Consider the following 115,343-nt stretch of genomic DNA (forward strand, 5'->3'; position numbering starts at 1 on the left):
GACAAGATCCGCTCGACTTGCATGTATTAGGCACGCCGCCAGCGTTCGTCCTGAGCCAGGATCAAACTCTCCAAATGGAAGTTTTCGCTTCGACGCGATGTCGAAGAGAAAGCTTCATGTGTTTGACTTGCTCATTACTTTTTATCGCTTTTTCTTACAATTCGTTAGAATCGCAAGGGCAGTTATTACTCGTTGTTCAGTTTTCAAAGAGCAATCTTTTCATTTGCGTCAACCGCTTATTTCGTATCGGCGACTTTTATAATATATCACATTCGCCCATCTCTTTGCAAGCACTTTTTTCGTTGTTCGACATTTTTTTTGAGATGTCGATTTCGCGTTTATGTGTCCTGTAAAAGCGGCGAGTACTAATATATCATCTGAACTTAATTCAAGTCAAGCTTATTCACCAGATTATTTAATAAATAAAAAAAGCGCTATTTTGCCCCCATTCATACAGGCAAAGCCAACGCTTTTTCTTCATATGACTCACATTATTAGCTTTTCGTGTTATTGATCATATAACGCAGCTCAAGAGCTCCTATATCTCCAAGCTCATGCATGACGGCAACCTCGCGTACATACTCACGCTTCACCAGCTTTTGAATAACTAGCGATAAATCGACATGCAAAACATTAATTGAAGAATGCGATTGCAGCTCGGCTATGCTCCAAGGCTCCTCGCGGCTTCCGAGAATATCGAACAATAACGCGCAGCTTGATTTCATTTTGCTCATCACGGAGAACTCGCATCCCAGCATAACTAGCTGCACTCTTTGCTCTAACGTTTCCGGGCTTACTGTAAGCTCCTCATAAAGCTTGTATATCCCCGGATGAACCCGTTTAAGCTGCTTCCACACCGTGAGCTCTGGATGACGTCCTTCTTCTATTAAAACAATATGAGCCCAATGATGCAGCGCGATAAGCACATGGCTGTATGCATCAAGCAAGTTGCCATCGAGCAAGTCCTGCTTTGCTTGTAAATACGTTCTTAAGAAGCCGGCAAACTCCGTAAATTGCTTTTGCTCCCGCATGGAATCAGGGAATTGAAGCAGATGTTCACGTACACCGCTTAAATAGCCGTCGCGATCCAACATGATCTCCCCCCGAACTAGCCACTCAATAATATTGCGATTTTCTCCGCCAGCCAACCATGCATTCAAGCCTTTGGCATCAATGGTACGAATCAATACACGCTTGCCGTTGATTTGGACATGCTCCGTCTCATTACGAGTATGAGCTTCCTCCTCTAAAACTACGAGCACTAACGAATCTAAGCCATCGATTAATGGATTATAAGGATATGGGTTTTCAATAACAGCTAAACCGATCAGATTAGGTTCATTACGATAGCTGCCTGCGAAGTGTGCTTTTATATGTTCCACTGGTTCCTCCATATAGCTAATCACATTTTATTAAGCTATAATAATAATCTACAGTGCTATTCTTTTTCGACATGTTGGAGGCACATTCCTGCTTACTAACTTAGAAACAGTCTCAAATTCATAAGTCATTAGTCATAGGAAGGGTTTGAATGCATGAACAAGTTCTTTTTTAAGTCCGCCAAAATCAATGAATTCCGTCTTTGGGGGCTCGTTTTCACCTTGGTAGGTATGGGCGTAATGATACTCGGAACCGCCGGCATCGTATTTTTGGGACAAGCCGGTAAGATTATCGCTGCTATCTTCATGGTAATCGGCATGATCTCACTGCTTATCAGCGTTGCCGTCTATTTCTGGGCTGGCATGATGTCGACAAGCGCCACGATGCTGCAATGTCCTGAATGCGGACGACCAACCAAGATGCTTGGGAAAACCGATCGCTGCATGTATTGCAAAACGATGCTGACACTCGACCCTGCTCAAGCAACGCACAGTCCGACTGAACAGCAAGTGTAATGTGCTAGTCGCATACGTCAGCCCCGCCTTATGGCGGCATTCAACATAAGAAAAGCCCTCATCCATGATCATTCATGCGAAGAGGGCTTTTTCTTATTTAATTAGATAAAAATGTATTATGGCTTTAAATGAATGGCATCGTCGATCGTTTTCCAGATGTTTGGTGTTTGGAACGCACGCTGCCACGTAGCGACACCTGCCAAATCGTACTTGCGCGCTAATGCGACCCGAGCCTTCATGGATACATCATCCTCAATCCAAATCCGTTTCAATGCTCCGTCTTCCTGATACTCCACATAATTTTGGCCAGCCGCTTGATCAAGCACCGGCTTTAGCTTCTTCGTACTAATAATTTCCTTTATTCGTTCCATGCCTACTGCTTTCGAGGAGACCGCTATTTTCCCGTCTTCCCCCTTCTTCTCCGTCCATATCCTTGTATAGAGCGGCATGCTGAGCATTAGCTTGCTGGCTGGAACGCCATCCTCCTGCATAATACGAACGAGTGAGCTCTCCGTCCATGGCAGGGATGCGACTGATCCGGATTTCGGGCTGGCAGCCCAATGCTCGTCATACGCCATTACCATCATATAATCGACGATACCGCCTAAGGCCGCGCGATCAAGAAACAACGACCACATCTCGCTATTCGATTTTGGAGTTACATCTACCGACACAACCAACCCTTGCTCATGCAAAAGCGGCGTTAGCTCACGAACAAACTGCACAAAGTTTGCTTTATCGGACGTATGCACATTTTCAAAATCAATATTGATCCCTTGCAAGTCATAAACCTCGGCAAAAGCGATCAACTGCTGGATCATCGAGAACCTTGTCTCAGCGCTTGCCAAAGCCTTAGTCGTACGATCTGGCTCAAAATCATTGCTGAACAACGCCCAAATTTGCATGCCTTGCTGGTGCGCCCATTTCACGTAAGCGGGATCGGCCTTCCCTTTAATTGTCCCTTTGTCATCAGCTAAAGCAAACCAGGTTGGGCTTACTACGTTAACGCCTGGCATTGGGCTAATTTTTGTAGTATCAATTTTCCGTTCATACACGGCTTCCCACGTCATATTGATTTTATTGCCAAGCACCTTCCAAGCAATGAATGGCGGTTCCTTCGCCGCTTGAGGCATTTGATCGATCGTCGTTAGCTTTACGTCTTTTTTGTTAATGAAGCCAGTCAGCCCATCGCTGCTTTGGACAAGAAGCCAGCCTGATTGCTCCTCCCAAATTCTAACCGGTTGTGCTTGAGACACCTTGTCTACATATGGAGCACGAATGGTCGGCTCGGTACGAATGGCAGCCCCCTTCCTCGGCATGACCTCCGCTAGTTGAACATTCTCCCCTGCTGATAGAAGTGTCACGATGCCTCTTTTCTGATCAAATTCCACTTGCAGACCGTAAAGTTCCTTCAAAGGCTCTGCTGGTATATAGACCGTTTCAATAGAGGTTTCTGCGGCTATCGTCAAATTGTAAGGCTTTTGGTTTATCGTTGCCGTTAAGGAATCCGTCTTAAGATGAAGCACTTTATTCGCTGTCGTCAAAATAATGGAGCCGGAATCCGGCTCATAGCGGATAGGCTTGTCCTCTCCAAGCACTTGCTGAAGGGCAGCGAGCGGAAGCTTCACTTCATTATTTTCAATAATGGCACCTTGCTCTGCCTCTATCCCGCGAATGATGATCGGATGCTCCGTTCGATAGACCGGATCAACCTTTTCATTATTCGGAACAAAATGAATATATCCATACCAGCAAAAAACGGCTGCCATCGCTGCAATAAATAAAAACATAAGTCCCCGAAATCCCCGGTTACCTCTTCGTCGGGGCGCTCGGTTGTACATCGTTTCCAAATGCTCACTCTCCTGTTCAAAACTTTTGTGTAATCGCTCATGATAATAAAAAACGTGCTGATTAGCGCGTTAACTCGCTTCCCGGCACGTTCTTATAGGCTTTATCGCCATTTATTTCGCTGATGTGGTATTGCATGTGGAGCAAACGCCGTATATTTCCATCCGGTGACCTTCAACTACGAAGCCCGTCACACGTGATGCTGCACGCTCTACTTCAAGCAGTGGCGGATAATCAAAGTCGACGATAGAACCGCAATTTTTGCAAATGGCATGGTAATGATCGGATAAATCTGAATCAAAACGGCTAGAGTCATCGCCATAAGTCAGCTCACGCACTAATCCAGCTTCTACAAATAAACGCAGATTGTTATATATGGTAGCTACGCTCATGCTCGGGTAAGAAGGAGAGAGCGCTTTATAAATTTCATCTGCAGTCGGGTGAGACATGGAGTCCATTAAGTAGCTTAATATGGCGTGACGTTGCGGGGTCATTCGGACACCATTCATCTTCAGTTGCTCCAGTGCTAAATTAACGCTGGCTCCCATTCCCCTCACGCCCTTCCTAAGTAGTTACAACTATTGTACGTTCTATTTTAAGAGTTTGTCAATGAAAGCGCCTTTTTAGGAAAGCCCAAACTGTTTGATCATTATGCTGTTCGTTGCATTTATTTGGATCCGGAAAGTGCCCTCACCTATTGTGCCTCTTATCGTTTTCTTGCTTACTTCTAGCGGCAGCTGGGACGTAATATTACCGAATGTTACCGATCCGAAAACCGTGAAATGACCATCCTGAGGCATCGCAAGCATCACTTCGCCAACAGAGCTATCCAAATCCCAGTCGCCGCCAACGGTTGCGCTTTTCAGCTCAATGCTGCCGTTTAGCGTATCCGCTTTGACTGAAGCGCCAGCGCCATTCATTTTAATTTTACCGTTTTTGGTTTCCGCTTCGATGTCTCCCTCGATCTGCTTGATTTCCAGGCTGCCATTAAGCGTATTGGCAAACAGCTTGCCTTGAATCGTCTCAGCTGCAATCGTGCCGTTCTTCGTTTCGATACTGCTGTCTCCCGTTATACCTCTGATATGGATATCGCCATTATTCCCTTTGACGGAAACCGAGCCATTAATGTTGCTGACCGTAACAATTCCGCTGCTGCTCCGAATGTCTAGACCTCCCGGCAGCGTCAATGCTTTCACTTCGACAGGGCCATTCCCAGATTCCACCTTCATCTTCAAAGCCGGCTGCTGCTCTTCCAAATCTTCAATATTTTGTGGTGTTTGCTCAAGCTCTTCGATGGGGATATTATCCGTATTGCCTGGAGGCTCGGTTGCTAATTGTAGACTCGTATCAAGAGCAATTCCAGAAGTAAGCGGTGTTTCAGAATTTGCTGCGTTAGTTGCATTAATAGGTTGTTCGGATTCCAAAGGTATCGGCGTTTCGGAAGGGATCTCCTCCACTTGGAGCTGGTCCGACAGGGACATCGGCACCGTAATAATCATATTCATTCTTGGCTTCATGCTTCCGTTAGCACCGTATGATTGTCCCTTTGCTTCAAGCGTCACCTCCGCGCCGGGATTAATTTTTACCGTCGATTGCTCCGCTATGGCATCTGCTTCCGTTTTATCCGTTAAATCGACCCATACCGCTGTCAATAGCTCGATTTCCTGTACGTCGCCCGAGCGAACCGTTACTTGTCCATTCGGATTTACGATTTGGATAAGGGAAGCAGCTTCATCCAGCGGCACTTTAATAATTGCTTTGTCATAGCGAAAGCCCTTTTCTTCTCCGTAATCCGCAGCGCCGTTCAAATCGACATTAAATTGATCCAGCCAGCGAAAAGGGATATCGGCATATTGGGTAACTACATATGCGGTCATCGTTATGACTAACGCGATCATCCCTCCCGCGACGTCAAGCCTTAGCTTCTTTTCCGTTCCCTTAAACTTTATGCTGAATGCTATTACTTCGAGGCCTAATAATATAAATATGACCGGCCACCATTGTCCAAGTAGCGAAATATCATTTCTTCCTCGTATTTGATCCCACAGAAGAAGCGCCCCGACAGTAAGGACAAGCACCGCTGCTGTAAAACGACCTAGCTTAAACATAGATACCGATCCTTTCCGTGAACGCAGCTGCAATGTGATCGCTGCAATGATGATAATGGGACCTACGGAAAACTCCGCAAGCTCATTCATCCAAGGCAAAATCGCTTGCGGAGGCTTTACTAAAACAAGCATGATTGCCCCGGCGGCCAAGATGATAAAGCCGAGCGTGCGATTTAGTGCAACTGGGCTATGATCTTCAGCTTCCGTGCTTTGCAAGGAATCGAAGACGCTAATAAAATAAAAAACGGGAAGCATGATGCCTAAATAAGCAATTAACAGCAAATGCCTGCCGCCATCTGAATCCGCTAGCCTGACGATCGCTGTCAGATCCAGCAAAAAGGCGGTAATCAACAGCAAGCCCTTCGGGTGCTGTCCCGTATACATATGCCCAGCACCTGGCAATGCGAACGCGAGCAATACGGTGAGCAGTCTGTTTTTTGTCCGTTTTATTCTGAGCTGACCCAACGTACACCCTCCAAATGCTTTATTTTATCAAGCAGCATAAGCAGTTTTTCCGATTTAGGCAGCGTAACGTAAACCTGAAGCATGATCTGCTCGCCTTCTCCATCATTCTCACACTCCTCCAAGAGCATTTTTCGAATGATAATTTTTTGATCGGTCAACAAACCATTTATATCGGGTAAGGCTTTCGATAGATTGTTAACCTTGATTTTGAGTAAATGCTCCTTTTCTGCGCTAATGTACCTTTTCTCCAATTTATTAAACGCCCATAGCGTGACTAGAACCATAATCGTCACCGTCGCTGATGCAAAGTAGAAGCCCGCTCCGACAGCTAATCCAATCGCAGATACGACCCATAAGGATGCGGCGGTCGTTAAGCCTGTAATCGATTTTCCGGTAAATAATATCGTACCAGCTCCAAGGAAGCCAATGCCGGTAATAACAGCCGCAGCAAGACGCGCGGGGTCAACACTTACGTTCGGCTCATCAATAAAAGAAGTAAATCCGTACATGGAGAGCAGCATGAGCAAGCATGAGCCTAAACAAACCAAAATATTAGTCCGAAGTCCTGCCGCATGATTCGACTGCTCACGCTCAAATCCGACAAGGCCGCCAAGCAGCAAGGCGAGAAGAAGCCTTAGTAAAATGTGCAATTCACTGATGTACCAGGGATTATCAAGTGTACTCATCATTGGTGATCCCGACCTTTCTTTACTAGCTATTGTAACATAATTGTATGCAGCAGCTAGAGCATACAGGCCATCTTACCAACATGACGGTCAAAAAGAAAACACGGCTCATCATAACGATGAACCGCGTTTTTGGACGAAGCTGCACTTATTTCAAGCGCTCAACTAGGAGCTTATTTACAAGCGCAGGATTTGCTTTCCCTTTGGATTCCTTCATGATTTGCCCAACGAGGAAGCCAATCGCTTTTTCTTTGCCTGCTCTATAATCTTCGACCGATTGCGGATTCGCTTCTACGATCTGATTCACGATCGCTTGAATCGCGCCTTCATCGCTAATTTGAACGAGCCCTTGCTCCTCAACGATTTGCTGAGGCAGCTTGCCCGATTCCAGCATCGCTTTGAATACAGTTTTGGCGATTTTTCCGTTGATCGTGCCTTTCTCAAGCAAGCCGATCATTTCGCCAAGACCTTGTCCGGTTATTTTTACATCGGAAATTTCCTGGCCGTTTGCATTTAAGTAGCCTAGGAGATCGCCCATGATCCAGTTTGAAACGGTTTTGGCATCCTTCGTATAAGCAAGGCTTTCCTCGAAGAAATCCGCAAGCTTTTTCGATGAAGTAATAACTTCAGCATCGTAAGAAGGCAGGCTGTAATCCGCCGTATATCTCGCTTTGCGGGCGTCCGGCAACTCTGGTATCGTAGCGCGAATGCTTTGCTTCCACTCTTCGCTAATATGAAGCGAAACGAGATCCGGGTCCGGGAAGTAGCGATAATCATGAGCTTCTTCCTTGCCGCGCATAGAGAACGATTTGCCAAGCGTATCGTCGAAGCGACGAGTCTCTTGGATAACTACTCCGCCGCCATCGAGAATTTCCGCTTGACGGAATTGCTCGTACTCAAGGCCGCGCTGAACGCCGCGGAAGGAGTTCATGTTTTTGAGCTCGGCACGCGTTCCGAACTCCTTCTGTCCGTAAGGACGAAGGCTTATGTTCGCATCGCAGCGCAGGCTTCCTTCTTCCATCTTCACGTCAGAAACATCGCAATACTGCATAATCGCTTTAATTTTCTCCAAGTAAGCCTTCGCTTCCTCAGGCGTGCGGATATCCGGCTCGGATACGATCTCGATTAGCGGCGTGCCGACACGGTTGAAATCGACAAGCGATGCATAGCCGCCGTCAACGTGAGTGAGCTTGCCTGCATCCTCTTCGAGATGAAGCCTTGTAATGCCGATTCGCTTCACTTCACCGTTCACTTCGATTTCGATCCAGCCATGCTCGCCAATCGGTTGATCGAACTGTGAAATTTGGTACGCCTTTGGCGAATCCGGGTAGAAGTAGTTTTTACGGTCAAACTTGCTGATGTCGGCAATCTGGCAGTTGAGCGCCATTGCCGCCTTCATTGCATATTCAACCGCTTGGCGGTTCAGTACCGGCAAGACGCCGGGATGTCCAAGACATACTGGACAGGTATGGGTGTTCGGCGGCGCGCCGAAAGCCGTAGAGCAGCCGCAAAAGATTTTACTATTCGTATGCAGCTCCACATGGACTTCCAGCCCGACAACCGTCTCGTATTTGTTCGGTTCAGACATTCGTATCGATCCCTTCGTAAACGTATATATGACCGCTTATAGCTGCGGACGTTGTTTATGATGCTCCGTGTGCTGCTCGAACGCATGAGCGGCGCGCAGCACCGTCGATTCGTCGAACGCCTTCCCGATAATTTGCAGGCCAATCGGCAAGCCGTCAGCTGTACCGCATGGCACGCTAATAGCAGGAACGCCTGCCAAGCTAACCGGAATGGTACAAATATCGTTTAAATACATCGTTAACGGATCGCCAACCTGCTCTCCGATGCGGAATGCTGGCGTCGGAGCCGTAGGTCCGATGATCAGATCATATTGGCTAAACACTTGGTCAAAATCTTGCTTGATCAGCGTCCGTACCTTTTGAGCCTTCAAGTAGTAAGCGTCGTAGTAGCCGGAGCTAAGCGCATACGTACCTAGCATGATACGGCGTTTCACTTCGGGGCCAAAGCCCTCGCTGCGAGATTTCTTGTACAAATCGATCAAATTGGCTGGATTGTCCGCACGAACGCCGTAGCGCACGCCGTCAAAGCGGGCTAGGTTCGATGAGGCTTCCGAGGAAGCGAGCAGGTAGTAAGTAGCAATCGCATAATCCGTATGCGGCAGCGAAACCTCTTCCCATGTCGCGCCAAGCGATTCATATACCGACAATGCTTTGAGCACCGCTTCTTTGACGCGTGGGTCAATACCCGCTCCGAGGTATTCCTTAGGCACGCCGATGCGTAGACCTTTAACATCGCTAGTCAGTGCTGACGTATAATCCGGAATCTCCACATTCGCAGAAGTAGAATCGCTTGCATCGTAGCCGGCAATGGCTTGCAGCACGTAAGCGGAGTCTTCTACATTTTTGGTAAGCGGGCCGATCTGGTCGAGCGATGATGCGAATGCGACTAGTCCAAAGCGTGAAACTAGGCCGTATGTCGGCTTCAAGCCCACGATTCCGCAATACGCTGCGGGCTGACGGATCGAGCCGCCCGTGTCGGAGCCAAGCGAGAAGTACACTTGACCCGCAGCAACAGAAGCCGCCGAGCCGCCGCTTGAGCCGCCTGGCACGTATTCCGTATTCCAAGGATTGCGTGTTGGATAGTAGCTTGAGTTCTCATTCGAGCCGCCCATAGCGAATTCATCCATATTCAGCTTGCCAATCGTGACCGATTGAGCCGCTTTGAGCTTGCGAACGACTGTAGCGTCATAAATCGGATTGTGATTGCTCAGGAATTGGCTCGCGCAGGTCGTAAGCAGCCCTTCCGTCACAATATTATCCTTCACACCCGCCGGCAAGCCAAACAGCAAACCGCGTTCGCCGCCCTCTTGCAATTGCTTGTCCAGCTCGGAAGCCTGCAAGCGCGCATTCTCTTCATTCAATGTAATAAAAGCCTGGATAGCAGGCTCGGTCTCTGCAATTCTCGCATATGATGCGCTAACCAGCTCAGAAACAGACAGTTCCTTATTGTTCAGCTTGTTATGTACATCCTGCAGGCGCAAATCAAACAGTGCCAACAGTAGTTCCTCCCTTCATATAAAACCCATTCGTATTATTCAAGTACCGCAGGTACTTTAAATTGTCCATCCTCTTCATCAGGTGCATTGAGCAGCACCTTCTCGATCGGCAGCGACGGGCGTTTCTCATCCGCACGCATAACGTTCGTAATTGGCAGCACATGGCTGGTCGGCTCGACATTTTCCGTGTCCAGTCCATCAAGCTTTTCCGCATATTTCAAAATAGCATTAAGCTGCTCCGTGAACTGATCCTTCTCCGAATCGGAAAGCTCTAAACGCGCCAGTCTGGCGACATGCTCTACATCCTTGGCCGTAATGCTCATCGGGTATTCTTCCTTTCCTATTCCTGTAATCATTCTTCCTATTATATCTCACAATTAGGGCGAACATCAATGTAAACGGCAAGTTCCTCTTTTCGCGAAAAAAAAGACCGTTCCTTATATCAGCAGGCTGACATACAGAACAGTCCAATTTGATTAATTGCTGCTTAAATCCAAGCTTTTAGATTAACCTGACGAATAAAGTCCGCTGGGCTAAGCGGTTCCTTGCCCGTATTATCCGGTTCCGGCTCGCTTTCATTCCCGCCATTCATAATGCGTTTAAACAATTCCTCATTATGAGTCGCAAGCGCAAAATCGATTAGCGCCTCCCGCTCGATACGGTCAACCTCATCCTGAATAAGCACCTCTTCTAGCTCCACGTCTTCATCTGGAATAAGAAAATTCCGATTGGCCGATGGGACTCTCAGCACATAATCAAATACATTATCCGCGTTGCGGTCGTAAGCTATTATATAACCATGCTCTCCGATGGGAAGGTTTTGTTCATATTGGTCAGCCACTATGACGACCTTTGTGCCTAATTGTAGCATCGTCCTCAACTCCTGTTTCTTCGCCGCTGATTCTTTCACTACTATCCTACTAAAAAATAATAGCGGTGTCCAATCGAAGAATGAGTTGATAGAGTTGCCATCCTTTTATTCGACAGCTGAGCTTCTGCGAAGCACCCATGCGGATAAGGCGATAGCGGCTGCAATACAGATGATGGTCAGTGTAATCACTAAGCCGAATCGACTAGTATTGGCTATCCCCGTGGTAACGGATGCAGAAGCAAAGCTGCTTAACGCGCCAGGACTCCACCCAAGCTGCTTCGGAAAAAGGCCCGTCAGCAGAGTAAATGTAACAGCGCCGCCAAGCGTAGAGAAGGCCGCAGCTGCAGGACCGCGGAGCAGCGTGCTGAAGAGAATCGTAATCGACACCAGGAAGGACAGCCATAAGCCAAAAATGAGAAGACTGCCAATCATTTTCGCAAAGGAAACCTCTTCAAATAACAATCCTGTATAGTACCAAGCAGCGAAATAACCGAGGATCAGAGCGCCCCAAGCAAGCAGAATCATTGCCGTCCATTTAGAGACGATAAAGGAAAGCACCGACACCGGCTTTACTAGAATGAGGGATGCTGTGCCGCTGCTGCGCTCACCCGACACCGTGCCCATACAAACGAGTACAAGAACAAGAACACCGATTGTTCCAAATTGCTGAAGCGTTTGCGCAAGCACCTCGGAGCCAAGCGGCGTCGGAATTTCGATAACCGTTCCTTCCGGCAGGCTGCCCGCTTTCTCCAATATGACGGGCATGAAATAAGTCGATACCGGCTGCATAATACCGAGCAATATGAAAACCAGCGGCACCCAAAGCAGCTTATAGCTGCGAATAAGCTCTAGCAGCTCCTTCTGTACCATGACGACAAAACGGGCAAAGCTTGATGTATAGGCAGGCTTTGCCGTACTTAGCTGTGCATTTCCCCATACGTTGGTACTCATGCTGTCACCACCTTCATAAATAAATCCTCTAGCGAAGTTTGACCGACTTCCAGCCTGCTCACCTTCACCTGATCCTTGGTCAGCTCCTCGAGCAAGCTTCGCCTCGCTGCATCTACATCGTTTACGGTGAAACGCGCTACCCTATTCTGCAGTTGGACAGACTGAAATAAGCTATGCTTATTTACAGCACCCGCAGAAGGAAGAATACGAGCCATATAAGAGGATAGCCATCGTTCAGCGTTCGCATCACGCTCTAGCTGAAGCTCAATGATCGGCTTGCGGTGCTCAATGCGAATAGATTCAATCGCTCCTTGCAGAGCCACTTGCCCGTTTCGAATAATAATGACATCATCGCATAGCTCCTCCGCATCATGCAGCACATGAGTAGAGAATAGCACCGTCGTTTCCTGCTTCAGCTCCCGCAGCAGCTCAAGCACCTCTCTGCGCCCAAGCGGATCAAGCGCCGAAACCGGCTCATCCATAACAAGCAGCCTAGGCTGATGAACAAGCGCTTGAGCAAGGCCAAGACGCTGCTTCATGCCTCCTGAATAGGAGCCGATCCGTCTCTTGGCTGCGCTGGAAATGCCGACTCGCTCCAAAAGCTCCTTCGCGCGTTTTTTGGCAGTTGCAGCGTTTAAGCCGCATAATCTTCCCGCATAAACAACGTATTCGTTTCCCGTCATCCAGGAATAGAAGGATGGGGCTTGAGGCAAGTAGCCTATTAGTGCCCGATGATTGACGCCTTGGGCAGAGCCCTGGAATTCGAGCTGTCCTGCAGTCGGCTTAAGCAAACCGGTAATCATCCGAATGGTCGTCGTTTTTCCTGCTCCGTTAGGTCCAAGCAGTGCAACGCAGTGGCCTTCGGTAATCGAAAAATCGATGCCCGCTACCGCTTTTATGTCACCGAATGTTTGGGTTAATCCCTTCACCTGAAGCAATGCGCCCATCAGTGGCTCCTCCTTCCTGCTATAAAGAAGGCAATCGGCCCAACAATATTCACAAATATAATAATCAGTGCCCACATCCACTTAGGCCCGTTTGTGCGCTCCGCCTTCGCGCATAACACCAATGCAATCACTACCAAAATCAATTGAATAACAATGATCGGAGCAATAATAGGCAATATCTGCGATAATTCAATTTGATCGTTAACCATCAAAATGACCTCCCTTTGTTAATCCAAAGAGTAACGCGGCTACTCCTTGATCTTATCGCCATTTCGACGGAACCAGCCGCTTCGCACAAAAATGAAATAAAAGATAAGCGGCATCGGCGTTTGGATTAAACCCCATATGCCCCAAAGCCAAGGCATGCTGTCCCTTTTGCGAGCGTCAATAAACAGCCAAGTCGATTGTGCAATCAGCACAAGGATGATCAGTATCCAAACCCAGATGGGTATTACCTTCAGCTCCTCCATGTCCGTACCTTCCTTCGACCATACGTCATGATGACAAACCCAACTCCCCCAGCAGCAACAAGGGCTTGAAGGACAGCAAACCAAACCAAATTTCGATCTAACATCCACATCATCACGCCAAAAATAAAACATGCCGTCAGCCAGAACAATAGGAGCTCCTTCCAAAGCTTCCCCTTCATCTCTTGCTTATGTCCCGCTACGAATGCCTCGAACTGCTGCAAATCGGGAAAATCGGGCGCATGAGTGGCGTCAAAACGGGTCACGGCTTCTTTAAATTGCTCGTCAAACCACTGCTGATCGCGATTAACCTCTTTAGGCTTCTTCATGCTCCGTTAGCTCCTTCCGCAGCTGCTTTAAACCATTATGCAGCCTTGATTTTACCGTTCCTACTGGAATGTCCAGCATCGACGAGATCTCCTCCTGCGCATAGCCGTAATAATACTTAAGCAGCACCGGAATTCGAATGTCGCTGCTCAGCTCCCCTAGCGCTTGAAGCGCCTCGGGCCATTCATCTCCCCGCTGCAACGTTTCGTAGCGAATAGCATGCAGCGACTTCTCCGACTGCAGCCAATGCTTCTCCAGCTCATTCCGACGAATGCGATCAACGACGAGTCTGGACGCGATTGTAATGAGCCATGTCGAAAATTTAGCTTTGCTTTGAAACGTTGTTATTTTCTCAACAGCCTTCATCATCGTCTCCTGCGTAACATCCTCCGCACGGGTTTTGTTCATCGTTACCTTTAGCACGTATTGATATAAAAAAGAATAATGCTGCTGCAGCAGCTCAGAGAGCGCTCGCGTATCGCCCCGTACCGCTTGATTAATCAGCTTCGTCTCGTCTTGCACGAGCGCGCAACCTCCTTTAATGCATTCGATATAGCTTAGACGGCTAGCAATCACATTTCGTTCACTGGGATAACAAAATTTTTTTGATAAAAAAACAACTGCGGAAGCGATAGCTCTTCTGCAGCTGTATATAGGCGACATCTATTCTATTTTTTCCTCTGGCTGCGGCTGTACCATTGCCATACAGGTTCAACATCCTTGCGATCAAGACACTTTACGCTGTAATCAAATACGCTTCCCATTGTACGAACGGAAAGCGTCAGCAGCTTTTTGCGCTGCTGCCCAATCGTGCGATTCACCTGCATCGTTAAAATCTGAGGACGCCGAATCAAATAGGTGGTTCTGGATACAAACCGGTTGCGAAGCGTAAGCTGGCCTTCGTGAAGCCTAACTCCCGCCGCGCTATGGCAGCTTTTTCTCCACAATAGGATAATCGGGAGAAGCAGCAGTGACCATAAACCGCCAGCTTTAAAAAATATAATGAACGCGGCGCATACCAGCAAAGTAAACAAAAGCTCTATTCTAACGTAATGCAGCAGCGCGCGTTTCGGAGCGCCCTCTATCTGCGAGTTCGAAGGAAGCTTTACCTGTGGAACAAAGTCGTTCAGTAGCTGCTGTATCGCTGTACGCTTTAGAAATGGATGCAGCATAAGCTGCTCCTTCTTATCCGATGACACGATCTGAAGCTGGATTTCCGCATAACCGTATGCTTGGCGAAGCAATCCTTCCTTGATGACAACAGCCTGCACCTTTTTCGGATCAAACACAAAGGTTTTCTTCTCAAGCAATCCATAAGAAACCGAGATCTGTCTGCCATCTCTCTTTACCGAGAAGCCGCTGTATTTCAAAACATACAACACGATCGAAAGCAGCCATGCGAACCCTATTCCACCTATAATTATAAGGAAGATTAAGATAAAGTTTGTCATTAGGCTTGCCGAATCTTTTACGACATTCTCAAAGAAATGATCAGGCAAAAGCATATTGAACAGATCATCCGCCAAGGAGAACAAACCGACCATAAAAGCTGCCACGAGCCCAAAGTTCATCGAGGTCGCTGCCGCTTGAATCAGCTGTGTTGCATTTAGCGTAAAGGCAGGCATACTTCTGCTTGGTTCGGCTGAGGTCGTCTGCGTGAGCGGATTGTCATTCATCTTGACAACCAGGCGCTGCTCCTCAGCTTTATTTTGCGCTTCATTACTTGCAGAAGCCCCTGCATCCGCAGATTGGACATTCGATGTTGCTTGCCTTCTAAGTATTTGTTGGATATCATTCGCTGCCTCAAGGGAAAGTGCCGGCAATATACCGTCCGCTTTCTTGTTGCCTCCAGGAGTCTCGATCTTCACCTGTGCTACTCTAAGTATCCTTTGTATAAAAGGCTGCTCTACATTAACGGAATGAATGCGTCCATAATAAATCGTCTTCTCGTCTCGGAACAACCAGCCTTTGCGGATAATGATCCGGTCCTCTTCCAGCCAAAAGCCAAAACGCCTCCACTCCAAAAAGCTAAACAAGAGAATCACGGCCGCCAGCACGGAAGCGCCCGCATACCAATACCATGCCAGCTCAGTCCAGTCGTTCCCTCGAACTAATCCAATCAATATTACAGGAATGAACCCTTTAATCGTATTCAACAGCCCAAATAATATGTAGATGGGATGAAGCGTTCGGCGCTCATTCATCCTTATCATCCACCTTAGCCAAAATACCGATTTGCCTCTTCAACAGCTGCGCCTCGCTCTGCTTTAAGCCTTTAATTTGATGCGTAGTCGCAGCCGTTACAATAGATACGCTCGCCAGATCGTATTTGCGCATAAGCGGTCCGCTTTCCAGCTCGACATGCTGTACCCGAACCATCGGAACAAGCACGTTTTTCAAGAAGATAAGGCCTGTTTGGATTTCAATCTCATCTTCAAACAGCTCATATTGAAATCTTGTCATCATCATTTTGGGGAACGTCCATGTAAACAGTATGGCTGTAATAATAAAAATGAACAATGCGATCCAGCCAGGGATCAGCGTCCAATCCCAAATGATCGCCAATGTGAAATAAGCGATGATCAAAGCCAAAAATATGCCATTTGTAATGAGCTCGGTAATGCGATAAACGGTTATGTAATCACGATGAAGCCGTTTGGTTAACTCCCGATCCATATCATATGTCTCCCCTTTTTGGATTAAGGCAGAACGATAAGCTCCGCCTTCGAACGAGTCAGTGCTCTTGCGCCTTGTTCCGTGATCAAATAGCTGTTCTCAATGCCTACAACGCCCTGCCCTGGAAACGTGAATTTTGGCTCTACCGCAATGACCATGCCTGGCGCAAGCGGTGTCTGGAAACCTTTGGCAAGGACAGGCCACTCATCGATTTCAAGTCCAATGCCATGCCCTAGAAACTTTGCTTGATCCGCGCCAAAACCCATAAAATGATCCGACAGCTTCGCAGCCGCACATCGTGCAAGAGCATCTTCATAAAGACTCGAGCATGGCGTACCGGGAACCATCAGCTTCTCTGCGGCAGCGATAACCGATTCCGACACCTCATAAGCTTGCTGCAGCGTTTCCGATAGCTTGCCGATTACCGCCGTACGAGTCTGATCGATGACATAGCCGTCCACGCAGCAGCCGATATCGATCAATATTGGCTCATTTCGCTTGATAATCGATCTGCTGACGCTTTGCGGAGATGACGCGCCAAGTCCAAGGCCGCCTGCTGGTCCGTCAAAATAAGACGGAACCGCTGCCGCCGCCCCCGAAATGACCATCCCGGTCGTAATCTCTTGATTATAGCCGCGCATGCGCATTAAGCCGATATGTCCGCGCTTGCGAAGCTCATACTCTACACGCGCCATCCACTCAAGCTCGCTTATGCCTTCCTTCAAATCATTCAAAGCCTCGCTCAGCGCTTCCGCCACAACCTCAGCCGCTGCTTCAATCCGGCTTACTTCCCATGGCGCTTTAATCATTCGCAAATTGCGAATAATGGCTGAACCGTCTATGAGCTCGCAGCGCCCCGCCTTGCCGAGCAGCTCGGAGAGCTTTAAGTAAAGCTGTGCAGGAAGCACATCCAGATCGGCCGCTATTCGCAGCTCTCCCCCTTTAACAAATAAAGACGGATATCGCTGCGCCAACGTTTCTCCAAACAGACGAAAAGCACCGAGCTCTGCTACCTGAACCGCTGTCTCCAGCCTCGCGCGTGAAACACTGCGCCGAACGTAAAAGGTAGCCTCGCCTGTGCTTGGCACGAACAAATATCCATTTTGCATAGACCCGCTTAAATAATAGAGATCCACATTTTGAGTAAGGAGAAAAGCGTCAATCCGCTCAGCCTGCATCGCCTTCTGTAATGAAGCAATTCGCTCCTTAACAAGTTCAGCAGGAATGTCCTGAATAATGTCCATCACTTTGATTATCAGCTCCTATATAAGTTCCCTCCCCTTATTACATCAATTTTCCAGTTGCCCGTCAACCTGCTACGAGCTCCGCAGCCCCCTTTATATTCCACTCGATGGCGTCCAACACTTGAAAGGCACGCGGATACACGATATGAACGATCATTACCACCCCCGGCCGCTGCAGCGTAACCTCATAATCATAGTCATCATTTATATATGTATAGGGAAATGTCTGATCTGCATTCACAATTTCAAATACGACAACCTCAACACGCTGTCTCAAAAATGATTCCGGCAAAGGCGCGCCGCTGGCATCCAGCCTTAAATTTTCCTGTAAATATGAAGCGGCAGTATCTGCCGCCTCATCGGGAGCCAACCTCAGCAAGCCTTCGCCAAGAGCTGTCTGGTCAAGCTGCTGCGCTGCCGCATGCGCAGCTCGATTGACCGCATGCTTCCCTTGAAATAAAGTTTGCATGGCAAGCTCCTCCTCCACCTGCAGCAGATGAATCGAAATCCATACCGACATCATCACTACGATAAGCAGCAGCTTGTACATCGATTCACCCGCTTCCTTTGCTTATGGCACATATTCACTCATTTTCATGCCAAACGCTCGCATCCGCTCATTAGGCAGCGGCGGCGTCAAGCCGATTAAACGGTCAATCTCGAACAAATTCTCATACGGATAGCTCATCGTTAATGAAATGCCCGTCCCTCGTATTAGAGGAGCGTTTGGATTAGATGCCGCCAGACCGCTTGTAGATGCGAGCTCGAATTCGATGTCGTTAGGCCGCATGCCAATACGGGCTAAACGCTGCCTCGACTGTTCCTGCATTTGCTCGCTTATGTAGCCATAGCTCCCGCTAGCGCCTATTTCCAGCAAATAATCGACCTCTTGCTGCAAAACAGCCTGCCTGACGATCAGAACATGCTTATAGATGGGGGAAAACATTAGCCAGCACAAAAGTGCCGCAAACAAGACAAAAATTAAAATTTGCTTCATGGGTCTATTCCTCTTATGTGGTTGCTGATCGAGCCGCCCGCACCATTGATCTGCTGCTTCATTCCTTCATCTCCCTCTGCAACGGCTTGATAGAGAATGATAACCGTAATGAGCAGCAGTATCGATACAAGTATTCCTCGCATAAATGGGCACCTCCGCTATATTGCAAATCCAGCGCTCAGCTTATGGAGTCAGACTGCCTATTCGCGTATTGGCCGAAGTTCCTTGCGATGTAATTTGACTTCTAGTTCCCGTTGTGTCTTGGGCAATGATTGTATTGAATAGGACGATAACGACAACGAGCATCATGACCGTCATCAAAATGTTGCGCATGCTACCACCTCCTTTCATTGGCTGTCTGCACTATTTTAGCTAAGGGACTGAAACAGCTTTTGCCCCTCTCTTACCCATGGATAAATAAACACCTGAAAAGTATATAGAATCGGAATGCCCGCGATCATAAACAAAAAATAAGAGGTCGATTCCTTGCGGCTTTCCTTGGCCAGCTCGATTTTTTCCTTGTAATCCTCAATACGTACACGAAGCAGCTCATAATATTGCGGACTCTCATGCATTCGCAATGCATCCAGCGTCTCCACAAAGCTTAAGCCCTCATCTGTTCCAAGCCTTTGCTTGAACCGCTGCAGCGCTCCTCCTGCATCGTGATACCATTCGGCCAGAAGCTGTTCTAAATCATGGCGCATCGTTCTTGTAAAAGGGATGCAGCGCAGCAGCTTCGAATGGATATGCAGCGAGGAATCAGATAAGTAAAGCAGCTGCTTGCTTACTGAAAATATTTCTTTGGTCACCTGAAGCGCGCGCAGCTTATGAATGGATCGCAGCCATACTAAGTCGATATACAACAACAGCATGACCAGCAGCAAACCCGGTCCTATGTAAGTGAGGGGTACATAAGCATTTATTCGTTCATGCCATAACCCAGCAATAAGAATGAGCGCGGCAATAGCCAGCATTAGAGATCGCCTCGCGATCACATACCATGCGGCGTCTGCCGTTACCCCGCAGCCCGCGAGCAGCAGCTCTCTCTCCATGAAAGAGGAACGCTGTCTCGTAATACGAAGCAGCCTCAGCCATTTATCCGGTGCTTCCTTCGTTCGCCAGCTTAATACGGCTAGATGCTTCCACCGAGCTGGCCGCTGCGGCAAAAGCTGCAATAGCCCATATATCGCCGTTGCTCCAAATACATACTGGCCAATCATCAAGACTAAACGTACCATTTGCTCGGTCCATGCAGTCATTCACATTCTCCTTTCACATCTTTTTGCGCGAGAGCCATAATCCCATTAGAAACGAAGCAAATATGAGCACCATCGCATTCAGCAGCATATCTCTCCCCTCGGCATCAACGATGTAGTAATGATAAGAGTTATCCTTGTTATACCGAAGGTTGATTCCGATAAACAAAGCTAGAAACAGAAGAGGAGAGAAGTTGGCTACGCGTATTTCAAGCAATCGATTCCGTTCCTGCTCATTAGCTCGTCTTGCCTTGCGCATATCGGTCAGAAGCTCCTTTAAGCTGTCTGTTACCGTTACCCCCTCTACAAGCGCCACTCGCAAAATATTAACGAAATAGTCCGCCCATACATGGCCTAGCGATGCGGCAAGCAGTCGCAGACTCGCCTCATCGTCGCCGCGTACGGAAAGATTGCGATAAAGCTGCTCAAAAACCGATTGCATCGGTCCAAGCAACCTTCTCTCCTCCACCGTGCGCTGCAGCGCAATCCGAATCTGCCGCTCGCCTGTAACGAGATAGCACTGGTAAAAAAGCTCAACCGCCGGCAAAAAATCGATTTGTGTCTGCATCCGCCGATGGATGAGCATCGTCCTTAGTATCGTGTAGGGCAACGAGCCCAGCACGCCGCCGAACATTAAGGTTCCTTTCACACTTTGAAAGAACAAACCGCCAGATGCGATTCCTGCGAGCAGGAGCAAGCCCGATAGGCATGCAAAGGCAGCAGGCGATATCTTTAATTGGAGCGTTTCTAACAGCTCAGCTAAGTGCTGATGCAGCCATTCATAACGTCTAAACCGTTCAGACAGCCGCTTGCGCCAGCCTCTATTCGCTCGATATGCCAGCTTGCTTCTGAGCTGCTGCTCCTTCGACCAAATGAGGAACAAGCTGTACGATGCAATAAAAAATAAACAAAATAACAAGCACGCCGCCGCTGCTGTCGATAGACTATTCATCCATGTTGCCCCCAGTAGTGGGTTCCAGCTTAGCCCGTGCAGAAGGCGGAAATGGATATAGCCATTCATCCTTCGCCTCGTCGAACCTAACCCAATCTCTTACAAAGGCTTGCCCGGCTTCCCAGCACAGCTCGCCAATACGGCTGATTACCCTTCGACCGCCTAGATAGCTCATTTCAATGCCGATCTCTGTCACATATTGCGTAATCCGTTTCGTCAGGCGCTCGGCATTCATGCCTCTGCCATCGAGCATGCACATGTCCGTTATCGCCTCCGGCACATCCTCCAGCCTATTGGCATGGACAGTCGTCATGCTCCCGGAATGGCCTCGCGTGCAGGCTCGAACGTAAATATTCGCATCGACGTCGCGAATTTCAGCATGGATGATGCGCTGCGGCGATTGCCTGAGCGCGAGCTTAAAGGCTTGATCCGAGCGGTGATAGGCATCCTCTTCATCCGCCATATATTCCACGATATTTTTACTTGGAAAATCACGCCCGAGCATCATCTCGAATCGACCCTCGATCGTTATGATTCGCTCCTCATCCGGAAGCTCCGCAATTAACGCTTTCATCAGATTGGTTTTGCCCGAATTGGTCGGTCCAATGATTACAAGATTGAATCTTGCAGCTAGTATCGCCCTGAGTAGTTGCTGCACACGCGCATTCAGCGTCCTGTAAGCAGGTCTGCATAGCGTCTCTAAGCTGAAGCTGCGCACGGTATAGAAGCGGATCGTCAAGGTTGGACTCGCAGTGAAGCCAAAGCCGGTCATCGTCACCCTAGAGCCGTCTTGCAGCATGACCTCCGCCCATCGCTTACGCGGATTTATACGGTCATTATTGTAGAGAACCAAATTTTGCTGGATTCGCTCCACCTCACGGATGCTGTCAAAGCGGTAGGGAGAAGGGGTCGTTAGACCATTCTTAACGATGAAGATACGCTCGCCGACAACCTGTATTTCCTCAAGCCCCGCCTTATCGGCAAGTACGAGCTCAAGCACGCTAAGTCCAATGACTTCCGCAAACAATGCTTCGGCTAGCGATTGATAGGGATGCTGTACATTTACAGCCCCATGCATGCGCAGTCTGATCAATCGATCCGTAATAACCGCCAGAACCTGCTCGCGCTCTTGCGGGTACCCAAGCACCGCACGGTTTAACGTCTCGCTGTATTGCCTGCGCTCTTCCTCTCCTAGCCCCTGCGGCGCGCTTAAATAGGTTCTAATATCATCAGCGAGCCTAGCGAACTCCCCTTGCGGGTCAGCTGTCAGGTAAGAGGGCTCCGACGCTGCCTCGAGGCTTTCCTTCTCAACTTGCATTTGTGCTGCAAATTCGGATGGTGAAAAGCGATTTTGCTGCGCCGTCACGAGCTTGTACCGTTGCGATGCGCAAGCAGCTTCCGATACCACGGCTGAACGGAAATCGAATTCACCGTACCGCGAATGCCATGCCTCTGCATAATTGATTTCGCTGGCTCTCGCATCGTTTGCTTCCCTTCCGCATCCTCCTTCAGCCACTGCGCATAAGTACCACTATCCAATTGGCTAAACACCGGCTCGCTTAATTGAAGCTGACCAAGTGCCGATGTGCCAAGCTCTTTGCATATATGCTTCATCTGATAACCTCCATTTCTCCAAGGACTGTTGATGATGACTGATTTGTAATGCTCGGGGCTAACCCCGAATAAAGGCGATACCTGACCAATCCATCGCTTGCCGTCCTCTTGAAAATGCGATAAGGCAGGCGTTGTAACGAGAATTCGTGAGCCTGCTCTTCTGATCGAGCAAATCGTAGCTGCATTGTCCCAATATGCGCCTACGTCCAGAACAATAAGCGCGAAGGCCTGCTCTGCAATCGTCAGCAGATGCTCTGCCTCCTCTGGCGTGAAGTACTCGGCCTGGTCTCTCATGAGGTTGCCGAACAGCACCTGCAGATTAGGCTGACCGGGTACTGGAAAAGCAGCTCGACGGAGCTTCTCCGGCGTTAGCGTAAACGAGCGAAGCTCCGGGCGCAGCTTATCCAGCGTAATGAGCGGCTCGTCCACGCCTATGTAGCGGTGGATCTTCGCGCTCTTGAGATTGAGGCACAAATATCCGATAGGCTTGCCGCTTTCTTCCGCAATTCGGTAAGCTGCAGCAAACGCCGCTGTCGTCGTTCCAATATTGGGCGTTGTACCAATAAAAACAGCTAGTGGCGCCAAAGCTCCGCTCACGACCCATCAGCCTCCCCGCCAGCAAGCAGCTCAAGCGACAAAGGACTATAAGCGACAACGAGCTTCAACTCGCCGTTCTTGCATAAGCTATCCAGCCTAAGCCATTGCTCCTCCGTTAGGTTTACGTTTATGTAATCAATCATCCCATTCGCTTCCCGCCTAGAAGCATACATTTGTTCCTTGTTTCCCTCGGCCAGCGAAAATAAATTCGGATTGTCCATATTATCGATCTCTACGTTGCCCGAAGTCTTCACCGAGGCCACAGCGACCGCTTCTGGGAAGAGTCGTATGGAGGGAGAAGACTCTCCCGATGCATACAGCAGCACCTTGTCGCCCGCTCTAATTCCGTTCGAAATCGAGCGGATATACTCCTTCGGAATTTGGAAGGTCGATTCGAAGCGTTTGGGCTGCAAATAATAATCGTCGACCTTCCAAATTAATAACGGTTCCCCCTTGCCTAAGGGGATCACTGCCTCCTTCCCGGCGGCATGCTCCAGATTGATGACCATATCGGTGACAAAAGCGCCTTGAGGAACCATTTGAAACTCCAGATCGCTTTCCTTAAGCCGCTCGCCCGCCCCAATAAATCGTTTGGGAACAAGTACGGCGACCGTCTCCTCCTTCTTGATTTGAATTCGCTGCAGCTCATACATGCCGTAAACCAAGCTTGCCGAGAGCACCGCTGCCGTTAAGCTGATGATCGCATTCCGTCTCCTCTTCATCTCCACTCCTCTCTGAGCATAAAAAAAGAACGCACCGACAGCCATCTAAGGCGTACCGCGTGCGTTCTTCGCATAATAAAGCTCATATATAGGTTAGCAATAAGTAATTGAGTTCATAATAGCAAATTGAACTTTCATTTGTCTATCATTTTTTTCCTAATTTTATCAAAATTCACCTAAAGTCGACAAAAAAAGCCATTCAGCAAGAGGAATCCTCTTTTAGACGCTAAATAGCTCTCGCTTATACTAAAAATCAATTAATCCAACGCTAATCAACAAAGCATCGTCAACCTTGCGCATCGTTTCATCATCCAAATGCGTAATTTTGTCGGTGAGGCGCTGCTTGTCAATTGTCCGAATCTGCTCAAGCAGTACAACTGAATCTCGATCAAAACCATGAGCAGCAGCATCCATCTCAACGTGAGTTGGCAGTTTCGCCTTCTGAATTTGAGCGGTGATTGCAGCTACGATGACTGTAGGGCTGAAGCGATTACCAATATCATTCTGAATGACCAATACGGGGCGAACACCGCCCTGCTCCGATCCGACGACTGGCGATAAATCCGCAAAAAACACATCTCCGCGTTTTACAATCAACCTCTACACCCCGCTAACGAGACGGCCTAACGTATGATCTGCTTCTTCCTCCGCTTGAAAAGCTTCCGAGGCCATGTTCAGGTTTATTTTCGCCATTTCCATATACCCGCGCTGCATGGATTCTCGAATTTGACGTTTTTTGCGCTCCACCAAATACAGCTTCATGGCTTGCCGAATAAATTCGCTGCGGTTGGAGTTTTCCTTGGCAACAATCCCGTCAACCTCCTCCAGCAAATGATCTGGCAGGCTAATCATGATTCTTTTGGTATTTTGTACATTGGCCACCGAACTCGCACCCCCAAAACTTTTCCAAAACCATATTACTCATTATGACATTATATTGCCGTCGCTATACTTCAACATATCTATGATCGCCGTATATCAAATATGCTGTATGTTTTCATGTATAGCCTTTATAGAAGATCTACCTTACTACATTCGTGAGATTTGGCGAAAATCCTCTTCTTTTACGAAAGAATGCAGATAAAGATTTTGCTAATTCGAATTAAGTTTGTAATAAGGGGTTGTAAATTGCCATTATTTGGCGACCGCTTACATATACACGAGGCAATCGTACCGCAAGCATGCAAATGAGTTCATAGTTGAGAGTGCCAAGCTGCTGTGCCACTTCTTCCACCGTAATAACCGCATTGCCTTGCCGGCCAATAAGCACAACCTCCTCGCCCTGCTCAACCGGCAATGGAGCCGCTTGTGAAACAGCAGGATCAAGCGCAATCATGCATTGGTCCATACAAATGGTGCCAAGAACCGGTACTTTCACGCCGCGCACAAGCGCGTGCGCCTTGCCTGACAGCATGCGGCTGAAACCGTCTGCATATCCAATCGGCAGCGTTCCGATCCGCTCTTCGCCCTCGGTTACATAACGCGTGCCGTAGCTGATACCCCAGCCCGCAGGGGCTGTTTTGGCCATAACGACTTCCGTCTTAAGCGTCATAACAGGCTCCAGCTCGATGCGCTGCTGATTGACCTCGTCAGACGGCAATAGTCCGTACATGCTTATTCCGAGCCGCAGCATGCCGCAAGCAAAGTGCGGCGTGTCTATCCCCGCTGCACTATTGGCCGCATGAACAATCGGGATAGGCCAGCCTTGCTGTTCAACATATGCAGCCACTTCACGAAATCTGTCATATTGCAGCTTCGTATAGTCCTTGTCAGCTTCGTCTGCGCGAGCATAATGCGTAAACATCCCCTCAACCTCAAGCTGCGGAACCTGCAGAGCCTTCTCGATAAAGGACACCGCAGCGTCCTTCCCGATCACGCCAAGACGCCCCATGCCGGAATCGATCTTGATGTGTACCTTTAGCTTTCGTCCACTGCTATCAGCGGGAAGCTTAGCAGCAGCCTCTAGAACATCTTCTCTAAATAAACTGATCGTCACATTGTTGTCTCTTGCAACAGACAAGGCATCCGCAGCCACGAAACCTAGCACAAGAATCGGGGTTTGGATGCCTGCCTTCCGTAATTGCAATGCTTCATCAAGAAAAGCAACTCCAAAATAATCTACGCCAAAGCGTTCCGCTTCACGCGCCACTTCGACCGCGCCATGCCCGTAAGCATTCGCCTTGACCGAAGCGAGCAGCTTGCATCCCTCCGGGAGAGCATTGCGGAAAGCTTGTAAATTATGTCTTAAAGCATCTAATGATAATTCAACCCTAGTCGGGCGATAAAACGATTCCAAGCCTTTCACCTTCTCCTCATCTGGCAGCCATAACAGTCCGAGCAGCAAACATCAATAGCAATAATGTTATACGTTGCCGCTGCGACTGTCAATGAAACGAACCCCGGAAATGGCTAGTACGTCTTGGAAATTCTGCTGTTTCCCAGCTTTATTTCCCGATTCCACCCTGAACCGATTGCGCGATCTTAATCATTTCGGTCTCAGGCAGATTTGCGCTTGTAAGCCGGAATTGATGACCCTCGTAAGTCCAGGTGAGCGTTTGCTGCTCATCGCCGCTCAGCTGCCCCATCGTAAATCCGAGATCAACCAGCAGTCCTGGCACGTACGATGTTGCCACATCTTTTGGCTCCGTTTGAATAAGCGTGTAGCTGTAATCGCCTGTGTAACGGCTCATTAAGCCTGGATTGCCGCCAAACACGATGTCGACTAATTCTGGTTCCGATACGCCATCAGGTGTATACGAAGGAGTCATAGCAGTGAAATCTGCTTCCTCTTCCGGTTTTGCCCCGGTTGCTGCATCGTCGCCTTCACTCTCAGCCGCGTTGCCGCTGTCGTTCGTTTGGTCATTTCCGTCTACTGCGGCGTCATCTTCAGGCTGATTGCCGCTTTGATCGCCTTCGTTTTCTGGTGCTGCTCCGTCCTCATTTGCATCTACACTCGTATTGCCATCCGTATTATCTGTTGCATTGCCTGACGCAGCATTACCATCTTCCTCAGGCGTCGTCATCGTCGGCTCTTCCGTCGTTTGGCTGGAAGGCGCAGCGTTCATATTCGCCTCTGTCTCGAATACAGCCTTGTCGAATTTCGGTCCAAAATCGAACGTATCAAATTTCACCTCAACCATAACCGCTGCGTTTGTATCACTGACTTCGACCTGAACCGGCTTGTAATCCGATTTATTCAGCCAAATCTTCTGACGGGCTAAGGAGCCGTTATTATAATTTGCCATTACGTCAAATACATAAGCATCATCATCAATGACAAACTGTCGTGAATTATCCACTAGAATGCTCTGAATGAGCGTTTGGTACAAGTAGACTTGACCTTGGTTTTGCGGCCAATCGCTTTGGAAGCGGAACACTTTATTCAGCTTCGGAGTGAGTACGAATACGCCGTCGTCATTGCGAAGCACGATTTGTGTAATATCCTTCTCTTCATTCGTCAGCTTGATCCGATAATACTGCGGCTTTTGATAGGAAACCTCCACTTTATACTCTAGTGGCTGCTGTCCTGTACGCAGCGTCATCGTACCGCTTCCTTGATAGCTCTCCATGCTGTTTACTACCTTGTCGAGCTCCTTAACCACGGACTCGGCGTCCTTCGTTCCGCAAGCAGCTAATACTAATGAAAAGCATAATAATATTGCCGCGGTCCATGTCATGCGACGCATGTAATCATCCCCTCTGCACATTGTTTTTTACTGGCTGATAACATGTCTATGAGGGGACTTGACCAATTATGCGGACTGGCATGTGCTTGACCAAATTTTTAATTTGTCACAGGAGTGATTAAGAACCGAGAGGCCGAGTCCTTCGCGGAATTTGTACAATCGTATCCTGCGGGTGGAGTGCTTCTTGAAAAGCCCTGGAGCTCCTGTCATTCGCTCTTTAACCTTACTTTTCACGGGCTTTTTCGCTTATTCCAGCATTCATTGTTCTAACCCGTAAGTTTGAAATAACATGCTAGCTCAAATCATTTCGGTTCTGTGGAATGAACAGGAAAAACTCCATCTATTTTCCTGATAAGTCGCCAGTTTGTTCATTTAGCTGGAAAAACTCCCGTTAGTCAGAGCACTTTCACCGAAATAGGGTCAAATGCGAGATATTAACGGGAGAAAATCCATCTAAACCTGACTTTTGCCAAAAATCACTTGAAATAACGGGAGTTTTTCCCGTTCATGCTGACCCAAGAGGGCTCAGCCACATAAATGTTTTGAACCCGAGACTGCAGAAGAACTGGGGATTCCGCCGATTCCTGCATCGTGGCTTGCCATAGGTAAGCCTGGAGGCGGGGAGACTTTCGCTTGCCCACAATCTCATGAAGCCAAGCAACCATAGACCTGAATAGAAAAATAGCGGTACAGGAATAGCCCCCTGTACCGCTATTTTTTCACTTCCAACATTCCATTCAAAGCGAGCTGTCTCCCAGCGAGCATACTACTTTTGGGACTGCTCCATTCATTTTGAATTATGCTATCTTAAAAGATTGGATGATCTCGTCGCCCGTAGCTTTTGCGATTTGCGGTTTCTACTCGGCAGACGTTATCGTCTCGCCCTGTATTGGCTTGATTCCGCCCTTCCAATTAATATTTATCGAACGGGATTCAAACAAATTCGCGCCATCAGACACTTGAAAATGAAGATGCGCCTCGCTTGAGTTGCCCGAATTGCCGAGCTTGCCCATCTCATCTCCGCGCTTGACCTGATCGCCTGCCTTAACGATGACGGAGCCTTTTTTCATATGAGCCAGATAGCTGTATTCGCCGTTGCCATGATCAATAACGACTACATTGCCGGCTGGCGCCTTCTCGTTCATGACGCCGACGGGCTCGTTATCTGGAACATCGTTTACGACTGAGACAACCTCCCCATCTGCTGGCGCAAGCACAGGTTGACCATAGGCATAATAGCTTTCATTTTTGAGTGGATCTCCCTTGTAGGAATACCCATTCTTGCTCTGTACGATGTCGTAGGCATACCGCTGGCTTTCGTGCTCATAATGATAATTTACAAGCGCATTCTCTCCACCCCAAAATACAAACCAATCGCCGCGGAGCGGCCAATCGTATTCGATTTTTGTCTTGTTCTTATCGGTTTCAGGCCAATAGGAAAGCTGCTTGATTTGCAGCCCCAAGATTACCCCTTTGTCATCAAAAACTGCCGTAAGTCCCTTTTCTTTGGAGTTGCTAACCCAATTATGCATCTTGCCGCCATTATGCTGCATGATAGAAGCCTGCTCGAATGACTCGATCCCCTTTACAAAATCCGTCGCTCTGCTCAAAAAATCCTCTTTCGTCAATTGTTTCTGGAAATCCGCGCTCAAATGATCATAAATAACGTCATATTTGCCGTCAAGCAGCGCTTGAGGCAGTTCCTCCGGTTTCAGCGCATCTCCCACTGCTGCTGCTGTCTCTTTTGGATTAGCCGTTGCTTCAGTATCCGTAACAGCCGGACTGCCTGTCGGATCACTATTGTTTGTCGCCGCGTTATTCCCGCCTCCACAAGCCGTAACGAGAACAGCAAGCACACCTGCTGCCATTGCTGTCTTGCCAAACGTAATGACCCCGTTAAACGTATTGCTCTGTTTTTTATTCATTGCTAATTCCCCGCTTTCTTTCAAAATCAATTTTGTCTCCCTCATTCTAGCAACGAAGTCTTATGCCTAACGAAACGCTCTATTGCCTCAGCCTTAACTTTCTTCATCAAAGGCAGCAAACGAATTAAGCTTCCGTTAAGACAACTTTTGGTTTTAGCCAAAAATTTCATGCTATGATGGAGTAAATGACGATTTTGACGAAGGGATTGAAAGAATGAACGACGCGGCTATTTTGCTTGTCGAAGACGAGCAATCCATTTTAGAGCTTCTGATGACTGTACTCCACAAGGAGGGGTATACGAATGTGGATACCGCGAGCACAGGGGAAGCGGCTATCGCAGCCTGCGAAGCCAAAACCTATGATTTAATCGTACTAGACGTTCACTTGCCGGGACGCAGCGGAATCGACATCTGTCCTTTTCTCCGCCAAACGACGAATGCCCCGATCCTATTCCTAACCGCTCGAACGACTGACTTCGATAAGCTGACCGGCTTCGCGGTTGGCGGCGACGATTACATTACGAAACCATTCAACCCGCTTGAGGTCGTCGCACGGATCCGCTCTCATCTGCGTCGTTACCTAGCGTCCGCAAGCCAGCTTGCCATTGAAGCAGAGCCAGAGAAACTCTCTAACAGAGCATCCACCGTATACGATTACGGACGGTTTCAGGTCGATGAAACGGCAGGAGAGCTAACGGTCGATCAAAAGTCGGTGCCCTGTCCAGCGCTTGTATTTCAATTGCTGCTCTTCTTGTGCAAAAATCCAAATCGCATTTTCAGCAAAAGCGAGCTCTATGAATGCGTATGGGGCGAGGATTCGCTCCATGATGACAATACCGTTATGGTCCATATTCACCGCATCAGGGAGCGGATCGAGCCGGAACCATCGAATCCGCGCTTTATCGTCAATATGAGAGGACTAGGCTACAAGCTAATTCAAAACGAATCAAGGAGAACCCATTCATTATGACCATAAAACGTCAGCTAACGATGCGGTTTGTCCTCCAGCTCGCAATCGCCGGCTTGGTTGTCCTTCTAATCGCAGCCATAACGGTCATCTGGGTCGTTAAACGCTTTGCCGATATTAGCGTTTCCCATGATTTCGCATCGGTTGGGCTGGCTCGACTCGTAGAATCTTCCGAGCTTGGCAAAAATGGCATACGATTCGATCCGCATCTGCTCGAGCAGGTAAAGAAAAACGATGGATGGCTGCAAAGCTTGGACGAAAATGGCAAGGTAGAGCAATCCTACAATACACCTAAAGACGTTCCGCTGCGATACAATCCAGGCGAGCTGATCGCGTACTGGAATGGTGAAAAGCCATATCCTTATCATCTTTATTTGTGGATTCAAGACAAGGGCAGCAAGCGTTACACACTGTTGTACGGTGCTCCAAACCAAATCGATCCCTTATTAAACGAAGCCAGAAGCAGCGGAAAAATATCCTCAGACGGCAAGCTGCTGCTTCCAGGAGGAACAATGGAGCGCATCGTACAGCTTGGCGGCTTCGTTCAATTGCTCGATGCGGCCGGCCATGAGCTTGCTTCCTATAACAGACCTGATGTCATTCCGGCTAATTACACGCTTCAAGAGCTTTCCCTCCGCACGCTATACAATGAGCGGTACGGCTTCCATCTCACTTCCTCCTATGAGGATGAGACCGGCCGTACATGGGTAATCGGCCTGCCTAATGCCAGAAGCAGCAATGGAGGAAATAACCTGCTTGTTCCAGAGGAAGCAAAAGTGGTGTTAATCGGCATAATCGCCATGTTCACAACCATTCTAGCCTTGTTCCTGCTGCTATCTCTGTGGAATGCGCATCGTTTTGGCGGGCCTATGCTTCATATGCTGACTTGGCTCGATACGCTGGGCAAAGGCGAATATAAAGAGCCTGGTGACCACAAAGGCATCCGCCACAGCCGAACGCATTCGGGCAAGTGGAGGCGCCGTTACCGAGTCTTTGCCGAGGTCATGCATTCGATCGATAAGCTATCAGACACCTTGCAGCGTGACCAAGCCTTGCGGCATCAAACCGATAGCTTGCGAGAGGAATGGATCGCGGGAATTACGCATGATTTGAAAACGCCGTTGTCATCTATTAAAGGCTATGCGCATTTGCTAGCGGAGCCTAAATATGAATGGTCGATGGAGGAGGTTCGTAAATTTTCCAGCAGCATGCTCGACAAATCTGCACATATGGATATGCTGATCAGTGATCTTGCGATGACTTACCGGCTGAAAACCGGCGTTCGTCCGCCAGAGGCAGAGGAGGTTGATTTAAACAGCTGGCTGCGAGGGGCGCTAGAGCAAGCAGCCGCGAACCCTGAGTACGGCAGGGAAAGAATTGTGTTTCACGAGTCGCATACAGCAGTGGTTGTTAACTTATACACCCCCTGGCTAGAGCGGGTGGTCAACAACCTGACGGCCAACTCGCTGCTTCACAACCCGCCTGATACGGTGCTCACCGTCAGTATTGAGGCAGATGAAGGACTAACGATTCAATTCGCGGATAACGGCTCTGGAATGGATGAGGATACATTAAATAAGCTTTTCGAGCGGTACTATCGAGGCACGGATACTTCTGCAACGCCAAATGGGACTGGACTTGGCATGGCCGTATCCAAAGGGCTGATCGAGTCTATGGGCGGCCGAATTACAGTGGATACAGCCTTGGGGAGAGGTACTATTATCCGATTAATTTGGAATGGAACAGGATAACCGAATCCAATCATCTATGCTTTTATGAATAAAAAAGAAGGTTATCCCTGTAGGCTGCTTTTGAGACAGTCATAGGGATAACCGAAGAAGAATGCTGCTTAAACGCTTGGTTTTTGAAGCTGGCACCTCGAAGGTTATCGTTGTGCCCCGCTCGCTTTTGCTTGAAATGCTAAGCCCTGCCCCGTACAAAGACAGCAAGCGTCGATGACCACCATTTCTTTCTCATCCGATCATTGCCTTTTTGCATAATGCCCCCTATATGTCTTCGTCCATATCCCGTTTATTTCCACATTTATAATACCATGGTGTAGAGTAATGGACTACTAGGGAGCAAGGATGACCGTACTAATCCTCCTCTTTCTTGAGATCCTCCAGCAGCAGCTGCAGCTCGGGACTCGCTGGCGGCTCCTTCAGCTCCAAGCTTCGCATAGCTTCTACTGCGATTTGGAGCACTGCATAATTGCGATACCATCTATGATCAGAAGGAACCACATGCCACGGGGCCTCTTTGCTGCATTTCTCGAACAGCTCTTCGTAATACCCGCGATATTGCTTCCACGATTTGCGCTCCAATAAATCGGAAGGGTCAAACTTCCAGTTTTTACTCGGGTCCTCGATTCGGCTTATAAGCTTCTCCAGCTGGAACTGCTTGGAAATATGCAAAAAGATTTTGACCACCTTCACACCGCTATCGGCCAACAAAGCTTCAAAATGATTGATATGCTTAAACCGCTGCCTGGCCTCCTCGTCCTTCACCTTGCCATGCACTCTCGTGATGAGCACTTCCTCATAGTAGGAACGATTAAAGACAGCGATTTGACCAAGGGCGGGAACTGCGCGATGCGCTCTCCACAAAAAATCATGCCGCGCTTCCTCCTCCGTCGGCGCCTTGAAGCTGTGGGCAGATATGCCCTGCGGATGCAGTCCGGCAAACACTTTCTTAATGACCCCATCTTTCCCGCTGCAATCCATGCCTTGAAAAATAAACAGCACCGCCTGTTGTTTACCGGCGGCAAGCTTCTCCTGCAAATGCTGCAGCTCCTGCTCGAGCTCCTCGACCTCCTGGGCAGCTTCTTCCTTGCTCAGAAAGCGGCCTGTATCCTTCGGATCGATGTCCGTCAAATCCACTTTTTTTCTTGCGGGCAGCCTATAGCTCTTGGACATTTTCAACACAGCCTTCCCCATCATTATTATTTATTCATTACTATCCCACTGGGCTTTCTCCTAAACAAATAACCGATCGCGATTTTGGCGCACCATAGCGCAAAGACGCAAAAAATAGCTGACCATACAAAGGCCGGAAAAAACGTTGCTCCGCTTAGACTAGCTGCATCTCCCGCCGAAGCCGGCTCGGTAACCGCAATATAAAACAAAATAAACGGACTAATGACTGATTCCACCAGACATATGAAGGCGAGCAGCAAATAATAACCGGTCCGCAGCCAGCTTGGTGCAGCCAAATAAATGAGTACCGTCAGTGCCGTAAAACCCGCGCTCCAAGCCATCCCATACCCGTTTCGAACGAATAGCGCAAGCGCGACTCCCGCTGCTGCCGCAATTAAGGCGAGTCCAAAGCGTTCCTTCCCTTTCGCATGCAAATAGAAAAGCAGCAATGAAAACAAAGCGGAGCCGGTGTAACCCGCAAGAGCTATCGGAATGACCATCCAGCTGTTAGTATACGCCGTATAGGTCACCCCGCTCTGATCAGCGTACAAGTAAATATGCATGACGCTCCCCTTAAGCAGCAGCGTCGCCAGCGCATGGGCAAGCTCGTGGACCAATGTGTTTACATTTTGAAAAAATGCCGAAAACGGAATGAACCGGGTCAAAAAAATCGTAACGATAAGGATTACCGCCATTCTAAGCCAAGAAAACATGCATCAGCCTCCAATCCTCTGCTTTTATTTTAACTCATATACGAATGAGAAAGATTTATTTTTCAAACGATCGTTAAATGGGTAAGTAAAAGAATAGAAGCGAGAGGAGAGATATTATGGGACGTTACATTGAGGTTGAAAAAAACGTAAGGCTGTACGTTGAGGATATCGGCTCCGGCACTCCTGTCATCTTTCTACATGGCTGGCCGCTGAGCAGCCAGATGTTTGAATATCAGTTCACTCTGCTGTCAGAACAAGGCTACCGCTGCATCGGAATTGACCAGCGCGGCTTCGGCAAATCTCACGCACCGGCAACGGGCTACGACTATGATCGGCTTGCAGATGACGTAAAAGCGGTTGTCGATTATTTGAAGCTGGATCAAGCTTATCTGGTCGGCTTCTCCGTTGGCGGAGCGATAGCTGTCCGTTATATGGCGCGATATGGCGGATATGGCATCCGCAAACTTGCGCTGCTTGGCGCGGCAGCACCGTCATTCACGCAGCGGGATGATTTTCCGTTCGGCATGAAGAGGGAAGACGCTGACGCCCAAATCGCCGCCGTCAAAAAGGACCGGCCGCAGCTGCTGCGCGACTTTGGGGAGAAGTTTATGGCTAAAGCAGCGGATGCAGAAGCGATAAGTGAGCCCATTAAGGATTGGCTGCAGCAGCTTGGACTCGAAGCCTCCGCTTGGGGAACGGTTCGTACGTTCGAATCGCTTCGCGACGAGGATTTACGCTCCGATATGCTGCAAATCAAAACGGCTACAACGATTTTCCAAGGCTCGCTCGATACGATCTGTCCGCCTGAGCTTGCGAAGCAGCTGCTGAACGGCATTGACGGCTCGACGCTCGTAACTTTCGAGCAAAGCGGCCACGGCATGCTTTTTGATGAGCCAGCCAGATTCAATAAGGAGCTGCTGGAATTTTTAAAATAAACCTAATAAAAGGCGGAGCAGGATAAGTCCTGTTCCGCCTTTTTGCGTTTTTCGAAGTAGGTTAAGCGATTCCGCCTAAGTGTTAGTGGCAAGGGGTCATATCATCAGCTTGCTGCTCGTGATATTTAGCCAATAAGTAGTGGAAGCGCTGGAAGTCGCTCGTCAGTACTTTGATTTTTCTTTTTATTCGTATTTTCTTCTTATGGTCGTTATCGCCGTTCATAAGCAAGTCGATATTTTTATCCAGCTTCTCCCGCAGCGTCAGGATGAAGCCGATAGCAATATGGGACCTAACCATTTCCTGCAAATCCGCTGCGAGCGCTTCGCCAAGATGATCCAGCGTGTGCTGCTGACTGTGCAATTTTTTCTCTATCGTAAGATGCTCGGGTGTGAAGTCCTCCCGGAAATCTTGGCCAGGCACCTGGCTCCAAAATTCATTCCATTCCTCTAATTGACCAACCTCGTAAAATAAATATTTATGAAAGCCGCATAACCATGCGGTACAGCCCGTATTTCGCTTCTGGCAGCCTACGCCGTCGAGCAAATGCTGGCAGCCGTTGCAGCATGAGCCGCTATTTGCGATGCAAACCTTGCAAATGTGATTCGCGCCAAGCTCACTTAAAGATTTTAAACCCATTTCTATAACGGCAGATTTACTCACTTTTGAGGATGATTGAATACCCGGGGCGGCGGCAGACTTGTCCATATGTTTCTCAAACGCAGTATCGGGCATCCAAGCATGTCCTCCTTAACATGAAGTGAAAGTAGCAGCTATATTTCAAATATACTTCAATTAGGTACGGAAAACAATTTTGACGAGCCTGTACTCCCCGCATAATCTCATAAGCAGCCAACGACCTCTCACCATTGCTATTGAGGAAAAAACAAAAATGTCCAGCTAGTTTTTCGACACATTCCCACCCATAGATACTCCCACCGCGTTGTGATAGATGATCTCAACCACCTCGCATTATCTCATTCACCAGTAACCTTTAAACATGACCAGTGAACAGAAGTAACTGGAAAATATCCCGTTAATTTTTCGTTGAGAAGGTAAATAAACCATTTAGCTGGAAAAACCTGTTAATCCTCATCCATAAAGCTTGAGGCAGGTTGGATCTGGTGAGTTGCTTGGTTGCTGAGTTCATCGGTTATTGGGGGCTGAGGTGCTGCTTGCTGGGTTGCTCGGGTGCTGGATGGGTTGTCGCTTCATCCATTCTAAAGCACCGGGGCTGTATGACGCTTTTTTTAAATGAATGACTTCGGCAAAAAAAGTTATTTGCTCATAAAAGGGCTCATTATTACACTAATTTGTTTAGAACAAAAATAAGAAAACGAGCAACTAGAATGCTTCTGCTTCTAGTGTTCGTTTTCTTATTGGGAGTTAAATTTGTGAAACCTCAACTGTTTATATGCGGTGATCTCAAATCCGGCATGACTGCGCTCATAACACACGCTTCCATCCTCGCGTATAGAGCTCAGCCTACCATGCGTTTACGCCAAGCTTATCAATCGTTTCGCGAATGAAAGCTGGCTCATCCTCAGGCGTCCGTGACGTCACCCAGTTGCGGTCCACGACGACCTCTTTGTCAACGAAGTTTCCTCCCGCAGCCTTAATCTCCGACGAGATGCCCGGATATGCGGTAAGCGTACGGCCCTTGAGCAGGCCTGCCGTCTCCAATATTTGCGGACCGTGGCAAATAGCCGCAATCGTCGTGCCGGCTTGATCGGCCTCCTTGACGAAGGCTTGCACATCCGCGTTATTCATGAGGTAGGATGGCGATTTTCCGCCGGGAATAATGATGGCAGCATAATCGCTCGCATTCGCCTCTGCAATACCCAAGTGAGAGGTATACGCAATCGTGCCCTGCTTTCCTTTCAGCTCCTCATTGCTCTTCAAGCTAATAATAACGGCCTCATGCCCATTTTTCACCATTTCATCATAAGGGTTCTTCATCTCGGAATCTTCAAAATCATTGGCTAGTAGAAAAGCAACCTTCTTCGCCTGCGTCATCAATATGCACGCTCCTCTCAGTATTCAATCCATAATGTACTGTACCCCAATCGAGCGATTTTGAAGCAAGCAAGCCCCGCCCTATTGCTCATACACGAATAAAGGGAGCCGCTCGGCTCCCTTCATCCTTTTGCTATGCTTGCAGCTGCGCTAATATTTGCGACTTATTATTTTGACTCAGCAACTGATTCATTGCAATCTGCATAGCGGCAGTGCGTTTACCGAGCAAAGCCAGCCGGTATTCGCTCCAGCAAACGATCCCCATAAACCTGTTCCAGCCCCAGCTCCGGCATATGAATGTAGCCGATGTAGCAGCCGCATTTTTTCATCCCGCAAGGCCGCTCGGCAGCGAGGCCCGTAAGTCCGTCCCTATAGAGATGTCCAATGACTTTCCGATCGCTGTAGCAGCGCTTGACGATGCCGGCACCCTGCACGTAAAACACATTCGCCCCTGCGCCGCACGGCTTGCCGAGGCTGTCGTAATCGGGCACATTCAGCCCAAAGTAAGGATCGATTTGCGTTAAATACGCAACCTCATCCTCCGTATAGTAAGCTTTCCGATCCTTAAAAGCGTTCACCCATAGGTAGACATCCTCCGGCAGCAGCTCTCGCAGTTGAGCAATGGCGTCAAACGCGCTTCGAATGCCTACTGAGCCTACGCTGAACGAAATTCCCTGCTCATACAGCTTCATACATTGGCCTAGAAAATGAGCTTGGCTCGTTTGACCGGGATGATAGGTTGCCCAGAACGCTGCTTTGTCCTTCGCAAGCTGCTGCGTCCATTCAAGCTTAACGGATAAATTGGTCTGCACTGCAACCTTCACTACATGCGCCAAATGGGAAAGCTCGATCATCGCATCGCGATACCAGCGGTGAACAAGCGCCTCTCCATATGGATTAAAGAAAATCGAGAGCTGATGACCCGCCGCACCTTGCTCGCTAACCCATTCCATGAAAGCTTGAAGCTGCTGCTTATCCTTCGCAAGCGTCTCCTTGCTATCCTTTGTCTTGCTGAAGGGACAGTACGGACAGTCATAATTGCATGACGACAATGCACCTCGGTAATAGAGCACCGCCTTCACCGGATGACATACCCGTTCATCAGCTCTCTTACCTCGCCCGAGATAAGCTCATCACCGATGGCGTCCGAATAAGCCAAGCCATCCGTCGTCAGCCGCAATATTCCTGCATCAAGCTCGGCTAGTCCGGCGCCAAGCAGCTCCTTCAAATCGGGCTGCTCCTCCAGCAGATCAGTTCCGAAACGCCCTTCGTATGCGGATAGCGCAAGTCCCTCCCGGTGCAGCAGCGCCTTTAGAATATACCTGCGCTTTTGCTCCGCTTCGCTCAAAATAAAGCCGTAATCTGCCGTATCGTGGCGCTCAGCTGTTACGTAATCCTCAATGATGCTTCTTGTCGCCGCCGTGCTTACGCCGTATCGTGAAGCATAGTGTATCTCGCGCGTATAGGAACGGGCTCCGCAGCCGAGGCCAACCATGCCTTCCTCCTGGCAGCTGAAGGGCAACAAGTTCTTATGATTAAAAGGAATATCCTTCGCAAAACGCCTCATCGAATATTGCCTGTAGCCCGCGGCTTCCAGACGCTGCCTTGCAATATGATAAAGCGAGAGCCTAATATCGTCTCCTGCGCTGCGCATTTGCTCAGGCTTCAAAATCGTATTTTCGCGCGTATAAAGCGGGTAAATAAATATTTCGCCCGGACCGTAACTGATCGCCTTCTCAAGCGAGAACAGCCATGTATCCTCTTTTTGCCCAGGCAAGCCATAGATAAGATCTACATTAACGAGCGGAAATTGATAGCTCATCAGCGTTTCCAGCGATTCTTCCGCAATACGCGGCTTCTGCGGACGGTAGATGGCTGCGGCTTCCTCCTCCACAAAGCTTTGGATACCCATGCTGACGCGGTCAACGAGCCTATCCTTCAGCACACGCATCCGATCTGCGGTTACCGTCTCCGGAGACGTTTCTACCGATATCGATGCCAGCACGGGATCAAGCCCCATCGTATGCTCAGCAATGTCGAATAACCGGTTCAGTTGGCTCGCTTCCAGCAGCGTTGGCGTTCCGCCGCCAATTGCGAATCTGGAGAACGATCGATTTTGGAACCAAGGGGCCCATTGCTCCGCTTGACGCTGAAGCGCATCAACATATTGCTCATGGACATCCACACGCCGGTCCGGCAGCGTAAATAAATTGCAAAAGCCGCAGCGCGCTCCGCAAAAAGGAATGTGCATATACAAAAAGTGATAGTCCGTTTGATCCCGCTCCCACAGCTCCTTCAGCGATTGTGCGGGCTGCAAATCGCGATAAGCCGTCTTGTGCGGATAGGAATACAGGTATGATCGGTATGGAGCCTGCGTAAACCGCTGCTCCCGCTCCCGCAGCTCGGGAGAAGATTGTTGCGATGAGATATGCTGCAAGCTGCTTGCCCTCCTTATTCCAATATAAACTCGCGATAAGGCACGTTCCAAACGACCTCATGCGCCAAACGATGTCCCTCGTAGCCGTCCTCGCCGTAAGCCGTCCCATGATCGGAGAACGCTAGGCAAAGCGTTTTGCCCCGGCGCCTCATTGCTTCGAACAACACGCCAAGCTGACTGTCCACATAGCGAAGCGCCGCGCGCTGCGTCTCTACGGAATCCTTTTTCGCGCCAGGCACGAAGTAGTGATTAGGCCCGTGCATGGCGGATATATTCATAAACAAAAACAGTCTTTCAGCGGGATCTGCCTGCTCCAGCAGCTTCAGCGCATGATTTACCTGATGCTCGGTCGAGCGGGGATTGGTCACCCCAAAGGTCATCCGCCAATAGCTTTCTTGAAAATAACTGGGAAGCACCTTGGCAAGCTTGTTTTTCTTCGTAAAAAAAATGACGCCCCCGATGCAGATCGTCCGGTAGCCAGCCTCCTGCAAGCCGGATACGAGATCCGGAGCGTCAAATAACCAGGTATGAGGGTGCGTCTTGAGCCCTGTATGTTTGGTGTGGAAAAGTCTAACATGAGAAGCTTTGTCCGTGTTCGCCGGAGTCGGCAGAAAGCCGCCGAAAAAAGCATGATGGGCCGCATATGTAAAGCTGCCCGGCGAATGCCGCATCTCCCACCCTCCGCCTGCGCAAAGGTTCGGACAGTTCGCTTCCTCCAGCTTCGCCACGTCATAGCGCAGCGTGTCGAGCGTAATCATCAAAATATCGTGGGAACCCACGATTTGGTTCATATCCAGCATACGTTGCTATTCCTTTCTGAGAAGCTCGCGCATTTGCCATTCATAGGTGTTCATCCCCTCATACTCGGCACCATAGAGCAAATCGCCAAATGGATTAATATCTATTGCATACGTAAGTCCGCTGCCTCTTTGAACGAGCACATCCACGCCCGCCGCCCGGCTTCCAGGAAAAGCACGGAGCGCAGCTTCCGCCGTTAGCTTCACCGCTTGCATCACCTCGGCGGATAGCAGCTCGTCGATATCCATCCTTCGCTCGTTGCGAAGGTGCAGATTGGTAATAGGCGTGCTGCTCAGCCGCAGCACCGTATGGCAAGCCTCGCCATTCACGACGAGCTGGCGCACGTCAAACGACTTGCTCTCGAAGCTGTCCTTCTCGATCCAGCGCTCGATATGCGCGCCTTCCCTGCATACCCAGTCAATGATTTGCCTAATATCGGAATGCTCTCGGTAACGCCTCAGCAGGCCGGCATTGTAAAAGCTGCTGCTTCCGGCTTGCTCCTCAATGCCAATGGTCGTTATGGCTAGCTCAGCGCCTGTCCGCGGGTTGATCTGGTAAGCGATAACGCCGGAAGCGCCAGATCCGCAGGCGAGCTTAATGAACAGCCGCCTCATTCCGCTGATCGAGATTGCCGCCTGCAGCTCATCGTAGCTTTTGATCGATCCGACAGGCGCCGGCAAAGCCGGCACGCGTAGGCCGAGCCGCGACAATAGCTGCCAGCAGCTTCTTTTGTCGAACATGCTCGCGATGCTGCCTGGCGAATTGACCCAGCGGACGGCTATCTTTGAAGCCCTTACCTCCCGGTGCATAGCGGCAAGAAATCGGCAATAGCCGCGGTACCACTGCGCCGGATAATAGATTTGTCCATGCTGGAGAGGAAGAGCAAGCGCGTCCGCAGCCGATATCGAAATGCGCTCAGGCAGCGAGCATGCAGACCAGAAGACATCGTCACCACTGCGGTCGGGTGCTCCCCAAGCGATCAGCTCCCGTTCAACCGCCTGGTCCTCGCCGGGCGCATCAAGCCGTATGATGATCTCTCCGCCGCTTGTCATTTGTTGCAGTACATCTTGTATGTACACGTTCCGCTTAAGCAGCTGCTCATACGAGAGCACGACAGCCGGAGCCAGCCCCAGCTTGCTTCTTGCCGCCTGCAGACCCATTGTCCTTTTGTTTGCTGGATTCCCTATTAATAGAAAGGGAGTCTCTCTGCCTCCGATTGAATAGCTGCCCATCACTCGGTTAGAAATGGGTAACGCCAATCGTCTTCATCCGCTTCCTGCTGATCGGTCACGTCGACCGACATGCCCGATTGCTTCCAGCGCTCCAGCAGCTCGCCCGTCATGTAGTGATAGCTGAGATTAAGATGCTTCAACTTCCTAATGCGCTCGCTCGCAAGCAGCGCTGCCCCACCTTCATCAGAAAGCGTGCCGTAAGAGAGATCGAGCGTATCCAACTGGTCCAAAATCGGCGCATCCGTGATCGCAATCGCAATTTCGTCCTGAATTTCGCTGTCTTTTAAGCCTAAATAAGTAAGCTTCGGGAATAGATCCCCCTTCATCAGCAGCAGCACATCCTCGATTCCGCCGTCAAAGCCGTAATCCTCAACGCCCAAATAAAGCTCCAGCCTTTTCAATTCCGGCAGCCTCGCGCTCGTAATTTCCTCAAGCACCGACTTCGGCAGTCCTCCGCAAATAATGACCAGCTCCTGCAGCTTATCATGAACGAGCGGCTGCAAGCTTAATTGTTGGCTGCCCTTTATTGATAACGACTGCAAATTCGGAAATGCCGCAAGCAGCGGCGAGAGATTCGTCTGATTAATCCAGGAAACCTCGCATTCCTCAAAGCCCATATCTCCAATAAATAGTTTCGTTAAATTAGGAAAAGCATCCTTATGGCTGATCAACGATTCCATGAAGCTGTCCGGAGAATTCTCATACGCCTGACCCCAATCGCCAATCGTGAGTATAGACAGCTTTTTGCCATCCTCGCTCGATGCCAATTTTTCGATCAAGCTAGACATTCTAATCCCTTCTTCATACTCGTCATAGCCAACCGATAAGCGAATTTCAATCAAGAGTACCCCTCCAATTGTTTCCATATGGAATTAGGTTACCATGGTGTTTTTCAGCCCGTCAATGGTCCCTTAGTCATATGTGCCTACCCGCAAACGACAAAAGCCGAGAACCCCAGTAAATGAGGCTCTCGGCTTTTAAGCAGGATAATGACAGGCTACGAAGTGTCCTTGTTCAATCTCTTGCAGCTCCGGCTGCTCGTTCTTGCACAGCGCTGTCGCAGCGGGGCAGCGTGTATGAAAGCGGCAGCCTGCGGGGGGATTTGCGGGGGACGGAATTTCGCCGTTAATGGTTAGAAGCCCTCTCTTGCGGGACGGGTCCGGCCAAGGAATCGAGGCAATGAGCGCTTTCGTATAATGATGCGCAGGGTGCTTGAACAGTTCCTCGCTATCGGCAATTTCAACAAGCTTGCCCAAGTACATGACGCCGATCCGGTTCGAGATATGTCTGACCACGTGAAGGCCATGGGCAATGAACAAATACGTCAGCCCGAGGCTTTGCTGCAAATCCTGCATCAAATTGACGATTTGCGCTTGCACCGATACATCAAGCGCCGATACCGCTTCATCGGCAAGCACGAAGGATGGACGCAGCGCGATCGCTCTGGCGATGCCGATGCGCTGCCGCTGACCGCCGGAAAACTCATGCGGGTAACGCTCATGCCAGGAAGGATTAAGACCGACGAGCTGGAGCAGCTCTTCGATTCGCGATTGTTTCTCTGCTGCGCTAAGCGAGGTGTGGATCGAGAGCGGTTCCCCAATGATATCGCCCACTCGCCAGCGAGGATTCATCGAGCCGAACGGATCTTGAAAGATCATCTGCATATCCTTGCGCACATCATGCAGCTGGGATTGCTTCATCTCCGTTAGTTTCTGACCTGCAAAGGTCACTGTGCCTGCCGTTGCTTTCTCTAGCTGCATAATAACGCGGCCGAGCGTCGATTTGCCGCTGCCGGATTCACCGACAAGGCCAAATGTCTCCCCCTTGCGAATCTGGAAGGACACGTCATCGACAGCGCGAATCGCGGATGAGCGGCGCAACAGCAAGCTTTTGCCGAGCGGGTAATATTTTCGCAAGCCTTCGATTTCAAATAGATTTTCGGCCAAAGCCGCCTTTTCTGCAACAAGACTGACACGCTCTATCACAGTCGCAGCTGGAACAGCGCTTGCCTTATCTGTGCGTTTCCATGCCTGCGCCTCCGCCAGCTCCTCCGCATACCAGCACGCCGCTTGGCGGTCATTAACATCGAAGAGAGGCGGGCTTTCCTTCACGCATTTGTCAGTTGCATGCGGACACCTTGGGTGGAAGCGGCAGCCTGTCGGCAGCTCGAACAAATTCGGAATGCTTCCATCAATGGAGAACAGCTTGGAGCCTCTCTCGCTGTCCAGCGTCGTAATGGAACGAAGCAAGCCCTGCGTGTAAGGATGATGCGGTTGCTCAAACAATTGCTCAGCTGTTGCTTGCTCAACGACTTGACCCGCATACATGACAATAATGCGATCAGCCATTTCGGCAGCAATGCCCAAGTCATGCGTAATAAGAAGAATCGACATATTGAATTCTGTCTTAAGCTCCTGCAGCAGCTGCAAAATTTGTGCTTGAATCGTCATATCGAGCGCCGTTGTCGGCTCGTCAGCGATGAGCAGCTCCGGGCCGCAGGCAAGCGCCATCGCGATCATCGCCCGCTGCAGCATTCCGCCGGACAGCTCGCCCGGATACTGCTTCATCCGCAGCTCCGGCTCGGGAATGCCGACGCGGCCGAGCAAATGAATCGCGCGCTCCCGCGCTTTCTCGCTGCTGCCGAGCTTATGCCCGGCAATGACCTCTACAATCTGACTGCCGATTGTGAATACCGGATCAAAGGCTGACATCGGCTCCTGAAAGATCATCGCCATTTTTTTGCCGCGCAGCGTGCGCATGCCTTTTTGCGGCGTGCGTACTAAATCGATGCCGTCCAGCTTCATTTCGCCGCTTGCGATTACGCCATTCTCATAGTCGATCAAACGCATGACCGATTTGGAAGTAATCGTCTTGCCGCTGCCGGATTCTCCGACGAGACATACCGTCTCGCCCGGCTTCATGCTAAGCGATACGTCCGAAATAGCGGTCAACCAGCCCTTAGGAGTAGCAAACTTGACGGTTAGATGCTCAATTTCAAGCAATGTTTTCAAATGAGTGCCCCCTCCTAAATTCTGCTTTTCTTCGGATCGATATGGTCTCTAAGCTTGTCGCCCATCAGATTGACCGACAATACGAGTAAAGTAATCGCAAGACCTGGGAAGGTGGACATCCACCAAGCAACGGTTAAATAGCCTCTTCCTTGCGACAGCAGCGTACCCCAATCGGGAATTTCCTTAATGACGCCTAGTCCAAGAAAGCTAAGCCCCGATCCTACCAATATCGAGGTGCCTAAGCCGATCGTTGCCATCACGAGCAGCGGCGACCAAGCATTCGGCAAAACATGGAGGAAAAAGATGCGCAAATGGCCCGCGCCAACCGAGCGCGCCGCCGTAATGAACGGTCGCCCCTTGATGCTTATAATTTGACCGCGGAATACTCTGGCATAGCCCGGAACGGCTGATAAAGCAACCGCCAGCACAACATTGAACAAGCTTGGGCCCATCGCAGCCGCAATAGCGAGCGCGAATAGAATGCCGGGAATCGTCATCAACACCTCGATAAAGCCCATAATGACCGTATCGAAAATGCCGCCAAGAAACCCCGATAATGCGCCAATCGAAGCGCCAAGAAAGCCGCCGACAATAACCGATGCCAAGCCGATCATCAGCGAGTCGCGACTGCCGTAGACAACTACGCTAAAGACATCTCGGCCGTAATAATCGGTGCCGAACAAATGCGTAAAGCTTGGCGGCAGCATAATATCGGTCATGATCATTTCCGTTGGCGAATAAGGAGCGATCTGCTCCGGAATAAGCGCGCACAATACGATGAAGAGCACGATAAAACCAGCTGCATAGACAAGCAGGTTGGATACATTAAGTTTGGCCCTTCTAGGCGCCAAGCTGCGTGCTGCCCTAATTCTCGGCCAAGCCGGCTTGGCGACTGCGGTCTCCTTCATGTGAAGCTCCCCCTTTGCCTATTGCGAACGCCTGACTCTCGGATCAATGATCCGGTAAGAGAGGTCCACAATTAAATTGATGACGACGTACATAATGGCCGAGAAAAAGACGACGCCCTGCACGACTGGCAAATCCTTGGACATTAGCGCATCCGATATGACTCTCCCGATTCCTTGCCGGGAGAATACCGTTTCGATGACGACGGTTCCTGCGAGCAGATCGCCGCTAAGAACGCCGATCATCGTCAGGGCTGGAATAAGCGCGTTGCGCAGCGCATGCCGGTACATGACAAGCTTCTCCGATACGCCCTTAGCTCTCAGTGTTACGATAAATGGCTCGTTGATCACTTCAAGCATGCTGTTGCGGACGAGCCGAACGACGAAGCCCGCTCCGACAATGCCTAGCCCGACAGCCGGCAGCACAAGCGTCTTCCAGCCCTCCGAGCCCATCGCCGGAAACCAATCGAGCGTAATCGAGAAGATAAGAATGAGCAATATGCCCGACCAAAAGGTTGGCATCGAAATGCCGAATAACCCGACTATTCTTGCCGTTATATCGATCCAGCGATCGCGGTGGATCGCCGACAGCACCCCGAGCCAGATGCCGACAACGGCTGCTATTAAGCAGCTTGCAGCCGTCAAAGCAAGCGTCGCCGGCAAATGAGCAATAATTTTGGGCAGCACCGGCTCGTCATTTACGATCGATTTGCCAAAATCCCCTTGCAAAACCTTCCCTACATAAGAGCCAAACTGTTCATAGAGCGGCCTATCAACGCCAAGCTGCGCGCGCAGGCTCGCAATCACCTCGGGCGACACCGTGCTTGGGTCGACCATAGATAAGACAGGGTCGCCCGGCAACAGATAAACGATGACAAATACGAGCACGAGCGATCCCAAAATGACGAGCAAGGAGGTAAATAACCGAATACTAATCGCTTTAAGCATCACTTACCTCCTTATGGAAGGATGACTTCCACTGCTTATTTTTGAATAAATACATCATTAAACAACGGATAAGCGAGGGAATCAAACTTGATTCCATTAACTGTCTTGGATGCTGCTATGGTATAAGGGAAAACGTAGATCGGAATGATGACCGCTTGATCGATAATCGCCTTCTGAACGTTTGCGTACAGTTCTTGCCGCTTTGCAGTGTCCTTCTCGATCAAGCCTTGATCGATCCAGCTGTCTACCTCAGCGTTTTTGTATGCAGCAAGGTTCTGTTTACCGCCTACGCTGACGGAATCAGAGTGATAGAAAGCGCGTAAAGCTTCAGGGTCGGAGTTGACCTGGCTATTTCCGTAAATATCGTAGTCGCCGTTCTCGAACACAATCGTGCGAACATCCTTCGTAATTTCTACCTCTACCGCAACGCCGATTTGCTTTAATTGCTGCTGGATAATGGCTGCTATATCATTTCTTTTCTCCCGGTTCGGCGAGCCGTCAACGTAATGAAGCGTAAGCTTCTTGCCGTCTTTCGCACGGAAGCCGTCGGCGCCCTTCACGTAGCCCAGCTCATCAAGCAGTGCATTTGCCTTGCCTAGATCTGGCTTAACGCCGCTCTCGAGCGACTTGTCATAACCGAAGGTTCCTGGTGTAAGCGGTGACCAAGCACGGTCATACGTGCCTAAATATAAGGTTTTGACGATGGTATCTACATCAATGGCCGACTGAAGCGCCTGCCTTGCTTTGAGTTCGTTCCATGGCGCTTTCGTTTGGTTGATGAATAACGTATAAGGCAAGCCCCGCGTATTCGATTTGAACAATTGAAGCTTCTCGTCCTTCTCAAGCGCGAGAATATTTTGCGGCGGAATCGTTTCGCCTGCCAGCACTTGGCCGCTCTGCACGCTTCCGATTCGAGTAGCCTCCTCGGGCGCTATTTTAAAGGTGACATTATCCAGGTAAGGCGCTTCCTTGTTCTCAACCAGAGGCGGCGCCCATTTGTAATCGGGATTTCGCTCCACCGTAATTTGCGAATTCTCTTCCCAGCTTACAAATTTAAACGGACCCGTTCCAACCGGATTTTTGCCAAGCTGATCGCCTTGCTTCTGAGCAGCAGTCGGCGATACGATACTGACCAGCGCTTGGCTAAGGTTGCCTAAAAACGCATTGGAGGGCGTCTCCAGATTCAGCTTGACGGTAAATTCATCGATTACTTCGGCCGATTTGTAAGGTCTGATCAAAGCGGCCGAGTTAGCGGCTTTAGTCTCCGGATTCAGAATCCGATCATAGTTATACTTCACTGCCTCGGCGTTAAACGGTGTGCCGTCATGAAATTTAACGTCTTGGCGCAGCTTGAACGTATAGCTCTTGCCATCCTCTGAAATTTCCCATTCCGTTGCCAGCCACGGCACAATCGAGCCGTCAGTCAGCTGGGCGACAAGGTTATCGTGAATCGTACGAATGACGCGAACCGCTACGGCTAAGCCGCTGCGATGCGGGTCGAGATTATCCGGCGACGTTGCCAGCGCATAGGTTAGTTCTCCGCCCTTAATCGTCTCTGTAGAGGCTGATGCGTTCGTGCTAGAGCCAGCTTCCGTCTCCTCATTCTTGCTGCCTGCTTGCTTCGTTCCCGCGCAGCCGCTCAGCACCAATACTAACGCTGTCGTAAGTGCAATAATGGTTTTCCAACTGATTCGTTTTTTTAACATCTCAATCTCTCCCCTGTTCATTCTGTTTAAGTTAAAAAGCTCCGTTTGTTTGCGCTGCCGCTGCTTCAGAGGCCGCTTGATCCTCCAAGGATTCCAACTGCTTAAGACGCTGTTCGGTATAGCGATTGCTTGGAATCTCTAGGCCTAGGTTGCCGCGCAGCGTATCCGCTTCGTAATCGGTGCGGAACAAGCCGCGCTGCTGCAGTACCGGAATGACAAGCTCCACAAATTCGTCCAGCCCTGTCGGTACGCCCGCCCCGATAATAAATCCGTCGATCGCTCCCTGCTCAAACCACTCTTGAATTAGATCGGCAACCTTCTCAGGGGTTCCAATAAACGGCGTTCTTGGCGTTGCCGCGCGCAGCGCGACTTGACGCAGCGTTAAGCCATGCTCCTTCGCTTCCCGCTTGATTTTGTCCGTCGTGCTTTGGAAGCTGTTTTTGCCGAGCTCGCCGAGATCAGGGAACGGTCCGTCCAGCGGATACTGCTTGAAATCATGATGCTCGTAAAACCGCCCCAAATTATCGAGCGCATTATCAATGCTGACCAAGCGTGCAACCTCTTCGTATTTGCGCTCCGCTTCCTCCTCTGTCGCTCCTACGATAACGCCAATCCCCGGAAAAATAAGAATCTCTTCGGGCGAGCGTCCAAGCTCAGCCGCTCTACGCTTCACATCCTGGTAGAATGATCTCGCTTCCTCAAGCGTCTCGTGATTCGTAAATACAGCGTCAGCAGAGGCGGCTGCCAGATTCCTTCCGCTCTCCGATGAGCCAGCTTGGAATACGACCGGCTGGCCCTGCTTCGATCTCGCGATATTAAGCGGCCCCTTGACGGAAAAAAACTCGCCTTCGTGGTTTAGCGTGTGCAGCTTGCTTTTATCAAAAAATTCACCGGTTTCCTTATTGCGTACAAATGCATCATCCTCCCATGAATCCCATAGGCCGCGAGCCACCTTCAAATACTCGGCAGCAATGCGATAGCGCTTGCTGTGGTCGGGATGCTGCTCAAGCGGGATGCTGTAGTTGAGCGCCGAACCTTCGAGGGGAGACGTCACGACATTCCAGCCCGCTCGCCCGCCGCTAATGTGATCAAGGGAAGAAAACTGTCTGGATACTGTAAACGGTTGGCTGTAAGAGGTAGACAAGGTTCCGACCAGCCCGATTTTGGAAGTGACAGCGCCAAGCGCGGACAAAATCGTAATCGGCTCGAAGCGATTCAAGAAATGGGGATTCGACTTCTCGTTGATGTACAAGCCGTCCGCTATGAACACAAAATCAAATTTTCCTTCCTCAGCCTTAATTGCCTGCTGCTTATAAAATTCAAAATTAACGCTCGCATCCGCTGCGGCATCTGGATGTCTCCAGCCTGCGAAGTTGCCTCCTGGACCATGCAATATGGCACCCAATCTTAGTTTTCTTTGCACCGCCATATCTTTCTCCACCCCTCATATTTCATTGAAATAGGCATATGATTGCCTTAGCTAAGCTTTGTTTTTAGATATTACATAATTCAAATAGGTTTTGTTGGATTTATAGAGATGAGTCTATCACCTGCGTTCAAACGCAGTCAATCGCTCCCATAATAGATAAATTCTATTTCTATATACAATATTTCAATGCGTTCGTTTATTTACAGTGAACCCATTCGATTACGCAATCAACGGGAACGCGATTATTTCATCAAACAAGGCAAATAAGGGGTTAACCCTTAGTAGTTAGCTGCTACTCTTGGGATACCCCTTTTTAAAACCTGCCTTTTTCTTTTAACTCCACAATTCCATTCTGCTTGTCGATACAGCTACAGCACCTGCGCCAAATAAGATGGGCAAATCCTCTTTCTTCTCAATAAATCCGCCCAAAATAATATCTACCCCGGTCTCTTTCTTTATAGCCTCTATTTTCGGATGAGAGAAGCTCGGTAAAATTTCGATGTAATCAGGCTTCACATGCTTCGCAGAATTTATAATCGTCTTCATCGAGTGGGAATCAATGATAAATCCGCGCTGTATCGCGCTAAGGCCATACTTTTTAGCATTAATCAATGAGGAGGTTCTTGTGCTGATCACCCCATCGATTTTGATGCTTTTGGACAAAAAATGAATCGAGGCTTCATCATCTTTAATGCCTCTTACCATATCCAAGTGGAGATATATTTTCTTATTGGCGCTCTTGACGCTTTGTACGATGCTTTGCAATTGAATCAGTTCGCCTTCCAGCAAAAAAATGATTTCCTGCGGCGATGCCAGAGCCTTCTCTAGCTCCTTAAAGCCTCGAACAGCCGGTATAACGGTATCCTGAATCATAGCTCCCCTCCTTGCTTGCGTGATCTATTTCATAATTAGGAATCCAATGTAAGAACTTAAATTATAGCCTATTTCTAAAATATTTACATTTTTTTCATAAAAAATCCACATCTCTTATCCACCCCTCATTACAAAAGGAACAGATAATGATGTGGATTGTCTAAAACGCCGCCGTATCAAAAGTGAATGGCTTATCTTTTAAGCTTTATCGCTTCTATTCTTCATCCTTCTCCCATTCCATCGTCCGGTTAACTGCTTTCTTCCAGCCTTTATACAGCTTGCTGCGGACCGCTTCCTCCATTTTTGGCTCGAAGGTTGCAATCCCGTTTGCCCGTCCTGCAATGTCTTCTTTCTTCCAAAAGCCTGCCGCAATTCCTGCCATGTATGCTGCCCCAAGCGCAGTAGATTCCGTGACCGCAGGTCTTTGTACAGGCACGCCTAGTATATCTGCTTGGAATTGCATCAATAAATTGTTTGCCGTTGCCCCGCCATCCACCCGCAAGGACTGGAGCTTAAGGCCCGAATCGCTCTCCATCGCGCCAAGCACGTCTTTGGTCTGATAAGCCATAGAGTCGAGCGTAGCCCGAACGATATGCTCCTTCTTAGTGCCGCGCGTCAGGCCGAACATCGCTCCTCTTGCATACATATCCCAGTATGGCGCTCCAAGCCCCGCAAATGCCGGTACCACATAAACGCCATCCGTATCCGTCACTTTGCCAGCGTAATATTCGGAATCCGATGCAGAATCAAACAGCTTCAGACCGTCACGAAGCCACTGGATCGCTGCCCCCGCAATGAAAATGCTTCCTTCCAGCGCATATTCCACTTTGCCGTCCATGCCCCAAGCGATCGTTGTCAATAATCCGGATTTGGAAGCAACTGCTTTCGTTCCGGTGTTCATCAGCATAAAGCAGCCGGTGCCATACGTGTTTTTGGCCATGCCGGACTCGAAGCAGGTCTGACCGAATAGCGCAGCTTGCTGATCACCCGCAACTCCGGCAATCGGAATTTCTGCTCCGCCGAACGTCTGCGGATCCGTGACGCCGTAAAGTCCTACGGAAGGCTTCACTTCAGGAAGCATGGATAGCGGGATGTTCAACTCCTCCAGCAGCTTTTCGTCCCAGCTCAAATTCATAATATTATACAACATCGTACGGGACGCATTCGTATAATCAGTTGCGTGGACTTGTCCTCTTGTCAATTTCCAAATCAGCCAAGTATCCACCGTACCAAATAGCAGCTCGCCTCGCTCCGCTTTCTCTCTAGCACCTTCTACATTGTCTAAAATCCATTTCACTTTGGTCCCCGAGAAATAGGCATCCACTACGAGACCCGTATTTTCGCGGATATATGTCTCTAATCCCTTTTCCTTCAAGCTATCGCATATTTCAGCGGTTCTGCGGTCCTGCCACACGATTGCATTATAAACGGGCTTGCCGGTGTTTTTATCCCAAACGATAGTCGTTTCCCTCTGGTTCGTAATTCCGATGGATACAATCTCCTGCGGGCTGACGCCTCCGGTTTCAAGCACCTCGCGGGCTACGCCGCTTTGCGTTCCCCAAATCTCCATCGCATCATGCTCAACCCAGCCTGCTTTTGGATAAATTTGCGTAAATTCCTTTTGAGCCGTTCCTACATTGTTGCCCTCACGGTCGAACAAAATTGCACGAGAGCTGGTTGTCCCTTGATCAAGAGCAAGCACATATTTTTTTTCCATTATAAAAACCTCCGCATTTTTATTTTTGTTTATTAACCGGTAAATACAGATGTATAGAAAATTGCAGCAAGCACGCCGCCAATAATCGGGCCAACGACAGGAACGAACGCATAACGCCAATCGGAAGAGCCTTTACCCGCAATCGGCAATACAAAGTGCGCAATCCGTGGACCCAAGTCGCGTGCCGGGTTGATCGCATACCCCGTTGTCCCGCCCAAAGAAAGACCAATAACCACCACCAAAAACCCAACGATAAGAGGCGTAAGACCATCGGCCATGCTGTTAGCCCCGATTGCCATAATCGCAATCACTAAGACGAATGTGCCAATAATTTCGCTGATCAGATTGGCACCAAAATTCCGAATCGCAGGGCCTGTAGCAAATACAGCTAGCTTTAGCTCGGTGTTTTCCGTCTCTTTCCAATGAGGCAAATAGTGCAGCCATACCAATACCGAGCCCAAGAATGCGCCAATCATCTGTGCAAGAATATAGCCCGGCACTAGACTCCATTCGAATTTGCCTGCCACTGCAAGCGCAATCGTTAATGCAGGATTTAAATGCGCCCCGCTAAAGCCTCCTACAGAATATGCCGCTACTGCAACTGCTAGGCCCCAAGCCAATGTAATGACGATCCAGCCTGCGTTTTCGGCTTTGGATTTCTTTAATAATACGCCAGCAACTACGCCATTACCTAGTAAAATTAATAGTGCTGTTCCAATGATTTCTGCCATAAAAGCGGACATTGTATTTGACCCCCATATTATAAGTATTAAGTAGAAGAACATACTCTTCTTAGCTAAAGATAAACGCAATCTACGCCTCGAGAACGGCTGCATCACCTCCAAAAAAAATAAACAGCCATCATTTAACACCTGCGCTTGTTCCTCATAAAGGACAATTGCAGGTGCTACATAATGGCTGTTCTCAGTTTCTCACAGCAGATCATATTCACTTGTTTCGTATTATACATAGCATATGCTAGTTTGTAAACCCTTTCATTGACTGAAAATTACTTCTTAGCTAGCAAACGAGAGATAGGCCGCTTCAATCACGGGCGCTGAACTGCTGCTGAACTAGCTTGGCATATAAAGGGTGGCCCTCGAGCAGCTCCGCGTGTGAGCCTTGACCGGAAATTTCGCCTTTCTCCAGCATAATAATTTGGTCAGCGCCGCGTATCGTCGAGAGGCGATGAGCGATAACTAACGTCGTCCTCGCCTTCATCAGCCCTTGAAGAGCCTCCTGCACCTGCTGTTCGGAATCACTGTCTAAGTGTGCCGTTGCTTCGTCCAGCAGCAAAATATCGGGATTTCGCAAAATAGCTCGAGCTATTGCCAGCCGCTGACGCTGGCCGCCAGATAACATAACGCCTCTTTCTCCGACCTCCGTCTCATAGCCGTTTGGAAGCGAGTGAATAAACGATGTTAAATTCGCCTGCTTCACCGCCTCGTTTATAAGCCCCTCTTCCACTTGCTCCAACCCATAAGTGAGATTATGCCGAATGGTGCCTTGCATCATTGGACTGTCCTGCGATACATATGCGATTCGTTTGCGCCAATCCTCCAGCCGCATCGACGCAATCGACTCTCCCGCGTACAAAATTTCACCCTCGGTCGGATTGTAGAATCTCTCTATCAGAGAGAATAACGTCGTCTTGCCTGTACCGCTCGGACCTACAAATGCGGTTACTTGCCCCTGCCTAGCTTGAAAGGAGACTGCATGCAGCAGCGGCCGGTCCTCCGAATACCCAAAGCTTACCCGATCAAACTGGATCAAAGATTTTTGGGCTTCCTCTTGAGTGTATGCTTTGGAAGGCTTTGCCTCGCCAGATTGCTCTTCCTTCTCTCCCAGCAGCTCCAAAATTCTCTCGGAAGCACCCATTGCTTTCTGAAATTGCGTGAAAAACGAAGCCATCTGCGTAAACGGCATGACAATTTGAAACATATATAAAATAATGGCAACGAGTTCGCCGCCTGTTAAGGTGCCTTGCGCTACTCGCACTCCGCCGTATCCAATTAAGATCACGAGAATGAGCAGCATTACAGTCATCATTAATGGCGTTACAACGGACATAATTTTCGCTTCCTGCAGCCCAAATGTAAACAACCGCGATATTCGCAAGCCGCCCTGGCGCTGTTCAACGGGCTCCGCAAGCGATGCCTTCACAAGGCGGATGTCGGAAAGCACTCTGCCTAAATCACCTTGAAACAGTGCCGTTTCATCCTGCATCGATTTGGAGACTTTGAACATTTTGGTCCCAAGCGGCCATAGTACAAGCAGTGCAGCAGGAACGGCAATCAGCATAAGCAGCGTCAGCTTCCAGTCGATAATCAGCAATAAAGTCACGCCGCCGATAATCGAAATAATGCCGCCCAGAAAAGAAATGACATGGCCGATAATAAAATCCTTTATCACATTCGTGTCATTCGTAACGCGGCTCATCGTCTCCCCAGAGCTGTTGCGATCAAAGAATGGAACAGGCAGCCTGAGCACTCGCTCCCATACCTCGCGCCGCAAGCCGGCAATAACATGCTGGCCAACATAGGACATGGTGTAGACCGTGAACCCTGACATAATGGTCTGAGCCAAAAAAACAGCACCGAGCACAACAAATGTAGCCGTCTCGATCGTAGATTGCGAGAGTTCATCAACTAAATTTTTGGTCAATAACGGAATGAGCAGCGAAAGCAGCGTCTCTCCAAGCCCTAATACAATGGCGGCTGCTATCAAAATAGTAGCTGGCTTATGCTTTGCAATCAGCTTGAAAAATTGCGATACGCTGGCAGTTGCCTGAGCTTTCTCAGCTTCAGCGCTAATTTTCATTTGATTTCCCCTCTTTAATCGTTTTCAAAGCTTCAAGATGCTCGAATACTGCGGCTAGAAAGGTCTCTTCATCCTTCGTGAATGCATTTGGAAATAAAATAGGGTCAATCGAGTGCGAAGGATCGTCGAGCCGCTCTATTTGCGCAAGCTCCTCTTCATTAAATCCACTGACATATTACAAGGCAAGCGAATGCTGCAAGTCCTCCTCCGGCCTAGCTAAATAAGCAGCAATGTCCTCAAGCGAGAAGTCCAAATATTTAAGCGTCAATATTTTTTGCAGCTGAATCAAATCCCGATCGGTATAGAAACGATGTCCATGCGCATTTCAGCTGGACGGCTTTAGCAGCCCTTTGCGATCATAATAACGGAGTGTCCGTTCAGTTACCGCGGTAAGCTTGGCGAAAACGCCTATTGCATAAAGAGAATCTTTTTCCACCAGTTACTCCCTCCTCTGGAATAGAGTATAACCCTTGACGCAGCGTCAAGGGCAAGAGGTTTTCATCATTTATTATGACTACTTGACTGCTTAAAATGTAAAATTAAAGATTAATAGAATAGTAGTCTCCCTTTCATTTGACAATATCCGTTTTTATTTTTTTGTATAAATTAGTACAATCTTTATTATATTTTTGTATATGCTTCTTTTTTTACAAAAATAAGTGTTGTAAACATTGGGAATTTATATATAATAAATTTGTGAACAAAATGTTACAAAAACAACAAATCAAAGGAGAGAAATAAATGGATCACTACCAACAGCCCCCAGTAAATACGGTTGTGCCTGGATACGACTACCATCCGCAGCAGCCTGTTTCCCCAGTTATTACAGTAAAAGAATGGATGCTCATCACCCTTGTTATGATCATTCCGATCGTAAACATTATCATGATGTTCGTATGGGCATTTGGCGAAGGCAATCCAACCAAAAAGAACTTCTTTAAAGCGTCCTTGATATGGGCTGCAATCGCTCTTGTCATTTATGCCATCATTTTTATCATTCTTGTCGCTGCGGCAGCAACAACTGCTTCTAACATGTATTAATCGAAGCAAGGTTACATACAAAGCAAAAAAAAGGGCATCCCGGAAGTTGAATCAACTTCTGAGACGCCCTTTTTGTTTATGCGATAGTTTATTCGATTCAACGCTATACGGCTTTACTCCACTGCGCGGAAACGGTACACCTTGCTCGAGTAGTCGCCAAAAAATTGCGGAGTCGCTAGGCCAGCATAAAGCAGTTGATCGCCGCCATACACCGTTTCTTCGCCATGCAGCTTGTAATCGCGATTCGGATCAAGCCCTTTCAGGCGGAAGCGATTGAGCTTCGGATTCGGCTCTTGCAGCACAGAAACGAAGACAACAAACGCTTCGCTTTGGTCTTTGGAAACGAACATCCAAGCCGTTTCATTACCTTCGAACGGATTAAGCAGACGGTAAAAATCTCCGAACTGCACAAGATGGCGTACATCCTTGTATAGCGCAACCTGCTCCTTAACCTCGCTCTTCTCTTCTTCCGTAAACTGAGTCAAATCAAGCTCGTACCCGAAATTGCCCGACAGCGCGACATTTCCTCTCGTCGCAAGCGAGGTGATGCGTCCAACCTGATGATTAGGCACCGCCGATACGTGAGCACCCATCGAGCTTACAGGGTAAACAATGCTTGTGCCGTATTGAATTTTCAAACGGGATACCGCGTCCGAGTTGTCGCTTGTCCACGTTTGCGGCATGTAATACAGCATGCCCGCATCGAATCGGCCGCCGCCGCCAGAGCAGCTCTCGAACAGTATGTTCGGGAACGATGACGTGATTTCCTCTAGCACAGCATAAAGGCCAAGCATATATCTGTGAGCCGTCTCGCGCTGACGCTCTGCTGGCAGCAGCGCCGAGCCGATCTCCGTCATATTGCGGTTCATATCCCATTTCACGTACGTAATCGGCGCGCTTGAAAGAATGTCCGAAATCGACTTCACGATGTATTGCTGCACATCCTTGCGCGACATATCCAGAATAAGCTGTTGTCTCCCTTGCGTACGTCTGCGCCCCTCTACATGCAGGCACCAATCGGGATGCGCTTCGTACAGCTCGCTCTCCGGCGAGATCATCTCCGGCTCAAACCATAGGCCGAATTGCATATCGAGACGTTTCACGCGGCTGACCAAATCCTCTAAGCCGTTAGGCAGCTTATTGCGGTCTACGAACCAATCGCCAAGCGAAGTGGTATCGTTATCGCGCTTCCCGAACCAGCCGTCATCCAATACGAACAGCTCGATGCCGAGCTCTTGGCCTGCGCGGGCGATGTCTTCGATTTTATCCGCGTTAAAGTTGAAATACGTCGCTTCCCAGTTATTGACGAGAATCGGACGCGTTTGGTCACGGAACGTTCCGCGAATGAGGCGTGCGCGGTAGAAGTCGTGGAAGCTGCGCGACATACCCCCGAGCCCATGCTCGGAATGAACCATTACTGCCTCAGGCGTTTGAAATTGCTCGCCCGGCTCCAGCTGCCAATTAAAATCAAACGGATTGATGCCTATGAATAGACGCGCAGCATGGAATTGGTCCACCTCTACGCCGGCAGTGAAGTTGCCGCTATATACAAGGTTCACCCCGTATACGTCACCATGATCCTCCGTAGAGCCTTCCGACAGCAAAGCGACAAAAGGATTTTGCATATGGCTGCTTGAGCCGCGGCGGCTCTCGATTGACTGCAAGCCTGGCACGAGCGTGCGTCTATGAATATGCCGCTCGCGAATCCATGCGCCGGAGAGCTGCAGCATTTCAAACCGGTCATGCGCAAAATCAAGGCTCATGCTGAATGCACGCTGCAGCTGCAGCGTGTCGTTTCCGTTGTTGACGACTCTTGCCGAACGGGTAATCGCATCAAAGTTTTCAAATACCGTATAAGACAAAATAACTGACAAGCCGGTCAGATCATCCTTGAGTGTCATCTCCAGCGTCTGCGCTTCGGAATCGCTTTCCACGTACGTCGCCGGCAATCCGGCAAGTGCAGGTTTTCCATTGATGATCTGATATGAATCATAGCGCAAATCCGTTACGGTTGTGCCGTTAGGCAGCTTGACTTGAAAAGCCGGCATCCGAAAGTCTGAGTTGCCATAAGCCGGATACTCATGCGGAAGCGTATCGAGCGACAATTCCAATTGGTCAAGCTCCGTGCTAGGCGTAAAGGATGCGCGGCTTGTTAGTTCAAATAAGCGCTCCAGCTGTACGCCGCGCACCTTTTTGCCCCAATAGATGTGTGCGAGATAGCCTGTTTTCGTAATATGGATGACATAACTCGTGTCCTTCGCTTGCAAATGAAATAACGAACGCTGCTGATCATATTGAATAGTCAAAATAATAACCTCCTAAAAGTTTGAGAAGACGTGCTTCTGAACTGAGCTGAACAACCTCAAGTGATTCTGCTAGAACTGCTCTTTTTGAAACTAGCCAATGTTTATTAGCATGAGAGGGAATTTCTCTGTTAATCTGCTTCTTTTCAGCGAATCGACGTGTCCGAAGCCTTCAACGAACTGCCGCAGCTTTCCCGAACGATGAGCGTCGTGTTGATCGTCATATGAATAGCCGCCTCCCGCCCTTCAATACGCTCAAGCAGCAACTGTACCGCCGCTCGGCCCATATGCTCCGTATGCGCGCGAACGGTTGTTAGCGGTGGATTCAGATAGGCGGAAATTTCGATATCGTCAAAGCCGACAATAGCCATATCCTCCGGCACTTTAATGCCATGCTCATGCAGCGCCCGAAGCGCGCCGACTGCCATCGGATCACTCCCTATAAAGCAAGCCGTAGGAAGCGAGCTTTGCTGCAGCAGGCGGTTCATCGCTTCATACCCGCTGTTTGAGGACCAATAGGTCTTCATCACATAGCTTTCATCATATAATCCCTGCTCGCGCAGCGCCTTCTCGAAAAATACGCGGCGCGGCTCGTCGTTTTCCGTTCCTTCATAGAGGCTGTTCAGCCGGTGCACATAATCATTGCCGCCGATGTAGCCTATTTTTTCATGCCCCAGCCCTCTAAGATGAGAGACAACCGCTCTAGTTGCCTGCTCAAAATGAAGCTTCACCGTATCGTATTCGTTCAGCTCATTCGAATGATTGACGAAAACGATTCGATTGCCGTTATTGTACAGCTGACGCACATCGTTTTCTTCGATCGAGCCCACAACGATTAAACCGTCCAGCTCATGCACGGGCTGCATCTCTACGCGGCTATTGCCTCTCAGCACTTTAATAATGCTGATTCCCAGCTCCTCGCAGCGCGTCTCAATCCCTTTGCGAATAGAAGTAAAGTAAGGATCCTCATGCTCATCCTCAAGCGTCGACCACATGAGAAGGCCAATTTGCTGACGAGAGAGCTGCTCTTCTTTTTTCATTCTGCGCAGCTTGGAAGGCTTATATTGCAGTTGCTCGGCAATACTAAAAATGCGGGCCCGCGTTTCCTCGCTTACTGCCAAAGTCATATCGTTGTTCAAAACTCTTGACACAGTGGCAGCCGAAACGCCCGCCTCCTGCGCAATATCTTTTATCGTCGCCATTCCACACTCCATGTTTAGTTAATAAATTTACTAAATAATATTTACAGTTTAGCAGACAACAATAAATACCACAAGTACCCATGCAACTTTTGTGTACGATTAACGTCAGACTTGATGAAGACACTAAAACTTACAACAATGGGGGAATCGCTTATGAAAAAGTTGATAGCTGTTTTCGCACTAGCCCTGCTTCTATCCGCCTGCAGTACGAATGCAAGCCAGACGAACACCACTCCGGGCGATGGAGGAACAACTACGAATACGGGTCAAAATCAAAGCACCGATGCTGCTAAGCCGACACCAACTACCAGCGGCAAAGTTAATGATGGCGGGCCTGAGCAGGCAGCAACTCCTGAAGATGCGGCAGCTGCTGTTATTTTGGCATTAAAGGAAAAGGATATGACTACACTTGCAGCTTATATTCATCCGGGTAAAGGTCTATTATTCTCACCCTACGCGCATATTGATAATGCGACTGCCAAAGTATTTCCAGCCACTGGCTTGCCGGCATTAACGGACACGACTGTTCATCAATGGGGCTCCTATGACGGCTCAGGCGAACCGATTGCGCTTACCTTCCAGCAGTATTACGACAAGTTTGTGTATGATCAAGATTTTATTAATCCGGAGACCGTAGGCGAGGACCAAATCATAGGTACGGGCAATACGATCGTCAATATTAAGGATGTTTATCCGGACAGCTATGTAATGGATTATTATTTCAGCGGCTTTGACCCCCAGTATGGGGGCATGGATTGGGAGAGCCTTATTCTAGTGCTTGAGGAATTAAACGGAGCTTGGTATGTGAGTGCAATTGTTCATTCGCAGTGGACGATCTAAATAACAAATGCTGCCTCCCTTGCACTCCGGGGGCAGCATGCTTTAGAAATCTTTTCGTTTGATAACAAGCAAGCCTAAAGCAAGCATAGCTGCCGTATAAATGACACAATAGACTAAAAAAGAGTTTGAAGGCGCACCGCTAATTGAAAACGTACTAAGCTCCCTGTTGATGTCAATCAAACCACTGAGCTCTTTAATAGAGAACAGCTCGCTTAACATCCGCTGCTGCAAAGCATCAGCCGGCATCACCAGCTTAATTAAGCCGGTTATCGTCTCAATCGTCTGCATCCCTTCCATTTCTGGTCTTCTGACTCCCATAAGACGCCCGATTGTGCTGCCTAGCCAACCCATTCCGAATAGCATTGTCATGCCGATACCGTTTCCTAATGGGCTAAGATAACAAGAGCCAACCATCGTTAACGTGACTAGCAGCGGTACTACAGAAGCAAATAGTACGTACGACTTTAACAAAACAGGCAGTTCAAACAATACACCTGTCTCTATCCAGCAAATCCCAATTATTAACGAAAATAATAGAATAGCGTACATCGCTCCATACGAAACGAAGCCAAGCCATCTCCCCATATACCATCTCCAGCGTTGAATAGGCCTTGCTAGTACGGATTGCAGAACCCCTTGCTCCGCCTCCCCAGTCACAGCGGCAACCGAGCTGAATATAGCCAGAAAAGAAACCGCAAAAGCCCCAAAGAAAAAACCGAGTGTCAGCATCATAGCACTGCTTGTAAACTTGTTTATGAAATCAACCGAAGACTCTACGGCTTGATCCTGCATCTCGCCCGCGATTGCATCTGCAACAAACCAATAGGCGACCCAAAATATGACCGTCATAATGATCGTCATCAGCGTCACGCGCTTGCGAATAAGCTCCTTCCACGTTAAGCCCCAAACCGCGATCATCTGCGTTCCCCCCTATGCTCAAGACCCGTTACGGCTTGCAGAAACCACTCATCGAGACGGGATTGGGTTTTGCCAACCTCATATAGCGTTAACCCTAACTCGATAAGAATATAATTGACCAAGCCAATCTGCTCGTCATCCTCAAGCGCCAGTTCCAGCCAAACGGAACCGTCACCAGCCGCTTTTTCGGATACAACAACATTTTCCCCAAGCATTTGCCGTATACGCTCAGGCGCGAGCGGTGTATAACCGCTGACTCGCAGTCGAAAATTCGATTGTGTGCGAAGCACCTCTGCTACCTTGCCCTCCGCCAGCACTTGACCATTATTAAGCAGTGCGACCGTATCGCATAAATGCTCCACATCCTCAAGCAAATGGGAATTAAGAAAGATCGTCTTCCCTTGGCTTCTAAGCCTTGCAAGCAGCTGCCGCACCTCATGCCGGCCAACCGGATCAAGCGCTGAAGCCGGCTCGTCGAGGAAGACAATATCGGGATCACCCAGCAATGCGCATGCAAGACCAAGCCGCTGCTGCATGCCCTTGGAATAGCCTTTAAGCCGGTCTCGTCCTCGGCTGCCGATGCCAACTTCGTCCAGCAGCTGATGGATGCGGCGTTTGGCATGGACACGATCCAGCTCGCATAGCTTCGCATGAAAGGCAAGCACCTCCTCGCCGGTCAACCAGTCCGGATAACGAAACAACTCAGGCAAATAGCCCAATCTTCGCCTCGCTTCGATAGTGCCGGAAGCATGGCCGAATAGTTGAGCTTTACCTGAGGTAGGCTGGATTAAACCGGTGAGCATTTTGACGACCGTGCTTTTGCCCGCTCCATTAGGACCGAGGAAGCCAAAGGCTTCCCCTTGTCTAATGGTTAACGTCACGTCAAGGCAGCCGCGCCCGTCACCATAATCCTTGCTTAAAAGGCTCGTTTCTATCGCATATGCGGTCATGAGCGGACCAGCTCGGCGATTTCGGATTCTACTTTTTTGGCATCGCCATAATTCTCGAAGCCTGCTGTCACCATATAGCCCTTCTCCAGCCACACCGCAGTAGTAGAATTATGGTCTTCACTGCTCTCCACGTAAACATCGACGCCTTTTATGCTGATCTTCTTCGGATCTCCCCTTGTCAGGAGCGGCAGCGGGATTTGGCCATCTTCCAAGTTGGAGGCTTTCATAAGCGAGTCACGCAAATGATCAGGCAGCGCCGGGAATCGAATGACGGCCTCGAAAGCATCTTTGACATCAACAGAATGATCGACCTTAATCGTCGGCACCTCCAAATAGTTAATCCAAGCGCGCGGCTCAGAGGAACCTTCCATCTGAGACGTATAGGAGATTTGCGTGCCCCTGCCCGTATAAAAAGTGATTTCTTTGCCATCTACGGAAGACGGCAGCAGCTTATCCGCGCCTAGCTTGCTCATCGTGCTGTTGATTTCATCCACCTTCAAGCTGAATTTAAACGTTTGCGAGGAGGTCGACGAAATATCGATGCCCTGTTTATCAGCAACGGTTATTGCCGGAATGGCAAAGCCTAACTGCTCAGCAGCCTTCTCAGGCGTCAGCTTCTGCCAGCTTCCATGCGAAATTTGTTCAAATTCGCCGAAGCGGTTAGACATTTCGAGCGTTTCGCCTTCTTTTATAAAGCTGTTCATAAGCGTAACCAAATCATCCTCCTGCACCACCATCACATTATCCATACGAAACGTATTGAGCCATGCCGCCAGCACTTCATTCGTTGAAGGTGTGGCGATCACAACGGTGATGAGCGCGGCGGCGCAAGCCGCCACTGTCTTGCCTATATTTCTTTTGATCCAGCGACGGGCTGCTCTGCCCTTGTTTGGCTTGTTTGCAGACTCGCCTGATTGAACGCGCACTCTTCCCAGCGGTACGGAATTCACTTGCTCCTGTACGGGGAGCAATCTTCCTTGCGGCTGTGCTTGCAAGCTTCCTGGGGCTGCCGATGTCCCCTGCACATGATGATCATCCTGAGCAAGATGCCCTTGCTTCTCCCACTGTTCCCAGAGGGGCGAACACTCTGCAGTAAGCAGTTGCTTCTCAAGTCGAGCCCATGCATCTGCCGTTTGCTCTTGTTCTTTTTTATTATTTTCATCGTTGGTTGTCATTTTGAACTCCTCCTAAAAGGTTTTGACCGATCTAACCAAGCTTCATAGATGGTCACTCTACTCGTTGGACATTGCACCCTCTGTTTTGAGTGCATTCCGCTTCAGTCTCTCTCCAGCTCTGCGCAGCATCGTGCCGACCTGAGGCTGGCGCACTTGAAGCTGCTCCGCAATTTCCGCATAGCTATAGCCCTCATATCGCAGCAGCAGCATCTGCTTGTCACGCTCGGGCAATGAATCGAGCCACACCCGAACCTGCTCCTGCTCGCCCTTGTCGATAACCCGCTCCTCATGGGAGGGCATCGCTTGCGGCTGCGCCAGCATGCTCTGCTCCTGCTTTTGCGTCAGTGCGCGCTCGCGCGCTTTCTTATCCATATAGTCATAGGCCAGCCTCGTCAGTACTCGTTGAAGCCAGCCTCCGATTGCTTCAGGCTGATCCGGCGGAGTCCGGTAGAGCCTTAGAAATGTTTCCTGGGCGAGATCCTCAGCGGCTGCTTCATCGCGAATAAGCGCAATCAGCTTGCGTCTTACCGACGGATAATGCTGATTAAATTGTTGACGAAACAAATCCGGCGCCGAATGTTCCATTCCGTTGTCCTCCTTGCATTTTTTGCTCAAGCTATAAGGAAGACGTTATCTTCCATCGTTTTGTAACAGCTTCTGTGAAAAATATTATTTTACCAAATAAAAAGGGCTATTTCCTTCATTCCGCTATGAAAAAAAACCGCCTCCACGTTAGACGCGAGACGGTAGTCTGTTAAGCTTCTTGCTTATTATGCTCCATAAAAATCTGAACGAATCGAGGAGCAGGAACGGGAGGACTAAAAATATAGCCCTGAACCCCATCGCAATTATGATCGGAAATGATACTCAGCTCTTCCTGCGTCTCGACGCCTTCGGTCACGACGCGCAAATTCAAATTATGTGCGATGACGACGACGGATTTGAATATCATCTGCTTTTTAAAATCGCCTACAATGCCGTTAATAAACGATTTATCGAGCTTCAGCGTATGCAGCGGAATGTTCTGCAAATAACTAAGCGACGAATAGCCGGTGCCAAAATCATCAAGCGACAGCTTAACGCCAAGCTGCTGCAGCTCATGCAATATTTTGAGCGTATGCGCGGGGTTGTCCATGAAGATCGACTCTGTAATTTCCAGCTCGATCTGCTCAGGGCGAATGCCCGCATCGGAAATAATCCGTTCAATCGTATGGACGATTTGCTTCTGCTGGAATTGAATCATCGACATATTCACGCTCACCGACAGCAGCGATAAGCCCATCCGCTCCCATTCGCTAATTTGCTGGCAAGCTGTGTACAGCACCCATTCGCCCAGCGGGATAATAAAGCCTGTCTTCTCCGCAATTGGGATAAAATCAAGCGGGGAAACCATGCCAAGCTCTGGATGCTTCCAGCGTATTAATGCTTCCGCTCCATAGATGGCTCCGGAAGCTACATCAATCTTCGGCTGGTAATAAAGCATAAATTGGCCTATCTCAAGCGCCTTGAACATGCTGTTCTCAAGAATCAGCTCCTTCTTCGGCACATCATTCATGGAAGAAGTATAAATTTTGCATGTGTTGCGCTCTTTCTTGGCGACGTACATCGCAATATCCGCTTCCTTAACAAGCTGGTCCGCAGTGCTTGCGCTTAACTCATAGTGAATGCTTATTCCAATGCTTGCCGTTATATAGAAGATCCGATCCTTGAGCTTAACAGGCTCGGAAATAATCGACAATATTTCTTCCGCTATGTAGGTGATTTGGTGGAGGTGAATTGTGTTTTCCAACAGCGCAATATACTCGTCGCCCCCGAACCAGAATACACTTCCGCCGCCGTCAATTGCACTCACGATCCGTGCTGCTATCTCCTTGAGCAATTGGTCGCCCATCGCGAGATCAAGCGTATCATTAATCATTTTGAATCGGTCAAGGTCGATGAAGAGCAACGCAACTGGCCCCTGTGTCCTAGCGTTCTCCGCAACTATCCCTTCCATATAGCGACGATAAGCGTACCGATTGGGCAAGCCGGTCATTAAATCATGCTTCGATTGGTACTCGATCAGACGCGCTGCTTCCTTCTTCTGGGCAAGCATATTATTGAAATGCTTCGCCATAAATTCAAATTCATCATTCGTATGTATGATGAGCTGATGCTCTTCTTTTCCCATAGCGAAAGCATAGGTTGCCTGCACAACCTTATTAATATTCACCAAGATGATTTTCCGAACAAGAAGTACCATCACGAACGTCATTAAAAGCAGGGCAAATGCTGTTATGAGAATCGATTCTTTCAAACTTTTATAATAGTCCGAGAGCATATTTTTTTTGGGAATAACCGTTTCAATATGCCAAAGAACATTATTGATTAGAATCGGATAAAACATCCGCAGTACAGTCCCGCTTTCACCAGGTTCGGTCGTATAGCTAAGTCTAAGCTTCGTCCCTTTCATTGCTTCCAGCTCATCAATACCCTCCCATAGAAGATATGGGGTATTCACAAGCGCTGGATTGCTGCCGTTAGCCAAATATTTATTTTTGGTCGTTACAATGCTGGCATAACCGCCAAGCGGCCGGAAACCTTCGATTTTCTTCTGCACCGATTCCAGTGAATAATCTGCTCCTACTACCCCTAAAAATTTGCCTTGCTCATCCAAAATGGGCAGCACTAGCGATGTCATCAATATTGATTTGCCATCAATTTCGTAAGAGTACGGCTCTATTAATGAGAAAGACTTGTCTTTTTTTGGCAGTTGATAAAAGACACCTTTCATCTTATCCTCATAGTCTTTAATTGCGATGACTTGAATGGAATCGTCCTTGCGCACCACATAGGGAATAAAGCGCCCCGTTGCATCATCGTAACTGTTCATGTTTCGGTAGCGCTCATCTTCCCCCTCAAACGCATTAGGCTCCCACAACGTAAAGACGCCTAGTAGTTCCGGATGCTTCCCTAGCACCTGCTGCAGCAAATTGACGATGAATTCCCGATTTTGCAAACCATATTTATTCCTCTGAAGCATTGTTTCTTCAAGCGTGCTCAGCATCGCCATTGTCTGATCCATTGAATTGGAGAAAGGATTTATGTAGTCTATCGACTGCGTCTGAGCGATAAGCTCGCTTTCACGCAGGTTCGAATGGTATAGCTTATTGAGGTGGGCGGGTACTAAAATTCCAAATGAAAGAATAACAAGCAGGCCAAGAGATAAAATTAACTTTTGAGCAATGCTTAACTTAATCTTTCTCATCTCAATCTATCAGCCCCTTGTTGTCGGAGAAAGCAAAAAAAAACGACGTAATTTGTCAAATTATGATTTAGTTCTAGTATACTTGACAATTTGCATCCAGCACAATGATAAAAATAGGATAAAAACACTATATAATTCGACAAAAAACTACTTTAGTCGCTCTGTATAACTGTCAACAAGAGTCAATAGACCTTTTTTAAAGAAATAGTAAGGATTAATAGCAACCTTCATTCTCTTCTCTTTCTTTGTTCATATACAAAAAAACCGCCCAGTCGATGACTTGGCGGCGCTTGCTTATGCAGCTTATACTTGGTTTTGCTTTTCCTTTTGCTTATCGCCATTATCTTCAATCGCGCGGTCATGATCCTCCAAACGATGAGGACGTTTGCCTTTCCCGCCATGAAGTTTGTAAAGCTCCTCACGCAGCTGCTCCGATGATTGGCCCTCTGTCTTAATGCCATGCTCCTCGGCTATTTTGCGCAAATGCTCCAGACGCTTTGCTTGATGCTCCGCTTTGAACGCTTCCCATTTATCTTTATTCGCAAGCTTCGCTGCCTCTACTTCTTTCTTCAACTGATCGGCGTTCTTGCCTTCGGTTTGGATGCCGAAATAGATCGCCATTTCCTTCAGCTTCTCTAGTCGATAAGCTTCAAAATCTTTACGCGTCATTTTTCCCTTGTGATGCTTATGATCGCTGTCCATATCGGACTCTTTAGGGTGCTGAATGACTAATGAAGCTCCCGGTAATGCCGCTGCCGATTTTGCCGCCCATACGGGAGCGACCGAAAACAGCACGGCAAGCGCCACGGCGGGAATAAACCATTTTTTAATCATTTGCTGCCACACCTTTCCATTCTTTCGTGATGCAGAGGCAATAAGGTTACGCCTCATCTGGCTTATTTTGCCCAAGCATTCACCTGTATAGACATGATGATGGCATTTTTCGACAAGATCTGATGGCGATAGGCTGGCTAATCTGCATTATTCCGCTGTATGCTCTGCTTGCTCCAGAAGCTCCAGCTCGCGCAGCAGCCAAGCCTTTGAGAAATGTTCACCAATAAATACGGCAACATCATTTACTTTTCCCTGCGGATCAATTCTAAGAAAATCTGACTCCTTATAGGCATATTGAAAAAGAAAGCGGCTTGGCGCATCCGTAAACGTCACGATCCCCTTCGCCCGGTAAATGTTGTCCGGCATCCGCTGAAGCAGCGACTCAAATGCCTCGCTGCTTATCGGGGTGCGCCAATAATGCGTGACAACCATGACATGCTCGTGCGAATGATGATGGGCATGGGCTGGATGGGTTGCATGGTCATGGTCATGGGCATGGGCATGCGTGCAGCCTGCGACTGTGCATTCCTCGCTTTCGCCATGTGTATGAGCGGCTATATGCCGCGCTTCCATGTCAGTGAGCTGATGCTCCTGCACGTGCGATTCCACTTCTGCATCCAGCCAGCTCCAATCGTCAATCGCGCATCGTACAGTCGCAATGATCTGAGCATGGGCATTTAACTCGCGCAATTGCTGCTGCGCCTCCACGAGCTGATCCGGCTCAAGCTTGTCCGCCTTATTCAATAACAAAATCGTCGCGCAGCGGATTTGCTCCTGCATCAGCTTGAATGTCCGTCCTTTGCGGGCGCGGCGCGCGAGCAGCTCAGGCCCATCGACGACCGTAATAACGCTGCGTAGATCAATGGACTTGTACATAGCCGCCTCGGTTACCCCGTCCAGCGTTTCCATCGGATTGGCGGCACCCGTGGATTCAATAAAGATGACATCCGGCTGATGCTCATTGATCAGCGTGCTGATCTCCATGCCCAAATCGCCGCGCATCGTACAGCAAATGCAGCCGCTCAGCATTTCCGCCATTGGCACCTCATCGCCTACCAGCTGGCCATCCAAGTTGATATCCCCAAGCTCGTTCATAATAACGGCTGGCTTCTTGCCTTGCGCAGTGTAATAGTCCAGCATTCTTCTTAGCAGCGTCGTTTTCCCGCTCCCTAGAAAGCCTGACAGTAAATGTACCGGTATATTTTGTTCATTATTTGTCGTCATCGTGTGATATCTCCCGTATGCCATATTTTAAACCGAGCATGAATGGTCATATTATATCGTAACTGTTACGCTCTTTCACCTATTTGAGCTTGAGAAATCATTAAAGCAACTCTAATGAGTCAAATTTAATATTTTCGAAGCATTTGCTGCTACTTAAAAAGGACAGCTTCCGCTTTAATGAACTGCTGATCCAGCACATGCTTCATCACCTCTTCCGATGTCGTGTCGGGAAGCATAAAAGAATAAAAATATCCAATCATACTTTTTTTTAGGCTAACAGATTTTTTGTTTGATTTTTTGTGCAAGTCGTAGTACCATGTGGGCAACGAGGCTTTATGGAAGACGGGAGTGTGATCGCAGGGTGGAATCAATATCGCAGGAATTTCTCTTTTTGACAGAGATGGCCAAGGGTATTACGGCGCAATTCGGAGAGCGCTGCGAGGTTGTCGTGCACGACTGGTCGAAGCCGGTGGACAGCACGATCGTTATCATCGAGAACGGCCATGTAACAGGACGAGAGATCGGAGACCCCGGCACGAATCTAGGTCTCGAAATTATGCGGGGAACGTCCGAGGGCGACAATCGCCATAACTATGTAACGCAAACGAAGGACGGGCGAATTCTTCGGTCCACCTCCATGTATGTCAAAAACAACGCAGGCACCATTATCGGAGCGCTATGCATCAACTTCGACATCACCGATCTGATGGTGGCGGAGAAAACGCTTCAATCGCTGACGGCAAGCGGCTTTACGCCGGTTCGAGAATCCTTCGTCAGCAATGTGAGCGACCTGCTCGATTCGCTTTTGCAAGAAGCGCATGAAACGATTGGCAAGCCGCCAGCGACTATGGCCAAGGAAGACAAAATCAAATTCATTCAATTGCTCGATCAAAAGGGAGCTTTTCTCATTAAAAAGTCAGGCGAGAAGGTTTGCAGCTACCTGAGCATTTCTAAATTTACGCTGTACAGCTATTTGGATGAAGCCAAAGGCGCAGACAGCGATGGAGGAATCGTAGAATGAGTGACAACTTGAACACAGCATTGTATGACGGACGTGAGCTGGAAACCCCCTGCCTTGTCATCGACAGCAATCTTGTTGATGCCAATATCGCTTCTATGGCGGAGAAGGTGAAGCCATTTGGCGTAAAGCTCCGTCCCCATGCGAAAACGCATAAGCTGCCAGAGATGGCCGCAAGACAGCTCGCTGCTGGCGCCATCGGCATTACCGTTGCAAAAATTTCCGAGGCTGAAGTGATGGCGGACAACGGCATTCGCGATATATTCGTCGCATATCCAATTATCGCGAAATCCAAGATTGAACGTGCCGCCCGCCTAAGTCTATCAGGTGTTCGATTAATCATCGGAGTGGATAGTCTAGAAGGCGCAAAGCGGATTTCTGAAGCAGCTTCCCGCGCGGGCGCTGAGCTTGAGGTGCGCCTCGAGCTCGATACCGGGCTGAAGCGTACGGGAGCGGCGATCGATACAGCGGTACAGCTCGCCAAACAAATCACCGAGCTTAAGGGGATTAAGCTAAGCGGCATCTTCACGTATCGCGGCACGATGGTTGCAGGAGCATCAACCCTGGATGTGAGAGCAGCCGGTCTTGAAGAAGGCCGCTTAATGGCTGATGCGGCGGCTGTCTTAAGAAGCGCCGGCATCGCGATTCAAGATGTGAGCGTCGGTTCCTCGCCTACGTCTGTTGCCGCAGCCGAGGTAGATGGCGTGACGGAGGTTCGTCCAGGCACTTACATTTATCAAGACCGGATGCAAACCGTCTTTGGCATCACTACCCTTGAAGATTGCGCTGGCGCCGTGCACGCTACAATCGTAAGCCGTCCTTCGCCAGATTTGATTATCATCGACGGCGGCAGCAAAACTTTCGCGACCGACGTGCAGCCAGGCCATGCGCCGCTGTTCCTCAAGGGCTTCGGCCATATCGTCGGAGATCCCGATGCGGTGCTTGAGCGAATGAATGAAGAGCATGGCATGATTCACGTGAAGCCGGATTCTGCTTATCAAGTCGGGGATGTCATTCGCATCATCCCTAATCACATTTGCAGCACGGTCAATTTGCACAGCTTCGTCTACATCAAGGAATCGACAGGCGTGCTGCGCAAAACGTCCGTAGCGGCACGTGGAATGCTCGAATAGCGAGAAGAGGAGGATCAAAGCATGCTCGATCTTATTCTGAAAAACGGCAAAATCGTTGATGGAAGCGGCAATCCTTGGTATAACGGCGATGTAGGCGTAAAGGATGGCCTTATCGTTGCCATCGGGCGCATTGATCAAGAAGCTGAGCAGGTTATTGATGTTGAACGCAAGGTTATCTCTCCCGGCTTCATCGATGGACACTGTCACTCCGACCTCATGATTATCGATCACCCCCACAGCGAAATTAAGCTGCAGCAAGGCGTGACGACTGAGGTTGTCGGCAACTGCGGGCTTGCTCCCGCTCCATTCGTTCGGGAAAAAGCCGGCCTGCTGCAAACATACGTGCAGCCCGTTCTCGGCAGTACGAGCTGGGAATGGCCTTGGGAAACGGTCGGCCAATATATGGATTTTGTAGGCCGCTCGAATCCTTCCGAGCATATCGCCACCTATGTCGCGCACGGAGCGCTTCGTATCGCGGTGATGGGCTTCGAGAACCGCCCTGCGTCAAAGGACGAGATCGAACGGATGAAATCGCTCCTTGAAGAAGGGCTGCGCGCTGGCGCGATCGGCTTATCAATCGGCCTGCTCTATGCGCCGGGCAGCTACACCTCCCGCGAAGAGCTTGCAGAGCTTTGCAGCGTGCTGCCGAAGTATAACGGCCTGCTCTCCACTCATATTCGCGGAGAGGGCAACAATTTGCTGCCTTCCGTTGCCGAGGTCATTTGGATCGCGGAACGGGCAGGCATCTCGCTTCATATCAGCCATCTGAAGGCAGCGGGACGCGCCAACTGGGGCAAAGCGCTGGATGCGCTCGAGCTTGTGGAAGCGGCAAGGGCACGCGGCATGGACGTCACGGTCGACGTGTACCCTTACGCTGCAGGCTCGACGACACTAACGACCGTCCTCCCTCCTTGGGTGCTTGAGGGCGGCATTGATGCAACGCTTGAAGCGTTTCGTGATAAAGCGCTTCGCGCACGCATCAAGGAGGAGCTCAGCCATGAGCAAGAAACGTGGGACAACCTCGTATGCTCCACTGGCTGGTCCAGCATCATCATCTCGTCGATGCAGACCGAAGCGAACAAAAGCCTTGAAGGCAGATCGATTGCCGAGGTTGCCGAGCTTCGCAGCCAGCACCCGATCGACTGCATGATGGATCTCCTGCTCGAGGAGAACGGCCAAATCGCTATCGTCTACTTCCATATGTCGGATGACGACGTGAAGCAGGTCATTGGCTACGAGAAGTCGCTAATCGCATCCGACAGCCTGAACTGCGAGATCGGCAAGCCGCATCCGCGGACATACGGCACCTTCCCGCGCGTCTTCGCCAAATATGTACGCGAGGACAAGGTGCTGTCGTTAGAGCAAGCGGTTCGCAAGCTGACATCATTCCCTGTTCAGCGCTTTAAGCTTGGCAAGCGAGGTCTGCTTGTACCGGGCTACATCGCTGACATTACCGTTTTTGACCCGGCTGTTATCCAAGATACAGCCACCTTCGAGGAGCCGCGTCAATACCCGTCAGGCATCTCGAAGGTTATCGTCGCCGGCCAGCTTACACTGGCGAATAGCACACATACACATAAGCGTGAAGGACAGCTTATTCGCGCGCAGCATTGCTGCACGCACTAGCTGACCATTACTATATAAATTATTTTAAGAGGAGCTGTTATCATCATGTCCATTATTGAAAAACGTCTTGCCGAGCTTGGAATTACTTTGCCAGAAACAACAAAACCGAAATTTTCCTACATTCCGGTGAACCAAACAGGCAATCTCATCTACACTTCGGGCTTTGACTGCCGCATCGATGGCGTTCTTATGTACGAAGGAAAAGTAGGCTCCGACCTTACGATTGAGCAAGGACAAGAAGCAGCGCGCCAAATCGTAATCAACCTGCTTGCAGCAATGAAAGCTCACCTAGGAGATCTTGACCGCGTTGTGAAAATCGTCAAAATTCTCGGCTTTATCAACAGCGCTCCCGGCTTCGGCGATCAGCCGTACGTGCTTAACGGCGCATCCGATTTGCTAATTGAAGTGTTCGGCGAAAATGGCCGCCATGCCCGGTCTGCTATCGGTACAAGCGACCTTCCCTTCCATACGCCAGTTGAAATTGAGCTCATCGCAGAAGTTCGCGAGTAGCAAGCCATGCAAAACCCCCAAGGCTCAGGCACTTGGGGGTTTTGAATGCTATTTCAATTAGTGGAAACGCAATTTAACCGATTTACAAGTAAGCTTAGTCTACTAGCTCCACCAAGAACGGGAAATAATAACAAGCAGAATGAAAAGTACCAATATAATGCCAAGTCCAGTACCTAATCCGCCTACCGACCCGCAGCTTCCGACGCCTGCAACTGGATAAGCCGGACCGCAGTTACCTGCGCCAACTCCCCCTACTCCATAGCTCATTTGTTCATCTCCTTTTTTATTAAGGTACAGTATCCTATGATTTATGGCGAAATGTGTATAGGCTATTGCGATAAATGTGCTCCTGTACATTTTTCCAGAAGCCCACACTTTTACATGATTTGCGATTGGGTCATCTTTACGCACAAATAAAAAAACCTTTAAGTCATGGGAGACTTAAAGGCCAACGTCCTTATCCTGAATAAGAGAAGCGGCAGCCCGTCCAATCCTTCTTTTCTCCTCAGCCTGCTCCACCTCTCGCCGAACATATGCCGACTCTTCCCTTTCCACGTTCATTTTTATGGCGCCACCGTACCTCGTTTTCTTACTGTCTCCATTTGGTGCTTCACTCGAATGGTCTTTCCGCTCTCTTTCCCGCTTACACGTTATCCCTTTCTTATTGCCCTGCTCACGCAATCTACCGTATGATTATATGAAACTATTAGCTTTTTTTTATAGCAAACTACCAACCAAAAAAAAGGACGGATTGTAAACCGATGAACACTATCATTTTTGATCTGGATAATACGCTTATATGGGATGAGAAAAGCACCGAGGAATCGCTTGATGCAACATGCAAGGCAGCGCAGTTGGCAAAAGACTCAGATTCCTCGCTGCTTAAGCAGGCTGTTATTAGCCATGCCCATTCTTTATTTGAGGAGCTGGAAGACTATTCGTACCTAGCAAATATTGAAGTCACAGCGATGGAAGCGTTGTGGGCCCGCTTTGATGATGGGGCTGCGCCTGAGCTTCAGCGCATGCGAGAACTTGCACCCCTGTATCGTAAAAGGGTATGGGGAAACGGATTAAAGGAGCTGGGTATTTATAACGAAAAGCTGGCGGCCGAGCTTGCGGAAACATTTCCGGAGGAGAGGCGAAAGCGTCCTTATATATATGAAGATACTTTTCAAGCGCTGAATTCCTTACATACTCATTACCGTCTAATGCTGCTCACCAACGGTACGCCTGATTTGCAGAAAGAGAAGCTATTTGGCGTGAGCGGCTTATCTGCTTTTTTCAGCCATATTGTCATTTCGGGTGAGGTGGGCTGCGGCAAGCCCTCCCCTAAGATCTTCGAGCATTGTATGGAGCTTGCGGGGCTGAAGACTGAGGAGTGCTTAATGGTCGGGGACAATTTGTTTACCGATATTTTGGGTGCAAGCCGGGCTGGAATGGCAAGTGCCTGGCTGAATCGATCAGGGCAGCCGCTGCCAAGCAGCGCCGCTCAGCCAACCTTCGAAATCAAGTCGCTTCTCGAAATTGAGTCGCTGCTCTCACTTAAGCCTATCGGTTGATAAGGCAATCAAAAAAGATGTCGCTAGCACCATTGTGGAGTAAACGTTAGCCACAGCTTGTCCATAAAGATTAAATATAACATCCCCGCGGCTTTGGCCAGCGGGGATGTTATTATAGTTGCAGTTAGTGGATATACGCATAGATTGGATCACGCGTTAGCTTTTGCTTGGCTATTATTACAGCCAAGAACGAGAAATAATGACAAGTAGGATAAAGAGAACGAGAATAAATCCAATGCTTGAGAATCCGCCGCCGCAATTGCTTACGCCTGCAACTGGATAAGGTGCGCAGTGTCCAGGTCCTACATTAGCACCTGCTACTCCATAGCTCATGTGTTCATCTCCTTTTTGTTAACTTACACAGTATTCTATGATTCTGAGCGAAAAAAGTATGGGCTTTTGGAGGAAATGAGCAAATGCCTAAATGGTTATTTATGGGGTATATTGAAACGCCTAGTAATGATGTTTTTGAGAGCGAGCTGGGTGTTCTAAAGATTATAATAACAATGCTCGCTGCAGACCTTAGGGAGTCAGCGGCGAGCATTTTAAGTATTTGGTCCATTTGTTAATCTTGGTTTGAATTTCTTCTAGTCGCTCGCTCAACCTTCGCTTTCAGCTCACTATCAATATGCTCGATCACCGATTTAGGAATCCATTTCTCCCAGCCTGCTCTGTATGCATTAGCGGTCAGGGACAGCCATGTGTGGTATACAATCCCTAACGTTATGGTATAAAAGAAAAGACCAGGCATACTAAGCATCGAATCTAGCAGCTTGGATAGGACGGGCAATGCCAGAAGAAATAGAGTTCGTAGCACCCCGATCATCCCATACTCAGAGGTGCAGGTTTTGTCTTTATGTGAGGCAGCTATGCCTGTTATCCAATCTAGCGCAATTACGACTATTAGAAGTGCAATTGGTATTAAACGGCCTTGGCCATATATCGCGTCTATTGCAGGCTCAAAAAAAGCACCCAGCGCAGCTGTTGTTAGCTTACCCTCTAGGAAATAATCGGATAGCATTTGTTTGTTCATGAAGAACCTCCTTGTCATATTGGAAATCGATTTCAAACTCTAGCGACTGCCTCTGATCCACCTCCTTTCGCTGCTTCATTCGCATAACCTCCCATAGGCTCTAACTCTTAATAGGTATTTAAAATACCGTTATTACCAAAAAAATATTGACCTCGAATCGGTATTGACAATACCATCAGCTAAAAATATACTAGTTCTTAAGTATTTAAAATATCTATTAAGCTTTTCCAATAAATTGCTGCATGTGTTCGTCTGATGAATCTCATTGTATTCGGTATTTTAATTACCGTCAAGTATTTAAAATACCGAATCTCGAAAAATGGAGGGTATTTAAAATGTCATTAGGAACGAGAATAAAACAGCTGCGAATCGAACGGGGATTAACACAACAGGATGTCGCCACGAAGCTTGCGATGGGCCGATCCAATTTTGGGCATATCGAAAATGACCGGGTTACGCCAACGAGCGAGGACCTGCAAAAAATGGCTGACATTTTGAATACGACCAGTGATTATTTGCTTGGCCGCGATGCTCCTTCGGCAACAATACCCGATTGGGCAACGTATAAAGATAAGCGCGACTTTAAGAAGCTGCTCGAAGAAGATGGGGAAATTATGTTCGACGGCGTTCCGATGAGTGCTACCGATCGCCAGCGTGTCATGGATGTGCTGACTGGGCTGTTCTGGGAAGCTAAGCAAATGAATAAGCACAAAAAAAAGGCTGAACCAACCGACGATGCTCCTGATGATGATGCCAAAGGGTAGGTGTTGCTATGGATAAAATGATTTTAAAGCTCATTCGAAAATTCAAAACCAATGATCCCTTCATCATCGCCGAAGGCCTTGGCATTCATATTCGTTACGCCGACCTCGGACAAGGCACGCGCGGTCTCTACTTCAAAAAACTGCGCCGCCGGTTTATCGTCATTCACGATGCGCTGCCAGAGGATTGGCGCCGTTTCGTATGCGCGCATGAGCTTGGGCATGACCGGCTGCATCCCGGGTTCAACCGTTTTTGGCTGGATGAGCAATCTTTTTTTAATGTAGGAAAGTATGAACGGCAAGCGAGTAAATTTGCAGTAAGACTGCTGACAGCCGGTGATTCTCCCGCTGCCAGCGAGACGCTTGAGGAGCTTCTTATGCGAAATCGCGTTCCGGCGGAAATGCATAAGTTTTATTTTTGAAGCGAGGTTTTATTATAAAACGGAGTGCTGATGTTAGATAGACTAAAATGGAATAATTCACAAGCAGTCTGGAGCAATGGCAAACCTATTCTAGGCTGCTCCTCTTCTTACTCTCACAACATGATCGCACATTTTGCGATTCTTGCAGTTTGCTTTAAAGTAACTTTCGTTGGATTAGTCTATTTACTAGACCTATTCCAGTGAATCGAGTTATTCCCGTGAATCGAGTTAGTTTGGTGATAAGCTCAGCGGTCGCCGCTTCTGTCTCGTTGCCCTCTCCATCTGCCAATACGGCTTTAAAACTCATCCTGTCCCGTAAACGCTCCAGAATAGGTTTAATATTTGTACAATCAATCTTTGCATCTACCGTCGTAATCTTTAACGTTTTAAAATCAATTCCCCCCTTCCCGACAAGAGTATTATACAAATAATCGATTAGGTAGTATTTTCAATATTTGGTTAAAAATTGTGAATTCCTGCTGTACTTTTAAACACAGAAAGAGGCCTCCGGTCGTTCAACGCATGAACGAGGGAGGCCTCCAGCCTGACGAATATAGAAATCTTTTCCTCACAAGAAGCTTATCTTATCAATAAGGGCTTTCTACCTTCATAATATCGAGGAATGGGACCTTTGTTAGGCTTCCCATATGCTCAACATGAACCTTCTTCGTTCTTGAATCGAGCGCTGTAATGACGCCTCTTACTTTCTCTTCCGCCGCCCAAATCGTCAGCAGCAGCTCCGTGCCCTCCTGCTTGGCCTCTACCAATCTCTCGCCCAGCTCCTCAAGCTCAAATTCATCTCTCGTTGGCCGCTTCGGTCCTTTTGCCACCTTTATCCCCTCCAGCTATGTATGGCAACTATATTTTCAATAAAAAAGGATCTCCTCCGCTCCGAGGAGACCCTAATCCTATCCATTTAAGTTACGCGAATAGATCTATTATAGCATGTTGGCGATTGACTCTGTTAGCGGTAATGCATGAGTAACCAAATGTTTCCTTGTGCTTATCCAGCCTATTGGGCCTTATGATCGTGATTTCTCCTTAAATAGAACCAGCCTAGCAATAAGGCGGGAAGAAGTACGCAGACCGTCAGATCGAACAAGGGCCAATCGTTTTTATTGATTTCATTATATACAACAATATTCGGGGTGCTGATTACGGAGCCTACCAATAAGATCATAGCAAGCGGTATCGTCAGCATATTGCTCTCCTTTAACCGAAACAATTGGGTTATCCCTTGCGTAATGGCATAAAAAATAGTTAACGTTTTAAAAAACACCGTTACGATCCAGATAAATGCGAGAATGGCTTCTATTCTCTCCAGAAAACCCCCGACCCTTATTTTCTGAGCGAGTATGAACATCGGATAATATTTGGTCTCCATTAAGCTTGACCCGAGTACAACCACGCACAGAAGGACGGTTATAAATAGTATCGCGCCACCTAAGGCAATTCCCAGCAAGAGCGGCTTCATCGTCCCGTTTTTGCCTCGAACGTGAGGGACAAGCATTAATATAACGAAAACCTCCGAGAACGGGATCGTAAAGGAAATAAATACGCCGTTCATGACTGGCGCAAGCCCTTCAGCGAGCACAGGCTCCAGCTTGGAGAGCTCGATTTGCGGCAGGAGGAAGACGACCATAAACAAAAAGAGCACCAAAAACACGGGAAAAACGTTTTCCTTGCTCAAATGAGCGACCCATAGACAAGCTTGATGAGAAGAAACGGATTAGGCAGCTTCACGTTCATGGCTAATGCGCCGTACAAAGCCGTACCTATGAGATGGAACGTTAGGAACGCGGCAATCTCCTTCGTACGCTTTTGCTCCAGCAGCTTCGGCAGCTCCCACCAAACGACGAGTATCGCCTGATCCGATTGCCTTTCTGCGCAGTGCTTGGCCGTTTAAAATGGAGCCATCACGGCAATCGGACAATTGTATCCTGTTGATTCGAAGCAATAAACGGACTAAGCGGCGACATATAACGCTCTCCAAATGAGGCAGAGAGCATAAATGCAGCAGCAGCGTAAACAAGCCCATAATGATGCCGAACAAGCCGAAGCTTGCCGCGAGTCCCATTAACACAAATCGCAGCATGCGGATGGGAATCGACATCGTGTATGCCGGCAACGTAAAGGTCGAAATGGCTGTTACGGATCCGACAATAACCATCGCGGCAGAGACAATTCCGGCTTCGACCGCTGCTTGGCCGATTACTAACGTACCTACAACGGATACGGCTTGACCGATCGCCCTTGGCATCCTAAGCCCTGCTTCCCTTAAAATCTCAAACGTCACCTCCATCGCTACCGCTTCGATAAAAGCTGGAAAAGGAACCCCCTCCCCCTGTTCAGCGAGGCTGATCAACAAGGAGGCAGGCAGCATGTCCCTGTGAAAGGTCGTTATGGCAATTTACAGGGAGGGGAGCAGCAGCGAGATAAATCCGCTAATAAAACGCAGTATTCGAAGCAGGCTCGCATAGATCGCCCTCTGATAGTAATCCTCAGTAGATTGAATAAATCTGACAAATTGCGTAGGGACTACCAGAAACTTTGGCGAACCATCCACGAGTATGGCTACTTTGCCTTCCAGCAGCTGCGCGGCTACGCTATCGGGCAGCTCCGTATTAAATACAGTAGGGAAAATGGAAAACCTTGCATCCTCAATGTACTCCTCGATATAGCTGCCTTCCAGAACGCCATCAATATCTATCGCTTGCAAACGCGAGCGTACCTCCGAAATGACGGAAGCTTCGCGATACCGTTCAAATACATGATCGTTACATCGGTTTTTGTTATTCGGCCGATCGCTATCGTCTCTAGCCATAATCTCGGATCTTTTATTTTTCGGCGTATGAGCGAGGTATTCACCCTCAAGGTTTCGGTAAAGCTCTCCCTTGGTCCGCGAACCGACGTCTGATTGGTCGATTCCGTCACCTCGCTGCCCTTCCACTGGCGAATATCCGCGCGATAAGCATGATCACTGCCGATTAGGAAAATGATCGCTTCGCCAGAGAGCAGCGACTGATAGAGCTCTCCTGTCTTCGCGACGGGATGAATCGAGCCTATGCCCGATAACAACTGATGTGCAAGCTCTTTATGATCCAGGTCAAGCTGAAGCGAACGGTTTAGATAGTCAAAAATATAAGCATTTATAATGGTGGCATCGGACATGCCGTCAATATATACAATGGCAGCGGTAGATTCGTCGCTTCAAGCGCTGCGGATTTCACGGATAACCACATCGTCGCTGCCGCCCAAATCCCGTAAAATCATTTTTAAATTCAGCTCAATATTTGCTGCTATCGATAATATCGTACAAAGATCAATTTCTCTGAGCTGTACAGCAGCAGATTCTCAATATCGGCATCGCTATCCAGCTTATTTTCGAAATAATCGAGTCTCTTCGGCAAATCTATATCAGCCTCGTCGGCGTACTGATCCAGTTGGTATTTCATATAATCCTCGAATGGATGCTGCAGGAAGTACGAGAGATGAAGCGATAACGATTCATTCCTATACGCATCCAGCATAAACGATTGCACCGATTCATATTTGCGGGTCATATAGCTGTTGACGCTTTCCATCGCTTTTTTCTGGTTTTCAAGCTCATTGCGAATGATTGATTCCGACATGACATTAAACATAAAAAACGAAAAGGTAACGATCGTGACGGTCGTGATGAGCGCAAACAACAAAATCATTTTCATGAAAAGATTATTTTTGACATAGTTGTCGTACAAGCTTCTAGCCTTCAAAATAAACTCCTTCCTCGTGTTTGCACGGATTGATCGGAGAGAAGAGAACACAATATGCGCTACAACGCTTAATAATACTTCACCATGATTTGAAGACACAAGTAGGCAGAACACCCCTTGCTCATTATGTTCCCCGCATGAGGCAATGGATAAAGGTTACAATAACAAAACAACAGCATGACTGACCGAGGTTGATGAACGATGGACCGTAGGAAGACACTTAGCAGCAATGGTGCCTTGCTTTCGGGTCTTTCTTTTCTCGCTTAAACCTGCTGTTTATAGTAAAATGGGGCGATGCAACACTATACGATTATGAGGTGCCCCCATGTCCATTAGTTTTACAACGTCGATCATTAGCCGGTTGAAACGAGAAATCGCCGACCTTCAAAAGCAAAGCGTAAGCGATAAGATAAAAAGAGAGAAAGCTCTCGCCAAAATAAAGCAGCTGCAAAAAAACATCAAAGTGAGCTCCTCTCCGACTGATCTCAGCAGCAAAATGACGCAAATTTCAAAATTAACCGAAGAGGCAGGCAAAATTGAAGCTTCGCAGGCTGCTATCGCCAAGCAGCTCACTGCCAAAAATGCCGAGCTTAGGCAGCAGACTGCCAAAAGCACCCAGCAAGACAACCAATAGTGGTAAGCAGAACAACTTAATGCTCAGTGAGACGACCAATAAAAGTGAGCAGGACAACCATTCGCCTTAAGCGAGAGACCTTCCACAAGTTCAATTAAGCTTATGGAGGTCTCTTTGCTTTGGTTTCTTTTTTAGAAATCAGCCGCTTTTCCGTCCCCTCATTCGTTCGCCCGTATACTTTGACCAAACACGCGCATCCTATTGAAAAAAAAGCAGGGCGGCGATTGTATGCATACGGTTTGGAAAGGTGCAATTAGCTTTGGATTGGTTCATGTGCCAGTGAAAATGTTTACGGCAACTGAGGACAAGGATGTCCATTTCCGACAAATCCACAAGACATGCGGCATGCCTATTTCATATGTGAAAACATGCCCGCATTGCGAAGAAGAGGTTAAGCCAGAGGACATCTCCAAAGGCTTTGAGTATGAGAAAGGCAAGTTTGTACTGTTCAACGAGGAAGAGCTGGAAGCGATGAAGCCCGAATCTGCACGGGTCATCCAAATACTCGATTTTGTCGATCTAACGGATATCGATCCATTGTATTTTCAAAAGCCCTATTACCTCTCCCCTGATATGGCGGGCTCCGGCGCATATAGTCTGCTGCTTGAGGCAATCAGGCAAACAGGCAAAATCGGCATCGCCAAAATTTCGATTCGAAGCAAAAGCAGCTTGGCGGCGATTCGGGCCGTTGGCAACTGCTTGTGCATGGAGACGATGCATTATCCGGATGAAATTCGCTCGCTCACGGAAGTGCCTAATCTTCCTGAGCAAACTGTTGTGAATGAAAAAGAGCTGCAAATGGCAAAGCAGCTCATTGAGCAGCTTTCGGAGCCATTTCAAGCTGAGAAGTATACGGACGATTACCGAGCAGCGATGCTGGACGCGATTTCGCATAAAATTGCCGGTGAAAGCGTCGATAAGGTATCAGCGCCAGCTGCTGGCCGCACGAATGTCATTGACCTGATGAGCGCGCTGCAAGCTTCACTTGAGGCTGCAAAAATACCGCCAGCCGAACCGAAACCGAAAAAACGGAAAACCACCACTCGGAAAGCCAAGGATGAGGATGTCGTTTCGTAAGGATGATGGTGCGTGCGGATCATAAGAGAGCTAAGCCTCCAACTCCACCTTCAAGATGTGGTTGGGGGCTTTTTCAATTGCTATTAGGATTCTCTGTCCTCTTAAGATCGATCTCATTTACACCACCGCCCACCGATACTGATGTTCTGCCAATTTCTATTTCTTGCTGCCTATTTTGCAGCTAGTGTATATACGTATTTAATCTCATCCAGGTGAGAATATTGCTTGGAACTCGGTGTCTCCAAAATGAAAGGCAGATCCCTTAGTACAGGGCTGAGCAAAAGCTCTATCATATTATTTTCGCCGATATACCCCTTTCCAACATTCGCATGCCGGTCCCTAAAGGAACTGCTTGGAAATACGGAGTCATTCAAATGTATCGCTTTAAGGTTGGTGAAGTACCCGAGTTCAATCCCCTTCTCCATGATTTCAGTCCAATTATGCCCTGTCCATAACCCGCTTGCGAATGCGTGGCATGTATCGAAGCAAAATCCAATTTTATCGGGATAATCCGTCAGTTTACGGATTTGCACAAGCTCCTCCAACATGAGCCCCATTTTCACCCCTTGTCCAGCATTATTCTCAATAAGCAGAAGGGATTTGCCTTTCCAGTTCATAAGAACTTTATTAAGCATATCGATCATTAATTTATATCCCTGCAGGGGGTCAGCACCTTTAAATTTTCCAAAATGAACAACAACGCCAATGGATCCGCACGCTTCAGCAATATCCAAATCGTTTAAAATGGAACTTATCATCACTTGCTGCATCTCTGGACCTTCGATCGATAAATTAGTCGTATAAGGAGTGTGGGATATGGAAACCAATCCATGCTCTTGGCAAAAACGGGCACAGGAATCTGTATCCCGATGATCATAGGTTTTCACAGACAGGCTGCGCGGATTTTTAGGAAAATACTGAAAAGCCTTTGCCCCTAGCTTTACTGCCTCCTTGGCCGCGGCTAGATACCCGTTGCTAATTGTCACATGGCTTCCAAGCTTCATTCTTCTTCCCTCCCGCTCCAAAACCATTTCATTCTCTGAGCAAATATTCATCCTATATGCTTTCTATACGGAATATCAAATATACCAACAGTAAGAAAGAATGCTTAGCGATCATCGAATCTCACACCACCGATGATTTCTAATTGGCTCTAATACTGTATTCCATTTGGGAATCCTAAAGAGTGAAAAGAGTGATTCTTGTTATGGTGCAGCCTGCATATGGACAAACTTGAGCTATAAAATTTCGGGAGGTTGTGTATGGATCTAAAACCCATTTATCCATTCGAGCCTATTAGTACGTCTATTCCGCCTAAGGGAGATAACTGGGTGGCGCAAATCAAATGGGACGGAGTCCGAGTATTGCTTTATTTTGACGGCAACGAAACCAAACTGTTCAACCGGAGAATGAATGAACGGACGCTGCAGTATCCCGAGCTTCTTAACACAAGCGAATTCTGCAAAGCCGATTCTGTTATTCTTGATGGCGAAATTATTGCTTTCGATCAGAATAAGCCGTCATTTTATGAAGTTATGAAGAGGGACAGCTTAAAGCAATCTCAAAAAATTAAGCAATCATCAGAGCGAGCTCCAGTTACCTATATGATCTTTGACGTATTATTTTATAACGGGGATTGGGTAACGGATAAGTCATTAGAGTATCGGCTGGCATTGCTTGAGAAAATATTGATTCCGCAAAACAACCTTCAAATCATACAAAATTTTGATGATGGAATAGCCTTATTCGAGCTGATGAAACAATATCAAATGGAAGGTGTCATTTTTAAGGACCTTCACAGTACTTATCGCATCAATGGAAAAGACGGGCGTTGGCGAAAACAGAAGGTCATGAAGGATCTATTCGCCGTTGTAGGCGGGGTCACTTTTAGACATAACATTGTAAACGCACTATTGCTTGGTATTTATACGAATGACGGTGAAATGATATACATCGGCCATGCTGGCACCGGTAAATTAACCCAGAGGGATTGGGCAGCAATAACAGCAGACATAAAGGGAAGGCAAATGACCCATAGGCCATTCATTAATGAACCAGAACGGTCCAAAGATGCTGTCTGGGTAACGCCTGCGCTTACAGTAAAAGTCGAATACCTCGAGTTTACCCCTGGGGGGACCATGCGTCACCCAAGCATTCAAGCTATTGTTAATATGGATAGTAGCGAATGCACGGTTGACCAGTTAAAGGGAGAGTAGTGTGCATAAACTCTGAATAGTACGCCAGCGATTCTATGTATGCAAAGTAACCGAGTTAGAATTTACAGACACCGGTCCGCTTCGATACCGACACGGCTCGGATTGCGCTTGGGATGCTGGAAGTAGCAGGTGTTAGCGGCTTGGCTTGCTTGGTTTGCTTGGTTTGCTTGGTTTGCTTGGTTTGCTTGGTTTGCTTGGTTTGCTTGGTTTGCTTGGTTTGCTTGGTTTGCTTGGTTTGCTTGGTTTGCTTGGTTTGCTTGGTTTGCTTGACTCGGCCTGACAAGGCAGCACGGCTTGGCCTGCCAGCAAATTTAACAGGAAAAACTCCTGCTATTTCTAGGTATTTTAGGAAAAAAGTAGCTTTAGAAGGAATTTCTCCTGTTAATTTCCCGCATTTTAGCCATTATGAGTATTTACAGTACTTTTAGCGGGAGTTTTTCCTGTTAAATGTTTTTATTGCCGCCACATCGGACAATTAGCTGGAGTTTTTCCTGTTAGTTACTCGACTATGATTGAGGATGCTGGTTTACGAGAACACTCTATTTTTTCATATAAAGTTACAATTTAACCTCAAAGAATATAAGAAAGTAGAAAAAGGCGGGGGCAATCAATAGATACAGCTCCCAGTTTTGAAGCAGTCTTTTTCCCATTCTGCTCCTCATCTTGCCCGGCTCCTTCAGCCTGCTGCCCGTTGCAATACGTTTAACCTCCTGCATGGAATCACTCCTTCCTGGTTTCTAACACAACGATAGCCGACAAAAGGAAATCCCGTAAATATGTCGTTTTCAATATCACATGAAAGCGCATACTCTAATGGGGAAATGCGAGATAAAGCTTCCGTTTTGCTTCATGTGACTTTAACGCAAAAAAAAGAGTATCCGTATTTACATACAGTTACTCTCTACTTTTAAGTGTGCTCCAAATGCTTTAAGGTTTGAACAAAAATCTCTTTCACATGGTCATCATCAATGGAATAATAAACCGTCTTGCCTTCCTTGCGTCGCTTAACAATTCTCACATTGCGCAAATAGCGAAGCTGATGAGATACGGCGGACTGCGCCATGCTTAGTACGACACATAGATCATGAACGCATAATTCGTTATTGAGCAAAGCATGTATCATTTTTACCCTTGTAGGATCACCTAGCGCTTTAAACAATTCAGCCAAATCAACCGCCGTTTGCTCCTGCAGCTTCGCTTGATTCAACACATTTAGATTCATTTCGGTGCCTAAGCACGTATCGTCGCATTGTTCCTCCACTACTCGATCCATCTCACTTGCCACCGCCCTTTATGTTCGTACTATCCATTATATCAAAAAGATTACGTTTAAGGCAGTCAATTCAAGCGATCAAAATGCATATTGTAGTTGCTGTTCCACTATTTTCAACCAATTGTCATATGAGCATACATTCACTTGTTAGTAGCTGTGATATGATTCACTTAAACTAACCATCGTTAAGGAATTTGGAGCTGGTACATTTGTATATTTACTTTTTTGAAACGCTGCTTTATTTGTCATTTGCCTTTACTGGCGGGTATCTATTGCTTCAATTCATTCCCGACCGCTCCAAACCAGACATGACAAATCCATTTGGCCTATTTCAATATGCCATTCTGGGCATTCCGTTATTCTCGTTTATGTCGATCATACGGTCAACCATCGTCCTCAGCGATTTTGCCGAAAATCTGTCCTTTGTACAAATTTTGCTCATTGTATTAAAGGATTACAACTACGGGAACGCATGGATCTGGAACCTAATCATCTGTACGGTTATGTATATGATCACTGTCTTAAGCGGTTTCCAGCAAAAATGGACCAAGTGGCTGCTTGCCATCGCATGGGTATGCAGTATTGTTGCTCATGGCTGGGCAAGCCATCCTGTCGGTTTCTCTGCCGTATGGGGACTTCTCTCCCAAGCTCTTCATGTCGCTGCTGTTTCCATTTGGCTCGGAACGCTCATCTTGGCGGCATGGTTCACGAGGGGCGAACTGAAATGGAAAGCTTTTATCCGCTGGTTTACGCCTCTGTCGATAGTTAGCATGATGCTTATCATTGCCGCTGGATTAGTGATGATGTCGCTTATCGTTGAAGGATATATCAATTCATGGGGCATCAATTACGGTGAAGCTCTCCTGCTTAAGCATCTCGTATTTCTGCCGCTTCTCCTTCTTGGTTTTATGAATGGTTTTCTATCGAAGCTAACGAATAATGGGACAGATAAGCGCAGGCTGCTCTGGTGGCTTCGCCTTGAAACGTTCATTGCCCTTGCGGTTCTTATCATAACAGCCTTTATGGGTGTACAGGAGCCTCCGCATGAAGACGAGTTTGAGCTGCCCTCTCCTTCTCCGTTATTTAAATGGCTGCATGGCAATGTGCAGAGCTTAGATCTCCAATGGAACTGGGGCGCTGCTCAGCTTGTTATGATAACACTCGGAATTATCGCTCTGGCTGCGCTGATTCCGTTGTATAAAAAGGATAAACGCGGTCTATTTGTTACGATTGCGCTGATTGGCATTCTGCTTCCGTTCCTTGGCATCCTCCTGTCTGTTAAGTAACGGAATCAAATATCATTCACTGCGAATAAGATACCATCGGACTGTTTCTCCGAAACGGATCGATGGTTTTTTTATGTTTTTATTACACATTTGGGGAGAATAAGTTTGACATAAATGTTGGATTCACATATTATATGAGCAAGTATTCATATATTGATTTTGAAAGAAGGCTAGCTTATGAATGAATATCGAATAAAAGGACTTTCTTGCGGCGGCTGTGCCCTTCGCATGGAAGAAGAGATTAAACAATTGGAGCATGGCGAGGATGCAAAGTTAAGCTATAACTCGGCAAAATTAACAGTAAATCCGAAAATTTCAATGGCTGAAGTCAAGAAGATTTTAAAGTCTGACAATGCCTATATCGAAACGTGCGCTGAATCGAATACCGGAGACGGCCACATCCATCACGCTCATAGTGGGCATGATCATGATGGACACAGTCATGATGGGCATGGGGGTCATAGCCATGCTGATGGCAATGGGAAAATGCTTAAATTGCTTATCGCATCCGGCGTTATTTATGCCGCGGCATTGCTGCTTGACGGTGTGCTCGACAAACAAGCGGTCATTATTCTTTATGTGATCGCCACGATCATTAGCGGCTACACGACCTTTTTCCGAGGACTCAAAAACCTATATAAATTAAAATTTAATATCGATACCTTAATGACCATTGCGTTAGTGGGTGCCGTTGCCATTGGCGAATGGAAGGAAGCTACGCTCGTTGCGATTCTGTTCGGCCTTAATGAGCTGCTCGAAGGATATGGGATGGAGAAGGCGCGGCGTTCCATGGAAGCTTTGCTCCAAGTGGCCCCTAAGGAAGCCTTAAAGGTGGAGGACGGCCAGGAGCTCATCGTTCCGATCGCCTCCCTTCAAGTCGGTGATTTTGTGAAAATAAAGCCAGGCGAGAAAATCCCTTCGGACGGTATGGTTTCAGAGGGAAAAAGCTCGGTGAATGAGGCTGCCATTACGGGCGAGTCGCTTCCAGTCGAGAAGGAGCCCGGAGAGCTCGTTTATGGCGGGAGCATCAACAATGAAGGGCTTCTGCTTGTCCGTATCGATAAAGCATACAAGGATTCCTCCTTGGCCAAAATACTTCATCTCGTTCAGGAAGCGCAAGAGACCAAAACGCCAACCGAGCTGTTTATCAATAAATTCGCCAAATATTATACGCCGCTTATTATGATTGTTGCAGCGCTTGTTATGCTTATACCTCCCCTCCTCTTTCAAGGAGATTGGATGACATGGCTGTATCAAGGCTTATCCGTATTAATTGTTGGCTGCCCTTGCGCGCTCATCCTTTCCTCTCCTATTGCGATTGTTTCGGGTATTACGAGAAACGCGCGGAACGGCGTGCTGGTTAAAGGCGGCGTGTTTCTAGAGCAGCTTGGCAAGATCGATACGCTTGCTTTTGACAAGACAGGGACATTAACGAAGGGCGAGCCGCATGTAGCACAGCTGGTGTCCTATGATGAAGAATGTTTTTTCCAGGTTGCCGGTGCTATCGAGAAGTCGTCTTCCCACCCGCTGGCGAAAGCGATCATGAAAGAAATAGGCAGCAGAAGCATCTCCGTGCCTGAGCCGGATGAGATTCAGACGATTACAGGTAGAGGAATTAAAGCGAAGGTTAACGGTCAAACGTACTGGCTTGGAAATGAAATAAGCATTGGGCACATTACAATCCCCGATGCTATACAAAACCGCATTGAGCAATTGAAGGGCGATGGCCTTACTCTCGTACTTGTCGCTGACGAGCATCACGTGCTTGGCATGTTCGGCATTGCAGACGAAATCCGTGAAGAAAGCCGTTCGGTTATCGCAGCCTTGCACAAGCTGGGAATTACACGAACCATCATGCTGACTGGCGACCATCAGAAGACTGCAGAGAAAGTAGCCACGGCAGTAGGCGTATCCGAGTTTTACGGAAATCTGCTTCCCGAGGATAAAGTGCAGCGGATTAAAGAGCTCTCTGCCAAACATACGGTAGCTATGATTGGCGACGGTATTAATGATGCTCCCGCTCTCGCATCCGCACAGCTCGGCATTGCGATGGGTAAAGGAACGGACAGCGCAATCGAGACAGCGGATATCGTCCTGATGCAGGACCATTTGGGCAAGCTTCCAGAGGCGGTTTCAATTGCGAAGAAAGTAAACCGGGTCATACGGTTCAACATCATTGTCTCGCTTGGACTGAAAGTAATCGCGCTCCTGCTAACCATTCCCGGATGGCTCACCTTATGGATCGCCATTCTTTCCGATATGGGAGCAACGATTTTTGTTACGCTGGTCAGCTTGACCATACTAATTGAAGGCAAGAAACGTCTTGGTTAAGTGAGCTATAAGAGCATATGCGTGCTTAGTGCCTTAATTCGTCGTCACTCATACGCCAAATCTGAGCTATAAGCGCATATGTGCGCTTATAGCTCACCAACACACATGATTTGTGGGCTATAAGAGCATATGCGTGCTTAATGCCTTAATTCGTCGTCGATCATACGTCAAATCTGAGCAATAAGCGCATATTTGCGCTTATCGCTCACCAAAACACACAATTTGTCTGCTGTAAGAGCATATGCGTGCTTAATGCCTTAATTCGTCGTCGATCATACGTCAAATCTGAGCGATAAGCGCATATTTGCGCTTATCGCTCACCAACACACATGATTTATGAGCTGTAAGAGCATATGCGTGCTTGATGCCTTAATTCGTCGTCGCTCATACGCCAAATCTGAGCCATAAGCGCATATGCGCTCATTAAATTACCTATAATCTGCCAAATAAAGCAACTATTGACTAAAATAAAAAATGACGGTAAAGGAATATCCCTTGCACCGCCATCTTTGCATGTTTTTAATCACTTTTGTTCAAAGCGAGTTATCCTCCTGCGTGCATACTCCCTTTGTAACAGCCCATTTGCTTGATTATTTAGTTTCCTTTGGTTGCTCCGGCTCCGGCACCTGCTGCTTTTCATCCTGGTCTATTAATCCTTTTGCCCCTCTTCTGAACTCTGACAACGTCGTTCCAATCGCCCGACCCAGCTGCGGCAGCTTGGATGGTCCGAACAGCAGCAAGCCTAAAATAACAAGCAATACAATTCCCGCAAAGCCTATATTCATCGGCATTTTAATCTCCCCATTTCTATTTGGTTCTAAAAGTTAACCAATAGAGCCGTTACATACATCAGCAAGATACCAAGCGTTAGGCTTGAGAAGTTAAGCCACGAAACGGTAGGTGCGCCTGCAGCCTTCGCATCTCTTATAATCATTTTGAATATGACATAAATGACTTGAATGATAGCACCTGCGCCAATCCCGAAGAACAATGCCGCTAACGTCTGATTAAAGACGAATCCGCCGACCCACGTTCCGATAATAGCTGGTCCTCCGCCCAAGACAGCTAAAGCCAAGAAAGTCTTTAGTGTCGGCTTCGCTTTCAGAAGAGGCGCTGCGATCCCGATTCCTTCCGTAATGTTATGCAGCGTAAAACCGATGATAAGGAATGATCCGAGTGCAGCTTCGCCGGCAGCAAAGGCAGCGCCAATTGCGAGACCTTCACCGAGATTGTGGAGACCTATCCCGCCAGCTATTTTGAAAGATACCTGCTTGCCCGCATCATGATGGTTTAACGACTTCTTCGAATTCGTCTGATCAACGGCAATCAAGAACAAGAAGCTGAGCGCCGCTCCGAACCAGACCAAGCCTGTTCCTTGGAATACGCCAGGAGCTTCTGCACCAAGCTCAATCCCTTCTTGAATCGTATCAATCGCAAGGAAAAATAATAAACCAACCGTGAATGCCATAACCGCTTGAATGCCTTTGGATGAGAACCGGCGCATAAAGGGATACCATAATAGCCCGAGTCCCACCGGTATAACACCAACATAAAAGCCAATAAGCGAATATTGCAGGAACCTGTTGGTATCAGCAGCCGGCGTTTTGATTGCAGCAGCTACTTCCCCTACAAAGATTAAACCGTTGGAGGTAATTAGCTTAATTTCATGAGGATCTCCCTCCACCCACGGATATGGAATTGAGATCGTTGCGCTGCCGAACCTCTCTAGCGTTGGGCTTGGTAAATAAGTCGCATTCCAGAAGGAGCCATCCACCACCACTTGAGCAACGGTCAGCTCCTTAGGTCCAGAATTGAGAATACTCACCTCGAAGCCATTATCGGTCAAAATAATGCGTTCAATATTCAGCACTTCTATTGGAGCTGCCTGCTGCTCCTTCACGCCTGTTCCCCATGTCGCAATAATGGAAATCATGCCTGCCAGCAGCAACAAGGGCAGTACGCCAAGCAGCCAAGCTGCTTTTTTATTAGACTTTTTAATTACTCTCTCGGCCTGCACATCATACACCCCCTCTTGTTATACGACTTCAAAAAATCCCATCCAGCCGAGCTCTGTGAACTCGCTCTGATGAGCATGGAACATATATTTTCCTGGAGAAGGGAACGTCACTTCAATGATGCCTCTCTCCCCTTGGCAAAGCATAATCGTATCCGTATAGTAAGGCCTCGCATCCGGATCAGCTCCAGTCGCATAATAATGAAAGAAATTAGCATGCAAATGAAAGGAATTAATCGGATCAAATTCAGTTAGATTGCTGATATAAATTCGTACCAGCTCTCCCGCTTTCACTTGAATAGGTCTGGATTGGTAAGCAAATGCGTAGCCATTTACCGTATATACCTCGTTCTCGCCATCTAAATCCAAGTCAAAGCCATTCATCACCATGCTTAACTCTTTTGCTGGCTTCCTTGGCTTATTAAGATCAATAATAAATTGACCATAAAGACCTTTGTGAATATGTCTGGCCAGCGGTGGAACATGGCAGTGATACGGCTGCAGCCCTGCTGGCTTCGCTTCAAATTCATACACAAACTCGCTTCCTGACGGAACAGGCTCCATGCCGTCCATATGGGTTGGATGAATACCATGCAAATGAATAGAATGCGGGTGCGCTGAGCCGTTCCCGAACTTGATCCTGATGATATCGCCCTCCGTACAACGCAAGGTTGGTCCCGGAATCGTACCGTTGAAGGTCCACCCTGGAAACTTGAGACCCTTCGCTACTTCCACTTCGGCATCCCATGCTTGAATATCATATTCCCGAATCGTTCTGCCATCTGGCGAGGTACTGACAACACCATAGTTGAATGCCGTCAATGCTTTTACTGCTGCTTCCAATCCCGGAGTAGAATCCGTTCCCGGGTCGTAACCATGCGCCATCCCGTGCTTCATTTGATCTTTGAGCGTGTGGTGCATTTCATCCTTTCCCATCGCACTGGCAGACTTGCCGAATAATGCACTTGTATTTAGAAAACTGCTTCCAAGCACGCCTAATAGGCCGGCAGCTCCGACTTTAAGAATGCTTCTTCTTGAAATTTTTCGATTTGGGTCAAGTGCCATTACGTTCACCTCCGTGTTTATCTATGGAAATTATTTTGCCTATATGCAAAAAAATTAATAAAAAAATTTTATTTTACTCGGGGACAAAAAGTTTGCCTGAGGAAACTTTTTATATGTGTAAAATATATGATAGCCTAGGCGCTTTGTAAAGTGTTTTTTTGATCGCTTGTTCTGCCTCGTTTTTATGAAGAAGAAGTTAATTTACATGGATTTTAGCGGGCTCCACGATCATGACATGGCATGTGATTGAGCTTCCGCATTCATCATTTGAAATCATAAAAGACCGCCAAGCAGCTTGGCGGTCTTGTCATACATTAGTTGATAAATTGCAGTGATTGCAGCATACGCTTCAGCGTTACGGCAGCTTGCGCACGCGTCGCAGGCTCGCCCGGCGCAAATGTCTTGTCTGACATTCCTTGAATGAGACCTGCTGTCAGCGCTTGCGAAATGGCATCTCTTGACCAGTCGGCAATATCCGAAAGGTCAGCGAACCGATTTAATAAAGCCGGGTCACCCTGGAGCTCCTTGCCGCCCGCTTTTATCGCCCGAATCATCATCGCCACCATTTGCTCGCGAGTAATGTTGGCGTTTGGTCTAAAGGAACCGTCCTCATAACCGTTGATCAATCCGGCTTTAAACGCCGTGCTTACGGCTCCGGCAAACCAATCGCTCGGCTTCACGTCATTGAATCCATCCGCCTTCACTTCAGTTAATCCAAGCGAACGAACCAACATGGCCGCAAACTCGGCACGCGTAATTTGGGCATCCGGTACAAATTGCTCATCGGTTTTACCGTTTAAAATCCATTTATTCGCCAGCAGCTCTACATCCGCTTTTGCCCAATGCCCTTGCAAATCGGTAAACGATTTTTCGGATTGGATGACGGTGTATATGCTGTTATGCGGCGAACGAATCGTAATCTCGGAGGATCCGTCCTTCGTTGTAACGATGGCAGGAACGAAGTGCAGTTGATTGTTCGAATCCACCCATACGGCTGTTGCTTTGCTAGAGTCTACCGTTAATGCACCCAAGCTAATAGTACGATTGACATAAACGCTGCCGAAGTCAGTCCTTTCTTTGCCGTTGACCGTGACCACAAATTCGATCGGATTCAAAATCACTGGCTTCGCGTTCAAGCTTTTGACCGCAGCATTTATATCGTCACCGGCTTTACCGGTTACTTTAGAAATCATAACGCTTACGGTTGAATCCTTCGGCAGCTCTTTAAACAAGCTTATTGGCAGCTCGTAGCTTGCGCCATTCGCTTTAATCTGTATAACCGCATTGGCTTGCTTACTGATCGCATTCTGAATGGCATTGCCAGGCAGCTCTACATGAACGATAGAATCGCTGCCTTTTACTTCAATCAACACATTCGGAACCGCCAATGCTTTCTCCAGCTTCTCTGCGTTTACAGCAACTTTCGTTGCCGAGCTTCCATCAGCTGTTGTTTCTTTCGTTACTTTTGCATCCTTTTCAACATCGATAATGCCCGCATTGCCAGTTGGTGGAGCGGTTGGCGATGGTGTCGAGCTGCCTGGATTTGTTTCTGGCCCTGTAGAACCGTTAGACTTCGTAACGGTTATCACGGCTTCTGCCTTGATGGCTGTACCTTCTACCGTTGCCGTAATTGTTGCAGAGCCTTCCTTTATACCTGCAACGAGACCTGTTTGGTCAACGGTTGCAACAGCATCATCGCTTGAATGCCATACGATCGTTTTGTTTGCAGCATTACTAGGTAATACTGTCGCTTCAAGCTGCTCGGACGAGCCCTTGTTGATTGAAAGACTGCTCTTGTTCAGCGATACCGATTCCGCAAAAACCGGTACCAACAGCGTTGGCGCCGAAATCATAAACTTGCGGGAATACGTGTCTGTTCCCTTTGACCTTACCGTAATATTGGACAAATCAGTCACATCACTAGGCAAAATAAAGCTTGTCTCGCCTGCCGCTAAGTCAGCCAGCACCGCTTCGCCGTTGTAAACCGTGTAGCCCTCGCTTGAAGCATTGGATTCCCATTTCACCGTTTTAGCTGAGCCGCTAATGTCTAACCTAAGATTTTGCGGAGGCGTTGGCGCATTAAATACCTGCACTTGTGTAAGCCGCGGCGGCCCCGTAAGATCCGTATCTGCATTGCCTCCCGATGCGTTCTCTACCGTTACTTTGATATATCTGGAATGATAGGTCTTGCCCAGGTTTATCGGGTATGATTTATCCTCCGCATCTGTACCTCCGTCATTGTTGCCTGTAGCAAACGTGTATCCGTCGGCAGTCTTTTTATCCACTTGCGTAAATGTCATGGCGTCGAATTCAGCAGCCGTAGTATGGTTGCCCAAATCATCAGAGACATAAACGGTCGCGCCTTTTAACCTGGTCGATTTTGCAAACAGCCTTAGCTGGCTATAATCCATCGCTTGTCCCAGGTCGATTACGAAGCTTCCTTTTCGCTCGCCATCGGTACCGAGCCATGAATAATTTCCAATTTGATCAAGGCTCGTAACGCTGGTGACCGGCCATACCTTCGGGTCCTGCAGCACGCCGCTCGTCAGCTTGTTGGCATTTCCGTATACATTAGCCGTTACCGATTGCTGCTGAACCGGGTTAGCGCCCGCTGTTGGGCCTACGTTATACGCTTTTTTATTAAGCGCAAGGTTCACAGAGGATAGGCCTGATGCTGCCTTGCTTATCGTAATATCCGAAAGCTGAAGCTCCGCATCATATGCAGAGTTTGTGCCATTATTAGAGCTGCGGTAGATGCCCCATTTTGGACGCAAATATTGATCAAAGGTAGCGGGATATTCGGTTTCAAAGCCGCCGCTTCTCTCCGGTCTTCTCCATAAGTCTTTGCCGCCGTCGGTTGCGCCTTTGTCTGCGAATGGTTGAAAAACATCCGGATTGTCAAACGTATATATTTTGCCGGTAACCTTATCCGTAATCTTAACGGTGAACCAGCCGGAGTCCGAAATAAGCGCGTCAAGCTCAACCTTAATCCAGTGTCCGTCGATTTCCTTTAACGGAATTCTTAGCATCGTCTTGTCGCCGTCATAACGGTTATGGTTCACAACAAGCGTCCTGTTGGTCGTTCCGGAGATTGAAATCGCGAGAATATATGCACCGTTTTCACCGCCAGCGTTGCCGCCCGGCAATGTATCCTTCTTATGCGCGTTCGTCGCTTTCAACTGGAAAAGATGTCTGAAGTTCGACTGGTTCCACTGATTTCCATCGGGAATATTCCAGAGCCATTCATAGGAAACCAAGTCGCCCTCATACGCTGTAAAATCGTTGGTTGAATCCTCGCTTGGGCGAATTTCAATTCTCTGCCTGTCCGTAATTGCCGCTCCGCCTACAACGTAACCTTTTTGCGGGTCAAAAACACCTTTATGGGCGTATTCGCCATCGCGAACCTTCTCTTCAAATTCGTTATTCAAGCCTCTGCCGTCAGCCTTGACCTTAAACACATTTTTGTTAAGCGTGCTGTCCCAAACGCTAGTGATATGGTCGTCAGCTGCAGTCGCCATAGGCTGATTGCCGTAATAGTCGTGGTAAGCATCCCTAATCCGTTTGGTCACGCCTTCCACCGGCTCGTCAGTACCCATTGCGCCGCTCAAAATATTATAGGGTGACACGCCTTCAATGGGGTTCAGCTTGATGGTTTTGTGATTCGCGCCATAGCCGCGGGCTATTACGTCCAGTGCGAATATGGATGGATTACCGTTGTTAAAATGGAACGCAAACTCATTTGTGCCGAGCGGCAGCTTAGCAAGATAAGGGAGTTCGAATGTTACCGTATTTCCCGATAACGAATAGTCCGTACCCGCAAGAAGCGTATTGCCGCCTTTCGTTATGCTGGCAAGAGTTTGTCCGTTTGCAAAATTAATCGTTGTCGTTATTGGAGCAGTCTGATCCCATGTACTGTAAGTAGCTTTGGCAGGTTCCAGTACAGTCGCATTATTGACCGCATCTTTGCCGTAGATAGCCAGGCCCGATAAACCCATCTTCGATGCGTCATCGTTCGCGCGCAAATCGCGCGGGCCAACCAGCACCGTATTGATCATCACATACCGGGCTGTAAACGGATACAAAAATGTCTTCGTATCAAATCCCCACTGTTGTCCGTTGTATGTAACAAATGACCACAAGCCTTCCGTTTCCGTACCTCCGGCCAGCGTCCAGCCATTTCCTTTCCAGTCGTAATTGTACGCCGAATCGGCAACCGTAGGCGCGCTTTCCCATGAACTGATGTTATTGGAGTAATAGACCTCAAATCTAGTCGCATTGCTTTGGATATTTGGGATGGTATTCGGTAATTCAAGGTACAGCTTATCAACCGTTTTGGGAGCGCCTAAGTCAAGAGTTAAAGCCAGTGATGATGGCGAGTAGTCGTTCATATATACATTTGAGCTTGAATTTCGCCAATATCCGCTGCCGCCAGTCCGCAGAGCGTCTGCTCCCGGATGATTAGGGTCCTCCGAGCTTACTTTAAGATTCACATCTGCCACTGGCGTAAAAAGGGACGGGTCCAGCAGGTTGACAGAACCTGCTGCTGCTGAATGAACTGCCGGATTATCCGCCGCTTCCGTCGATGCCGGAAAAACGCTGATAAGCGAAAGCACAAGCGCAAATGAAAGGACAGAGCTAAATGCCTTTTTTATACCTTTTTGCTTAAACATCATAAAACCTCCTTGGAGTCAGTTAATGATTCATTAAACGCGGGTGGAAAGAGATTAGCAGCTGCATGTTGTGGAAAAAATGGATGGCAAAACGTATTGCGTTATTTGGGATTGAGCATTTTGACGCTTTTTTTGAATGAAAGGGTTCCGAGTAAAAAAGTTTACTTGAAATCGCTTACAACAATTTCTTTGTGATCATCTCCTTCCCTAGCAATACCTAGCAATAGCAATCTTAAAATACTAGCCTCCTTCCGAATATGGAAAAATTTACGATGAAGGTTGCATTATTTATCATCTGGTAGAAAAGGTTGGTTTCCCTGCTGGCTTTTGCGCTCTCTATTTAAAGAAGAAGAGACCTTTCACAAGTTTAATGAACTCGTGAAAGGTCTCTTCTTATAAATATACGTTTGAATTTCTCAAAGTGCCCTACTCATCCAAACCTTTTACAGCAGCTCGTTCTTCCTCTTGCCTAATCGAATCACATGCCAGGAGTGCTTAGCCAGGCGCGCCTCCAACAAGCTATCCTTTACGGTCGATTGCCCGCCTTTACATCTTGCCCCTCAATCGAATTTACCGCTTTTAAATTCTCGTTTTCCAGTACTATATGCTCGAATACGACGTATTCTGGGAAGCTCCTAATGTCACATTCTAAGCTTAGCTCCTCCTCCAGACTGCGGTTGATCGCAAACACCGTTAATTCTTCTGCCATAGACAGATGCATGCATATACGGATAATAGATCGTTTGCTTCCATGATCCGCCTCCGTTCACCGTCATAATCGGCGCGATGACGTTGACAAGCTGAGCCAAGCAGGCGATCTTGACCCGATCCGCATGCTTCAATAGTGTAATCAACATACTGCCGACAAGCAGCGCATCCTCAAACGTATAAATATCCTCCGGCTGCGGGGGCACCAATAGACCAAGGCTCAATCTGCTTATCTGCCTCGTTCGAATGAAACCATACATTCCATTCATCAAAGCTCAAATTAAACCGCGGAACATCGCAACTTTGGCGATTGCTTCACCCTTTGCTGGATAAAAAGTACCGAGACGCTCAACTACACCCTTAGAACTCGCGGATGTAAAATAGCTTCCATCTCAGATAATTGCTTAGGAAACAGCCTTTAATAGGCAATGAATGAGCTGTATCTAGCTGTAAGCAGCTTTTCTGCTTCTTCACGATCCGCTGCTACATCAATTCGATCCGCCTGCTCTTCCTTGCAAATAAGTTATATTTTTTCAATAGCACACGTTCAACCATTTCTGGTTCACCATCCTGCTCAATAATGAGGATCGCGGCCATATCTAGCGGCAAACCGATTTTCGCGAAATCATCAACAACCCGAATGGTCGGATTATCCAATACTTCTAATGTTGCCGGAATCATTTGATTTTTAATGCATAACCATCACAATCCCGCCATGCAATGGTACTGTACCACCGCAAAGATTCGAACCCGAGCCTCTTGTTACAATTGGAATAAGATTGCTGTTAGCTATTTTCATGATTTCTGAAACTTGCTCTGTTGATTCTGGATAAATAACCCCATCAGGCATTGCCTGCAACATCGGCGTTCCATCATAGGAATGTGCGATTAACGCCTCCTGATCTGTCCGAAAAAACTTTTCTCCTACAATCTCTCGCATTTGTTTAACTACAGCTTCATTCAACATGATCGATTCCTCCATCGCAAAAGTGAGCAGGTCATCTGATGACTTTATGTTGATTATAGTGTAATAAAGTTGTACAGTATAGTCTATAGTTGTATCTTCGGGAGGTTAAAAGCTCTATGCAGCCGATAAAGGTAGAAACTGAAAAAGGACATGAGCTTGTGCGAAGAGCCATTCTTTCACAAATTGAGGACGGTCTCTTACAGCCTGGTCAAAAACTACCGTCCGTAGTTGACCTTAGTACCTCCTTTGGAGTAGGTCGCTCCACCATTCGTGAAGCATTGAGCGCATTAAAGGCTACAGGCTGGATAGATGTTAAGCATGGCGGAGGTACCTTTATCAATAAAGTATTGCCTGCCTCACAAAGCAACTCGCGTGATCCATTCGAGGAATCGGAAAATGTAAAAGAGATACTGGAAGTTCGTATTTGGCTTGAAAGCGGCAGTGCTGCATTCGCTGCCGAGCGTCGGAACGATAAGGATCTCGAGAGGCTAAAGCAAATTATTGAACAAATGGAGCAAGCGCTGGAAATGAACACTACGCAGATGAGCGAACATGCGGATATCGAATTTCATCTAGCTATAGCAGCTGCCTCACATAATGAGCTTCTTAATACATTAATGAGCTCACTTACTTGTAAGCTAACCGAGACAATAGGAAAAACTCGTCAGCTGTGGTTTTTCGAGGACAAGTCGTCTGCCACACTGCTCTTAAAAGATCATCAATCCATATATGATGCCATATTAGCTCAAAATAGCGCGCTTGCCAGCCAGCTAATTCAAGCTCATTTACATAAAGTCGAGAATGTACTGAAACGTGGAGCCATTCAAGATTAATTCTGTTCAATATAAAGTCAAAAATAGAACTGCAGTTCTATATTTGGCTTTATTTTTGTCAATTGTTAGATGAGTTCGACTGAAACGAGATGATATGATGCTAAAAATGAATACTCGCTTGAAAATTTCAATTATCTCCCTGCTGAATAAATATTTCACAGGAGCATCGATGGACTATAAACAAATATTTTCGATGATTATTCCGATCTTCGTTGATTCTGCCTTCATTGTATTAATCAGCATTTTGAATACAGCAATGATCAGCTCCTCAGGCGTTGAAGCAGTTAGTGCAGTGAGCATGGTCGAATCGGTAAACATTTTCATTATTAGCGTGTTTATTGCGATCTCAACAGGTGGAACTGTAATTGTCGCTCAATACACAGGCAGTCGAAACCAAGAGCAGGCATCTCGTGCCGCAACTCAGGCGATCTCATCTGTCGCTACGCTTTCCATCGTAATATGCGCGCTCGTTATCATTTTTCATTCCACTATTATAGACCTTTTATTTGGCAGTGCTGATCCTGATGTTATCTCTAATGCGAAAATATTTCTAATTGGCAGTTGTATCTCCTATCCCTTTTTCGCAATCTATCAAGGTGTTGTCGGAGCCTTGCGAGGTGTGTCTGAGACAAAAGCTTGTCTAGTCTTGTCTGTCATACTAAACTTGTCGTACTTTATCTTGAACCTATTATTCATTACCATTTTGGATATGGGTGTCCTTGGACTAGCTATTTCCTTAATTAGCGCACGTGTACTAGGGGCTGTTGTATCACTGATTTATCTTTTACGTTACAATCATACACTACGCTTTAAGCTTAAAAACGCACTTAAATTGCATGTTCCATTATTGAAAAAAATCATGTTTATTGGTCTCCCTTTTGCAGCGGAGCAATTGTTCTTCAATGGCGGTAAATTGCTTACGCAAACCTATATCGTTCAGCTCGGCACATTGCCGATTACGGTCAATGCAATTAGTAATTCATTATCGATGCTATTCCAAATCGGCGGAACGGCATTAAGTGTTGCGATTGTTACAGTCGTTGGACAATGCATGGGGAGAAGAGATATCGCCGATGCAAGAAAGTTTATTAAATCATTCCTAGGACTTTCAAGTGTCTTCTTCGTGTTGATTACTGCAATCTTATTGCTCATTTTCCCATGGCTAGTTAACCTGTATTCGCCACCTGAATCAATCGTATCAGACGTCTTCCAGCTCATTCTATTAATCGCTATAGCTCAGCCTATCGTTTGGTCATTGAGCTTTATATTGCCTTCTGCTCTACGTGCGGCCGGCGATTCGAAATTCACTTCGATTACTTCGCTGCTCACCATGTGGCTATTCCGAGTCATTCTTGGCTACATATTGGGAATTTCACTTCAGCTTGGAGTCATGGGGGTATGGATCGCAATGGTTACGGAATGGGCAATACGAGGCATCATCTTTGGATTACGATTTAAGGGAGAAGCGTGGTATAAGCATAAGATTGTATGAGAGCTGCTCATTTTGAGGGACTCTTAAGTCATATTGATTTGTGCATTAGCATAACTCAATTTCAAAGAATTCTATCTATACTTATATAAGTAAAAGCACCTTAGAGAATTTTAGGATTTAATCCTACATTCTCTAAGGTGTCTTCATTCTACATCATGTGGTCAAAATGTGGGCATCCGATGTATTTTTGAAAGAGAGTCCTTGCTACGCAAGGACTCAAGCCTCTTATTCCATCATGCCGCCCATTTTTCATTAACATTCGCATGCAATCACCTGTGACCACGTTAAATATCCATACCCATAGCTGAGTCATTTCTTGTTTATACTGAATGTTACTGGATATAGATATTAGCGACCAAATTGGATATCTTCAAAAGGTATGTATTTGTTCGGATTAATTTCTTTATATACCCGAACATATTTTACGTTAATGGTCGGAAAAGGAGCTAAGGCGTAAATCGCTGAGAGTTTCATGTCTTCAATCTCCACTTCATTCATCCCCCAATAGGTTTGGCCCAAGGTCAAATGAGGATGAAAGCGATCCAATTCAAAGTATCGTTCGATTAGTTCAGGTGACGGTGATACAGTACCCACCAGTCGCTTATGTAAATCATATACATCATCCGATTCAACGCTAAGGAATGTAACAGCGTTCCCAAACGTTCCTGGTTCTACGAATGATAACTGAAAGCATTGGATTGAGGCACAGGTTTCCCTTATATTATCAAGCCAGCGCATATCTTCCGTAAGTCCACCTTGCGCCTTGACAGTAATGTGAGGCTCCACAACATCCTTGAGACGATTACTTGTCCAACGATTACGAAACAGCGCAATTTGCTCTTTATATTCGTCTGGTGGGACAATACCAATGAAATATTGCATTTCACACCTCATCTGACATCCTTCCTTTATATAGGATCTCGTTTATCGATTCATAGTTTCCTCTTATTTCTACAAGTCATTACCGCTATCCTGCCAGTTAGTTTGACACACCGTCAGTCTAAAGCTTTATTTTCTCTGTGTTATTTTGCAAGGAATGCTACCTTTTCGTTACCTTAAACAAAAAAAGGACCCCGAAGGGTCCTCTAATCTCAGATAAATCAAGGGTTTTGATGATGCGATTACATCATGCCGCCCATACCGCCCATGCCGCCCATATCTGGCATGCCAGCGCCTGCGCCCTTCGGCTCAGGTTTGTCAGCAACAACGGCTTCAGTTGTCAAGAACATAGCCGCAACGGAAGCTGCGTTTTGTAGTGCCGAACGTGTTACCTTAGCAGGGTCAACGATACCAGCTTCGAACATGTTCACCCATGTGCCGGTAGCTGCGTTGTAGCCTACGCCGATTTTTTCGTTTTTCAAACGCTCAACGATAACGGAGCCTTCTTGGCCTGCGTTAGCTGCGATTGTGCGAAGCGGCTCTTCAAGGGAACGAAGAACGATGTTTACGCCTGTTTGCTCGTCGCCTTCTGCTTTAACAGCAGCAACAGCGTTATATACGTTAATGAGGGCTGTACCGCCGCCCGATACGATACCTTCTTCAACCGCTGCACGAGTGGAGTTGAGGGCATCTTCGATGCGGAGCTTGCGCTCTTTCAATTCTGTTTCTGTAGCTGCGCCGACTTTGATTACTGCAACGCCGCCTGACAATTTTGCAAGACGCTCTTGAAGCTTCTCACGATCGAAGTCGGAAGTTGTTTCTTCCAGTTGAGCGCGGATTTGGTTCACGCGAGCAACGATGTCAGCGGAGTTGCCGCTGCCATCAACGATGATTGTTGTTTCTTTAGTGATACGGATTTGACGAGCGGAACCTAGGGATTCTACACCAGTCGATTTCAGCTCAAGGCCGAGTTCTTCTGTAATCACTTGGCCGCCTGTAAGAGCAGCGATATCTTGAAGCATTGCTTTGCGACGGTCGCCGAAGCCTGGAGCTTTAACCGCTACGCAAGTGAATGTTCCACGAAGTTTATTCACTACTAGTGTAGCTTGAGCTTCGCCTTCAACATCCTCAGCAATGATTAGCAATTGTTTGCCGGATTGTACGACTTTCTCAAGAACCGGAAGGATCTCTTGAATGCTCGTAATTTTTTTGTCAGTGATCAGGATGTAAGGGTTGTCGAGAATCGCTTCCATCTTGTCTGTGTCTGTAATCATGTAAGGGGACACGTAACCGCGGTCGAATTGCATACCTTCAACCACTTCAAGCTCTGTAACGAAGCCTTTCGACTCTTCTACAGTGATAACGCCGTCGTTGCCCACTTTTTCCATTGCTTCTGCAATCAGTTGGCCAACTTCATCGTCAGCAGACGAGATCGAAGCTACTTGAGCGATCGATTGTTTGCCTTCGATTGGTTTCGAGATCACTTTCAGCTCTTCAACAGCAGCTTTAACGGCTTTCTCGATACCTTTGCGGATAACCATAGGGTTAGCGCCTGCAGTAACGTTTTTCAAGCCTTCGCGAATCATCGCTTGTGCAAGAACAGTTGCGGTAGTAGTACCGTCACCTGCTACGTCATTTGTTTTTGTAGCTACTTCTTTAACGAGTTGAGCGCCCATGTTTTCAAAAGCGTCTTCCAGCTCGATTTCTTTCGCGATGGATACACCGTCATTCGTGATGAGCGGGCTTCCGAATTTTTTCTCAAGTACAACGTTGCGGCCTTTTGGACCTAGTGTTACTTTAACTGCATTTGCCAGAGCGTCAACTCCGCGCAGCATTGCGCGACGAGCGTCTTCACTAAATTTAATTTCCTTAGCCATTAACGTAAAACCTCCCAAAATAGTTTAAGTAGAACTGCTATGTCTTGCCTTCTATGTGACCCTAATCGGGCTGCTATTCAAAAATCGCGTGAATTTCGCTTTCTTTCATAATCAAATACTCTTTGCCTTCGTATTTGATTTCAGTACCCGCATATTTGGAGAAAAGAACGCGGTCGCCTTCTTTAACTTCCAAAGCAATACGAACGCCATCTTTCAGCGTACCGCTGCCAACTGCTACTACTCTGCCTTCTTGCGGCTTTTCTTTCGCCGAATCCGGCAATACGATACCGCTAGCGGTTGTTTCTTCTTTCGCGATTGCTTCGATCAATACGCGTTCACCCAAAGGTTTGATCATTGAAAATAGCCTCCTTCAAAATTTTTACTTCTTATATTCTCGTTAGCACTCGTAACCTTCAAGTGCTAACAACTATTTTTATCATACTCATTTTCAAAGTTAATTTCAAGTGCTTGGTTTTAATTTTCCGATAATTTACACTATACCCAAAGGGACAACATTCATTCCTGACTCATTCTATTGCTTGCACCAAACTTACGTCACAAATATTTTTCATCGTTTGTTCCGCACTGAGCAGGCATTCTTCGCCTTTCAGCCATAAAGCAGGCAGTCGTTTGCCTTTTGCATGCTTATAAATTGTATCAACAGTTAGACAATAATAGAAGGCTGGCTGTTCTTAAAAAAATACCGCACAGCGATTTCTCGCGTACGGTATTTGTTGATTTTTGCTATATTTCCTTATATTGAAGGCCGCCCATAATGAATGTAGTCAAATCCTCGCTCAACGCCTCAAACGATGGATGCTCTTCCTCAAGCAATATCGTCCAATAATCCGTATGTCTATGAAATAATAAGGCGCCGACAATAGACATCAATGCAGTATCCAGCGAGCGGAAATGGAACAATCCCTGTTCTTCACCTTGCTTTAGCCAGTGTCTCAGCAGCTTCCACATCGGCATGACATGCTTGCGGATTTTCTGAATGCGTTCCGTATTCATGACGATTTCCTGCTGGATGATACTGATCAGCTGTTGGTCGCTATAACGAAACCTTGTTACCTCGCGAATAATGAGATTTACACCTTTCACAGGATCAAGGGAGGGGTCAATCTTGGCGATTTGATCATTGGGAAAAAAAGTCTCGAATAATGCACCGAACATATTTTCTTTCCCGCCAAAATGATACGACACGAGCGCGACGTTAGCTCCTGCCTCCTCGCATATTTGCCGAACGGTCGTTTTTTCGAAGCCGTACTTTGCAAACAGCTTTTTGGCAGCTAACAGTATTCTGATTTTTATATCCGCGTCTCCTGTTGTCATGATCTTCCTCCATGAAAGCCTATTTCTTTTATTTTGATGTATTTCTGGACAAACAGCAAGACCAAGCTTCGCTTTACTGTCTCTGACCGGCAATAACGGCTGAAGGCTGCTGCTGATGAACAGCTTGCCGCTTTATCGCTACAGCAAGTACGCTGACTGCAAACGCGACAATCGCGATAACGATGAGCTTCAGTGCGTCAGGCGTTGCAGCCGGACCTCCGAACAAGATGTTCATCGTTCCATCTACCGCATAGGTAGCCGGAAGGATATCGCCTAGCTTGACGTAGAAATCCGACAACAATTCACGCGGTACGATGGCGCCTGAAGTAACAAGCTGCGCCGACAAAAACATAATGTTAAACAGCATGCCCGCCATCCCAAACAAGTATAGAAACATCTGGGATACGAAAATGAAGGTTAGCAGGAACAGCAGCTGTAACAACCAAATGTGAAGGAAGCCTTGATCCATTTGGCCGCCTAATGAAGCAAGCAAGGTCGAACCAACCAATGATACAAGCACAGCAGCCGCAATATTAATGATGCTTCTAGCACCGAACCGGCGCCATCTGCCGACAGCAGCGCTTGCAGCCATCGAAGACTGCTCGAAATTCATGCCCATGATCATGGCTCCAACATAGGACGCAAGCACCATCATCATCGGAACCATCTGATTGTTCATTCCTTGAACTGCATTCGTGGACTGAATATCCGACGTAACGCGCTGCGACAAGCCTTGAGCCGCTGCCGCCGCTTGCTCAGCAGGCATGCTCATGTTGCCAAGCATCGATTGAATGCCGCCTGTAACAGCCTGACGATTAACCTCTGCTGTAATTTGAGCAGCCGCTCCGCTCATAATGCTTTTGATAAGCGCAGGATTAGATTCATTAATGATATATCGAATGGATGCTGTACCGTCCGCCGCAGCCGCCTTCTGCGAGAAATCTGCCGGTACGACAACAACCATTTGAAGCTCACGCTCGTCAAGCAGTTGCTTTGCCTCTTCAAAGCTGTCTACCTTCTTCATGTCAAAAGGCAAATTTTGAATTAATCCGCTTGAAATCTGTTGACCCATTTGCTGGTCCTCATTCACAACCGCAATTCGCAATTGATCCACGCGATCAGTGACGCCGTTATAGCCCGTCATCCATATCACCGAGAATATAACTTGGAACATCAGAGCAGTAATAATGCCCACCCAAGTAGTCGGTCTTTTCATAAATGCTTGCAGTGCATGTTTCATCTTTATCCACTCCCGCTCTCTATTTAAACAACTGTTTTAAACGATTGTTTAATTATTGCGCAGGCAGGCTTGTTTTGTCAACAAAAAAAGAAGAAGAGAAATTTCCTCTTCTTCCTTCTAAGCATGATTAGGTGATTCTCCATACTCCGCTTCCCATTTGGCATCTGCCGCAAGCTGCTTTTTATACACCGTTCCGGATAGAAATACGCTAATTTCATACAAAATGATCAACGGGATCGCCACTAAAATATCGGAGATGAAATCTGGCGGCGTGATCATAACTCCGATAAGCACCATAATGAAATAGGCAAGGCGACGCATTTTGCGCAGCCGCTTCGGATTTACCAAACGAATAGCCGTCAAAAACATAATAACAAGCGGCAATTCGAATAGGAGCGATATAGGAATCAATAAGTTAAACATAAACGTAAAATATTGAGCGATGCCATACGTTTCCTCAAGGTTTAAATGCTGCGAGACCGTTCTTGTAAAGTTGAACGCGAGCGGAAACACAACAAAATACGAAAACGCCAGTCCGATCAAAAACATGATTAGAGCGAAAGGAACATATTTCAATGTGGAGCGCTGCTCGTTCTTTCGCAATGCCGGCTTTACGAATGCCCATAGCTGATAGGCAATAACAGGCAATGCCAAAATCAAGGCGATAACAAATGCAAATTTCATATACATGCCGATACCATCCCAAAGCGAGAACGTATGTAAGGAAATCGTATTGGCTGGCTTCTGGCTCATTAGAAAGTTATAGGTAGGCTGCGCGAGTATTAGCCCAACGACTAAGCCTAAGGTTAGTATAATGAGCACATATACGATTCGTTTCCGCAGCTCGCCGAGATGCTCTAGAAGCGGCATAAGCCCTTCTTCGCGCAGAAGCGCCTTGCGTGATTTTTGGTCCGAGTGGTTGTTTGCTTCCGATCCCACCTGCACTTACCTCCTTCGCTTAGCGTTTACACCCTTTTGTTCAAGAAAAAAGCGGGCCCGATTAGTCCGGAAGCCGCTTATTGTCTTTCTCGATATTTTCCGAGCGATTCACTTCAACACGGCTTGAATCCTTGTCCTTGCGATCGTCGTCATCCATGATATCCTTTGCTCCTGCTTTAAATTCACGCAGCGTCCGCCCAAATGCACGTCCAAGCTCTGGCAGCTTGTTCGGTCCAAACAAAAGCAAAGCAACCAAGACGAGCAAAATAATACCCGTTGCACCTATTCCTGACATGATGTTACCTCCTCAAAGCTTTACGCAGTAATGCTACCTCGTAAGCGTTATACACTAGCAGCCATAAAGCCCGCCGTATCCCATGCTCACAATATCTTCACGAACGATTGTATCCCCCGCCAAAATACGAGGCAGCAGCACATCGAAAGACGTATACGGATCATGCATGACACAGCCCGGCAAGCCCATTATTGGCACTCCGTTCAAATATCCGATGAGCAGCATCGAACCTGGCAGCATCGGCGTTCCATAGCTTACGATATCCGCCCCAGAGGCTTTAATCGCGCCTGGCGTGCGATCGTCGGGATCTACCGACATTCCGCCTGTTACTAGTATCATATCATACCGCTGCTCAAGCAAATAGTGTATTTCCTTGACAATTGTTTGTCGATCATCAGGCGCGAATCGCTGCTCCCCAACCTCTGATCCAAGCTCCTCCAGCTTGCTTCTTACGGCCGGACCAAATTTATCTTCAATTCTGCCATTAAAAACTTCTCCGCCGGTCGTTAACAATCCCGCGCGGATTTTTCGGAAGGAGCGTACCTGAATCGGCGACGCTCCACCGTTAGCCAAACGGTATTCGGCAGCAAGCCTCTCTACCGTCTCCACCTTCGCTTTCGACACTACAAGCGGAATTGCTCTCGTTGCCGCAAGCTGTTGCCTTGGCTTGACGACCGTATTTGTCTTAATCGTAGCCAGCGCAATTTCTCCTAGCTCGTTAATGGCATCAACAATGCCTTTATCTATAGATGCTAAGCCAAGCATATTAGACTTTATGCTAACTTTCCCCTCATGCGGTTCAGATAATATCAACTGATCCCCATATAGAGCCTCTGCCATGCGAATCGCTGCATCATCCTCATGGAGCTCGTTCTCGCCAAGCTCCATAACATAAATATGCTCTTTACCGATATCGAGGAGGCTCGGAATATCGGCTTCCACTACGACATGCCCTCTTTTGAATAAACGACCCTTGAACTGGCCTGGAATAATGCGCGTCAAATCATGGGCAAGCCGCATTCCAATCGCATCATATACGGACACTTCTCTAAGTATAGTGGTGCCAAGCTGCTCTGTTCCGTCCTCTGCATGCTCAAGGTTTTGACTCATAAGCTATGCTCCCCCAGCTGTCCGGATAAAATGCCCAAAGCATGCGGCAATTGATCCATGATCGCCATCAGACTCTCGTGTACGCCCTTCGGACTTCCTGGCAGGTTCACGATAAGCGAGCTGCCTCGAATACCGCAGACTCCTCTGGAGAGCATCGCTCTTCTCGTCTTTTGGAGCGCTCCCATCCGCATCGCCTCCGCAAGTCCCGGAACAGCGCGGTCAATGACCTTCAGCGTCGCTTCAGGTGTAATATCGCGCTCGGCAAGACCTGTTCCGCCTGTTGTAAGCACAAGATCAGCATGGAAATACTCGGTCATTTCTATGATAGCAGCCATAATTTCATCCTGCTCATCCGGCACAATACGGTAATCGACAATTTCTCCGCCAAGCTCTTCCTCAATTAACTCACGAATAACCTGCGCGCTTGTATCTTCACGTTCCCCGCGTGAGCCTTTATCGCTTGCTGTTAATATTGCTACCTTCCACCGCATTTACCATTCCTCCCATCCCTAGTCCGCTCATGGGTTTGACGAAATTCGGTAATCACCGCTTTTGCCGCCCGTTTTGGAAACCAGCTGCGTAGGTCCAATAACCATATCCTTTTGCAGCGCCTTGCACATGTCGTACACCGTTAAAGCGGCGGCTGATACAGCTGTCAGCGCCTCCATTTCGACACCGGTTTTTCCAGTCGTTTTTACCGTGCCTTCTATGTAAAGCTCATCCGTTCCATTATCGCTGAATACTACATTTATGCCTGTGAGCGGGAGCGGATGACACATTGGTATCCAATCAGCTGTTTTTTTGGCGGCCATGACTGCTGCAACCTGAGCGACTGCCAGCACATCGCCTTTCCCTACCTTGCCTGCTTTGATTTGTGCTAATGTGTCCGGATTCATCGTTACTTTGGTTTGGGCAACCGCTGTGCGAGAAGTGACTTCCTTCTCAGAGATGTCTACCATCCGCGCCCGTCCCTGCTCGTTAAAATGCGTCAGCTCCACCTCTATCGCTCCCTCTAGCGTAAACGACTGCTGCACCAGGTGAAGGTGTAAGCCGTTTCGTTATTATAGCTTGCCTCTATTTTTTGTTAAAGCATAAAAATGCCTGATTCCGTTATCCATCCATCCATTTTGAGATCATGCTCCAATGTAGGGACATCATCAATGAATTGTACCTCATATGACACGCCTATCCATAACGTTTTTGTCGCATTATTGATATTGGCACTTCTAATTGCCGCTTCCGCAAATCGGTCATAATATCCACCGCCGTAGCCTAAACGTCCTCCTTGTCGATCGAAGGCGAGCCCCGGAACCAATACGATATCTGGTACGTAACCATCGTCGATCGGCAGTGTAACAGCGGGATTAGGCTCCATGATGCCATAGGCACCAGGCATAAGGTCGTCAAAGCTGCGCAAATAATGCAGCGTCATCGATCGATCAGTTGCGACGCATCTTGGCACGATTACATCTCTGCCTGTTCGCCAGCACCATTCAATGAGTTTGGTTAAATCAAGCTCGCTCCGAAAAGAGACGTAAACCATCAGAGCTGCAGCATTATATTTCTCAAGCCATTTTTCCGCGTTCGCGCATGCCTGCTCTGACCATAATTTCCGCTGCTCCGATGACAAGCTGTTTCGCTTCATTGCCATCTGATTGCGTATATAAGCTTTATCGTCAAGTTGATTTTGCTCTGCCAAAAGCATTCACCTATTCTGCATCCCATCATTTTCTTTCATTAATAGTAGTTTACCACTGTTATGCAACTTTCGCCAATGTTAGCGCTCGTTTATGGTACACTGTTGAGTAGTGAAAGCATACGTTCTTTACAATTTTTTTGTTGGAGGTTTCAAAATGCTGCTGCAAGTTTCTAACGTAACGAAGAGCTACGGCGTAAATGTCGTATTATCCAATATTTCTATGCAGGTACAGGAACGGGAACGAATCGGTCTCGTAGGCGTTAACGGCGCCGGCAAATCAACGCTTCTAAAAATTATCGCTGGCGAAATGTCCGCTGATTCTGGCGCGATCCACAAAGCGAAAGAAACCAAAATCGGCTATCTCGCTCAAAATAGCGGCTTGCAATCCAATCGGACGATCGAGGCGGAAATGCGCGCCGTTTTTTCCCATTTAATCGAAGCAGAGCAAGAGCTTCGCGACCTCGAAGTCAAAATTGCTGATCCGGCGCTGCATGAAGATGAGAAGCGTTATGCCGATACACTCGATCGATATGCCAAGCGCTCAGACTGGTACCGCGAGCAAGGCGGCTTCGAAATCAACACCCGTATAAACAGCGTCCTTCACGGGATGGGCTTTGGGAGCTTTCCGCCCGATACGTTAATTGCAACTTTAAGCGGGGGGCAAAAGACACGGCTCGCACTCGCCCGCATTTTGCTTCAAGCGCCTGATTTGCTCATGCTTGATGAGCCTACCAACTATCTCGATATTGAGACATTAACATGGTTGGAATCTTATTTGCGCGGATATTCGGGAGCGATCCTAGTCGTATCCCATGACCGTTACTTCCTAGATGCTCTCGCTCAAACCATTATTGAAATCGAACGTCATACGTCCAAGCGGTACACCGGTAACTATAGTCGCTATATGGAGCTGAAAGCTGCCGAATACGAAATCAATATGAAGCAGTTCGAGAAGCAGCAGGATGAAATTTCGCGTATGGAGCAATTCGTTCAGCGCAACCTTGTGCGTGCTTCGACAACAAAACGAGCGCAAAGCAGGCGCAAGGCTTTGGACAAAATGGACCGTCTCGACAAGCCGCAGGGTGACCTGAAGAAGGCTCATTTTACTTTTGAAATCGAACGTCAGACCGGCAAGGATGTACTGGCTGTAACGGATGTTTCCGTTACTTTTCCCGGCAAAGACTCGCCGATCTTCCGCAATGTCTCATTCCAGCTTACTCGTGGCGAGACTGTAGCATTGATTGGGCCAAACGGTATTGGAAAATCTACGCTGCTGAAGGTGATCGTCGGTCAGAACGAGCCCACAACAGGAACGATTCGATTCGGAACCCATGTAAAGCTCGGCTATTATGATCAGGAGCAAACGAGGCTGAACGGCCAAAACACCGTTCTTGAAGAGGTTTGGGGCAGCTATGCCCATATGGAGGAAGCTCGTATCCGAACCGTTCTCGGCAACTTCTTGTTCAGCGGCGAAGATGTGCTGAAACGGATTTCATCGCTGAGCGGCGGTGAGAAAGCACGTGTTTCGCTAGCCAAGTTGATGCTTGCTGGCGCCAATGTGCTTATTTTGGACGAGCCTACGAACCATCTTGATCTCTTCAGCAAGGAAGTGCTTGAAGCCGCTTTGCTTGATTATGAAGGAACTCTGCTCTTTATTTCACATGACCGTTACTTCCTGAACAAGATGGCAGAACGAATTGTCGAACTTAAACCGTCAGGCACGGATCATTTCCTAGGAAATTATGACGAAATGATAGAGAAAAAAAATGAAATCGAGGAAGCTCGGCTTGAGGCGCTGTCAAAACAAGCTTCAAACTCGAAATCTGCAGCTGTTTCCGACAATGTCAGTTCCTACGAGGCTGACAAGCAAGCGAAACGGGAGGAGCGCGCAAAGCAGCGCAAGCTCGAGCGGTTGGAGCAAGAAATCGCCTCTCTAGAGGAGAAAATAACAGAGCTAGAGGAGCAGCTTGCTGATCCTGCGATTTTTAATGACTATATCCGAATTCAAGAAATCCAAGCTGCTATTGAAGCGCGCAAAAATGCTCTATCGGCCGCTTATGAGGAATGGGAGCAATATATGTAAGGGATTCCTTTGCGAAAGCGAGACCCAAGAAAAGAGGCATATTCGATGAACGCTGATTTTAAACATGAGCTTTCTGATCGTTTGCTTCAGTGGGTAATCCATGCTGTGCCCCCGCAGGCAGCCATTCAATCCATTCATCGCCTGCATGGCGGCATGTCGTCTATCGTCCATAGCATCGTACTGCAAGTGAATGACGTCGAATCAAAAGTCGTATTACGGCAATTCGACAACGCGGATTGGCTGCGCGAAGAACCGGATTTGCCTAATCATGAGGCAGAAAGCTTGCGATGGGCAGAGCAGGCGAGTATTTCGACACCACGAATCCTTGCTTTTGACATGACTGGCGACGAATGCGGAATACCTGCTGTATTGATGACACATCTACCTGGTACCGTTGAGCTGCAGCCGCCTAGTATGGAGAAGTGGATCAATGGCTTGGCGGAAGCTCTCGTTCAGATTCATAAGGTTGAAGCCGACCGCTTTCCGTGGACATACTTCACATATAACGACATTTCAACCTTACAGGTTCCCTCTTGGTCATCCTTTACTGAATCTTGGGAAAAAGTCATTGCGATTGTAAAAGGTCCGCAGCCTGAGGTAAAGCACAATTTTATTCATCGGGATTATCATCCGACCAACGTGCTATGGGAACTGGGCAAAGTGAGCGGTGTTGTCGATTGGGTAAACGCATGCCTGGGACCTGCTGGCATAGACATCGGTCATTGTCGATTAAATTTAGCCCAGCTGTACAATGTAGAGACCGCTGATACATTTTTGACTGCCTATAAGAAGCATGCCGGCCCTTCCTTCCAATATGAGCCCTATTGGGAACTCTTAGCCTTGATCGATATTTTGTTCGGACCACCTACCGTATATGCTGGCTGGCCAGCATTTGGTGTTACTGGGCTTTCCGATGCATTAATGGTCGAGCGGTTGGACAAATATATGCTTAGCTTACTAGAAAGAGCCAATAACCAGTAGCACAGCCTAAGAGGCGACAAACTCACATACAAAACGGCAGATCAAGGATTGCTCCTTAATCTGCCGTTTATTATTGATCTGATAAATGGTTAATTTCATAAACAACGGAACGATTTTGAATCTAGTATTGCTCTAAGCTTATTAAGCCTAGGCGCTGCGCCTCTTTAATGGCTTCCGAGCGAGAGCGTACATTTAGCTTATCGAAAATGCGCGATAACTGATATTCCACATTTCGCTGACTTACATGCAGCATCGCTGCCAGCTCTTTGTTGCTAATGCCCGTAGCAACCTCATGCAAAATCGTTTGCTCTTTTTCGTTGATGGAAACATCCTCAATCGTCACTTCTGAACGACCAATGGTAACCTCATGACGTCTAAGCTGCTTTAACAGCGAAATCGGAATAACGGTGTCGCCTCGCATCGCGCTGCGTATAGCGTTGTGCAGCTGCTCTCTGGATACCGTCTTGGATATAAAGCCGGATACCCCTGACTCAATGAGCAAATTAAAATGTGATCCGATCTCGTAACCGGAATAAATAATGACCTTGCGTTCGGGATCCTGCTGAATTAGACGCTTAGTCAATTCTAATCCACTAATGCCAGGCATATTCAAATCGCACAAAATCAGATCAAAACGCTCAATTTGCACGATATCAAGTGCTTCAATAGCTGAGAGAACAACCGAAACCGACATTTCACCATCTTGCTCAATCATGTTTTTTGTTCCTTCCCCAACGGAAGGATGATCATCAACTAATAAGATACGAATCACGCGATATTCCCCTCTCCGATCTGCCGGTTGTCATGTCTTCTGGCAACAAAATAACAACCTCTAGGCCGTTACCGCGTTCCGAATAAAATGAGATGTCACCTTCTAGACCTGTCACCCGCTCTTTAATACCCGACAAGCCCATATGCTCAAAAGAAACAATCATTTGATTGACATCCATTCCGATTCCATCGTCCTGATATCGGAAATATATCGTTCCTTTACGTAGCTCGAGCTCGAGAGTAACTAGTTTTGCCTGTGAATGCTTGTCCGCATTGCGCAACAATTCTTGCACGATACGATAAATAGCTGTAATTTGCTCCTCGTTCAGTGGACGGCAGAATGCATTTGCACGGAAATCAACTGCAAAGTTCACACGCATTTGCGTATGCTCAATGATCGACTCAACAGCCTCAACAACGCCCATCTCTTTCAGAAGAGGCGGCCGCAGCTCATTGCAGGTTTCGCGAATCTGATGGATGACATCTAGCAGTCCCTCTTTGATGTCCTCCAGCTCACGCTCCAGATTATCAGAAATCGGATAGTCCATCATAATGGACTCAAGCTTTCGGTACCATAGAAGCTGATCCTGAAGCGCAGAATCATGCAAATCCGCAGCAAGCTTTCTTCTCTCGTTCTCAGAAAGACAGAACAGCAGTCGAAGCACCCAAGGCGATGTAGAATGCTCTTTGCGAACCTCAGACTCCAGATCCTCGATCAAACCTTCAATTAAATACAAGTTCTCAAATACGATGCTCGCGTAGCTGGACATCGTCTTTAGCCAACGCAGCTCATCCGAGTTAAAACGGGTATGGTTCGTTTTCATCCCAATCCATAAAATATGGTGTCTTGACCGCTGTCTGCCTATAACAAGACCTAAGCCGTAAGGCAGTTCGATTAATTCGCCAACTTGAAGGGAATTTACCGTCCCAAGCAAAAACTCTGCAGTGATGAGCTCCTCAGGGTGCTCTCCAATCGGATATACGGTATTCTCCGATTGCTCCACGATCATAAAATCAATTCGTTTTACCGGCAGCAGGTCTGAAATTTCTTGCATCAGAACCGCTTCCAAATCGGCTTGCTTCATTACTCTCGCAACCTTGCGTGAGAACCGGTCAAGGCTGTCTTGATAGCTGTACATCGCCTTAAAGAGCTTTGGTCTGAAACGCTGGTCAATTTGTTCCTTCGCATATAGAAATAACGTCATACCGACGTAAATGACAAAAAATACGCCAAACCATACGGACCATGACGGATTATTCTCACCTATTATTACAAATGTC

110 protein-coding genes, 1 rRNA gene and 3 pseudogenes (1 of these 114 running past the window's edge) are annotated in these 115,343 nt (G+C 47.9%); 23 read left to right on the plus strand and 91 right to left on the minus strand.

Features of this window, described 5'->3' with window-relative positions:
• Together AC1TPC_RS14460 and AC1TPC_RS14465 are read right to left on the minus strand one after the other, a co-directional pair.
• Nucleotides 1-77: ribosomal RNA gene (locus AC1TPC_RS14460) — 16S ribosomal RNA — on the minus strand; the annotation flags it as partial.
• Nucleotides 78-494: 417 nt separating this feature from the next.
• Nucleotides 495-1,382, minus strand: coding sequence for a nucleotidyltransferase-like protein (locus tag AC1TPC_RS14465; RefSeq protein ID WP_482067536.1), 888 nt, complete (start codon nucleotides 1,380-1,382; stop codon nucleotides 495-497).
• Between the two features lie 153 nt (nucleotides 1,383-1,535).
• Between AC1TPC_RS14465 and AC1TPC_RS14470 the strand changes: the two genes are divergently transcribed.
• On the plus strand, nucleotides 1,536-1,895 hold the full coding sequence (locus tag AC1TPC_RS14470; protein WP_482067537.1) for a YgzB family protein: 360 nt from the start codon (nucleotides 1,536-1,538) through the stop codon (nucleotides 1,893-1,895).
• A 116-nt stretch (nucleotides 1,896-2,011) separates the two neighbouring features.
• Here AC1TPC_RS14470 and AC1TPC_RS14475 read toward each other — a convergent pair whose 3' ends face one another.
• The 31 genes from AC1TPC_RS14475 to AC1TPC_RS14625 form a co-directional block, all read right to left on the minus strand.
• Nucleotides 2,012-3,685, minus strand: coding sequence for a glycosyl hydrolase family 18 protein (locus tag AC1TPC_RS14475; protein WP_482067538.1), 1,674 nt, complete (start codon nucleotides 3,683-3,685; stop codon nucleotides 2,012-2,014).
• A gap of 171 nt (nucleotides 3,686-3,856) precedes the next feature.
• A complete protein-coding gene (perR, locus tag AC1TPC_RS14480; protein ID WP_482067539.1) occupies nucleotides 3,857-4,291 on the minus strand; it encodes a peroxide-responsive transcriptional repressor PerR in 435 nt (144 codons plus the stop codon).
• A 75-nt stretch (nucleotides 4,292-4,366) separates the two neighbouring features.
• On the minus strand, nucleotides 4,367-6,316 hold the full coding sequence (locus AC1TPC_RS14485) for a DUF4097 family beta strand repeat-containing protein (RefSeq protein ID WP_482067540.1): 1,950 nt from the start codon (nucleotides 6,314-6,316) through the stop codon (nucleotides 4,367-4,369).
• Entirely contained in the window at nucleotides 6,298-7,005 is a 708-nt protein-coding gene (locus tag AC1TPC_RS14490) for an MgtC/SapB family protein (RefSeq protein ID WP_482067541.1), read from the minus strand. Before AC1TPC_RS14490 ends, AC1TPC_RS14485 begins: the two co-directional genes overlap by 19 nt.
• 145 nt (nucleotides 7,006-7,150) lie before the next feature.
• Entirely contained in the window at nucleotides 7,151-8,590 is a 1,440-nt protein-coding gene (gene gatB / locus AC1TPC_RS14495) for an Asp-tRNA(Asn)/Glu-tRNA(Gln) amidotransferase subunit GatB (RefSeq protein ID WP_482067542.1), read from the minus strand.
• A 36-nt stretch (nucleotides 8,591-8,626) separates the two neighbouring features.
• Nucleotides 8,627-10,084, minus strand: a complete 1,458-nt coding sequence (gene gatA, locus AC1TPC_RS14500) for an Asp-tRNA(Asn)/Glu-tRNA(Gln) amidotransferase subunit GatA (RefSeq protein WP_482067543.1) — start codon at nucleotides 10,082-10,084, stop codon at nucleotides 8,627-8,629.
• 35 nt (nucleotides 10,085-10,119) lie between these two features.
• Nucleotides 10,120-10,407, minus strand: a complete 288-nt coding sequence (gatC, locus tag AC1TPC_RS14505; protein WP_482067701.1) for an Asp-tRNA(Asn)/Glu-tRNA(Gln) amidotransferase subunit GatC — start codon at nucleotides 10,405-10,407, stop codon at nucleotides 10,120-10,122.
• Between the two features lie 164 nt (nucleotides 10,408-10,571).
• Nucleotides 10,572-10,955 carry an ATPase gene (locus tag AC1TPC_RS14510; RefSeq protein ID WP_482067544.1) on the minus strand — a complete coding sequence of 128 codons (384 nt, stop codon included), beginning with the start codon at nucleotides 10,953-10,955 and terminating at the stop codon, nucleotides 10,572-10,574.
• 105 nt (nucleotides 10,956-11,060) lie between these two features.
• Nucleotides 11,061-11,906, minus strand: a complete 846-nt coding sequence (locus tag AC1TPC_RS14515) for an ABC transporter permease (RefSeq protein WP_482067545.1) — start codon at nucleotides 11,904-11,906, stop codon at nucleotides 11,061-11,063.
• Nucleotides 11,903-12,853 (minus strand): ABC transporter ATP-binding protein, encoded by a 951-nt coding sequence (locus AC1TPC_RS14520; protein ID WP_482067546.1) that lies wholly within the window; start codon nucleotides 12,851-12,853, stop codon nucleotides 11,903-11,905. The genes AC1TPC_RS14515 and AC1TPC_RS14520 overlap by 4 nt, the downstream gene beginning before the upstream one ends.
• On the minus strand, nucleotides 12,853-13,062 hold the full coding sequence (locus AC1TPC_RS14525) for a PLD nuclease N-terminal domain-containing protein (protein ID WP_482067547.1): 210 nt from the start codon (nucleotides 13,060-13,062) through the stop codon (nucleotides 12,853-12,855). Before AC1TPC_RS14525 ends, AC1TPC_RS14520 begins: the two co-directional genes overlap by 1 nt.
• Before the next feature lie 39 nt (nucleotides 13,063-13,101).
• The gene (locus AC1TPC_RS14530) at nucleotides 13,102-13,323 is read right to left on the minus strand and encodes a sigmaY antisigma factor component (protein ID WP_482067548.1); all 222 of its coding nucleotides are present in this window, start codon (nucleotides 13,321-13,323) and stop codon (nucleotides 13,102-13,104) included.
• Nucleotides 13,311-13,649 (minus strand): YxlC family protein, encoded by a 339-nt coding sequence (locus AC1TPC_RS14535; protein ID WP_482067549.1) that lies wholly within the window; start codon nucleotides 13,647-13,649, stop codon nucleotides 13,311-13,313. Before AC1TPC_RS14535 ends, AC1TPC_RS14530 begins: the two co-directional genes overlap by 13 nt.
• On the minus strand, nucleotides 13,636-14,169 hold the full coding sequence (sigY, locus tag AC1TPC_RS14540; protein ID WP_482067550.1) for an RNA polymerase sigma factor SigY: 534 nt from the start codon (nucleotides 14,167-14,169) through the stop codon (nucleotides 13,636-13,638). Before sigY ends, AC1TPC_RS14535 begins: the two co-directional genes overlap by 14 nt.
• Before the next feature lie 146 nt (nucleotides 14,170-14,315).
• Nucleotides 14,316-15,851 carry a PH domain-containing protein gene (locus AC1TPC_RS14545; RefSeq protein ID WP_482067551.1) on the minus strand — a complete coding sequence of 512 codons (1,536 nt, stop codon included), beginning with the start codon at nucleotides 15,849-15,851 and terminating at the stop codon, nucleotides 14,316-14,318.
• Nucleotides 15,844-16,323 (minus strand): PH domain-containing protein, encoded by a 480-nt coding sequence (locus AC1TPC_RS14550; RefSeq protein ID WP_482067552.1) that lies wholly within the window; start codon nucleotides 16,321-16,323, stop codon nucleotides 15,844-15,846. Before AC1TPC_RS14550 ends, AC1TPC_RS14545 begins: the two co-directional genes overlap by 8 nt.
• Nucleotides 16,324-16,346: 23 nt before the next feature.
• On the minus strand, nucleotides 16,347-17,567 hold the full coding sequence (locus AC1TPC_RS14555; RefSeq protein ID WP_482067702.1) for a M24 family metallopeptidase: 1,221 nt from the start codon (nucleotides 17,565-17,567) through the stop codon (nucleotides 16,347-16,349).
• A gap of 64 nt (nucleotides 17,568-17,631) precedes the next feature.
• On the minus strand, nucleotides 17,632-18,117 hold the full coding sequence (locus AC1TPC_RS14560) for a hypothetical protein (RefSeq protein WP_482067553.1): 486 nt from the start codon (nucleotides 18,115-18,117) through the stop codon (nucleotides 17,632-17,634).
• A 21-nt stretch (nucleotides 18,118-18,138) separates the two neighbouring features.
• On the minus strand, nucleotides 18,139-18,564 hold the full coding sequence (locus AC1TPC_RS14565; protein ID WP_482067554.1) for a hypothetical protein: 426 nt from the start codon (nucleotides 18,562-18,564) through the stop codon (nucleotides 18,139-18,141).
• Nucleotides 18,561-18,707, minus strand: coding sequence for a hypothetical protein (locus AC1TPC_RS14570; RefSeq protein WP_482067555.1), 147 nt, complete (start codon nucleotides 18,705-18,707; stop codon nucleotides 18,561-18,563). The genes AC1TPC_RS14565 and AC1TPC_RS14570 overlap by 4 nt, the downstream gene beginning before the upstream one ends.
• A gap of 40 nt (nucleotides 18,708-18,747) precedes the next feature.
• Complete coding sequence (locus AC1TPC_RS14575) at nucleotides 18,748-18,897, minus strand: hypothetical protein (RefSeq protein ID WP_482067556.1); 150 nt, start codon at nucleotides 18,895-18,897, stop codon at nucleotides 18,748-18,750.
• 35 nt (nucleotides 18,898-18,932) lie between these two features.
• The gene (locus tag AC1TPC_RS14580; RefSeq protein WP_482067557.1) at nucleotides 18,933-19,823 is read right to left on the minus strand and encodes a hypothetical protein; all 891 of its coding nucleotides are present in this window, start codon (nucleotides 19,821-19,823) and stop codon (nucleotides 18,933-18,935) included.
• Nucleotides 19,824-19,836: 13 nt separating this feature from the next.
• The gene (locus AC1TPC_RS14585) at nucleotides 19,837-20,772 is read right to left on the minus strand and encodes a type II secretion system F family protein (RefSeq protein WP_482067558.1); all 936 of its coding nucleotides are present in this window, start codon (nucleotides 20,770-20,772) and stop codon (nucleotides 19,837-19,839) included.
• Entirely contained in the window at nucleotides 20,765-22,138 is a 1,374-nt protein-coding gene (locus AC1TPC_RS14590; RefSeq protein ID WP_482067559.1) for an ATPase, T2SS/T4P/T4SS family, read from the minus strand. Before AC1TPC_RS14590 ends, AC1TPC_RS14585 begins: the two co-directional genes overlap by 8 nt.
• Nucleotides 22,135-22,983, minus strand: coding sequence for a CpaE/TadZ family protein (locus tag AC1TPC_RS14595; RefSeq protein ID WP_482067560.1), 849 nt, complete (start codon nucleotides 22,981-22,983; stop codon nucleotides 22,135-22,137). Before AC1TPC_RS14595 ends, AC1TPC_RS14590 begins: the two co-directional genes overlap by 4 nt.
• Complete coding sequence (locus AC1TPC_RS14600) at nucleotides 22,980-23,705, minus strand: SAF domain-containing protein (protein WP_482067561.1); 726 nt, start codon at nucleotides 23,703-23,705, stop codon at nucleotides 22,980-22,982. Before AC1TPC_RS14600 ends, AC1TPC_RS14595 begins: the two co-directional genes overlap by 4 nt.
• A 246-nt stretch (nucleotides 23,706-23,951) precedes the next feature.
• A complete protein-coding gene (locus tag AC1TPC_RS14605) occupies nucleotides 23,952-24,302 on the minus strand; it encodes a type II toxin-antitoxin system PemK/MazF family toxin (RefSeq protein ID WP_028609438.1) in 351 nt (116 codons plus the stop codon).
• A 3-nt stretch (nucleotides 24,303-24,305) separates the two neighbouring features.
• Nucleotides 24,306-24,587 (minus strand): CopG family ribbon-helix-helix protein, encoded by a 282-nt coding sequence (locus AC1TPC_RS14610; protein ID WP_028609437.1) that lies wholly within the window; start codon nucleotides 24,585-24,587, stop codon nucleotides 24,306-24,308.
• A gap of 220 nt (nucleotides 24,588-24,807) precedes the next feature.
• Nucleotides 24,808-26,001, minus strand: coding sequence for an alanine racemase (gene alr, locus AC1TPC_RS14615; RefSeq protein ID WP_482067562.1), 1,194 nt, complete (start codon nucleotides 25,999-26,001; stop codon nucleotides 24,808-24,810).
• 148 nt (nucleotides 26,002-26,149) lie between these two features.
• Nucleotides 26,150-27,391 (minus strand): LolA family protein, encoded by a 1,242-nt coding sequence (locus tag AC1TPC_RS14620; RefSeq protein ID WP_482067563.1) that lies wholly within the window; start codon nucleotides 27,389-27,391, stop codon nucleotides 26,150-26,152.
• Between the two features lie 857 nt (nucleotides 27,392-28,248).
• Nucleotides 28,249-29,316 carry a peptidoglycan DD-metalloendopeptidase family protein gene (locus tag AC1TPC_RS14625; protein WP_482067564.1) on the minus strand — a complete coding sequence of 356 codons (1,068 nt, stop codon included), beginning with the start codon at nucleotides 29,314-29,316 and terminating at the stop codon, nucleotides 28,249-28,251.
• Nucleotides 29,317-29,530: 214 nt separating this feature from the next.
• Between AC1TPC_RS14625 and AC1TPC_RS14630 the strand changes: the two genes are divergently transcribed.
• A complete protein-coding gene (locus AC1TPC_RS14630) occupies nucleotides 29,531-30,286 on the plus strand; it encodes a response regulator transcription factor (protein ID WP_482067565.1) in 756 nt (251 codons plus the stop codon).
• Nucleotides 30,283-32,034: a sensor histidine kinase gene (locus tag AC1TPC_RS14635; RefSeq protein ID WP_482067566.1), complete on the plus strand. Its 1,752-nt coding sequence runs from the start codon at nucleotides 30,283-30,285 to the stop codon at nucleotides 32,032-32,034. The genes AC1TPC_RS14630 and AC1TPC_RS14635 overlap by 4 nt, the downstream gene beginning before the upstream one ends.
• Nucleotides 32,035-32,379: 345 nt before the next feature.
• Here the strand turns inward: AC1TPC_RS14635 and AC1TPC_RS14640 are convergent, their stop codons facing one another.
• Nucleotides 32,380-33,198 carry a PPK2 family polyphosphate kinase gene (locus AC1TPC_RS14640; RefSeq protein WP_482067567.1) on the minus strand — a complete coding sequence of 273 codons (819 nt, stop codon included), beginning with the start codon at nucleotides 33,196-33,198 and terminating at the stop codon, nucleotides 32,380-32,382.
• Nucleotides 33,199-33,224: 26 nt separating this feature from the next.
• Nucleotides 33,225-33,911, minus strand: coding sequence for a M50 family metallopeptidase (locus AC1TPC_RS14645; RefSeq protein WP_482067568.1), 687 nt, complete (start codon nucleotides 33,909-33,911; stop codon nucleotides 33,225-33,227).
• A gap of 116 nt (nucleotides 33,912-34,027) precedes the next feature.
• Here AC1TPC_RS14645 and AC1TPC_RS14650 point away from each other — a divergent pair, with 116 nt between their 5' ends.
• A complete protein-coding gene (locus AC1TPC_RS14650; RefSeq protein ID WP_482067569.1) occupies nucleotides 34,028-34,846 on the plus strand; it encodes an alpha/beta fold hydrolase in 819 nt (272 codons plus the stop codon).
• An 82-nt stretch (nucleotides 34,847-34,928) separates the two neighbouring features.
• Here AC1TPC_RS14650 and AC1TPC_RS14655 read toward each other — a convergent pair whose 3' ends face one another.
• From AC1TPC_RS14655 to AC1TPC_RS14735, 17 genes and pseudogenes are all read right to left on the minus strand, one after another.
• Nucleotides 34,929-35,579: a hypothetical protein gene (locus AC1TPC_RS14655; RefSeq protein ID WP_482067570.1), complete on the minus strand. Its 651-nt coding sequence runs from the start codon at nucleotides 35,577-35,579 to the stop codon at nucleotides 34,929-34,931.
• A gap of 750 nt (nucleotides 35,580-36,329) precedes the next feature.
• Nucleotides 36,330-36,860 (minus strand): type 1 glutamine amidotransferase domain-containing protein, encoded by a 531-nt coding sequence (locus AC1TPC_RS14660; RefSeq protein WP_482067571.1) that lies wholly within the window; start codon nucleotides 36,858-36,860, stop codon nucleotides 36,330-36,332.
• Nucleotides 36,861-37,078: 218 nt separating this feature from the next.
• Nucleotides 37,079-37,942 (minus strand): STM4011 family radical SAM protein, encoded by an 864-nt coding sequence (locus AC1TPC_RS14665; RefSeq protein WP_482067572.1) that lies wholly within the window; start codon nucleotides 37,940-37,942, stop codon nucleotides 37,079-37,081.
• A complete protein-coding gene (locus tag AC1TPC_RS14670) occupies nucleotides 37,939-39,288 on the minus strand; it encodes an STM4012 family radical SAM protein (protein ID WP_482067703.1) in 1,350 nt (449 codons plus the stop codon). The genes AC1TPC_RS14665 and AC1TPC_RS14670 overlap by 4 nt, the downstream gene beginning before the upstream one ends.
• A 23-nt stretch (nucleotides 39,289-39,311) precedes the next feature.
• Nucleotides 39,312-40,097 (minus strand): STM4013/SEN3800 family hydrolase, encoded by a 786-nt coding sequence (locus AC1TPC_RS14675; protein ID WP_482067573.1) that lies wholly within the window; start codon nucleotides 40,095-40,097, stop codon nucleotides 39,312-39,314.
• A gap of 6 nt (nucleotides 40,098-40,103) precedes the next feature.
• The gene (locus tag AC1TPC_RS14680; RefSeq protein ID WP_482067574.1) at nucleotides 40,104-41,354 is read right to left on the minus strand and encodes an STM4014 family protein; all 1,251 of its coding nucleotides are present in this window, start codon (nucleotides 41,352-41,354) and stop codon (nucleotides 40,104-40,106) included.
• Complete coding sequence (locus tag AC1TPC_RS14685; protein ID WP_482067704.1) at nucleotides 41,327-42,166, minus strand: STM4015 family protein; 840 nt, start codon at nucleotides 42,164-42,166, stop codon at nucleotides 41,327-41,329. The genes AC1TPC_RS14680 and AC1TPC_RS14685 overlap by 28 nt, the downstream gene beginning before the upstream one ends.
• Nucleotides 42,167-42,304: 138 nt before the next feature.
• Nucleotides 42,305-44,338, minus strand: coding sequence for an ABC transporter ATP-binding protein (locus tag AC1TPC_RS14690; protein WP_482067575.1), 2,034 nt, complete (start codon nucleotides 44,336-44,338; stop codon nucleotides 42,305-42,307).
• Nucleotides 44,339-44,352: 14 nt separating this feature from the next.
• The gene (locus AC1TPC_RS14695; protein WP_482067576.1) at nucleotides 44,353-45,246 is read right to left on the minus strand and encodes an ABC transporter permease; all 894 of its coding nucleotides are present in this window, start codon (nucleotides 45,244-45,246) and stop codon (nucleotides 44,353-44,355) included.
• An 18-nt stretch (nucleotides 45,247-45,264) separates the two neighbouring features.
• Nucleotides 45,265-46,191 (minus strand): ABC transporter permease, encoded by a 927-nt coding sequence (locus AC1TPC_RS14700; protein WP_482067577.1) that lies wholly within the window; start codon nucleotides 46,189-46,191, stop codon nucleotides 45,265-45,267.
• 35 nt (nucleotides 46,192-46,226) lie between these two features.
• Complete coding sequence (locus AC1TPC_RS14705; RefSeq protein ID WP_482067578.1) at nucleotides 46,227-47,897, minus strand: ABC transporter substrate-binding protein; 1,671 nt, start codon at nucleotides 47,895-47,897, stop codon at nucleotides 46,227-46,229.
• A 31-nt stretch (nucleotides 47,898-47,928) separates the two neighbouring features.
• Nucleotides 47,929-49,326: an LLM class flavin-dependent oxidoreductase gene (locus AC1TPC_RS14710; protein WP_482067579.1), complete on the minus strand. Its 1,398-nt coding sequence runs from the start codon at nucleotides 49,324-49,326 to the stop codon at nucleotides 47,929-47,931.
• A 333-nt stretch (nucleotides 49,327-49,659) separates the two neighbouring features.
• Nucleotides 49,660-50,199, minus strand: coding sequence for a glycerol-3-phosphate responsive antiterminator (locus AC1TPC_RS14715; protein WP_482067580.1), 540 nt, complete (start codon nucleotides 50,197-50,199; stop codon nucleotides 49,660-49,662).
• A gap of 214 nt (nucleotides 50,200-50,413) precedes the next feature.
• Nucleotides 50,414-51,916 (minus strand): glycerol kinase GlpK, encoded by a 1,503-nt coding sequence (gene glpK / locus AC1TPC_RS14720; protein ID WP_482067581.1) that lies wholly within the window; start codon nucleotides 51,914-51,916, stop codon nucleotides 50,414-50,416.
• A 32-nt stretch (nucleotides 51,917-51,948) separates the two neighbouring features.
• Entirely contained in the window at nucleotides 51,949-52,659 is a 711-nt protein-coding gene (locus AC1TPC_RS14725) for an MIP/aquaporin family protein (protein WP_482067582.1), read from the minus strand.
• Between the two features lie 301 nt (nucleotides 52,660-52,960).
• The gene (locus tag AC1TPC_RS14730) at nucleotides 52,961-54,736 is read right to left on the minus strand and encodes an ABC transporter ATP-binding protein (protein ID WP_482067583.1); all 1,776 of its coding nucleotides are present in this window, start codon (nucleotides 54,734-54,736) and stop codon (nucleotides 52,961-52,963) included.
• 175 nt (nucleotides 54,737-54,911) lie between these two features.
• Nucleotides 54,912-55,172: pseudogene (locus tag AC1TPC_RS14735) on the minus strand (MerR family transcriptional regulator).
• A gap of 305 nt (nucleotides 55,173-55,477) precedes the next feature.
• Between AC1TPC_RS14735 and AC1TPC_RS14740 the strand changes: the two are divergent.
• A complete protein-coding gene (locus AC1TPC_RS14740) occupies nucleotides 55,478-55,777 on the plus strand; it encodes a hypothetical protein (RefSeq protein WP_482067584.1) in 300 nt (99 codons plus the stop codon).
• A gap of 113 nt (nucleotides 55,778-55,890) precedes the next feature.
• Here the strand turns inward: AC1TPC_RS14740 and AC1TPC_RS14745 are convergent, their stop codons facing one another.
• Together AC1TPC_RS14745 and AC1TPC_RS14750 are read right to left on the minus strand one after the other, a co-directional pair.
• A complete protein-coding gene (locus AC1TPC_RS14745; RefSeq protein WP_482067585.1) occupies nucleotides 55,891-58,083 on the minus strand; it encodes an alpha-galactosidase in 2,193 nt (730 codons plus the stop codon).
• A gap of 143 nt (nucleotides 58,084-58,226) precedes the next feature.
• On the minus strand, nucleotides 58,227-59,282 hold the full coding sequence (locus AC1TPC_RS14750) for a LacI family DNA-binding transcriptional regulator (RefSeq protein ID WP_482067586.1): 1,056 nt from the start codon (nucleotides 59,280-59,282) through the stop codon (nucleotides 58,227-58,229).
• Between the two features lie 153 nt (nucleotides 59,283-59,435).
• On the opposite strand from AC1TPC_RS14750, the gene AC1TPC_RS14755 reads away from it, so the two are divergent.
• The gene (locus tag AC1TPC_RS14755; RefSeq protein ID WP_482067587.1) at nucleotides 59,436-60,122 is read left to right on the plus strand and encodes a hypothetical protein; all 687 of its coding nucleotides are present in this window, start codon (nucleotides 59,436-59,438) and stop codon (nucleotides 60,120-60,122) included.
• A gap of 42 nt (nucleotides 60,123-60,164) precedes the next feature.
• Here AC1TPC_RS14755 and AC1TPC_RS14760 read toward each other — a convergent pair whose 3' ends face one another.
• The 7 genes from AC1TPC_RS14760 to AC1TPC_RS14790 form a co-directional block, all read right to left on the minus strand.
• Nucleotides 60,165-61,040 (minus strand): ABC transporter permease subunit, encoded by an 876-nt coding sequence (locus tag AC1TPC_RS14760; RefSeq protein WP_482067588.1) that lies wholly within the window; start codon nucleotides 61,038-61,040, stop codon nucleotides 60,165-60,167.
• Nucleotides 61,037-61,990: an ABC transporter ATP-binding protein gene (locus AC1TPC_RS14765; RefSeq protein ID WP_482067589.1), complete on the minus strand. Its 954-nt coding sequence runs from the start codon at nucleotides 61,988-61,990 to the stop codon at nucleotides 61,037-61,039. Before AC1TPC_RS14765 ends, AC1TPC_RS14760 begins: the two co-directional genes overlap by 4 nt.
• Complete coding sequence (locus AC1TPC_RS14770) at nucleotides 61,987-63,165, minus strand: hypothetical protein (RefSeq protein ID WP_482067590.1); 1,179 nt, start codon at nucleotides 63,163-63,165, stop codon at nucleotides 61,987-61,989. The genes AC1TPC_RS14765 and AC1TPC_RS14770 overlap by 4 nt, the downstream gene beginning before the upstream one ends.
• 57 nt (nucleotides 63,166-63,222) lie before the next feature.
• The gene (locus tag AC1TPC_RS14775) at nucleotides 63,223-63,750 is read right to left on the minus strand and encodes a sigma-70 family RNA polymerase sigma factor (protein WP_482067591.1); all 528 of its coding nucleotides are present in this window, start codon (nucleotides 63,748-63,750) and stop codon (nucleotides 63,223-63,225) included.
• 169 nt (nucleotides 63,751-63,919) lie between these two features.
• On the minus strand, nucleotides 63,920-66,412 hold the full coding sequence (locus AC1TPC_RS14780; RefSeq protein WP_482067592.1) for a bifunctional diguanylate cyclase/phosphodiesterase: 2,493 nt from the start codon (nucleotides 66,410-66,412) through the stop codon (nucleotides 63,920-63,922).
• Between the two features lie 303 nt (nucleotides 66,413-66,715).
• Nucleotides 66,716-67,246 carry a hypothetical protein gene (locus AC1TPC_RS14785; RefSeq protein WP_482067593.1) on the minus strand — a complete coding sequence of 177 codons (531 nt, stop codon included), beginning with the start codon at nucleotides 67,244-67,246 and terminating at the stop codon, nucleotides 66,716-66,718.
• A 147-nt stretch (nucleotides 67,247-67,393) separates the two neighbouring features.
• Nucleotides 67,394-68,470 (minus strand): CobW family GTP-binding protein, encoded by a 1,077-nt coding sequence (locus AC1TPC_RS14790; RefSeq protein ID WP_482067594.1) that lies wholly within the window; start codon nucleotides 68,468-68,470, stop codon nucleotides 67,394-67,396.
• A gap of 361 nt (nucleotides 68,471-68,831) precedes the next feature.
• Here AC1TPC_RS14790 and AC1TPC_RS14795 point away from each other — a divergent pair, with 361 nt between their 5' ends.
• The 4 genes from AC1TPC_RS14795 to AC1TPC_RS14810 are packed head-to-tail and all read left to right on the plus strand — an operon-like array spanning nucleotide 68,832 to nucleotide 72,757.
• Nucleotides 68,832-69,491, plus strand: a complete 660-nt coding sequence (locus AC1TPC_RS14795; RefSeq protein ID WP_482067595.1) for a helix-turn-helix transcriptional regulator — start codon at nucleotides 68,832-68,834, stop codon at nucleotides 69,489-69,491.
• Complete coding sequence (locus tag AC1TPC_RS14800; RefSeq protein WP_482067596.1) at nucleotides 69,488-70,621, plus strand: alanine racemase; 1,134 nt, start codon at nucleotides 69,488-69,490, stop codon at nucleotides 70,619-70,621. Before AC1TPC_RS14795 ends, AC1TPC_RS14800 begins: the two co-directional genes overlap by 4 nt.
• A gap of 21 nt (nucleotides 70,622-70,642) precedes the next feature.
• Entirely contained in the window at nucleotides 70,643-72,247 is a 1,605-nt protein-coding gene (locus AC1TPC_RS14805; protein ID WP_482067597.1) for an N-acyl-D-amino-acid deacylase family protein, read from the plus strand.
• 45 nt (nucleotides 72,248-72,292) lie between these two features.
• Nucleotides 72,293-72,757 (plus strand): RidA family protein, encoded by a 465-nt coding sequence (locus AC1TPC_RS14810; protein ID WP_053374277.1) that lies wholly within the window; start codon nucleotides 72,293-72,295, stop codon nucleotides 72,755-72,757.
• A gap of 102 nt (nucleotides 72,758-72,859) precedes the next feature.
• On the opposite strand, the gene AC1TPC_RS14815 is transcribed toward AC1TPC_RS14810, so the two are convergent.
• Nucleotides 72,860-73,024 carry a hypothetical protein gene (locus AC1TPC_RS14815; RefSeq protein WP_482067598.1) on the minus strand — a complete coding sequence of 55 codons (165 nt, stop codon included), beginning with the start codon at nucleotides 73,022-73,024 and terminating at the stop codon, nucleotides 72,860-72,862.
• Nucleotides 73,025-73,518: 494 nt separating this feature from the next.
• Between AC1TPC_RS14815 and AC1TPC_RS14820 the strand changes: the two genes are divergently transcribed.
• Nucleotides 73,519-74,316 carry an HAD family hydrolase gene (locus tag AC1TPC_RS14820; protein ID WP_482067599.1) on the plus strand — a complete coding sequence of 266 codons (798 nt, stop codon included), beginning with the start codon at nucleotides 73,519-73,521 and terminating at the stop codon, nucleotides 74,314-74,316.
• 177 nt (nucleotides 74,317-74,493) lie between these two features.
• Here the strand turns inward: AC1TPC_RS14820 and AC1TPC_RS14825 are convergent, their stop codons facing one another.
• Nucleotides 74,494-74,649, minus strand: a complete 156-nt coding sequence (locus AC1TPC_RS14825) for a sporulation protein YjcZ (protein WP_187768168.1) — start codon at nucleotides 74,647-74,649, stop codon at nucleotides 74,494-74,496.
• Nucleotides 74,650-74,881: 232 nt separating this feature from the next.
• Complete coding sequence (locus AC1TPC_RS14830; RefSeq protein ID WP_482067600.1) at nucleotides 74,882-75,349, minus strand: phage holin family protein; 468 nt, start codon at nucleotides 75,347-75,349, stop codon at nucleotides 74,882-74,884.
• A 335-nt stretch (nucleotides 75,350-75,684) separates the two neighbouring features.
• Here AC1TPC_RS14830 and AC1TPC_RS14835 point away from each other — a divergent pair, with 335 nt between their 5' ends.
• A complete protein-coding gene (locus AC1TPC_RS14835) occupies nucleotides 75,685-76,113 on the plus strand; it encodes a helix-turn-helix domain-containing protein (protein ID WP_482067601.1) in 429 nt (142 codons plus the stop codon).
• A gap of 8 nt (nucleotides 76,114-76,121) precedes the next feature.
• The gene (locus AC1TPC_RS14840; RefSeq protein WP_482067602.1) at nucleotides 76,122-76,532 is read left to right on the plus strand and encodes an ImmA/IrrE family metallo-endopeptidase; all 411 of its coding nucleotides are present in this window, start codon (nucleotides 76,122-76,124) and stop codon (nucleotides 76,530-76,532) included.
• A 587-nt stretch (nucleotides 76,533-77,119) separates the two neighbouring features.
• Here the strand turns inward: AC1TPC_RS14840 and AC1TPC_RS14845 are convergent.
• From AC1TPC_RS14845 to AC1TPC_RS14860, 4 genes and pseudogenes are all read right to left on the minus strand, one after another.
• A complete protein-coding gene (locus AC1TPC_RS14845) occupies nucleotides 77,120-77,368 on the minus strand; it encodes a YolD-like family protein (RefSeq protein ID WP_482067705.1) in 249 nt (82 codons plus the stop codon).
• Between the two features lie 176 nt (nucleotides 77,369-77,544).
• On the minus strand, nucleotides 77,545-78,222 hold the full coding sequence (locus AC1TPC_RS14850) for a GerAB/ArcD/ProY family transporter (protein ID WP_482067603.1): 678 nt from the start codon (nucleotides 78,220-78,222) through the stop codon (nucleotides 77,545-77,547).
• Nucleotides 78,223-78,261: 39 nt separating this feature from the next.
• Nucleotides 78,262-79,703 (minus strand): annotated as a pseudogene (locus AC1TPC_RS14855) (spore germination protein).
• Nucleotides 79,704-79,831: 128 nt separating this feature from the next.
• A complete protein-coding gene (locus AC1TPC_RS14860; RefSeq protein WP_482067604.1) occupies nucleotides 79,832-80,287 on the minus strand; it encodes a hypothetical protein in 456 nt (151 codons plus the stop codon).
• 325 nt (nucleotides 80,288-80,612) lie between these two features.
• On the opposite strand from AC1TPC_RS14860, the gene AC1TPC_RS14865 reads away from it, so the two are divergent.
• Both AC1TPC_RS14865 and ku read left to right on the plus strand, forming a co-directional pair.
• Nucleotides 80,613-80,921, plus strand: coding sequence for a hypothetical protein (locus tag AC1TPC_RS14865; RefSeq protein WP_482067605.1), 309 nt, complete (start codon nucleotides 80,613-80,615; stop codon nucleotides 80,919-80,921).
• Between the two features lie 228 nt (nucleotides 80,922-81,149).
• Nucleotides 81,150-81,998: a non-homologous end joining protein Ku gene (gene ku / locus AC1TPC_RS14870; protein ID WP_482067606.1), complete on the plus strand. Its 849-nt coding sequence runs from the start codon at nucleotides 81,150-81,152 to the stop codon at nucleotides 81,996-81,998.
• 170 nt (nucleotides 81,999-82,168) lie between these two features.
• On the opposite strand, the gene AC1TPC_RS14875 is transcribed toward ku, so the two are convergent.
• On the minus strand, nucleotides 82,169-83,002 hold the full coding sequence (locus AC1TPC_RS14875; RefSeq protein WP_482067607.1) for a deoxyribonuclease IV: 834 nt from the start codon (nucleotides 83,000-83,002) through the stop codon (nucleotides 82,169-82,171).
• 258 nt (nucleotides 83,003-83,260) lie between these two features.
• Here AC1TPC_RS14875 and AC1TPC_RS14880 point away from each other — a divergent pair, with 258 nt between their 5' ends.
• Both AC1TPC_RS14880 and AC1TPC_RS14885 read left to right on the plus strand, forming a co-directional pair.
• The gene (locus AC1TPC_RS14880) at nucleotides 83,261-84,214 is read left to right on the plus strand and encodes an ATP-dependent DNA ligase (protein ID WP_482067608.1); all 954 of its coding nucleotides are present in this window, start codon (nucleotides 83,261-83,263) and stop codon (nucleotides 84,212-84,214) included.
• A gap of 145 nt (nucleotides 84,215-84,359) precedes the next feature.
• On the plus strand, nucleotides 84,360-84,494 hold the full coding sequence (locus AC1TPC_RS14885) for a hypothetical protein (RefSeq protein WP_482067609.1): 135 nt from the start codon (nucleotides 84,360-84,362) through the stop codon (nucleotides 84,492-84,494).
• A 277-nt stretch (nucleotides 84,495-84,771) separates the two neighbouring features.
• Here the strand turns inward: AC1TPC_RS14885 and AC1TPC_RS14890 are convergent, their stop codons facing one another.
• Together AC1TPC_RS14890 and AC1TPC_RS14895 are read right to left on the minus strand one after the other, a co-directional pair.
• Nucleotides 84,772-84,930, minus strand: coding sequence for a hypothetical protein (locus AC1TPC_RS14890; protein WP_482067610.1), 159 nt, complete (start codon nucleotides 84,928-84,930; stop codon nucleotides 84,772-84,774).
• A gap of 191 nt (nucleotides 84,931-85,121) precedes the next feature.
• Nucleotides 85,122-85,487, minus strand: coding sequence for an ArsR/SmtB family transcription factor (locus AC1TPC_RS14895; protein WP_482067611.1), 366 nt, complete (start codon nucleotides 85,485-85,487; stop codon nucleotides 85,122-85,124).
• A gap of 209 nt (nucleotides 85,488-85,696) precedes the next feature.
• Here AC1TPC_RS14895 and AC1TPC_RS14900 point away from each other — a divergent pair, with 209 nt between their 5' ends.
• Together AC1TPC_RS14900 and AC1TPC_RS14905 are read left to right on the plus strand one after the other, a co-directional pair.
• Nucleotides 85,697-86,773, plus strand: a complete 1,077-nt coding sequence (locus tag AC1TPC_RS14900) for a copper resistance D family protein (RefSeq protein WP_482067612.1) — start codon at nucleotides 85,697-85,699, stop codon at nucleotides 86,771-86,773.
• Between the two features lie 177 nt (nucleotides 86,774-86,950).
• On the plus strand, nucleotides 86,951-89,104 hold the full coding sequence (locus tag AC1TPC_RS14905; RefSeq protein ID WP_482067613.1) for a heavy metal translocating P-type ATPase: 2,154 nt from the start codon (nucleotides 86,951-86,953) through the stop codon (nucleotides 89,102-89,104).
• A gap of 590 nt (nucleotides 89,105-89,694) precedes the next feature.
• On the opposite strand, the gene AC1TPC_RS14910 is transcribed toward AC1TPC_RS14905, so the two are convergent.
• The 7 genes and pseudogenes from AC1TPC_RS14910 to AC1TPC_RS14940 all read right to left on the minus strand — a co-directional run bounded on the left by AC1TPC_RS14910 (nucleotide 89,695) and on the right by AC1TPC_RS14940 (nucleotide 98,528).
• Nucleotides 89,695-89,889, minus strand: a complete 195-nt coding sequence (locus AC1TPC_RS14910; protein WP_482067614.1) for a twin-arginine translocase TatA/TatE family subunit — start codon at nucleotides 89,887-89,889, stop codon at nucleotides 89,695-89,697.
• A 32-nt stretch (nucleotides 89,890-89,921) separates the two neighbouring features.
• Nucleotides 89,922-91,121, minus strand: coding sequence for a ZIP family metal transporter (locus tag AC1TPC_RS14915; RefSeq protein WP_482067615.1), 1,200 nt, complete (start codon nucleotides 91,119-91,121; stop codon nucleotides 89,922-89,924).
• Between the two features lie 18 nt (nucleotides 91,122-91,139).
• Nucleotides 91,140-92,183, minus strand: coding sequence for a multicopper oxidase domain-containing protein (locus AC1TPC_RS14920; protein WP_482067616.1), 1,044 nt, complete (start codon nucleotides 92,181-92,183; stop codon nucleotides 91,140-91,142).
• 314 nt (nucleotides 92,184-92,497) lie between these two features.
• Entirely contained in the window at nucleotides 92,498-96,853 is a 4,356-nt protein-coding gene (locus AC1TPC_RS14925; RefSeq protein WP_482067617.1) for an S-layer homology domain-containing protein, read from the minus strand.
• Between the two features lie 443 nt (nucleotides 96,854-97,296).
• Nucleotides 97,297-97,843 (minus strand): annotated as a pseudogene (locus AC1TPC_RS14930) (alpha-L-arabinofuranosidase C-terminal domain-containing protein); the annotation flags it as partial.
• A 201-nt stretch (nucleotides 97,844-98,044) separates the two neighbouring features.
• Nucleotides 98,045-98,242 (minus strand): FAD-linked oxidase C-terminal domain-containing protein, encoded by a 198-nt coding sequence (locus AC1TPC_RS14935; protein WP_482067618.1) that lies wholly within the window; start codon nucleotides 98,240-98,242, stop codon nucleotides 98,045-98,047.
• Between the two features lie 7 nt (nucleotides 98,243-98,249).
• Nucleotides 98,250-98,528: an FAD-binding oxidoreductase gene (locus AC1TPC_RS14940; RefSeq protein WP_482067619.1), complete on the minus strand. Its 279-nt coding sequence runs from the start codon at nucleotides 98,526-98,528 to the stop codon at nucleotides 98,250-98,252.
• Between the two features lie 116 nt (nucleotides 98,529-98,644).
• Here AC1TPC_RS14940 and AC1TPC_RS14945 point away from each other — a divergent pair, with 116 nt between their 5' ends.
• Nucleotides 98,645-99,361, plus strand: a complete 717-nt coding sequence (locus AC1TPC_RS14945) for a FadR/GntR family transcriptional regulator (RefSeq protein WP_482067620.1) — start codon at nucleotides 98,645-98,647, stop codon at nucleotides 99,359-99,361.
• Between the two features lie 97 nt (nucleotides 99,362-99,458).
• Nucleotides 99,459-100,853, plus strand: coding sequence for an MATE family efflux transporter (locus AC1TPC_RS14950; RefSeq protein ID WP_482067706.1), 1,395 nt, complete (start codon nucleotides 99,459-99,461; stop codon nucleotides 100,851-100,853).
• Nucleotides 100,854-101,201: 348 nt separating this feature from the next.
• Here AC1TPC_RS14950 and AC1TPC_RS14955 read toward each other — a convergent pair whose 3' ends face one another.
• The 11 genes from AC1TPC_RS14955 to AC1TPC_RS15005 all read right to left on the minus strand — a co-directional run bounded on the left by AC1TPC_RS14955 (nucleotide 101,202) and on the right by AC1TPC_RS15005 (nucleotide 110,227).
• On the minus strand, nucleotides 101,202-101,735 hold the full coding sequence (locus tag AC1TPC_RS14955; protein WP_482067621.1) for a 2'-5' RNA ligase family protein: 534 nt from the start codon (nucleotides 101,733-101,735) through the stop codon (nucleotides 101,202-101,204).
• Nucleotides 101,736-101,974: 239 nt separating this feature from the next.
• The gene (gene groL / locus AC1TPC_RS14960; RefSeq protein ID WP_482067622.1) at nucleotides 101,975-103,609 is read right to left on the minus strand and encodes a chaperonin GroEL; all 1,635 of its coding nucleotides are present in this window, start codon (nucleotides 103,607-103,609) and stop codon (nucleotides 101,975-101,977) included.
• Nucleotides 103,610-103,682: 73 nt separating this feature from the next.
• Nucleotides 103,683-103,964, minus strand: a complete 282-nt coding sequence (gene groES, locus AC1TPC_RS14965; RefSeq protein ID WP_482067623.1) for a co-chaperone GroES — start codon at nucleotides 103,962-103,964, stop codon at nucleotides 103,683-103,685.
• Nucleotides 103,965-104,353: 389 nt separating this feature from the next.
• A complete protein-coding gene (locus AC1TPC_RS14970) occupies nucleotides 104,354-104,944 on the minus strand; it encodes a TetR/AcrR family transcriptional regulator (RefSeq protein ID WP_482067624.1) in 591 nt (196 codons plus the stop codon).
• A 73-nt stretch (nucleotides 104,945-105,017) separates the two neighbouring features.
• Nucleotides 105,018-106,184: a YhgE/Pip domain-containing protein gene (locus AC1TPC_RS14975; RefSeq protein ID WP_482067625.1), complete on the minus strand. Its 1,167-nt coding sequence runs from the start codon at nucleotides 106,182-106,184 to the stop codon at nucleotides 105,018-105,020.
• A gap of 117 nt (nucleotides 106,185-106,301) precedes the next feature.
• Nucleotides 106,302-107,054 (minus strand): twin-arginine translocase subunit TatC, encoded by a 753-nt coding sequence (tatC, locus tag AC1TPC_RS14980; protein ID WP_482067707.1) that lies wholly within the window; start codon nucleotides 107,052-107,054, stop codon nucleotides 106,302-106,304.
• A gap of 130 nt (nucleotides 107,055-107,184) precedes the next feature.
• Nucleotides 107,185-107,418: a twin-arginine translocase TatA/TatE family subunit gene (gene tatA, locus AC1TPC_RS14985; protein WP_482067626.1), complete on the minus strand. Its 234-nt coding sequence runs from the start codon at nucleotides 107,416-107,418 to the stop codon at nucleotides 107,185-107,187.
• Between the two features lie 54 nt (nucleotides 107,419-107,472).
• Nucleotides 107,473-108,528 (minus strand): molybdopterin-binding protein, encoded by a 1,056-nt coding sequence (locus AC1TPC_RS14990; RefSeq protein WP_482067627.1) that lies wholly within the window; start codon nucleotides 108,526-108,528, stop codon nucleotides 107,473-107,475.
• Nucleotides 108,525-109,019 carry a MogA/MoaB family molybdenum cofactor biosynthesis protein gene (locus tag AC1TPC_RS14995; RefSeq protein WP_169087273.1) on the minus strand — a complete coding sequence of 165 codons (495 nt, stop codon included), beginning with the start codon at nucleotides 109,017-109,019 and terminating at the stop codon, nucleotides 108,525-108,527. The genes AC1TPC_RS14990 and AC1TPC_RS14995 overlap by 4 nt, the downstream gene beginning before the upstream one ends.
• A 27-nt stretch (nucleotides 109,020-109,046) precedes the next feature.
• Complete coding sequence (moaC, locus tag AC1TPC_RS15000) at nucleotides 109,047-109,526, minus strand: cyclic pyranopterin monophosphate synthase MoaC (RefSeq protein ID WP_482067628.1); 480 nt, start codon at nucleotides 109,524-109,526, stop codon at nucleotides 109,047-109,049.
• A gap of 86 nt (nucleotides 109,527-109,612) precedes the next feature.
• Entirely contained in the window at nucleotides 109,613-110,227 is a 615-nt protein-coding gene (locus AC1TPC_RS15005) for a 5-formyltetrahydrofolate cyclo-ligase (RefSeq protein ID WP_482067629.1), read from the minus strand.
• A gap of 154 nt (nucleotides 110,228-110,381) precedes the next feature.
• Here AC1TPC_RS15005 and AC1TPC_RS15010 point away from each other — a divergent pair, with 154 nt between their 5' ends.
• Nucleotides 110,382-112,310 (plus strand): ATP-binding cassette domain-containing protein, encoded by a 1,929-nt coding sequence (locus tag AC1TPC_RS15010; protein ID WP_482067630.1) that lies wholly within the window; start codon nucleotides 110,382-110,384, stop codon nucleotides 112,308-112,310.
• Nucleotides 112,311-112,355: 45 nt separating this feature from the next.
• Complete coding sequence (locus tag AC1TPC_RS15015) at nucleotides 112,356-113,291, plus strand: phosphotransferase family protein (protein ID WP_482067631.1); 936 nt, start codon at nucleotides 112,356-112,358, stop codon at nucleotides 113,289-113,291.
• A 121-nt stretch (nucleotides 113,292-113,412) separates the two neighbouring features.
• Here the strand turns inward: AC1TPC_RS15015 and AC1TPC_RS15020 are convergent, their stop codons facing one another.
• Both AC1TPC_RS15020 and AC1TPC_RS15025 read right to left on the minus strand, forming a co-directional pair.
• Nucleotides 113,413-114,063, minus strand: a complete 651-nt coding sequence (locus AC1TPC_RS15020; protein ID WP_482067632.1) for a response regulator — start codon at nucleotides 114,061-114,063, stop codon at nucleotides 113,413-113,415.
• On the minus strand, nucleotides 114,041-115,343 hold the 3' portion of the coding sequence (locus AC1TPC_RS15025) for an ATP-binding protein (protein ID WP_482067633.1). Its footprint extends 1,094 nt past the window's final position; only the last 1,303 of its 2,397 coding nucleotides appear in the window; its start codon lies beyond the right edge, outside the window — the gene reads right to left on this strand; it ends in the stop codon at nucleotides 114,041-114,043. The genes AC1TPC_RS15020 and AC1TPC_RS15025 overlap by 23 nt, the downstream gene beginning before the upstream one ends.

This window comes from Paenibacillus sp. Y280 (genome assembly GCF_056786335.1).

Bases quoted from the DNA above. Each gene is read 5' to 3' on its own strand.
- AC1TPC_RS14490 (WP_482067541.1), bottom strand. From the start codon at position 7,005: ATGATGAGTACACTTGATAATCCCTGGTACATCAGTGAATTGCACATT.
- AC1TPC_RS14755 (WP_482067587.1), top strand. From the start codon at position 59,436: ATGAAAAAGTTGATAGCTGTTTTCGCACTAGCCCTGCTTCTATCCGCC.
- AC1TPC_RS14545 (WP_482067551.1), bottom strand. From the start codon at position 15,851: ATGAATGAGCGCCGAACGCTTCATCCCATCTACATATTATTTGGGCTG.
- groL (WP_482067622.1), bottom strand. From the start codon at position 103,609: ATGGCTAAGGAAATTAAATTTAGTGAAGACGCTCGTCGCGCAATGCTG.
- AC1TPC_RS14945 (WP_482067620.1), top strand. From the start codon at position 98,645: ATGCAGCCGATAAAGGTAGAAACTGAAAAAGGACATGAGCTTGTGCGA.
- perR (WP_482067539.1), bottom strand. From the start codon at position 4,291: ATGGGAGCCAGCGTTAATTTAGCACTGGAGCAACTGAAGATGAATGGT.
- AC1TPC_RS14750 (WP_482067586.1), bottom strand. From the start codon at position 59,282: ATGGCGACGATAAAAGATATTGCGCAGGAGGCGGGCGTTTCGGCTGCC.
- tatC (WP_482067707.1), bottom strand. From the start codon at position 107,054: ATGCCGCTTCTAGAGCATCTCGGCGAGCTGCGGAAACGAATCGTATAT.
- AC1TPC_RS14660 (WP_482067571.1), bottom strand. From the start codon at position 36,860: ATGACGCAGGCGAAGAAGGTTGCTTTTCTACTAGCCAATGATTTTGAA.
- AC1TPC_RS14740 (WP_482067584.1), top strand. From the start codon at position 55,478: ATGGATCACTACCAACAGCCCCCAGTAAATACGGTTGTGCCTGGATAC.
- AC1TPC_RS14470 (WP_482067537.1), top strand. From the start codon at position 1,536: ATGAACAAGTTCTTTTTTAAGTCCGCCAAAATCAATGAATTCCGTCTT.
- AC1TPC_RS14575 (WP_482067556.1), bottom strand. From the start codon at position 18,897: ATGCGCAACATTTTGATGACGGTCATGATGCTCGTTGTCGTTATCGTC.
- AC1TPC_RS14815 (WP_482067598.1), bottom strand. From the start codon at position 73,024: ATGAGCTATGGAGTAGGGGGAGTTGGCGCAGGTAACTGCGGTCCGGCT.
- AC1TPC_RS14530 (WP_482067548.1), bottom strand. From the start codon at position 13,323: ATGGAGGAGCTGAAGGTAATACCCATCTGGGTTTGGATACTGATCATC.
- AC1TPC_RS14700 (WP_482067577.1), bottom strand. From the start codon at position 46,191: ATGCTTAAAGCGATTAGTATTCGGTTATTTACCTCCTTGCTCGTCATT.
- AC1TPC_RS14630 (WP_482067565.1), top strand. From the start codon at position 29,531: ATGAACGACGCGGCTATTTTGCTTGTCGAAGACGAGCAATCCATTTTA.
- AC1TPC_RS14585 (WP_482067558.1), bottom strand. From the start codon at position 20,772: ATGAATAGTCTATCGACAGCAGCGGCGGCGTGCTTGTTATTTTGTTTA.
- AC1TPC_RS14790 (WP_482067594.1), bottom strand. From the start codon at position 68,470: ATGACGACAAATAATGAACAAAATATACCGGTACATTTACTGTCAGGC.
- ku (WP_482067606.1), top strand. From the start codon at position 81,150: ATGCATACGGTTTGGAAAGGTGCAATTAGCTTTGGATTGGTTCATGTG.
- AC1TPC_RS14875 (WP_482067607.1), bottom strand. From the start codon at position 83,002: ATGAAGCTTGGAAGCCATGTGACAATTAGCAACGGGTATCTAGCCGCG.
- AC1TPC_RS14675 (WP_482067573.1), bottom strand. From the start codon at position 40,097: ATGCTGGATATGAACCAAATCGTGGGTTCCCACGATATTTTGATGATT.
- AC1TPC_RS15010 (WP_482067630.1), top strand. From the start codon at position 110,382: ATGCTGCTGCAAGTTTCTAACGTAACGAAGAGCTACGGCGTAAATGTC.
- AC1TPC_RS14780 (WP_482067592.1), bottom strand. From the start codon at position 66,412: ATGAGAAAGATTAAGTTAAGCATTGCTCAAAAGTTAATTTTATCTCTT.
- AC1TPC_RS14730 (WP_482067583.1), bottom strand. From the start codon at position 54,736: ATGAAAATTAGCGCTGAAGCTGAGAAAGCTCAGGCAACTGCCAGCGTA.
- AC1TPC_RS14640 (WP_482067567.1), bottom strand. From the start codon at position 33,198: ATGTCCAAGAGCTATAGGCTGCCCGCAAGAAAAAAAGTGGATTTGACG.
- AC1TPC_RS14830 (WP_482067600.1), bottom strand. From the start codon at position 75,349: ATGAACAAACAAATGCTATCCGATTATTTCCTAGAGGGTAAGCTAACA.
- AC1TPC_RS14880 (WP_482067608.1), top strand. From the start codon at position 83,261: ATGGATCTAAAACCCATTTATCCATTCGAGCCTATTAGTACGTCTATT.
- AC1TPC_RS14835 (WP_482067601.1), top strand. From the start codon at position 75,685: ATGTCATTAGGAACGAGAATAAAACAGCTGCGAATCGAACGGGGATTA.
- AC1TPC_RS14770 (WP_482067590.1), bottom strand. From the start codon at position 63,165: ATGACAACCAACGATGAAAATAATAAAAAAGAACAAGAGCAAACGGCA.
- AC1TPC_RS14925 (WP_482067617.1), bottom strand. From the start codon at position 96,853: ATGTTTAAGCAAAAAGGTATAAAAAAGGCATTTAGCTCTGTCCTTTCA.
- AC1TPC_RS14645 (WP_482067568.1), bottom strand. From the start codon at position 33,911: ATGTTTTCTTGGCTTAGAATGGCGGTAATCCTTATCGTTACGATTTTT.
- AC1TPC_RS14695 (WP_482067576.1), bottom strand. From the start codon at position 45,246: ATGAAGGAGACCGCAGTCGCCAAGCCGGCTTGGCCGAGAATTAGGGCA.
- AC1TPC_RS14920 (WP_482067616.1), bottom strand. From the start codon at position 92,183: ATGGCACTTGACCCAAATCGAAAAATTTCAAGAAGAAGCATTCTTAAA.
- AC1TPC_RS14990 (WP_482067627.1), bottom strand. From the start codon at position 108,528: ATGAGTCAAAACCTTGAGCATGCAGAGGACGGAACAGAGCAGCTTGGC.
- AC1TPC_RS14475 (WP_482067538.1), bottom strand. From the start codon at position 3,685: ATGTTTTTATTTATTGCAGCGATGGCAGCCGTTTTTTGCTGGTATGGA.
- AC1TPC_RS14975 (WP_482067625.1), bottom strand. From the start codon at position 106,184: ATGAAACATGCACTGCAAGCATTTATGAAAAGACCGACTACTTGGGTG.
- AC1TPC_RS14970 (WP_482067624.1), bottom strand. From the start codon at position 104,944: ATGACAACAGGAGACGCGGATATAAAAATCAGAATACTGTTAGCTGCC.
- AC1TPC_RS14840 (WP_482067602.1), top strand. From the start codon at position 76,122: ATGGATAAAATGATTTTAAAGCTCATTCGAAAATTCAAAACCAATGAT.
- AC1TPC_RS14525 (WP_482067547.1), bottom strand. From the start codon at position 13,062: ATGGTTAACGATCAAATTGAATTATCGCAGATATTGCCTATTATTGCT.
- groES (WP_482067623.1), bottom strand. From the start codon at position 103,964: ATGATCAAACCTTTGGGTGAACGCGTATTGATCGAAGCAATCGCGAAA.
- AC1TPC_RS14800 (WP_482067596.1), top strand. From the start codon at position 69,488: ATGAGTGACAACTTGAACACAGCATTGTATGACGGACGTGAGCTGGAA.
- AC1TPC_RS14620 (WP_482067563.1), bottom strand. From the start codon at position 27,391: ATGCGTCGCATGACATGGACCGCGGCAATATTATTATGCTTTTCATTA.
- AC1TPC_RS14775 (WP_482067591.1), bottom strand. From the start codon at position 63,750: ATGGAACATTCGGCGCCGGATTTGTTTCGTCAACAATTTAATCAGCAT.
- AC1TPC_RS14600 (WP_482067561.1), bottom strand. From the start codon at position 23,705: ATGAAGAGGAGACGGAATGCGATCATCAGCTTAACGGCAGCGGTGCTC.
- AC1TPC_RS14570 (WP_482067555.1), bottom strand. From the start codon at position 18,707: ATGCGAGGAATACTTGTATCGATACTGCTGCTCATTACGGTTATCATT.
- AC1TPC_RS14510 (WP_482067544.1), bottom strand. From the start codon at position 10,955: ATGCTACAATTAGGCACAAAGGTCGTCATAGTGGCTGACCAATATGAA.
- tatA (WP_482067626.1), bottom strand. From the start codon at position 107,418: ATGTCAGGAATAGGTGCAACGGGTATTATTTTGCTCGTCTTGGTTGCT.
- AC1TPC_RS14580 (WP_482067557.1), bottom strand. From the start codon at position 19,823: ATGACTGCATGGACCGAGCAAATGGTACGTTTAGTCTTGATGATTGGC.
- AC1TPC_RS14515 (WP_482067545.1), bottom strand. From the start codon at position 11,906: ATGAGTACCAACGTATGGGGAAATGCACAGCTAAGTACGGCAAAGCCT.
- AC1TPC_RS14895 (WP_482067611.1), bottom strand. From the start codon at position 85,487: ATGGATCGAGTAGTGGAGGAACAATGCGACGATACGTGCTTAGGCACC.
- AC1TPC_RS14955 (WP_482067621.1), bottom strand. From the start codon at position 101,735: ATGCAATATTTCATTGGTATTGTCCCACCAGACGAATATAAAGAGCAA.
- AC1TPC_RS14890 (WP_482067610.1), bottom strand. From the start codon at position 84,930: ATGCAGGAGGTTAAACGTATTGCAACGGGCAGCAGGCTGAAGGAGCCG.
- AC1TPC_RS14935 (WP_482067618.1), bottom strand. From the start codon at position 98,242: ATGATTCCGGCAACATTAGAAGTATTGGATAATCCGACCATTCGGGTT.
- AC1TPC_RS14940 (WP_482067619.1), bottom strand. From the start codon at position 98,528: ATGTTGAATGAAGCTGTAGTTAAACAAATGCGAGAGATTGTAGGAGAA.
- AC1TPC_RS14715 (WP_482067580.1), bottom strand. From the start codon at position 50,199: ATGATTCAGGATACCGTTATACCGGCTGTTCGAGGCTTTAAGGAGCTA.
- AC1TPC_RS15015 (WP_482067631.1), top strand. From the start codon at position 112,356: ATGAACGCTGATTTTAAACATGAGCTTTCTGATCGTTTGCTTCAGTGG.
- AC1TPC_RS14705 (WP_482067578.1), bottom strand. From the start codon at position 47,897: ATGTTAAAAAAACGAATCAGTTGGAAAACCATTATTGCACTTACGACA.
- AC1TPC_RS14560 (WP_482067553.1), bottom strand. From the start codon at position 18,117: ATGTACAAGCTGCTGCTTATCGTAGTGATGATGTCGGTATGGATTTCG.
- AC1TPC_RS14995 (WP_169087273.1), bottom strand. From the start codon at position 109,019: ATGCGGTGGAAGGTAGCAATATTAACAGCAAGCGATAAAGGCTCACGC.
- gatB (WP_482067542.1), bottom strand. From the start codon at position 8,590: ATGTCTGAACCGAACAAATACGAGACGGTTGTCGGGCTGGAAGTCCAT.
- AC1TPC_RS14760 (WP_482067588.1), bottom strand. From the start codon at position 61,040: ATGATCGCGGTTTGGGGCTTAACGTGGAAGGAGCTTATTCGCAAGCGC.
- AC1TPC_RS14650 (WP_482067569.1), top strand. From the start codon at position 34,028: ATGGGACGTTACATTGAGGTTGAAAAAAACGTAAGGCTGTACGTTGAG.
- AC1TPC_RS14555 (WP_482067702.1), bottom strand. From the start codon at position 17,567: ATGGACATTATTCAGGACATTCCTGCTGAACTTGTTAAGGAGCGAATT.
- glpK (WP_482067581.1), bottom strand. From the start codon at position 51,916: ATGGAAAAAAAATATGTGCTTGCTCTTGATCAAGGGACAACCAGCTCT.
- gatC (WP_482067701.1), bottom strand. From the start codon at position 10,407: ATGAGCATTACGGCCAAGGATGTAGAGCATGTCGCCAGACTGGCGCGT.
- AC1TPC_RS14655 (WP_482067570.1), bottom strand. From the start codon at position 35,579: ATGCCCGATACTGCGTTTGAGAAACATATGGACAAGTCTGCCGCCGCC.
- AC1TPC_RS14625 (WP_482067564.1), bottom strand. From the start codon at position 29,316: ATGAATAAAAAACAGAGCAATACGTTTAACGGGGTCATTACGTTTGGC.
- AC1TPC_RS14565 (WP_482067554.1), bottom strand. From the start codon at position 18,564: ATGAAGCAAATTTTAATTTTTGTCTTGTTTGCGGCACTTTTGTGCTGG.
- AC1TPC_RS14710 (WP_482067579.1), bottom strand. From the start codon at position 49,326: ATGGCGGTGCAAAGAAAACTAAGATTGGGTGCCATATTGCATGGTCCA.
- AC1TPC_RS14520 (WP_482067546.1), bottom strand. From the start codon at position 12,853: ATGGGCGCATTGCTTCAGGTGAAGGGATTAACCCAAACATTCGGTGAC.
- AC1TPC_RS14765 (WP_482067589.1), bottom strand. From the start codon at position 61,990: ATGACCGCATATGCGATAGAAACGAGCCTTTTAAGCAAGGATTATGGT.
- AC1TPC_RS14550 (WP_482067552.1), bottom strand. From the start codon at position 16,323: ATGGATCGGGAGTTAACCAAACGGCTTCATCGTGATTACATAACCGTT.
- AC1TPC_RS14785 (WP_482067593.1), bottom strand. From the start codon at position 67,246: ATGATTAAAAAATGGTTTATTCCCGCCGTGGCGCTTGCCGTGCTGTTT.
- AC1TPC_RS14865 (WP_482067605.1), top strand. From the start codon at position 80,613: ATGTCCATTAGTTTTACAACGTCGATCATTAGCCGGTTGAAACGAGAA.
- AC1TPC_RS14910 (WP_482067614.1), bottom strand. From the start codon at position 89,889: ATGAATATAGGCTTTGCGGGAATTGTATTGCTTGTTATTTTAGGCTTG.
- AC1TPC_RS14635 (WP_482067566.1), top strand. From the start codon at position 30,283: ATGACCATAAAACGTCAGCTAACGATGCGGTTTGTCCTCCAGCTCGCA.
- AC1TPC_RS14810 (WP_053374277.1), top strand. From the start codon at position 72,293: ATGTCCATTATTGAAAAACGTCTTGCCGAGCTTGGAATTACTTTGCCA.
- AC1TPC_RS14950 (WP_482067706.1), top strand. From the start codon at position 99,459: ATGCTAAAAATGAATACTCGCTTGAAAATTTCAATTATCTCCCTGCTG.
- AC1TPC_RS14805 (WP_482067597.1), top strand. From the start codon at position 70,643: ATGCTCGATCTTATTCTGAAAAACGGCAAAATCGTTGATGGAAGCGGC.
- AC1TPC_RS14905 (WP_482067613.1), top strand. From the start codon at position 86,951: ATGAATGAATATCGAATAAAAGGACTTTCTTGCGGCGGCTGTGCCCTT.
- AC1TPC_RS14825 (WP_187768168.1), bottom strand. From the start codon at position 74,649: ATGAGCTATGGAGTAGCAGGTGCTAATGTAGGACCTGGACACTGCGCA.
- AC1TPC_RS14725 (WP_482067582.1), bottom strand. From the start codon at position 52,659: ATGTCCGCTTTTATGGCAGAAATCATTGGAACAGCACTATTAATTTTA.
- AC1TPC_RS14535 (WP_482067549.1), bottom strand. From the start codon at position 13,649: ATGAAGAAGCCTAAAGAGGTTAATCGCGATCAGCAGTGGTTTGACGAG.
- AC1TPC_RS14820 (WP_482067599.1), top strand. From the start codon at position 73,519: ATGAACACTATCATTTTTGATCTGGATAATACGCTTATATGGGATGAG.